This window comes from Nitrococcus sp. (genome assembly GCF_059432795.1).
On sequence record NZ_JBXWZQ010000112.1, the window covers coordinates 1 to 90,010 of the forward strand.

Annotated in this window: 75 protein-coding genes, 10 tRNA genes and 2 pseudogenes; 65 read left to right on the plus strand and 22 right to left on the minus strand. The window is 60.3% G+C overall.

The window, feature by feature from the left end:
* Positions 1-94: 94 nt before the first annotated feature.
* From rpsR to radA, 6 genes and pseudogenes are all read left to right on the plus strand, one after another.
* A pseudogene (rpsR, locus tag AC52Q4_RS08205) lies at positions 95-316 on the plus strand (30S ribosomal protein S18); the annotation flags it as partial.
* Positions 317-340: 24 nt separating this feature from the next.
* Positions 341-1,231: a hypothetical protein gene (locus AC52Q4_RS08210; RefSeq protein ID WP_495536312.1), complete on the plus strand. Its 891-nt coding sequence runs from the start codon at positions 341-343 to the stop codon at positions 1,229-1,231.
* A gap of 39 nt (positions 1,232-1,270) precedes the next feature.
* On the plus strand, positions 1,271-1,720 hold the full coding sequence (gene rplI / locus AC52Q4_RS08215; RefSeq protein ID WP_495536313.1) for a 50S ribosomal protein L9: 450 nt from the start codon (positions 1,271-1,273) through the stop codon (positions 1,718-1,720).
* 202 nt (positions 1,721-1,922) lie between these two features.
* On the plus strand, positions 1,923-3,308 hold the full coding sequence (gene dnaB, locus AC52Q4_RS08220) for a replicative DNA helicase (RefSeq protein ID WP_495536314.1): 1,386 nt from the start codon (positions 1,923-1,925) through the stop codon (positions 3,306-3,308).
* Positions 3,305-4,396, plus strand: a complete 1,092-nt coding sequence (gene alr, locus AC52Q4_RS08225) for an alanine racemase (protein WP_495536315.1) — start codon at positions 3,305-3,307, stop codon at positions 4,394-4,396. The genes dnaB and alr overlap by 4 nt, the downstream gene beginning before the upstream one ends.
* A gap of 86 nt (positions 4,397-4,482) precedes the next feature.
* A complete protein-coding gene (gene radA, locus AC52Q4_RS08230; RefSeq protein WP_495536316.1) occupies positions 4,483-5,841 on the plus strand; it encodes a DNA repair protein RadA in 1,359 nt (452 codons plus the stop codon).
* A gap of 68 nt (positions 5,842-5,909) precedes the next feature.
* Here radA and folD read toward each other — a convergent pair whose 3' ends face one another.
* The gene (gene folD / locus AC52Q4_RS08235) at positions 5,910-6,770 is read right to left on the minus strand and encodes a bifunctional methylenetetrahydrofolate dehydrogenase/methenyltetrahydrofolate cyclohydrolase FolD (protein ID WP_495536317.1); all 861 of its coding nucleotides are present in this window, start codon (positions 6,768-6,770) and stop codon (positions 5,910-5,912) included.
* Positions 6,771-6,953: 183 nt separating this feature from the next.
* Here folD and AC52Q4_RS08240 point away from each other — a divergent pair.
* The 13 genes and pseudogenes from AC52Q4_RS08240 to AC52Q4_RS08300 all read left to right on the plus strand — a co-directional run bounded on the left by AC52Q4_RS08240 (position 6,954) and on the right by AC52Q4_RS08300 (position 17,211).
* Positions 6,954-7,030 (plus strand) — tRNA-Pro (locus tag AC52Q4_RS08240).
* 94 nt (positions 7,031-7,124) lie between these two features.
* Positions 7,125-7,201 (plus strand) — tRNA-Arg (locus AC52Q4_RS08245).
* A gap of 39 nt (positions 7,202-7,240) precedes the next feature.
* A tRNA-His gene (locus tag AC52Q4_RS08250) sits at positions 7,241-7,316 on the plus strand.
* 10 nt (positions 7,317-7,326) lie between these two features.
* Positions 7,327-7,402 (plus strand) — tRNA-Lys (locus AC52Q4_RS08255).
* Between the two features lie 630 nt (positions 7,403-8,032).
* Positions 8,033-8,120: transfer RNA gene (locus AC52Q4_RS08260), tRNA-Leu, on the plus strand.
* A gap of 70 nt (positions 8,121-8,190) precedes the next feature.
* Positions 8,191-9,555: a trigger factor gene (gene tig, locus AC52Q4_RS08265; protein ID WP_495536318.1), complete on the plus strand. Its 1,365-nt coding sequence runs from the start codon at positions 8,191-8,193 to the stop codon at positions 9,553-9,555.
* A complete protein-coding gene (clpP, locus tag AC52Q4_RS08270; RefSeq protein ID WP_495536319.1) occupies positions 9,552-10,196 on the plus strand; it encodes an ATP-dependent Clp endopeptidase proteolytic subunit ClpP in 645 nt (214 codons plus the stop codon). Before tig ends, clpP begins: the two co-directional genes overlap by 4 nt.
* 218 nt (positions 10,197-10,414) lie before the next feature.
* Positions 10,415-11,692, plus strand: a complete 1,278-nt coding sequence (clpX, locus tag AC52Q4_RS08275) for an ATP-dependent Clp protease ATP-binding subunit ClpX (protein ID WP_495536320.1) — start codon at positions 10,415-10,417, stop codon at positions 11,690-11,692.
* A 195-nt stretch (positions 11,693-11,887) separates the two neighbouring features.
* A pseudogene (gene lon, locus AC52Q4_RS08280) lies at positions 11,888-14,314 on the plus strand (endopeptidase La).
* A 342-nt stretch (positions 14,315-14,656) separates the two neighbouring features.
* A complete protein-coding gene (locus AC52Q4_RS08285) occupies positions 14,657-14,929 on the plus strand; it encodes an HU family DNA-binding protein (RefSeq protein WP_495536321.1) in 273 nt (90 codons plus the stop codon).
* A 13-nt stretch (positions 14,930-14,942) separates the two neighbouring features.
* Positions 14,943-15,018, plus strand: a tRNA-Val gene (locus AC52Q4_RS08290).
* A 9-nt stretch (positions 15,019-15,027) separates the two neighbouring features.
* A tRNA-Asp gene (locus AC52Q4_RS08295) sits at positions 15,028-15,104 on the plus strand.
* A 166-nt stretch (positions 15,105-15,270) separates the two neighbouring features.
* Positions 15,271-17,211: a SurA N-terminal domain-containing protein gene (locus AC52Q4_RS08300; RefSeq protein ID WP_495536322.1), complete on the plus strand. Its 1,941-nt coding sequence runs from the start codon at positions 15,271-15,273 to the stop codon at positions 17,209-17,211.
* A gap of 98 nt (positions 17,212-17,309) precedes the next feature.
* Here the strand turns inward: AC52Q4_RS08300 and AC52Q4_RS08305 are convergent, their stop codons facing one another.
* Positions 17,310-18,110, minus strand: coding sequence for an enoyl-ACP reductase FabI (locus AC52Q4_RS08305; protein WP_495536382.1), 801 nt, complete (start codon positions 18,108-18,110; stop codon positions 17,310-17,312).
* Positions 18,111-18,458: 348 nt separating this feature from the next.
* Here AC52Q4_RS08305 and der point away from each other — a divergent pair, with 348 nt between their 5' ends.
* The 7 genes from der to AC52Q4_RS08340 all read left to right on the plus strand — a co-directional run bounded on the left by der (position 18,459) and on the right by AC52Q4_RS08340 (position 29,017).
* The gene (gene der / locus AC52Q4_RS08310; RefSeq protein ID WP_495536383.1) at positions 18,459-19,889 is read left to right on the plus strand and encodes a ribosome biogenesis GTPase Der; all 1,431 of its coding nucleotides are present in this window, start codon (positions 18,459-18,461) and stop codon (positions 19,887-19,889) included.
* A gap of 334 nt (positions 19,890-20,223) precedes the next feature.
* A complete protein-coding gene (locus AC52Q4_RS08315) occupies positions 20,224-21,102 on the plus strand; it encodes a c-type cytochrome (RefSeq protein ID WP_495536323.1) in 879 nt (292 codons plus the stop codon).
* 52 nt (positions 21,103-21,154) lie between these two features.
* Positions 21,155-24,814: a nitrate reductase subunit alpha gene (locus AC52Q4_RS08320; protein WP_495536324.1), complete on the plus strand. Its 3,660-nt coding sequence runs from the start codon at positions 21,155-21,157 to the stop codon at positions 24,812-24,814.
* 80 nt (positions 24,815-24,894) lie between these two features.
* Positions 24,895-26,430: a nitrate reductase subunit beta gene (gene narH / locus AC52Q4_RS08325; protein WP_495536325.1), complete on the plus strand. Its 1,536-nt coding sequence runs from the start codon at positions 24,895-24,897 to the stop codon at positions 26,428-26,430.
* A 25-nt stretch (positions 26,431-26,455) separates the two neighbouring features.
* Positions 26,456-27,226, plus strand: coding sequence for a nitrate reductase molybdenum cofactor assembly chaperone (locus tag AC52Q4_RS08330; RefSeq protein WP_495536326.1), 771 nt, complete (start codon positions 26,456-26,458; stop codon positions 27,224-27,226).
* A gap of 12 nt (positions 27,227-27,238) precedes the next feature.
* Positions 27,239-27,931 (plus strand): respiratory nitrate reductase subunit gamma, encoded by a 693-nt coding sequence (narI, locus tag AC52Q4_RS08335; RefSeq protein WP_495536327.1) that lies wholly within the window; start codon positions 27,239-27,241, stop codon positions 27,929-27,931.
* Between the two features lie 501 nt (positions 27,932-28,432).
* Complete coding sequence (locus tag AC52Q4_RS08340) at positions 28,433-29,017, plus strand: exonuclease domain-containing protein (RefSeq protein WP_495536328.1); 585 nt, start codon at positions 28,433-28,435, stop codon at positions 29,015-29,017.
* 52 nt (positions 29,018-29,069) lie between these two features.
* On the opposite strand, the gene AC52Q4_RS08345 is transcribed toward AC52Q4_RS08340, so the two are convergent.
* The 5 genes from AC52Q4_RS08345 to queF all read right to left on the minus strand — a co-directional run bounded on the left by AC52Q4_RS08345 (position 29,070) and on the right by queF (position 34,722).
* On the minus strand, positions 29,070-30,083 hold the full coding sequence (locus AC52Q4_RS08345) for a YheT family hydrolase (protein ID WP_495536329.1): 1,014 nt from the start codon (positions 30,081-30,083) through the stop codon (positions 29,070-29,072).
* 34 nt (positions 30,084-30,117) lie between these two features.
* Positions 30,118-32,055 (minus strand): acetate--CoA ligase, encoded by a 1,938-nt coding sequence (gene acs, locus AC52Q4_RS08350; protein WP_495536330.1) that lies wholly within the window; start codon positions 32,053-32,055, stop codon positions 30,118-30,120.
* Positions 32,056-32,249: 194 nt separating this feature from the next.
* Entirely contained in the window at positions 32,250-33,134 is an 885-nt protein-coding gene (gene gluQRS, locus AC52Q4_RS08355) for a tRNA glutamyl-Q(34) synthetase GluQRS (protein WP_495536331.1), read from the minus strand.
* A gap of 223 nt (positions 33,135-33,357) precedes the next feature.
* Positions 33,358-34,134 carry a sulfate transporter CysZ gene (cysZ, locus tag AC52Q4_RS08360; RefSeq protein ID WP_495536332.1) on the minus strand — a complete coding sequence of 259 codons (777 nt, stop codon included), beginning with the start codon at positions 34,132-34,134 and terminating at the stop codon, positions 33,358-33,360.
* A gap of 201 nt (positions 34,135-34,335) precedes the next feature.
* Entirely contained in the window at positions 34,336-34,722 is a 387-nt protein-coding gene (queF, locus tag AC52Q4_RS08365) for a preQ(1) synthase (RefSeq protein ID WP_495536333.1), read from the minus strand.
* A gap of 186 nt (positions 34,723-34,908) precedes the next feature.
* Between queF and smc the strand changes: the two genes are divergently transcribed.
* The 3 genes from smc to ligA all read left to right on the plus strand — a co-directional run bounded on the left by smc (position 34,909) and on the right by ligA (position 41,520).
* Positions 34,909-38,421, plus strand: a complete 3,513-nt coding sequence (gene smc, locus AC52Q4_RS08370; RefSeq protein WP_495536334.1) for a chromosome segregation protein SMC — start codon at positions 34,909-34,911, stop codon at positions 38,419-38,421.
* A 90-nt stretch (positions 38,422-38,511) separates the two neighbouring features.
* Positions 38,512-39,393, plus strand: coding sequence for a cell division protein ZipA (gene zipA, locus AC52Q4_RS08375; RefSeq protein ID WP_495536335.1), 882 nt, complete (start codon positions 38,512-38,514; stop codon positions 39,391-39,393).
* Positions 39,394-39,501: 108 nt separating this feature from the next.
* Positions 39,502-41,520, plus strand: a complete 2,019-nt coding sequence (gene ligA / locus AC52Q4_RS08380) for an NAD-dependent DNA ligase LigA (protein ID WP_495536384.1) — start codon at positions 39,502-39,504, stop codon at positions 41,518-41,520.
* Between the two features lie 72 nt (positions 41,521-41,592).
* On the opposite strand, the gene AC52Q4_RS08385 is transcribed toward ligA, so the two are convergent.
* The gene (locus tag AC52Q4_RS08385) at positions 41,593-41,886 is read right to left on the minus strand and encodes a BolA family protein (RefSeq protein WP_495536336.1); all 294 of its coding nucleotides are present in this window, start codon (positions 41,884-41,886) and stop codon (positions 41,593-41,595) included.
* A complete protein-coding gene (locus tag AC52Q4_RS08390) occupies positions 41,883-42,182 on the minus strand; it encodes a YciI family protein (protein ID WP_495536337.1) in 300 nt (99 codons plus the stop codon). Before AC52Q4_RS08390 ends, AC52Q4_RS08385 begins: the two co-directional genes overlap by 4 nt.
* A 136-nt stretch (positions 42,183-42,318) precedes the next feature.
* On the opposite strand from AC52Q4_RS08390, the gene AC52Q4_RS08395 reads away from it, so the two are divergent.
* The 5 genes from AC52Q4_RS08395 (at position 42,319) to AC52Q4_RS08415 (ending at position 46,561) form a co-directional block, all read left to right on the plus strand.
* Entirely contained in the window at positions 42,319-42,942 is a 624-nt protein-coding gene (locus tag AC52Q4_RS08395; RefSeq protein ID WP_495536338.1) for an L-threonylcarbamoyladenylate synthase, read from the plus strand.
* A 109-nt stretch (positions 42,943-43,051) separates the two neighbouring features.
* Positions 43,052-44,269: a tryptophan--tRNA ligase gene (locus AC52Q4_RS08400; RefSeq protein ID WP_495536339.1), complete on the plus strand. Its 1,218-nt coding sequence runs from the start codon at positions 43,052-43,054 to the stop codon at positions 44,267-44,269.
* The gene (locus tag AC52Q4_RS08405) at positions 44,269-45,159 is read left to right on the plus strand and encodes a segregation and condensation protein A (protein WP_495536340.1); all 891 of its coding nucleotides are present in this window, start codon (positions 44,269-44,271) and stop codon (positions 45,157-45,159) included. Before AC52Q4_RS08400 ends, AC52Q4_RS08405 begins: the two co-directional genes overlap by 1 nt.
* Positions 45,159-45,755, plus strand: coding sequence for an SMC-Scp complex subunit ScpB (gene scpB / locus AC52Q4_RS08410; protein WP_495536341.1), 597 nt, complete (start codon positions 45,159-45,161; stop codon positions 45,753-45,755). Before AC52Q4_RS08405 ends, scpB begins: the two co-directional genes overlap by 1 nt.
* Positions 45,752-46,561 (plus strand): pseudouridine synthase, encoded by an 810-nt coding sequence (locus tag AC52Q4_RS08415; RefSeq protein WP_495536342.1) that lies wholly within the window; start codon positions 45,752-45,754, stop codon positions 46,559-46,561. The genes scpB and AC52Q4_RS08415 overlap by 4 nt, the downstream gene beginning before the upstream one ends.
* 36 nt (positions 46,562-46,597) lie before the next feature.
* Here AC52Q4_RS08415 and AC52Q4_RS08420 read toward each other — a convergent pair whose 3' ends face one another.
* The 6 genes from AC52Q4_RS08420 to AC52Q4_RS08445 all read right to left on the minus strand — a co-directional run bounded on the left by AC52Q4_RS08420 (position 46,598) and on the right by AC52Q4_RS08445 (position 52,201).
* The gene (locus AC52Q4_RS08420; protein ID WP_495536343.1) at positions 46,598-47,140 is read right to left on the minus strand and encodes a hypothetical protein; all 543 of its coding nucleotides are present in this window, start codon (positions 47,138-47,140) and stop codon (positions 46,598-46,600) included.
* A gap of 81 nt (positions 47,141-47,221) precedes the next feature.
* A complete protein-coding gene (locus AC52Q4_RS08425) occupies positions 47,222-48,019 on the minus strand; it encodes an SDR family NAD(P)-dependent oxidoreductase (RefSeq protein WP_495536344.1) in 798 nt (265 codons plus the stop codon).
* A 12-nt stretch (positions 48,020-48,031) separates the two neighbouring features.
* Positions 48,032-48,886 (minus strand): squalene/phytoene synthase family protein, encoded by an 855-nt coding sequence (locus AC52Q4_RS08430; RefSeq protein WP_495536345.1) that lies wholly within the window; start codon positions 48,884-48,886, stop codon positions 48,032-48,034.
* Positions 48,887-49,031: 145 nt separating this feature from the next.
* Entirely contained in the window at positions 49,032-49,724 is a 693-nt protein-coding gene (locus tag AC52Q4_RS08435; protein ID WP_495536346.1) for an HAD family hydrolase, read from the minus strand.
* Between the two features lie 252 nt (positions 49,725-49,976).
* On the minus strand, positions 49,977-50,660 hold the full coding sequence (gene ubiG, locus AC52Q4_RS08440) for a bifunctional 2-polyprenyl-6-hydroxyphenol methylase/3-demethylubiquinol 3-O-methyltransferase UbiG (protein WP_495536347.1): 684 nt from the start codon (positions 50,658-50,660) through the stop codon (positions 49,977-49,979).
* Positions 50,661-50,884: 224 nt separating this feature from the next.
* On the minus strand, positions 50,885-52,201 hold the full coding sequence (locus AC52Q4_RS08445; RefSeq protein ID WP_495536385.1) for a TRZ/ATZ family hydrolase: 1,317 nt from the start codon (positions 52,199-52,201) through the stop codon (positions 50,885-50,887).
* 92 nt (positions 52,202-52,293) lie between these two features.
* On the opposite strand from AC52Q4_RS08445, the gene mtnA reads away from it, so the two are divergent.
* From mtnA to AC52Q4_RS08535, 18 genes are all read left to right on the plus strand, one after another.
* Positions 52,294-53,304, plus strand: a complete 1,011-nt coding sequence (mtnA, locus tag AC52Q4_RS08450) for an S-methyl-5-thioribose-1-phosphate isomerase (protein WP_495536348.1) — start codon at positions 52,294-52,296, stop codon at positions 53,302-53,304.
* Positions 53,305-53,387: 83 nt separating this feature from the next.
* Entirely contained in the window at positions 53,388-53,945 is a 558-nt protein-coding gene (locus AC52Q4_RS08455) for a peptidylprolyl isomerase (protein ID WP_495536349.1), read from the plus strand.
* Between the two features lie 133 nt (positions 53,946-54,078).
* Positions 54,079-56,634, plus strand: coding sequence for a DNA gyrase subunit A (gene gyrA, locus AC52Q4_RS08460; protein ID WP_495536350.1), 2,556 nt, complete (start codon positions 54,079-54,081; stop codon positions 56,632-56,634).
* 71 nt (positions 56,635-56,705) lie between these two features.
* A complete protein-coding gene (gene serC / locus AC52Q4_RS08465) occupies positions 56,706-57,788 on the plus strand; it encodes a 3-phosphoserine/phosphohydroxythreonine transaminase (RefSeq protein WP_495536351.1) in 1,083 nt (360 codons plus the stop codon).
* A 66-nt stretch (positions 57,789-57,854) separates the two neighbouring features.
* Positions 57,855-59,024 (plus strand): phosphoglycerate dehydrogenase, encoded by a 1,170-nt coding sequence (locus tag AC52Q4_RS08470; RefSeq protein WP_495536352.1) that lies wholly within the window; start codon positions 57,855-57,857, stop codon positions 59,022-59,024.
* Positions 59,025-59,061: 37 nt separating this feature from the next.
* Positions 59,062-60,147: a prephenate dehydratase gene (gene pheA / locus AC52Q4_RS08475; RefSeq protein WP_495536353.1), complete on the plus strand. Its 1,086-nt coding sequence runs from the start codon at positions 59,062-59,064 to the stop codon at positions 60,145-60,147.
* Positions 60,148-60,183: 36 nt separating this feature from the next.
* Positions 60,184-61,350, plus strand: a complete 1,167-nt coding sequence (hisC, locus tag AC52Q4_RS08480; RefSeq protein ID WP_495536354.1) for a histidinol-phosphate transaminase — start codon at positions 60,184-60,186, stop codon at positions 61,348-61,350.
* Complete coding sequence (locus tag AC52Q4_RS08485; protein ID WP_495536355.1) at positions 61,347-62,222, plus strand: prephenate dehydrogenase; 876 nt, start codon at positions 61,347-61,349, stop codon at positions 62,220-62,222. Before hisC ends, AC52Q4_RS08485 begins: the two co-directional genes overlap by 4 nt.
* A gap of 105 nt (positions 62,223-62,327) precedes the next feature.
* Positions 62,328-63,662, plus strand: coding sequence for a 3-phosphoshikimate 1-carboxyvinyltransferase (gene aroA, locus AC52Q4_RS08490; RefSeq protein ID WP_495536356.1), 1,335 nt, complete (start codon positions 62,328-62,330; stop codon positions 63,660-63,662).
* Entirely contained in the window at positions 63,659-64,351 is a 693-nt protein-coding gene (gene cmk, locus AC52Q4_RS08495; protein ID WP_495536357.1) for a (d)CMP kinase, read from the plus strand. The genes aroA and cmk overlap by 4 nt, the downstream gene beginning before the upstream one ends.
* Before the next feature lie 134 nt (positions 64,352-64,485).
* Positions 64,486-66,177: a 30S ribosomal protein S1 gene (gene rpsA / locus AC52Q4_RS08500; RefSeq protein ID WP_495536358.1), complete on the plus strand. Its 1,692-nt coding sequence runs from the start codon at positions 64,486-64,488 to the stop codon at positions 66,175-66,177.
* A 47-nt stretch (positions 66,178-66,224) separates the two neighbouring features.
* Positions 66,225-66,590, plus strand: a complete 366-nt coding sequence (locus tag AC52Q4_RS08505) for an integration host factor subunit beta (protein ID WP_495536386.1) — start codon at positions 66,225-66,227, stop codon at positions 66,588-66,590.
* A gap of 291 nt (positions 66,591-66,881) precedes the next feature.
* Entirely contained in the window at positions 66,882-67,187 is a 306-nt protein-coding gene (locus AC52Q4_RS08510) for a LapA family protein (protein WP_495536359.1), read from the plus strand.
* A gap of 381 nt (positions 67,188-67,568) precedes the next feature.
* Entirely contained in the window at positions 67,569-68,309 is a 741-nt protein-coding gene (gene pyrF / locus AC52Q4_RS08515) for an orotidine-5'-phosphate decarboxylase (protein ID WP_495536360.1), read from the plus strand.
* Positions 68,310-68,418: 109 nt separating this feature from the next.
* Complete coding sequence (locus AC52Q4_RS08520; RefSeq protein ID WP_495536361.1) at positions 68,419-68,679, plus strand: ComEA family DNA-binding protein; 261 nt, start codon at positions 68,419-68,421, stop codon at positions 68,677-68,679.
* Positions 68,680-69,070: 391 nt separating this feature from the next.
* On the plus strand, positions 69,071-69,421 hold the full coding sequence (locus AC52Q4_RS08525) for an EF-hand domain-containing protein (RefSeq protein WP_495536362.1): 351 nt from the start codon (positions 69,071-69,073) through the stop codon (positions 69,419-69,421).
* 546 nt (positions 69,422-69,967) lie between these two features.
* A complete protein-coding gene (galU, locus tag AC52Q4_RS08530) occupies positions 69,968-70,846 on the plus strand; it encodes a UTP--glucose-1-phosphate uridylyltransferase GalU (RefSeq protein ID WP_495536363.1) in 879 nt (292 codons plus the stop codon).
* 321 nt (positions 70,847-71,167) lie between these two features.
* A complete protein-coding gene (locus tag AC52Q4_RS08535) occupies positions 71,168-71,527 on the plus strand; it encodes a hypothetical protein (protein WP_495536364.1) in 360 nt (119 codons plus the stop codon).
* Between the two features lie 56 nt (positions 71,528-71,583).
* On the opposite strand, the gene AC52Q4_RS08540 is transcribed toward AC52Q4_RS08535, so the two are convergent.
* Positions 71,584-71,961, minus strand: a complete 378-nt coding sequence (locus AC52Q4_RS08540; RefSeq protein WP_495536365.1) for a hypothetical protein — start codon at positions 71,959-71,961, stop codon at positions 71,584-71,586.
* 721 nt (positions 71,962-72,682) lie between these two features.
* Between AC52Q4_RS08540 and AC52Q4_RS08545 the strand changes: the two genes are divergently transcribed.
* A complete protein-coding gene (locus AC52Q4_RS08545) occupies positions 72,683-72,913 on the plus strand; it encodes a hypothetical protein (protein ID WP_495536366.1) in 231 nt (76 codons plus the stop codon).
* Positions 72,914-73,138: 225 nt separating this feature from the next.
* On the opposite strand, the gene sodC is transcribed toward AC52Q4_RS08545, so the two are convergent.
* The 4 genes from sodC to AC52Q4_RS08565 all read right to left on the minus strand — a co-directional run bounded on the left by sodC (position 73,139) and on the right by AC52Q4_RS08565 (position 77,337).
* Positions 73,139-73,663, minus strand: a complete 525-nt coding sequence (gene sodC / locus AC52Q4_RS08550) for a superoxide dismutase [Cu-Zn] SodC (protein WP_495536367.1) — start codon at positions 73,661-73,663, stop codon at positions 73,139-73,141.
* Positions 73,664-74,133: 470 nt separating this feature from the next.
* Positions 74,134-75,228: a protein kinase domain-containing protein gene (locus AC52Q4_RS08555; RefSeq protein WP_495536368.1), complete on the minus strand. Its 1,095-nt coding sequence runs from the start codon at positions 75,226-75,228 to the stop codon at positions 74,134-74,136.
* The gene (locus AC52Q4_RS08560) at positions 75,225-76,445 is read right to left on the minus strand and encodes a hypothetical protein (RefSeq protein WP_495536369.1); all 1,221 of its coding nucleotides are present in this window, start codon (positions 76,443-76,445) and stop codon (positions 75,225-75,227) included. Before AC52Q4_RS08560 ends, AC52Q4_RS08555 begins: the two co-directional genes overlap by 4 nt.
* Before the next feature lie 196 nt (positions 76,446-76,641).
* Positions 76,642-77,337 (minus strand): vWA domain-containing protein, encoded by a 696-nt coding sequence (locus AC52Q4_RS08565; RefSeq protein ID WP_495536370.1) that lies wholly within the window; start codon positions 77,335-77,337, stop codon positions 76,642-76,644.
* A gap of 1,106 nt (positions 77,338-78,443) precedes the next feature.
* On the opposite strand from AC52Q4_RS08565, the gene AC52Q4_RS08570 reads away from it, so the two are divergent.
* Positions 78,444-78,668: a hypothetical protein gene (locus AC52Q4_RS08570; RefSeq protein ID WP_495536371.1), complete on the plus strand. Its 225-nt coding sequence runs from the start codon at positions 78,444-78,446 to the stop codon at positions 78,666-78,668.
* 28 nt (positions 78,669-78,696) lie between these two features.
* On the opposite strand, the gene AC52Q4_RS08575 is transcribed toward AC52Q4_RS08570, so the two are convergent.
* Positions 78,697-78,772 (minus strand) — tRNA-Asn (locus AC52Q4_RS08575).
* Positions 78,773-78,859: 87 nt separating this feature from the next.
* The gene (locus AC52Q4_RS08580; protein ID WP_495536372.1) at positions 78,860-80,050 is read right to left on the minus strand and encodes a pyridoxal phosphate-dependent aminotransferase; all 1,191 of its coding nucleotides are present in this window, start codon (positions 80,048-80,050) and stop codon (positions 78,860-78,862) included.
* Between the two features lie 65 nt (positions 80,051-80,115).
* On the opposite strand from AC52Q4_RS08580, the gene uvrB reads away from it, so the two are divergent.
* From uvrB to AC52Q4_RS08635, 11 genes are all read left to right on the plus strand, one after another.
* Positions 80,116-82,140, plus strand: a complete 2,025-nt coding sequence (gene uvrB / locus AC52Q4_RS08585) for an excinuclease ABC subunit UvrB (protein ID WP_495536373.1) — start codon at positions 80,116-80,118, stop codon at positions 82,138-82,140.
* 72 nt (positions 82,141-82,212) lie between these two features.
* Positions 82,213-82,289: transfer RNA gene (locus AC52Q4_RS08590), tRNA-Val, on the plus strand.
* A 107-nt stretch (positions 82,290-82,396) separates the two neighbouring features.
* Entirely contained in the window at positions 82,397-84,322 is a 1,926-nt protein-coding gene (thrS, locus tag AC52Q4_RS08595) for a threonine--tRNA ligase (RefSeq protein WP_495536374.1), read from the plus strand.
* A gap of 26 nt (positions 84,323-84,348) precedes the next feature.
* Complete coding sequence (gene infC / locus AC52Q4_RS08600; RefSeq protein ID WP_495536375.1) at positions 84,349-84,882, plus strand: translation initiation factor IF-3; 534 nt, start codon at positions 84,349-84,351, stop codon at positions 84,880-84,882.
* Positions 84,883-84,967: 85 nt separating this feature from the next.
* Positions 84,968-85,165 (plus strand): 50S ribosomal protein L35, encoded by a 198-nt coding sequence (gene rpmI, locus AC52Q4_RS08605; RefSeq protein WP_495536376.1) that lies wholly within the window; start codon positions 84,968-84,970, stop codon positions 85,163-85,165.
* Positions 85,166-85,189: 24 nt separating this feature from the next.
* Positions 85,190-85,546 (plus strand): 50S ribosomal protein L20, encoded by a 357-nt coding sequence (gene rplT, locus AC52Q4_RS08610; protein WP_495536377.1) that lies wholly within the window; start codon positions 85,190-85,192, stop codon positions 85,544-85,546.
* 108 nt (positions 85,547-85,654) lie between these two features.
* Positions 85,655-86,683: a phenylalanine--tRNA ligase subunit alpha gene (pheS, locus tag AC52Q4_RS08615; RefSeq protein ID WP_495536378.1), complete on the plus strand. Its 1,029-nt coding sequence runs from the start codon at positions 85,655-85,657 to the stop codon at positions 86,681-86,683.
* A gap of 37 nt (positions 86,684-86,720) precedes the next feature.
* Positions 86,721-89,102 (plus strand): phenylalanine--tRNA ligase subunit beta, encoded by a 2,382-nt coding sequence (gene pheT, locus AC52Q4_RS08620; protein WP_495536379.1) that lies wholly within the window; start codon positions 86,721-86,723, stop codon positions 89,100-89,102.
* A 9-nt stretch (positions 89,103-89,111) separates the two neighbouring features.
* The gene (gene ihfA / locus AC52Q4_RS08625; protein WP_495536380.1) at positions 89,112-89,414 is read left to right on the plus strand and encodes an integration host factor subunit alpha; all 303 of its coding nucleotides are present in this window, start codon (positions 89,112-89,114) and stop codon (positions 89,412-89,414) included.
* Entirely contained in the window at positions 89,392-89,748 is a 357-nt protein-coding gene (locus tag AC52Q4_RS08630; protein WP_495536381.1) for a MerR family transcriptional regulator, read from the plus strand. The genes ihfA and AC52Q4_RS08630 overlap by 23 nt, the downstream gene beginning before the upstream one ends.
* Before the next feature lie 57 nt (positions 89,749-89,805).
* Positions 89,806-89,879: transfer RNA gene (locus tag AC52Q4_RS08635), tRNA-Pro, on the plus strand.
* The last annotated feature ends 131 nt before the right edge of the window (positions 89,880-90,010 follow it).

The window sequence follows — 90,010 nt, forward strand, 5'->3', positions numbered from 1 at the left end:
CCCGTCAACGAGGCGGAGAGAAACCGTAGATAATCAGCGCCAGCCAGTACGAGCGGTTGGCGCCGAAGAGGAACCAGAAAAGGTGTAGGATAAGGCTCGATTATTCCGTCTCAGAAAGAACTGTCGATTTACGGCCCTGGGTGTCAAGGAGATCGATTACAAGGGTCTCAACACGCGCAAGAACTACAATACACAAACCGGCAAGATTGTGCCCAGCCGGATCACTGGAACGCGTGCCAAGTATCAACGCCAACTTGCCAGTGCCATCAAGCGCGCGCGCTATCTGGCCTTGCTGCCCTACACTGACCGCCACTGATCAGCCTGCCACCCGAGCTTGGCCGTGAGGCGTTTCGCCGACTTCATCATGCGTGGCCGGATGTCGGCGGTTTTCGTCGTCTTCGCAAGTGCGATGGTGCCGCTATTTCTCTGGGTCAGTGGTGGCGCCCTATCTCTTGTGACGTTGCGGCGCGGTGCCGTGGAAGGCGCCCTCGTCGGCGGTGGGGCGGCGCTGGCGCTGCTGATATTGGTGGGAGCGCTGGCTGGCACCCCAGAGCCGGCCCTGCAGCCGATTTTGCAGCTCTGGCTGCCTGTCTTCTTGATGGCCTTGTGGTTGCGGCACAGCGTCTCCCTGGCACAAGCCGTGGAGATGGCGGGGGGCTTGGCGGCGCTTGCTGTGGCGATATTTCATATAGTGCATCCGGATACCGCCGGCTATTGGCGTGAGGTATTCGGGCAGGCGCGCGTGCTGCTTCCCGCACAGTCGGATTCCGGTGTCACGGCTTGGGAGGAGGTCGTGGCCGTCCTCGCACCGCAGATGACAGGACTATGGGGTGTGAATCTGCTTGGGTTGGCGGTTGCGAGCTTACTCCTGGGCCGCTGGTGGCAGGCCATGCTGTATAATCCCGGCGGTTTCCAAGCGGAGTTTCATGCGCTGCGGCTGGAACGCTGGTTCGCGTGGGTGGTGTTGGCGTCGCTGCTGGCGGGAACGGTGCTGGGGCGAGGATTGGTCTACGATGTTGCTTTCGTGCTCAGCACGGCATTCGTGCTGCAGGCCTTGGGCCTGCTGCATTTTTTCGCTGCAGGTCGGCGCTGGGGCAAGCTGTGTCTGGGACTGGTCTACCTATTCCTCCCTCTGGTGATCCAGCTGGTGGCAGTGGTGGGCCTCATCGACGTGTTCCTTGATTTGCGACGGCGCAGCGAGGGGTCGTCGGACCCAGGCGGCTCGCTTTGAGCAGCACTCGTGCATACATAACTGGATGGGGACTCAGTAATGGAAGTGATTCTGCTCGAGAAGGTCGAGAACCTCGGTAGCCTCGGTGACCGAGTACGGGTGCGGCCGGGATACGGCCGCAATTTTTTGCTTCCCTACGGCAAGGCCAAACCTGCAACGCCGGAGAACATCAAGTACTTCGAGGAGCGCGCGGAGGAGCTAGCGCGTGCCGCCGCCGAGGCGCTGCAGGCCGCAGAGCAGCGTGCCGAGCAGCTGTCCGGACTCACCGTGACGCTGCGCGCGAAGGCGGGTGAGGAGGGCAAACTGTTCGGATCGGTCGGTACCGCCGATATCGCGGATGCGGTTACCCGTGCCGGGGTTGAAGTTCACCGTAGCGAGGTACGCTTACCGAACGGTCCGCTACGAAGCTGTGGGGAATTCGATGTTGAACTGCATTTGCATACGGATGTGGATGCAATGGTCAAGGTGAGCATCGTTGCCGAGGAGTAGCGGAAACGCAGGGTGATCGATTCGGCACGGTGTGCCGGCTAGCGAAGGTGTGCTAGACCGTTTTCCAGGCCGCGATCCATCCCCTTCGCCACCTTCTCGCCCCGTCTCTTCGACGGGCTGGGGCGCAGGGCGGGGGTGGTGCGCTGCATTCCGCCAGTAAAGCCGGGCTGGGGGCGGGCTCGGCTGGTGCGGAGGATGATCGATGGTGGACGTGAATGCGGTTTTAAGTGAAACCGAGGCACTCAAGGTTCCGCCGCACTCGATCGAGGCAGAGCAGGCCGTGCTCGGTGGCCTGATGGTCGACAATGATGCCTGGGATCAAGTGGCCGACCGAGTTGTCGACAAAGATCTCTACCGTCGTGATCACCGCCTTATATTTCGGGCCATAGAAGCCCTCGGCGAAGCCGGTCAGCCCATGGATGTCGTGACGCTGTCCGAGTGGCTGAAGACCCAAGGCTCGCTCGAGGAGGCGGGCGGGCTCGCCTATCTGGGGGCGCTCGCCCGGGATACTCCCAGTTCCGCCAACATCCGCGCTTACGCAGACATCGTCCGGGAGAAGTCGGTGCTGCGACATCTGATCCGGGTCGGAACGGAGGTCGCGGGCAGCGGCTACCGGCCGGAGGGTTGCAGCAGCAGTGATTTGCTCGACGAAGCGGAGCGCCTGATCTTCGAAATCGGAGAAAGGCTGCAGCGTCACCGCCAGGGATTCGTCGGCGTAAAGGACATACTGCCGACAGTGGTGGACCGTATCGACACGCTCTATCTCCAGCAGGGCGATGTCACCGGTCTGGCAACGGGGTTTACCGATTTCGATCACTTGACCGCCGGACTGCAAATTGGTGATCTGGTGGTCATTGCCGGGCGCCCCTCCATGGGCAAGACAACCTTCGCGTTGAATCTCGCGGAAGTCGCCGCAATGCGCGGGGACCAACCGGTGGCGGTGTTCAGCATGGAGATGCCGGGGGAAGCCCTCGCGATGCGCATGCTTTCCTCGCTCGGGCGCGTGGAGCTGCAGAGAATCCGCACCGGTCGTCTGGAAGACAGCGATTGGCCGCGGCTGACCAGCACCATGAATCTGCTCTCTCAAGCACGGCTTTTCATCGACGATACGCCGGCTTTGACGCCCATGGAAATGCGAGCGCGCGCGCGGCGACTCAAGCGTGAGCACGGGTTGAGCCTGATCGTGGTCGATTACCTCCAGCTCATGCACCTGCCGGGCCATACAGAAAACCGTGCGACCCAGATCGCCGAGATTTCCCGTGCGCTCAAGGCGATGGCCAAGGAATTGGGGGTACCAGTGGTCGCGTTGTCACAGCTCAATCGCAGCCTCGAGCAACGCCCCAATAAGCGTCCCGCCATGTCCGATCTGCGCGAGTCCGGCGCCATTGAGCAAGATGCCGACGTCATCGTCTTCATCTATCGTGATGAAGTCTACAATCCGGACAGCCCGGACAAGGGCACAGCAGAGATCATCATCGGCAAGCAGCGCAATGGCCCCATCGGCACCGTGCGGCTGACTTTTCTCGGCAAATACACTCGGTTCGAGAATTACATCGACGACGGCTATCGAGGCGAGGGCTTTTCGTGACCCGCTTGGCCCGGGCCACCGTCGACCTTGGTGCACTGCGATACAATTTAGCGGTGGCTCGCCAATCGGCTCCGCAAGCGCGCGTTCTCGCGGTGCTCAAGGCCAACGCCTACGGCCATGGGCTGCTTAGGGTCGCCGCGGCGCTGGCGCGAGCGGATGCTTTTGCCGTGAGTTGCCTCGAGGAGGCCAAGCAATTGCGCGCGGCGGGCTATCGGCACCGGATTGTCCTTTTGGCCGGCTACTTCGACGAGGACGAGCTGCCGCTGTTCGATCGATTGGCACTCGATCCGGTGATTCATGCCGAGTGGCAGTTGCCGTTGCTGGAACGCCAGACGTTACGTCGGCCACTTGACGTCTGGCTCAAGGTGGATACGGGAATGCACCGGCTCGGTTTCCCCGCCGAGCGGGTACGCCACGTCTACGAGCGGCTGTGCGCCATGCCATGCGTGGCCAGCATCCGTTTCATGACCCATCTCGCGCGTGCCGATGACCGGCGCGATCCCACCACGTGGCTGCAGCTCGAAGCTTTCGCAAACGCCTGCCTGGGCTTGCCAGGAGAGCGCAGCATCGCCAATTCCGCCGCTACGCTCGGTTGGCCGCAGACCCATGCGCAATGGGTTCGTCCGGGGATCATGCTCTACGGCTGCTCTCCGTTTCTCGATGATCGCGAATGCACGGATTTGCAGACGGTGCAGACTCTGGAGGCGCGGCTGATCGCCATCAATCATCTTCGGCAGGGTGACCTCGTCGGCTATGGTGGAATCTATGCCTGTCCCGAACCGATGCCGGTAGGCGTCGTCTCCATTGGTTATGGTGATGGTTATCCACGGCATGCTCCCAGCGGGACACCGTTGCTGGTCGCCGGGCGCAAATCGATGTTGGTGGGCCGCGTGTCGATGGATATGCTCAGTGTCGACCTGCGCCCGGTCCCTAACGCCCGGGTGGGGGACTTGGTCGTGCTTTGGGGCCCGGGCCTGCCCGTAGAGCGCGTTGCCGAGCATTGCGGCACCATCGCCTATGAGCTGCTATGCAGGATTACCAGTCGCGTCGAGTTCCGTTATGTCGACCCCAACAGGGCAAAAGCCTAGCAGGCCCGTGCTCGCGCCGATCGTGCGGAGCGCGGCGACCGGCGCAGGCAGGAGCATTCCGTCCAAGCTACGGCACGAACGGGTGTATGCAAACTAGGGCGCCCAGCGTGTTCGTCTGCCGGGAGTGTGGCACCGCCGCCGCCAAGTGGGTGGGACAATGCTCGGGGTGTCGGGCGTGGAATACCCTCGCGCAGACCAGCGCTACCGATGCCCGGGCTTCCTCTGGAGGCGAGGCCCACGAACGCGACGTCGCCGTGCTCCGTGAGGTCTCGCTAGTCGAGGAGGTGCGTTTCGCCACTGGAAGCGCCGAATTCGACCGCGTCCTCGGCGGCGGTCTGGTACGAGGCGGCGTCGTGCTGCTCGGCGGTGACCCGGGGATCGGAAAGTCGACCTTGCTGCTCGAGACGATGGCGCGGCTATCCGGCGATGTCTCTACGTTGTACGTCACCGGCGAGGAGTCCTTGCACCAGCTGGCGCTGCGCGCGAAGCGTCTCGGCGTCCGGGCTGCCAACGTGCAGATATTGGCGGAGACAGCGGTGGAGGCCGTGCTGGCAACGGCGAATGCGAAGCGGCCGACCGTGATGGTGGTGGACTCCGTGCAGACGTTGCACGGCACCGCGCCCGGCTCCGTTCCGGGCTCCGTCGCCCAGGTTCGCGACTGCGCCGCACGTTTGATCCGTTTTGCCAAGCAAAGCGGTACCGCGCTGTTACTGGTAGGGCATGTGACCAAGGAAGGACACCTCGCCGGTCCACGTGTGCTGGAGCACATGGTCGATACGGTGCTTTATTTCGAGAGTGACAGTGCCAGTCGCTATCGTCTGTTGCGGGCGGTGAAAAACCGCTTCGGCGCTGTTAACGAGCTCGGCGTCTTTGCGATGACTGAAGCGGGCTTGCGCGAAGTGGGCAATCCCTCGGCACTCTTTCTCACCCGACATGTGGATGCCGTGGCCGGTAGCGGCATTACGGTCACGCGAGAGGGAACGCGGCCGCTTCTGGTGGAAATCCAGGCGCTGGTCGCGGGAAGCTCGTCGAGCGCGCCCCGGCCTGTCGCCGTCGGTCTGGACGGTAATCGTTTGTCTATGCTACTGGCCGTGCTGGATCGCCATGGCGGCATCACTACGGCAGGCGAGGATGTCTTCATCAACGTAGTGGGTGGTGTGCGGGTGAGCGAGACGGCGAGCGATTTACCGGCGCTCATGGCAGTACTTTCCAGCCTGCGCGATCGGCCTATTGCGCAGGATTGGGTGATGTTCGGTGAGATTGGTCTGGCAGGCGAGATACGCCCCGTTGCCAACGGCGAGCAGCGTTTGCAGGAAGCCGCCAAGCATGGCTTTCGACGCGCTTTGGTGTCGGTTAAGAACCGGCCACGGCGTGGTCGTGGGCCGAACGGCCTTGACGTCGTGGCAGTGCAACGATTGGGTGAGGCGGTGAGCGTCCTTTTTTAGCTCAGGAGAAGCGCGGCCACGGCGCTCGGCAGGGCCGGATCGCGGCCACGTCCGTCGCGCACACGATTTCAGGCACGGTTATCACGGTGTTGTGCGGCGAGCAATGTATTCTCCAGCAGTGCGGCTCGCGTCATCGGCCCCACCCCGCCCGGTACGGGCGTGATCCAGGCGGCCCGCTCGCAAGCCTCGGCAAATTCAATATCCCCGAGCAGTTTGCCGGCAGCGTTACGGTTGATTCCGATATCGATAACGATCGCGCCGGGTTTGATCCAGCTTCCAGGAATGAAATGCTCGCGCCCGACGGCGGCGACCACGATGTCGCCATTACCCACCTTGACCGCCAGATCCCGCGTGCGGCTATGGCAGATAGTCGGAGTGCAACGCGCATTGAGCAGCTCGATGGCCATGGGGCGGCCGACGATGCTCGACTGACCAATAATGATCGCGTCCTTCCCCTCTAGCGGCTCCTGTATGTGCCGGAGCAGGGTCATCACGCCATGAGGCGTGCACGGGCGCAAGCCAGGCAGGCGCAACAGCAGGCGACCGACATTTTCGGGGTGAAAGCCGTCAACATCCTTGTCGGGGGCGATACGCTCGATTACGGCCTGCGCTTCAATGTGTTCCGGCAGCGGCAGCTGCACGAGAATGCCATCGACCCTTTGGTCGGCATTGAGCCGCTCCACCAGAGTCAGCAGCTGCTCTTGGGTGGTCTGCGCGGGCAGCTCGTAAGCCTCGGAGCGGATGCCGACCTCTTCGCAGTCCTGGCGCTTATGGCGAACGTAGATGCTCGAAGCCGGATTGCTTCCTACCTGGATGACGGCGAGCCCTGGGCGTTGCAGCCCAGCGCTGAGGCGCGTGCGAACGGTCTCGGCGACGCGTTGGCGAATAGTCGCAGCGATGGCCTTGCCGTCGATGATGCGGGCACTCATGGCGATAAGCCGTTAATTTGCCAATCCTCGCGGATTTCACGACAATAGCGGGAGGCGGATTGTCTCACGCGGTACTGCGCCGTACAAGGCGACCGGTTTGACGGCGGGCCCGGGCGTGCGTATTATTCTGCCGTTCCGTGCCGATGGTAAGGGACGCGCGGCGCGTATCGGGCGAGGGCCCAACGGGGTGTAGCGCAGCCTGGTAGCGCGCCTGCTTTGGGAGCAGGAAGTCGGGGGTTCGAATCCCTCCACCCCGACCAAGCAGCCTCGCGGGGCTTGGCAGTCGCTGGCAATTGGCGACAGCCGATCACCCGGCGTTTTCTCTCAGCACATGGCACAGAGGCGGTCGGTTATGCGCCCGTGGCTCAACCGGATAGAGCATCGGCCTTCTAAGCCGACGGTTGCAGGTTCGAATCCTGCCGGGCGTACCAGTTCCTCGGCGGATCCAAGGACGGGCGACCCGCACTATGGTGGGCGTAGCTCAGTTGGTAGAGCTCCGGATTGTGGCTCCGGCGGTCGTGGGTTCAAATCCCATCGCTCACCCCAAATAAAATTCGGGCCGCTAGCTCAATTGGTAGAGCAGCAGACTCTTAATCTGTCGGTTCGGGGTTCGAGTCCCTGGCGGCCCACCAAAGAGACGGTAGGGTGAGATAGGACCTTTCACCCGCGCTTTTTTCGCACATCCAACGCAGGCTCGTTTTGGCGTTATGCAGTAGGATCGTTCGATCCTTTGCCCCAGCATCTACCCTAACCCAGGCGGCGCGTCCGCGGAGTTAGCTTGCGGCGAATCACGAATGCCCCACGGCGTGGGGTATCAGCAAGGTTCATCTCGTGCAGGTCCACACGATCAGTGGAACTGGCACGAGGCCGCCTGGGAATTGACGGTAGCGCTCGCCCGTGCATTATCGGCGCTCGCAAAGCGATTTCCTTCCAACGCGGGGGGCGCTCGTTCCGCAGCGCCCGATCTCATGCAAGGGGGTCATGGCGGGAGGCAATAATGTGCGCGTGCCGTAGATCGCTATGGCTTGTGAGGGCGCGCTGATTTGGGTTGCTGTGCCGGCAGTTCATTCCAAGCCTTTGTTCTTTGACCCACCGTCACGGGGCGCTGGTCCCGCCCGGTCCGCTCGCTACACTGACATCTTTCACCGTCGGCCGGTGGACGGCGGCAGCCATAATGAAGACCCCAGCGGCGCCTGTTGCCTGGCGATGAGAGCCTTTTGGCCGCTTGCGGTACTGCCTGTATAATTCCATCAAGCTTTGAGGCGAAAGTGGCGGAACCGGTAGACGCGCTGGGTTTAGGTCCCAGTGGGGTGCTCCCCCGTGAGAGTTCGAGTCTCTCCTTTCGCACCACACCGTAAATTCAGCCCACGCACCTCGACCACGATCGAAGGTCGAAAGAGCTGCGCACGAGGTAGGCTCGATGCAAGTATCTGTGGAAACGACCCAGGGCCTGGAGCGTCGCCTGAAGTTCCAGGTTCCTAACGAGCGCATTGACAAGGAGGTGAAGTCACGGCTGACCTCTTTGAAGAGTCAGGTGCGACTGGATGGGTTTCGGCCCGGCAAGGTCCCATACAAGGTGGTGGAAAAGCGCTATGGCGCCGAGGTCCGCGAAGAGGTGGTGACAGAGCTGCTCCGTGCGGCCTATGTTGGAGCCTTGGAGCAGGAGGAGTTGCGCCCGGCCGGTGCGCCGGATATTCAGCCGCTGCCGACCGAAGAGGGCGAGGATCTCGAATACACCGCGACGTTCGAGATCCTGCCGGAGATCGAGGTTGCAGGGCTCGATGCGCTCGAGGTGGAACGCCCGGCAGTGGAGATTACGGACGCGGACCTTGACAAGGTCATCGAGCAGTTGCGCCGGCAAAAGGTCGATTACACCACCGTGGAACGCCGTTCAACCGATGACGATCGCGTCATCATTGATTTCTGGGGGGAGGTTGACGGTGGCGGGTTCAAGGGGGACCGCGGCAAAGGGGTGGCGGTGCGGATTGGCTCGGGTCAGATGCCGGCGGAGTTCGAGCAGGCCTTGAAGGGTTTGCAGGCCGGGGACACGAAGGATATCGAGTACTCTTTTCCGGATAGCTTCCCGGATAAGCAGCTTGCCGGTAAGACGGCGACCTTTCATGTCACCGTTGATCACGTCGAGGAACCGCAGTTGCCTGCGCTCGACGATGAATTCGCAAAGCGCCTGGGTGTCGAAGAAGGGGGGCTCGAGCAGGTTCGCGCCCAGGTTCGCGAGAGCCTCGAGGTGGAGCGGGATCGGGCGGTGCGCACACAATTGAAGCAACAGATTTTGGACAAGCTGTTGTCGAGTAATGAGGCACTGGAATTGCCTCATTCGTTGGTGGCCGCCGAGCTGAAGGTGCTGCGGGAGCGGGCGCTGCACCGAATGCAGCAGTTCGGCCAGGATGAGCAGGCGGCAGATATCTCCGACTCGGCGCTGGAGCGGGGAGCGCGTCGTCGGGTCACGCTTTACCTGTTGATCAAGGAGATCGTGCGTAAGAACGATATTCGGCTGGATGAGAAGCGCCTGCAGGAGGCGTTGCATGAGCTCGCCTCCAACCACGAACGGCCACAAGAGCTGCTGCAGTATTACATGGAGCACCGCCAGGCAATGGAAAAGGTGGAGCTTGCGGTCATCGAGGATCAGACGGTGGATTGGATCCTCGAACGAGCGAAAGTAGAGGATCAAGCAATGAGCTTCGATGAGCTAATGGGCATCAAAGGTGAACCCGAAGGCCAAGTCGGCGAGTCCGAAGGTGAAGGTAACGAGGTGAACGCATCATGAGCACATCCAGTGATCGACACCAGACGCCGATGGCCACTGGCCTCGTTCCGATGGTGGTGGAGCAGACCGCCCGGGGTGAACGCGCCTACGATATCTACTCGCGGCTGCTGAAGGAGCGGGTCATCTTCCTGGTGGGGCCGGTAGAGGATCATCAGGCCAACCTGTTGATTGCACAGTTATTGTTCCTGGAGTCAGAGAACCCAGACAAGGATATTCATCTTTATATCAACAGCCCCGGCGGCGTGGTCAGCGCTGGCCTTGCCATCTATGACACCATGCAGTTCGTCAAGCCCGACGTCAGTACGGTTTGTATCGGTATGGCCGCGAGCATGGGCGCGCTGCTGCTTACCGGTGGCGCCGCCGGCAAACGCTATTGCCTGCCGAATTCCCGCATCATGATTCATCAGCCACTCGGTGGCTTCCAAGGACAGGCGACCGATGTCGAGATTCACGCCCGTGAGATATTGACGATGCGCGAGCGTTTGAATCAGATATTGTCTCACCACACCGGGCAGGACATCGAAACGATTCAGCGGGACACCGAACGCGATAACTTCATGAGCCCGGAAGCGGCACAGGCTTACGGCATCGTGGACGGGGTGCTGAGAGATCGGGCCAAGCTCGCGGGAGCCGAGTCATGATGCCAGGTTGGGCCGATTGCCACCGCCAAATTGTCGTTTGGTGCTTGAACTAAAGTCGAGTTCGGCCCATCTTTAGAGATATGAAGGGTTGTGTGTCACCCGCCCCGTGAGCGGGCAGGGGGCGCCCAAGTTTCCCAATCATCCACTGCGCTCTTGCGTGAGCCAGGAAAAGAAGGCAAGGTTTACGGAGTCCTTCTGCCACGTTCGAGGTTGACATAATGACTGACAGAGAGAACGGCAGGGGCGACGGAAGCGGCAAGCTGCTCTACTGCTCGTTTTGCGGTAAGAGCCAGCACGAGGTCCGCAAGCTCATTGCGGGTCCATCCGTTTTCGTCTGCGATGAATGTGTCGAGCTCTGCAACGACATCATTCGTGAGGAAATGGAGGAAAAGGCCGCGGGGACGGGTAGCAAGCTTCCAAAGCCGCACGAGATCAAGACCGTTTTGGATGACTACGTCATTGGTCAGGAGCAGGCGAAGAAGGTTCTGTCGGTCGCGGTTTACAATCATTACAAGCGCATGGAAGCCAGCCACTCGAAGAGCGACGTCGAGCTCTCAAAGAGCAATATCCTGCTCATTGGCCCGACGGGCTCGGGAAAGACCTTGTTGGCCGAGACGCTGGCGCGTCTGCTTGATGTGCCCTTCACCATCGCTGACGCAACGACGCTTACAGAGGCGGGTTACGTCGGCGAGGACGTGGAGAACATCATTCAGAAGCTGTTGCAGAAATGTGATTATGATGTCGAAAAAGCTCAGCAGGGCATCGTCTATATCGATGAGATCGATAAGATATCCCGCAAGGCGGATAACCCGTCCATCACCCGTGACGTCTCGGGTGAAGGCGTCCAGCAAGCACTGCTGAAGCTGATCGAGGGAACAATCGCCTCGGTGCCGCCGCAAGGTGGTCGCAAGCATCCGCAGCAAGAATTTCTCCAGGTGAATACCGGGAATATTCTATTCATCTGCGGCGGAGCTTTTGCAGGGCTGGAAAAGGTCATTCAGCAGCGTTCTGAGCGTGGGGGCATTGGCTTTTCTGCCGAAATCAAGGGGCGGGATCAACGCAAGAGCATCGGTGACTCGCTGCGGGACGTGGAGCCGGAGGACCTTATCCGCTATGGCTTGATTCCTGAATTCGTCGGGCGCATGCCGGTAGTGGCGACCTTGGACGAACTCGACGAAGAGGCGCTGGTGCGGATACTCACGGAGCCCAAGAACGCGCTGGTCAAGCAGTATCAGAAGCTGTTCACGATGGAAGGCGCGACGCTTGAGTTCCGAGAGGATGCCTTGCGCGGCGTGGCGCGCAATGCAATGGAGCGCAAGACGGGTGCACGTGGCTTGCGCACCCTGATCGAGCGCGTGTTGCTGGATACGATGTACGAGCTGCCTTCGATGGAGCATGTCAGTAAGGTGGTCGTTGACGAGTCGGTCATAAGCGGCGAATCCAAGCCCTTCGTCATGTATGCAGGATCGGATCAGCCGGTGGCGGCATCTGACTGACCCCATCCGAACCTGGGGACCGAATCGGACCCACCCGCTCCATTAAGATGAGAAAGCGCCGGCCGCCTGCGCGACCGGCGTTTTTTTCTGCGTTGAAAACGGGATGAGTCAGCCGCATCTTAGGAACAATCACGCACACGAGTCGTCGCATGACGGCGGCCGTGCAATGTAGACGAGTTTGATGAGGATTTCCGTATGGCGAGTGACACCGTGACCGAATACATCGATACCGCGCCAGTGCTTCCATTGCGCGACGTCGTCGTCTACCCGCATATGGTCATCCCGCTGTTCGTGGGTCGGGAGAAATCGATCCGTGCGCTGGAAGCCGCTATGGAGGTGGACAAGCGGATCTTTCTGGCCGCACAGAAAAGCGCTGAGGTAGATGATCCGGGTCGAGACGATATCTACCACGTCGGCACTGTCGCCAACATACTGCAAATGCTCAAGCTTCCCGACGGAACGGTAAAAGTGCTGGTAGAAGGCGCCGAGCGCGCCCGTGTCGTCGAACTCGATACGGCCGGGTCGTATTTCTCGGGTCGTGTTGAAGGGCTCGAAGAAAGCGGCCATCGCGGCAATCGCGAGGTCGGCATCATTATGCGCTCGTTGCTCACCTTGTTCGACCAGTACGTCAAGTTGAACAAGAAAATACCGCCGGAAATCCTCTCGTCCCTGTCCAGCATCGATGACCCGGGTCGCTTGGCGGATACCATAGCCGCGCACATGTCGCTCAAGATCGAGGAGAAGCAGAAGATCCTTGAAATCGAGAATGTGCAGTAGCGCCTGGAACACATGATGGCGCTCATCGAGGGGGAGCTCGACGTTCTGCAGGTGGAAAAGCGCATCCGCGGTCGTGTCAAGCAGCAGATGGAGAAATCCCAGCGCGAGTACTACCTCAACGAGCAAATGAAAGCCATCCAGAAGGAGATCGGTGAGCTCGAGGACGCCCCGAACGAAGTCGAGGAACTCGAGAAGAAAATCAAGGCATCGGGGATGCCCAAGGAAGCAAGGGAAAAGGCGGAACAGGAGCTCAACAAGCTGCGCTTGATGTCTCCGATGTCCGCTGAGGCTACGGTGGTTCGCAACTACCTGGACTGGATCATCAGCGTCCCTTGGAAAAAGCGAACTCGGGTACGCCACGACTTGCGTGAGGCGAAGAAGATCCTGGATGCGGATCATTACGGCTTGGAACGCGTCAAAGAGCGGATCATTGAGTATCTGGCGGTGCAACAGCGCGTGCGCAAGCTCAAGGGGCCCATTTTGTGCCTTGTGGGTCCGCCCGGCGTGGGTAAAACCTCTCTCGGCCAATCCATAGCCCGTACGGTCAACCGCAAGTTCGTGCGCATGTCACTGGGCGGGGTTCGCGACGAGGCAGAGATACGCGGGCACCGACGGACCTATATCGGCTCGCTCCCCGGCAAGATTGTGCAGAAGCTGGCCAAGGTGGGAACTCGCAACCCGCTATTCCTGTTCGACGAAGTGGACAAGATGGCGATGGATTTTCGCGGTGATCCGGCGTCGGCGCTACTCGAAGTGCTCGATCCGGAGCAGAACTCGACGTTCAATGACCACTATCTGGAAGTGGAATTCGATCTCTCCGATGTGATGTTCGTCTGCACCGCGAATACGCTGAGCATACCTGCGCCGTTGCTGGATCGCATGGAGGTGATCCGCCTCCCGGGCTACACCGAGGAAGAGAAGGTCAATATTGCTCTGCGTTATCTGATACCGAAACAGCGAAAGGCCAACGGCATCAGAAAGGGCGAGATGGATATCAGCGAGAACGCGGTCCGCGGCATCGTACGCTACTACACGCGTGAGGCTGGCGTGCGCAACCTGGAACGGGAGATCGCCAAGATTTGTCGCAAGGTGGTCAAGAGCGTATTGCTCAAGCCGCGCGACAAGAAAATCCTCGTTACGCAGCAGAATCTGGATAAGTATCTCGGCGTGCAGCGTTACCGCTATGGGGTTGTGGAGGAGAGTGATCAAGTTGGACGGGTCACGGGACTCGCATGGACCGAAGTCGGCGGGGAATTGCTTACTATCGAAACCGCGGTTGTGCCCGGCAAAGGCAAGCTGAGCAACACCGGTCAGTTGGGAGAGGTGATGCGCGAGTCCATCCAGGCTGCCATGACCGTAGTGCGCAGCCGGGCCCGAGCGCTTGGGATAGACCCGGAATTTCACCAGAAACTGGATGTCCACATCCACGTGCCCGAAGGCGCCATTCCGAAGGACGGTCCGAGCGCGGGTATAGGAATGTGCCTGGCTCTGGTATCGGCGCTGACGGGTATACCGGCTCGTGCAGATGTGGCGATGACAGGCGAAATTACCCTGCGTGGTGAGGTTCTGCCGATTGGCGGACTCAAGGAAAAGCTTTTAGCGGCGTTGCGGGGCGGGATCAAGACGGTGTTGATCCCAGAGGAGAATCGAAAGGATTTGGCGGATGTCACCAAGGACGTTAAGAGTCGGCTCGATATTCGTCCGGTTCGCTGGATCGATGAGGTGTTGGAAGTCGCTTTGACTCGGCAACCAACCCCGTTGCCCGAAAACGAGACGCAGGAGGCTGCCAAGGACGAACGTCCGGCCAAGGGCCGCAAGAAGAGAGACGTCGTTCGGCCTCATTGAGTAAACGGGGCGCTGTTGACGCGTTTCCAGGGCGTCTGTTATATAAAACGAACGGCAGGCCGAACCTTTCGGCCTGCCGTTCGCTTAAAACAAAAATTATCTTTCTTTGCGAGCTTCATCTACTCGCAGGATCATCGGGTGCTGAGAGGCTCAATAGGAGGGGATGCGGCGCACCTGTCGCCCCGAAAGTCAAGATTGTTCTCGAGAAATGGGGACGCTAGCATACCGTCGTAGTGTCTGCGGTGCTGCTTCAGGGCTAAGGGAGGCCGGGTTTTCCGCTTTGTCGAGGCAGGCGCGTCCAGGGAATTTGCTGGTGCTAGAGAACAACAGGGGAATACTCGAATGAACAAGTCGGAACTGATCGAAGTCGTTGCCGAGTCTGCCGACCTTTCCAAGGCGGCTGCAAGCCGAGCGATCGATGCGTTCGTTGCCTCCGTGACTGATGCTCTTAAGGAAGGCGACCCGGTGACCTTGGTCGGATTTGGCACTTTTACTGTTCGCGAGCGTGCCGCGCGTACCGGCCGCAATCCTCGGACCGGTGAGAGTATCACCATTCCGGCATCCAAAACGCCAGGATTCAAAGCTGGCAAGGCCCTTAAGGATGCAGTAAATTAGGCTGTTGCGTGCGGGGTGGTTAGCTCAGCTGGGAGAGCATCGCCCTTACAAGGCGAATGTCGGGGGTTCGAGCCCCTCACCACCCACCAATGAAAACTGGAGCGGTAGTTCAGCTGGTTAGAATGCCGGCCTGTCACGCCGGAGGTCGCGGGTTCAAGTCCCGTCCGCTCCGCCATTTAGCATTCCGAAAAGGCGCCTCCACGGGCGCCTTTTTATTCGTACTCACCCCACCACCGGGTTGACCGAGCGCAGGTTCGGGCCGTCGCGCGTCCGCGAGACCTGGGCAGGGGCGTGCTGTTCGGTCCAATGTTTAAGGCGCAGGCACAAGGGGTACTACCGGCATGTTGCAGACCATTCGGGATAAAGCTCAGGGCATTGTCGCGTATATCATTGTTGGTCTGCTGATCATCCCCTTCGCCCTTTTCGGCATGTACAACTATTTCACAGGGGGCTCGAATCCTGCTGTCGCGACCGTGAACGGTATCGAAATTACACGCAGTGAACTGGATGCGGCAGTGCAGCGGCAGCAGAGTCAATTGCGTCAAGCGCTGGGTGATCAATACAACGCGGCGATGTTTGATGAGGGGCGTTTGCGCCCGCAAGTGCTCGACCGGCTGATCGACCAAGCCGTGTTGCTGTCGTTTGTTCGCGAACACGGCTTGCGGGTCACGGATGAGGCTCTGCGCTCGGTGGTTCGCAGCCAGCCGTATTTTCGCGTCGATGGTGAATTCTCCAGGGACCGCTACCAAGCGGTTCTACGCCAGAATGGATACTCTGCGGATCAATACGAGGCTCAGTTGCGCCAGGAACAACTATTGCGGCAGCTGGAGCTGGGAATTGCCGGCACCTCCGTGATCACCGAGCAGGATATCGAGCAGTTCGTGGCGCTTGAGCACCAACTCCGTGACTTGGCTTGGCTCAAGGTCGACGCGGCAAAGTTCCGAGGTCAATCCGACGTTGTGGAAAAGGCGATCCAGCAATACTACGATGCCCATAAGCAAGCGTTTACGCAGCCCGAGCAAGTGCGAATCAGTTATATAGAGCTTTCCAAAAATGCCTTGGCAGGCCAGCTGACGCTGGAAGACAAGGCGGTGCGGCAGTTCTACGAGGAGGTCAAAAGCAGTCGATTCACTATCCCGGGGGCGCGCAGGGTTCGTCACATTCTGATCAAATTGGCGAAGGATGCGAGCAAGCAGCAGGTCGCGGCAGGCCGCGAACAAATCGCAGGGTTGCGTCGGCAAATCGAGCAGGGAGGAAGTTTTGCAGAGCTCGCGCGGCGCCATTCGCAGGACACGGGCTCGGCTCGAGAAGGCGGTGACCTCGGGTTCGTCCGTCGGGGCGAGATGGTCGAATCCGTGGAACAAACGGCTTTCAGACTGAAAGAGGGCGAGGTCAGCGAGCCGGTGCGTAGCCGGTTTGGCTGGCACCTGATCAAGGTTGTGGACGTGCGTCCCGAAACGAGCAAGCCCTACAGTGCGGTCGAATCTCAGCTTCGAGAGGAACTGCTTGAGCGACAGCTTGCCAAGCGTTTCTACGAGCTTAGCAATGAGGTGGCCAACTACGCCTACGAGCACCCTGAAAGCCTCGAGCCAGCGGCCGAGAAGTTCGACCTCCAAATACAACAGAGCGGCTGGTTCTCGCAAGTGGGCGCTCGAGAGGGTATCGGCTCCCACCCTGAAGTCGTCAAGGCCGCCTTCAGCGACGACGTGCTCAAAGACGGGCTCAATAGTCAGAGTATTGCCCTCGGCGATGAGCGGCAGGTGGTTTTGCGCGTCGATCAACACAAGCCGGCCGCGGTGCGTCCCATCGAGGAGGTTCGGCATCAGATCCGGGAGCACCTGATCGCTGCCGATGCCGCGGAGAGGGCGCGAGCGCTCGGCGAACGCCTGTTGAGCAAGGCGAGGGAATCGGGAGAGTCTTTAGAATCTTTGGCTGCCGGGGAGGAGTATGTCCAGCACTCCTCCGCGGGATGGGTGCAACGCGCCACTAATAAGGTGCCGACTGCCATCGCCGAGCGAGGTTTTCGCCTTGCGCATCCGAGCGGCGACAAATCGACGCTCGCCGGCATCTCTTTACCCAACGGGGATTACGCCGTGCTGGAGGTGCGTGGTGTGCGGGACGGTGCCCTCGACAACCTCAAGCCAGCCGAGCGTACCCGTGTGCGCCAGGGACTGCATCGCTTGGAGTCCGAATCCACTCTGCAAACGATGATCCATGTGCTGCGTCAACAGGCCGATGTGACGCTCGATCGGAAGCTGACGCCGGAGAGCGGCGAATCGTAACAGGTCTCCGGCGCAACGCGCGTCTCCGGCCTTTTTCGGTCGGTGGGGGCGGTCCACATCAGCAGGTTCGGTTCCGCAGCCATGAAGTGGTGGGCGACCTACGGATCGTCAGCCAGTTCGGCCCCCGATAGAGCGACAGCATGGAAGCCGGCGTCCACATGTAGCACCTCACCGGTGATGCCCAGCGCGAGGTCGGAGCAAAGGAATGCGCTCGCGTTGCCGACATCTTCCAGGGTTACGTTTCGCCGTAACGGTGCGGCCTTGAGGTTGAAGTCCAGCATCTTACGAAAATTGCCAATACCAGACGCCGCCAGGGTCCGCACGGGGCCTGCCGAGACGGCATTTACCCGGATACCGTCGGGGCCGAGATCATGCGCCATGTAGCGTACATTGGCTTCGAGACTTGCCTTGGCGGGTCCCATGACGTTGTAATTCGGCAGCGCGCGTTCGCCGCCTAAATAGGTGAGGGTCAACAGCGCCCCGTTGCGGCCTTGCATCAGTGATCGTGCGGCGCGCGCGAGGGCGATGAAGCTATAGCTGCTGATATCCTGCGCGATCCGAAAGCCCTCGCGCGTCGTGTTATCGACGAAGGAGCCCTGCAGCTCCTCGCGGGGCGCAAACCCGACGGCGTGAACTACGATGTCGACGCCCCCCCAGCGCCTTTCCAGCGTGGCGAAAACGCTCTCGATCTGATCGTCATCGCTAACATCCAAGGGCAATGCGATATCGCTGTCGCATTCCTGCGCACATTGTTCGACGCGTGACTTGAGTTTGTCGTTTTGATAACTGAAGGCGAGCGTCGCACCTTCCCGATGCATGGCCTTGGCGATTCCCCATGCGATGGAGCGATTACTGGCGATCCCAACAACGAGGGCACGTTTGTCGTTTAGGAAACCCATATCAATGTTCCTGGCTACAGTAGCTTGGATGAGGGATTTGAATTCGGCCTGAACCCCGAATCGTTTCTTGCTCGTACGAACGTCGAAGGAGGCACTGCAAGGCATTATGCTGGTGCAGCAGTCGTACTCTTTATTGCTTGATGCTACCATTTTGCAGCTGTATTCGCCGAGGACGACGCGACCCTGGCGCAGGTGAGAGAAGCCGTTTGGTCGAGGATACCCGGTGACCATAAGACAATGCCTGCCGTGCCATCGGTGCAGGACGCCGGTAGGCACCGGCCGTGCCCGCCCGCTAGACGAGCAGCTTAAGCGACTTCATGAATTCGTTCGGCCGTGAGCGTGAATTCCATGGAACCTGTAATTGCCTTGGTCGGGCGGCCCAATGTCGGCAAATCGACATTATTCAATTGCCTCACACGCAGCCGAGACGCATTGGTAGCTGACTTCCCCGAGCTCACGCGCGATCGCCAGTATGGGAGAGGGCGTCTCGGGCCGGGTGCCTATATCGTGGTCGATACCGGTGGTATGGACGCGGCTGAAGGGGAGATCAGGCGAAGCGTTCATGCGCAGGCCTACCGGGCGGTTGCGCAAGCGCAGGCGGTTCTCTTTCTGGTGGATGCGCGCAGTGGGCCAACCGCTGCGGATGAGCAGCTTGCAGCTGATCTGCGCGCTCAGAACAAGCCGTTGTTCCTGGTTGCGAACAAAATCGATGGGGTCGACCGGCAAGCGGCGGCGGCCGATTTTTATACCCTCGGCTTGGGAGAACCATATTTAATAGCCGCCGCCCATGGTACGGGGGTGGCTCGGCTGATGGCGGCTGTGCTGCAGCGTATAACACCGGCGGCAGACGCGGGGCTGGAGCCTCGCCGGGACGAGGGTGCGGACGTCGAGCGCATTCGAGTCGCCATAGTGGGACGGCCGAACGTCGGCAAGAGCACCCTGATCAACCGTTTGCTCGGCGAAGAGCGGGTGCTTGTGCATGACGAGCCGGGTACAACAAGGGATAGCATTTTTATTCCCTTCGAGCGCGACGACGTCCCCTATACGCTCATCGATACGGCCGGGGTGCGGCGGCGCAGCCGAGTCTATGAAACCGTGGAGAAATTCAGCGCCATCAAGACGCTGCAGGCCGTCGCGGCGGCGCATGTCGTGATCTTGCTGCTGAATGCGCATGAGGAAATCGCCGAGCAGGATGCGCGCATTATCAGCTACGTGCTCGATGCCGGTTCTGCGCTGGTGTTAGCGGTAAATAAGTGGGATGGCTTGGAGTCATCGCGCAAGGCGCAGATTCGCCGCGCACTGGAGTTCAAGCTGGGCTTCCTTGATTTTGCTCGGGTGTATTTTATCTCGGCACTTCATGGGACGGGGGTAGGGTTGTTATTCGGGGCGGTGCGCCAAGCCTACGAGTCGTCTTGCCGAGAACTCGAGACGCCGCTGCTCAACCGGATATTGAACGACGCGGTGGCCGCGCACCAGCCGCCCTTGATTCGGGGACGCCGAGTGAAGCTGCGCTATGCTCACCAAGGCGGGCGTAATCCGCCGGTGATCGTTATCCACGGTAACCAGACCGCGCGTTTGGGCTCGGCCTATCGGCGCTATCTGATCAACGCCTTTCGCCATCAGCTAGACCTCTGGGGTACACCGATTCGCCTGGAATTGCGTACCGGCTCGAATCCCTTCGCAGGGCGGGTCAACGTACTAACGGCCCGGCAGCAGGCAAGGCGTAAACGGCTGTTGGCCTTCGTCAAGCGAAACCGCGCGCGAAGCAAACGTCATTGACGTTGAAGACAGTTGTGCAGCGGACATCGGTGGCCGAATCCAGGCCAAGAACACGATGCGATAGAGCGTGCTGTGACGCTCGCACATTTGTAGGCTATCTACTGACGCCCGCCGGCCCGCTCTCTTGAAAAACCCGCAGTCGCGTGCTACATATCGTGGCACGGGTTGTTGCAAAGTTCTTTGCAGCTTTTCTCCACAACAGGGGCGTCGTACGTTGCGCAAGGTTCGCGCGGAGCGCGAGCCGTCGCGTTTAGATGCGGGCGGGCCTTTATTCGAAGACGCGCGCAAGACGTAGAACAATGGATCTCAACGTCTTGGGCAAGGAGGTTAAGCGATGCTGAATGCCCCGAGCAGGCGGCGAGCGCGGTTCAAGCCGGTGTTGTTGGTGTTGGCGGCCATCGGCCTTGGTGTATCCGCGGCGGATACATGGGCGGCTGATGCGTCCGAAGGCGCCACGCTCTTCCAGCAGAAATGCGCGGCCTGCCATACAATTGGTCAAGGCGATACGGTGGGTCCGGACCTCAAGGGGGTCACGGAAAGGCGCGATGAGGCATGGCTGCATAAGTGGCTAAAAGATCCGGCCGGAATGATCGCCTCGGGTGACCCGACCGCCAAACAGCTCAGCGCCAAATACCCCATGACCATGCCCAATCTGGGCTTGAGCGACCCGCAGATCGAAAACCTGATTGCCTATCTAGAGAGTGGCGGCACCGGCGGATCCGGCGCGCAGTCCTCAGCGGGTGGGGCAGCTGCAGCATCCGCTCCGGCAGCGGCCGCGACAGAGAGTGAGGGGTCGGCCGAGCAGGGTGAGCGGTTGTTCACCGGCGACGTGGACTTCCAAAACGGTGGGCCTGCGTGTTCCGCCTGTCACGCGGTCGCCGAAGTTGGCGGTGGCAGCATGGGTCCTGATCTGACCACCACGCACGGCCGCCTCGGTGACGCGATGATCACTTGGCCGGAGGCGATGGCTCCCATGCAGCCGATCTTCTCGAACAAGCCATTGACCGATGCTGAGAAGACCGATCTGCTTGCGTTTTTCAAGGCGAAAGCGTCCGGTCCCAGCCAATCCGCTTCCGGGCCGGTGGGATTGCTTCTCGGGCTGTCGATCGTCGGGGTCGTGGCGCTTGGCGCGATCCTAAGCCTTGTCTGGCGGCGCCGGATTATCGCGGTCCGCGAGCCCATGGTATCGGGTACCAACCGCTGGCGGCGGTGAGAGGTCAGCGTTGCCAATGAATACGATTTCGACGAGGAGAGGTTAAAAAGCTATGGGCTGGATTCAGGATCTTATCAATCCCAAGACACGCCGGTGGGAGGAGTTTTATCGCAACCGCTGGCAGCACGATAACATCTTCCGCAGCACCCACGGCGTAAACTGTACGGGTGGCTGTTCCTGGGCGATTTACGTCAAGGACGGCATCATCACCTGGGAGATGCAGCAGACCGACTATCCCCTGCTCGGGCGAGGCGAGGGCGGTCGCGGCATACCGCCTTATGAGCCGCGCGGCTGCCAGCGCGGTATTTCCGCCTCCTGGTATGTCTACAGCCCGATCCGCGTCAAGTACCCCTACGGCAAGGGCGTGTTGCTGGATTTCTGGCGCGAGGCGCGTTCCAGCCACAACAACCCGATCGAGGCCTGGAGCTCCATCGTCTCAGACGAGAACAAGCGCACGCGCTGGATGAAGGCCCGGGGCAAGGGCGGCTTCCGTCGCACGACCTGGGACGAGCTCCTCGAGCTCATCTCCTCCGCCTGCCTTTACACCGCGCAGAAGTACGGGCCCGACCGCGTAATGGGCTTCTCGCCGATCCCGGCCATGTCCTATCTCTCCTACGCCGCGGGTTCACGCTTCCTGCAGCTCTTCGGCGGCGTCAACATGAGCTTCTACGACTGGTACGCCGACCTGCCCAACTCCTTCCCGGAGATCTGGGGCGATCAGACCGACGTCTGTGAGAGCGCGGATTGGTACAACAGTAAGTTCATCGTGTCGATGGCCTCCAATCTCAACATGACGCGTACCCCGGATGTGCACTTCATTTCCGAGGCGCGCCACGAGGGAGCCAAGTTCGTCGTGCTCTCGCCGGACTTCAGCCAGGTCAGCAAGTACGCCGACTGGTGGATTCCGGTCAAAAAGGGCCAGGACCTGGCGCTGTGGATGGCCGCCGGCCATGTTATCTATACCGAGTTCTACGTCAAGCGCCAAGTGCCGTACTTCATGGACTATACGGCTCGCTACACGGACATGCCGTTCCTGGTCAAGCTGGAGAAGGACGGCGACAGCTACCGCCCCGGGCGCTATCTCACCAGCGAGGAGGTCAAGCGGTACAAGAAGCAGGATAACGCCGCCTGGAAGATGCTCGTGTTCGATGGCAAGAGCAAGGACACCCGCTGCCCGAAGGGTCAGGTTGGGCACCGCTGGCAGAAACAGCATGGCCAGTGGAACCTGCGGATGGAAGACGGTATGGACGACAGCCCCATCGAGCCGGTGCTCACCTTCCTCGGTGAGAGCGACGAGGTCGCGATGGTGCAGTTCCCGGAGTTCGACAACGACAGCATCCTGAAGCGCGGCGTGCCGGCGAAGAAGATCGACACCGGCAACGGCAGCGTGCTGGTGGCGACGGTCTATGACCTCAACATGGGTCAGTACGCGGTCAACCGCGGGCTGCCGGGCGATTACCCGAAGGATTACGACGACCCTGTACCCTACACGCCGGCTTGGCAGGAAAAGCACAGCGGCATCGGGCGGCAGACGGTCATCCGCTTTGCCCGCGAGTTCGCCGGTACCGCCGAGAAGACGCGTGGGCGCTCGATGGTCATCGTCGGGGCGAGTGCCAATCATTGGTATCACAACAACCTGATCTACCGTGCGGCCATCAACTGCCTGATTGCCTGCGGCTGCTGCGGGCGCAACGGCGGCGGCATGAACCATTATGTCGGCCAGGAAAAGCTCACCTTGGTGGCGCCGTGGACGACCTTGGCCCTGAGCCTTGACTGGGGTTCGAAGGCTCGCCTGCAGCAATCGCCGGTTTGGCATTACGTCAACAGCTGCAGCTGGCGATACGAGGGCTCGTTCGAGGAGTACTCTCCCTCTCCTGCGTACGCCAAATTCGCCCGCGGTCACTCGGTTGATCTGGTAGCCAAGTCGGTGCGTCTGGGTTGGATGCCGCACTATCCGCAGTTCAACCGCAGTCCAGTGGAACTTGTCAGCGAGGCAGAGAAGGCGGGTGCGAAGGACGACAAGGGCATCATCGACTACACGGTGCAGGCGCTTAAGAAGAAGAACCTGAGCTTTGCGGTTGACGATCCGGATGCTCCGGAGAACTGGCCGCGGGTGTGGTTCATCTGGCGCGGGAATGCCCTGCAGTCGAGTGCCAAGGGAGCCGAGTATTTCTTGAAGCACTATCTCGGCACGCATAACAATGCGGTGAAGGAGGAGATGGCCAAGCCGCATGTCAAGCACGTGAAGTACCGGGAGCCGGCGCCGCGCGGCAAGTTCGACCTGGTGGTCGATATCAACTTCCGCATGGACACTTCGGCCCTCTACTCGGACATCGTGCTGCCGACGGCGTTCTGGTACGAGAAGAACGACCTCAACACCACGGATTTGCATTCGTTCGTGCATCCGCTGGGTCAGGCGGTGCCGCCGGTGTGGGAGTCCAAGAGCGACTGGGACATCTTCAAGGCGTTCGCCAAGAAGGTCAGCGAGCTCGCTCCGACCGTTTTCTCCGGGCCGGTGAAGGACGTCGTCGCGCAGCCGCTGGGCCACGACACCCCGGACGAGATCGCGCAGCGCGAGGTGCGTGACTGGATGGACGGCGAGTGCGAGCCCATCCCGGGCAAGACTATGCCGAAGATGTTCGTGGTGGAGCGTGATTACAGCCAGATCTACAACAAGTACATCTCGTTCGGACCGGCTGTGGAAAAGAACGGCGTCACCGGCAATGGGTGCAATTTCCCCGTCGCCAAACAGTACAACGAGCTGTGTAACCAGCCCGTTGGCGGCTCGCCGGATCCGCGTCACAAGCGGGCGATCGAGTGGGGCGGTAACCGTTACCCGTGTCTGGAAGACGCGCTGGATGCGGCGAACGTCGTGCTGTACATGGCTCCCGAGACCAACGGCGAGGTCTGCTATCAGGCGTTCAAGTCGGAACAGGAGCACACGGGTGTACCGCTGACCGACCTGGCCGAGCCGTATCGTGGCGTCACGATGACGTTCTACGACCTCACCCGCCAGCCGCGGCGCACCCTGATCAGTCCGTGCTGGACCGGGATGGTCAACGAGGGGCGTGCCTACTCGGCGTGGTGCATCCAGGTGGAGCGTCTGGTGCCGTGGCGGACATTGACCGGCCGTCAGCACATTTACATCGATGCACCTTGGTACATCGATTTCGGCGAGCACCTGTGCACTTACAAGCCGAAGCTCGACTACAAGAAGATCCACGATCTGGATAACAGCCCGATCGATGACAAGACGTTGATCCTCAATTACATCACGCCGCACGGCAAGTGGAATATCCATTCGACGTACAAGGACAACCATCGCATGTTGACCTTGTCGCGCGGCATGGATCCGGTCTGGATCAATGACAAGGACGCGGAGCGTGTCGGCCTGAAGGACAATGATTGGGTTGAGGTCTATAATGACAACGGTGTTATCGTCACGCGTGCCAACGTGAGCCGCCGGGTGCAGTCGGGCATGTGCCTGTACTATCACGCGGTGGAGCGTACGATCTATATACCGAAGTCACAGATCCGCGGCGGCCGTCGGGCGGGAGGTCACAACAGCGTGACGCGTACCCGCATCAACCCGATCTATCTGGCCGGTGGCTATGCGCAGTTCACTTACTTCTTCAACTACTGGGGTCCGACCGGGATCATGACGCGGGATACCCACGTCGCGGTCCGCAAACTCGAGAAGCTCGAGTGGTAGTGTGAACGAGAGGTATACAGCAAGCGGCCGCGCACAACGCGCGGCCGCCACGGTTCGCGATCTCTAGGAGGTTAGAAAAGATGGATATTCGAGCCCAAGTCTCCATGGTTTTCCATCTAGACAAGTGCATTGGTTGTCATACGTGCAGCATCGCATGTAAGAACATCTGGACGGACCGCCAGGGCACCGAGTACATGTGGTGGAACAACGTAGAAACCAAGCCCGGTACCGGTTATCCGACGCAGTGGGAAGACCAGGAAAAGTACAAGGGTGGCTGGGAGCGCGACTCACGCGGGCGGCTCAAACTGAAGCTGCAGGGGCGTGCAGGCGCACTCACCAACATCTTCTACAACCCCAGCCTGCCGACGCTGGACGACTACTACGAGCCCTGGACCTACGATTACAAGAACCTGTTCGATGCCCCCGAGGGTGAGGATCAGCCCACGGCCCGTGCGGTTTCGCTCGTGACCGGCGATTATATGGAGACGCTCGAGGCGGGTCCGAACTGGGACGACGACCTGGGTGGTTCGGAGGTCTATGCGGCCAACGATCCCAACGTCCTGAAGTTGAGCGACTCCGAGCAGCAGTCGTTGAAGAATCTCGAGCAGACGGTGTTCTTCTATCTGCCGAGAATCTGTAACCACTGCCTGAACCCGGGCTGTGTTGCCGCCTGCCCGACGGGTGCTATCTACAAGCGGGGCGAGGACGGCATCGTCCTGATCAGTCAGAATCGCTGCCGCGCATGGCGTATGTGCGTGTCCGGCTGCCCCTACAAGAAGACCTACTTCAACTGGTCAACGGGTAAGTCGGAGAAGTGCATCCTGTGCTACCCGCGTCTGGAGAGCGGCCAGCCGCCGGCGTGCTTCCACTCCTGTGTCGGACGCATCCGCTATATCGGGATGGTGCTTTATGACGCGGACGGGATCGAGCAGGCGGCGCGCTCGCCGGACGATGGCTTGGTAGACGCCCAAAAGGCGTTGATCAAGGATCCGTATGACCCCGAAGTGATCGCGGGTGCGAAGCGCAATGGCATCGGTGACGCAGTGGTTACCGCGGCGCAGAACTCGCCGGTTTACAAGTTCGTGAAGCGCTGGGGTCTGGCGTTGCCGCTGCACCCGGAGTTCCGGACCATGCCGATGCTCTTCTACGTGCCGCCGTTGCTGCCGGTGATCGCATCGATCCGCGACGGGCAGTACGAGACCACGGCGGGAATGGAGGCGGCGCCCGCAGACGAGACCGGGCCGAACCTCAACACCGTCGCGCAGGCGCGCCTACCGATGAGTTATATGGCAAGCCTGTTCACCGCTGGCAACGTCGAGGCGATGAATAAGGTCTACCATAAGCTGGTGGCGGTGCGCATGTACATGCGACAAGAACAGGTCGGAGACCAGAAGGAAGAGGAGGTCCAGGAGGCATTGCGGCGGGCCGAGTTGACCCCGGAGCAGTGCGTATCCATCTTCGAGCTGACATCGCTGCCGACCTTCGAGGAGCGGTTCGTTGTTCCGCCAATGGAGCGGGAGCGGGCAATGGACGGTGAGTTGCCGCCGCTTGACCCGTACAGCCGTAAAGCAGCGGGCGGCTTCGGCTTCAGGGATGCCCCCGCGCGGAGGTTCTAACGTGCGGAGTAGCAGCAATGTAGTAATGGTAGTGCCGAAGCGCGTTTTTACGCTCTTCGGCACCATCCTGGCCTACCCGACAGAAGAGCTCTGTGCCCAAGTGGCGGAGTGTGAGGAGCTTATCGGCGACCGTGCACCAAACGCGGTCGCCGACTTGGCGGCCTTTCGCGAGACGGTCGCGCAGTTCCCCATGGGGTACCTCGAAGAGGTGCATACGGCGTATTTCGACCTCAATCCTGTTTGCCGGCCGTATGTGGGCTATCACCTGTTCGGGGAGACCTACCGTCGTAGTATTTTCATGATCCGGTTGAAGGAACTCTACGCGGAGCATGGGTTCACTTGGGCCGGTACGGAGCTTCCCGATCGTATGTCGGTGTTCCTCACCTTCCTGGGAACCAATCAGGATGATGCGCTCGGACGGGAGCTGATCGACGAGGCCCTGGCACCGGCGATGGCCAAGATGACTGGCATGGATGTTCCTGTGAGTCGTGTCGTGGCGGGTCGCGGCCGGCGGCGGTCGGCTAAAAAGGAGAGAGAGGAGGCCGGCCCGGTACCGGGTGGTGCAGCCTCCGATCCGGAGCTCCCCGGCAGCGGCGACGAGGGGACGGAGCTGCATGGTGACAGTCACGGCGGCAACGTGGAGGGTGGCGTTCTGCTCGAAGGAGTTCAAGAATCGGCGGGAGTGTCGAGCAGCGCTGGATGTTTATATGAAATGCCGCTGCGGTCCCTCGCACGGGTGATACCGTTGCTTTGGGAACCGGGACGGAAGGCGGCCGCGAGCCGCGCTGACCTATAAGAGGAGCAAGCGATGTCGGATGTGATATTTGTGGGGTTGCCCTACGTCGCGGTGGCGCTCGCCATTCTAGTGGGCGTTTATCGTTATAAATCGGATACGTTCTCGTATTCGAGCTTTTCCTCGCAGTTGCTGGAGAACCAGAAACTGTTCTGGGGGTCCGCGCTTTGGCATTATGCGGTCGTATTGATCTTGCTGGCGCATTTTATCGCCTTTCTGATTCCACCGTTGTGGGGCGCGATTATCGGTAGCCCGACGATGACCTTCCTGCTTGAGTCGCTCGGCCTGATTCTGTCTCTGGTCGGCTTCCTCGCGCTGGGCTGGCTGATGATGCGTCGTTTCACGACGCGCCGGATCTATGTTGTCACCACGCGCATGGACTGGGTGGTGGTCGGTCTGCTGTTGTTCCAGATGGCGTTCGGCTTCGTGATGTCGCTGTCGTATCGCTGGGGCGGTGAGTGGTTCGTGAGCAGCACGGCGCCGTGGCTCTGGTCGCTTGTAACGTTTAGCCCGAAGCCCGAGTACGTTACGGCGTTGCCGTTCCTGGTCCAGCTCCACTTCTTCACGGGGTTCCTGCTGATTGCGCTGTTTCCGTTCTCTCGGTTGGTCCACTTGGTTGCCTTCCCGATCGGTTACCTGTGGCGGCCGTACCAGCGCGTGATCTGGAACCGGGCACCGCGCCCAGGTCCGGGGTTCCGCACCTCCTGAACGACAGTGGTTGGGTTGCAATAAAGGGCGCGTCATTGTAGGTGGTGCGTCGCAAATTCAGCCAACAATACAGCGTCAGCGCCCGCCAGGCTCGGCAGTAAATCCTCAGCATTTGCGGTCGAGTGTGGCGGGCGCTTCCGTTTGTTACGAACTGTCAACTCGGGATCGCGGCTCAATGGCAAGGGGTGTACATTCGCGTACACGGCAAAGAGGGTGCCTCTGCGAGACATAAGGTATTCGGTTGGCAGGCTCACTTAGAAAGCAAAGCTAAGCGGGTTCCGATTTCTGAACAAAAGAAGAAGCGTGTGCAGGAACACGCATCCGGAATACCCTGTGTTGAATGACACTTTGATGTAGAGTCGATTAGGATCGGGGTTCGGCATGCCCGCCGATTGGCCAAGCGGGACCGGCACGCGACGTTGAAGGGCGGTGCGGTACAGTATTGGATTGGGACCCTTGCGCGAGAACAAAAGGTATTTCACCCGACTTAGGAGGTAGCACGTGGCTTATATCGCTTTATCGATCAAGAGTGTGAGGATATCGGCTGAGGAAGGATTCCGTGTCGTCGAGATTGCCGGCATAGAGATGCGTGATGGCGAGCCGACGGGTGAGACGTTTCATCGCTACATCAACCCGGGTGTTGAAGTCGACGAGGAGGCGTTGAAGGTCCATGGGCTAAGTTCGGCTAAGCTGGCAGACAAGCCCCTTTTTGCGGAAATCGCGCCGTATTTCTGTGACTTTATTCGGGGTCGGGCCGTCATCGCTTACGAGCTCGATCAGGTCGCTGTCCTCGAGAGGGAGTTCACCCACCTCATGGGTAGGCTGTTGCCTCCTTGGAAAAGCGGCGGCTGGGACCTGGACGAGCAGTGCAGTCTGCAGTCGTTGTCGATGCTAGCGCGGGTTGTGGAAGTTCCGGGTGACGAGCTGGCGGAAATCTGCGCGCACTATGACGTAGAACCGGCGCGGGATGCCGGTGCGGAAGCAGAGGCAAAATGCGTCGGGGCCGTATATGCGGCGATCGAACCGGACTTGATTGCGTGGGAGCAGGAACACGGCGAGCTGGTGATTAGCGATCCGGATGCGTAGTCTGCCGTGAAGTTCTGCGCGTGGCGAAGCCTCGGGAGTTTCTGACCGAAAATCAGCCGGTGGTTGACAGAGCGCCCAAGAGGTAAGCAATCACACGTCGTTCGAGCCAGTATTCAGGCGTCCAGGGCCAACGTCCCTCCACGAACCCAACATGGCTACCGCCAGGGGTAATCTCCAGTTGGACAGCGGGTGAAAGGTGGACACGGGTTAAGGTTGGCGGAGGGACGAAAGGGTCGTCCTTCGCGTGGATCATTAACGTATTGTGCTTGATTCCTTCTAGGTGAGGGCCGCAACTGCAGCGCTGATAGCAATCGGCGGCGTCAATGTAGCCATGCAGCGGTGCGGTGATTCGCTCGTCAAAGGCACGTAACGAGTGGATGGTGTGCATTGGCGGAATGGGGATCGGTGCGGTTTCCAGTTTGGGAAATCTGGCAAGTACAAGGCGCTTTAGGTGGCGCAATAGATCCCATTGGTAGATGCGGGCGGAACGCCGGTTCAGGGCCTGGGCGCAGGTGGCGAGATCAAGGGGTGTAGAGATAGCGACGGCGGCGGCTACGGGCGCGTTAGAATCGGCAACGAGCCAATTGAGCAGGATACTGGCTCCAAGCGAGAAGCCGACCACTGCGATGGGGCGCTCCGGGAGGATCCGGCGTAATTGGTGAACGACGGCTCGAAGATCCTGCCAGGCACCGGCATGGTACAGAGGACCGCCGCGGCTCGGGGGCGACCCGACGCCGCGGTACTCCATGACAATTCCTTGCAGAGCGTTTTGACTCAGTACGCGGAGCATTCCAAGCGCGTAAGGAGAGCTAGCGCAACCGCCGAGCCCGTGCAGGATCAGTACGACTGGACCATGCTGGTGAGGTCCCCAGACCAAGCTGACACAATCGTCGTCGGGGAGCGTGACGTACTGACGCCGGACGGGGACTTTAGGCCGCGGGCGTGCCAGTGCGGGCCAAAGCGTCTGGCAATGTCCTCCAGGTAACCACCAGGCGGGCTCAAAGCGGGATACGGTATTATCAGTGGCGCTTGTCTTGCGCAACGCGTCACCCGGCAATATTTTCAACCCGCCTTGTCGGGGCGTTGGTTATGGCAAGGCATTACTGGTGCGCACGGTTGTCGATCAGGTTCGTTACGACCGACGGATCAGCGAGCGTGCTGGTGTCTCCCAGATTTTCCAACTCGTTGGCGGCGACCTTGCGCAGGATGCGGCGCATGATTTTCCCTGAGCGCGTCTTTGGCAAAGACGGTGCCCATTGAATGATATCCGGCTTAGCGATTGCGCCGATTTCCTTGCGTACCAGGTCGGTCAACTCTTGGCGTAGGGCGTCCGAGGGGGCATTGCCTTTCACGAGAGTGACATAAGCGTAGACGCCCTGACCTTTGATCTCATGCGGATAACCCACCACGGCGGCCTCCGCGACGGCGGGGTGGAGAACCAGGGCACTCTCGATCTCCGCTGTGCCCATGCGGTGGCCGGATATGTTGAGGACGTCGTCGACACGGCCCGTAATCCAATAGTAGCCGTGCTCATCACGCCGGGCACCGTCGCCGGTGAAATACATGCCCGGGTATTGACTGAGATAGGTGCTAATAAACCGGTCGTGGTCGCCGTAAACGGTTCGCATCATGCTTGGCCAAGCCCGGGCAATGTACAGGTTGCCCTCTCCGGGCCCATCCACCACGTTGCCTTCGTTATCGAGCAGTTGCGGTTCAACGCCGAAAAAAGGCAAGGTCGCTGATCCGGGCTTGAGATCCGTTGCGCCGGGCAACGGGGAGATCATGATCGTCCCGGTCTCCGTTTGCCACCATGTGTCTACGATGGGGCAGCGGCTCTCGCCGACGACGTGGTAGTACCATTCCCAAGCTTCCGGATTAATCGGCTCCCCGACCGTGCCGAGAAGGCGGAGGCTGCGACGGCTTGTTCTGTTGACCGCTTCGTCACCCTGACCCATTAGGGCGCGGATCGCCGTGGGCGCCGTATAGAAAATGTTCACCTGGTGCTTGTCGATGACTTGCCAGAAACGAGAGGCGTCCGGATAAGTGGGTACGCCCTCGAAAAGCAGCGTCACCGCACCGTTCGCCAGTGGTCCGTATACGATATACGAATGTCCTGTCACCCACCCGACATCCGCGGTGCACCAATAAACTTCCTGCTCGTGGTAGTCGAAAACGAACTTATGCGTCATAGCAGCCTGGAGCAGGTAGCCACCCGTCGTGTGGAGCACGCCCTTGGGTTTCCCGGTGGAACCGGACGTGTAAAGGATGAAAAAGGGGTCCTCGGCGTCCATGGGCTCAGCTGGGCATTCCGTGGCGGCTTCGCCCAATGCGTCGTGGTACCAGAGGTCACGTCCCTCCACCCACGCAACGTCACTGCCGGTGCGCCGGACGGTGAATACCGTATTGACGTGAGGGCATCGTTCCAGGGCGCGATCGGCGTTTTCTTTCAGCGCGATCGTCCGCCCGCCGCGCACGCCTTCGTCAGCGGTTATCAAAGTGCGGCAATCCGAGTCCCGTATTCGATCGCAAAGCGCTTGCGAGGAGAAACCACCAAACACCACGGAATGCACCGCGCCGATGCGGGTGCAGGCGAGCATCGCTACGACGGCCTCAGGAATCATCGGCAGATAAATGCAGACCCGATCCCCCTTGCCGACGCCGCGCGCTTTGAGCGCGTTGGCGAAGCGGCAGACCTGCTCATGCAGTTCGCGGTAACTGATGCGCTTGTCATCGTCCGGCTCGTCACCCTCCCAGATCAGGGCGGTTTGATCGCCACGGGAATCAAGGTGCCGATCGAGGCAGTTGTAACTGACATTGAGTGTACCGCCCTCAAACCACCGGATATCGCCTTGTTTCAGGTCGGCGTAGCAGACGCGGTCCCAATGCTTGAACCAGGTAAGAAACGTACCGGCTTGTTCGGCCCAGAAGCTTTCCGGATCGTTGATCGAGCGCCGGTAAAGCTGCTCGTATTGATTGTGGTTTACGAACGCATGCTCGGCGACGGCGGCGGGAACCGGATACACTTTTGATTCGGACATCCTGCTTCTCCTCCGTACTGGATGTATCCGCAGATAGTAGCTGGCGGCGCTTTGTGAGTCGTCAAACGACGTGCGCGCCCTATACGGTTGCCATAAACTGGCAATCGATCCGCACTCGCCTGGCGGAACCACCCCTAATCAGATTAGCAGAGCTGAATACGCGTTTTCGGAGTGCCCGCTCCGCCCGTTACGGACTACGAGCCGTAGCCGAGTCCGTTAGCGGCTGGAACAGGCCAGTGCCGCAACCCCCACTCCAATAGATCCTTTGGCGGAGCAAGCCGCAGCTCGGCCGGCGGGCTCTGACCGAGAAACGTCAATGCGCTAAACAGCCATGAGCCGGCCCGGCGCGGATCAACCGGCGGCGCATGCGTCTGCTTACTCAGCTTTTTGCCCAGGGCGTTAACGGCAATTGGCAGATGCAGGTAACGTGGTTTCGGCAGGCCGAGGCTCTTCTGGAGGAGAATCTGTGGTGGTGTGCAATCCAATAGATCGCCACCACGCACGACGTCGGTCACCCCGAGAGCGGAATCGTCCACTACGGTGGCCAAATGGTAGGCGCACAGGCCATCCGCCCGGCGTATCACAAAGTCGCCGACCGTGTGCTCCACGCTCACTCGCTGGATGCCGGTGCGGCTGCGATCCCGGAAATGAATCGGAGTAGAGCGGCTCAGCATGCGCCACGTACGCGCCGAGCGCCCGGCAGGCAGGCCGGCGCGACAGGTCCCGGGGTAGATATGTCCCGCTGCGCCGAGGCGACCGGCGCGCCGAATGTCACTGCGTGAACACCCGCAAGGAAAGGCCAGCCCGCTGACTTGCAGGCGTTCAATCGCCGCGCGATAAGCGTCCTCACGCTGACCTTGGTAGACCACCGGACCGTCCCAGCACAAACCGAATTGATCCAGCGTTCTCAATATCGAACTGTCGGCACCCGGCACGACGCGTGGACGATCGAGATCGTCGATGCGCACCGCCCAGCGGCCGTTGTGGGCGCGTGCATCCAGCCAGCTCCCCAAGGCGGCCACCAGCGAGCCGAAGTGCAGCGCTCCCGTCGGGCTCGGCGCAAAACGTCCACAGTACATCCTCCGACGGTGCGGTACCGGCGGTTGCCTGTCAACGTGTTCGCAGCGCATTACTTGATGTCAAGCAAACCACGGCGCTTGTTCACATGCCGGGAACTCGAATCGATATGAAACGTCGGCGACTGACCGTCGCGCCAGCCGGGCATCATGAGTAACGAGAAATCGCAGCCAGACACGTTTATGGCGCGCAATCGCTGGGGTTGGTCATTGCGGCGTTGCTCGCTTATACGGTACGGTTTCTGATATCCGCCTGCAGCAGGGTTGCGCCGATTACCGCGGTGGGCATGGCCACCAGGTTAACAAACGGAATAATGGTCATGCAGAGCACTCCGGCGCCGAATCCCAAATGGAGTAGTCGATGCTCGTGGGTCATGCGCCGCTGTTCGCGAAACGGCACACCCCGATTGCCTAGGGGGTAGTCAACATATTCCAGAGCGATGATCCAAGCGCCGAAAAGGCCCCAAAGAAACGGCGCCACGATCTGCACGACCGGGATAATGAACAGAATCATGAGGGGTATGCCGAGCAGGGCGAAATAGGCTATTTTGCGCAGCTCGTCGGTGATTGCGGTGAGCGCTTCAACGAGAAACGCTGCACCGCTTGGTGTATCCAGCGGGGCCTTCCCGGTCGCATGCTGCTCTACCCGGGCGGAGAGCAGGCTGTTGAAGGGGGAGCCAATTAGATTGGCAAGGGCCGTGAACGTGTAAAACATCACCACCACCGCCGCCAGCAGGAAAATGGGCCACAGCAGCCAACGGATGGTTCCTTCCAAAAAAATCAGCACTTGGCTGAACATCCCGCTATGTTCGGCCGGTGTTGCCGGCGGCAGAAGCCACATCAGCAATGCGTGGAACGACTCGGCACCCCACCAGAACAAGCCGGCGAACACCAGCACATTAATTGCGATGGGTAGCAGTACGAAACGCCGCAGTCCTCTGGCGGTAAGGAGCTGGAAGCCCTGGGGAACATAGGTGATACCGCGGAGAAAATCCGTCAACATGATGCGCCTATATGGATAGGGTGGCAGCCGATAACTTGCTTGTTCGCCGGAGCGCTGGCGATCGATTCGATACGCCCGAGCTGGGGGGTGAAGGGCATGCCATTATCCCTGAACCCGCCCGCCACGATGCCGCCCAGCCTGGAGTAAAGCAAGGCCGGCTACCGAGCGCTGCGGTGGGGGGCGGGCGCGGCGCCCCGGGGCTCAAGGCAACTGAACGGGCTGTGGAGGCTGCCAGCCCGCCTGACGATGCTCCGCGACGACCGTGGTATAGATGCCACCCCTTACGTTGAATTCGGCGGTCAGTCGCGCAAAGCGCGGGCCGAGCGCCTCGATAATATCGGTGAGGATGCGGTTGGTCACCGCCTCATGAAAAGCGCCGACGTCCCGGTATGACCAAATATATTGCTTGAGCGATTTGAGCTCCACACAATGCTGATCCGGGACATAGTAGAGATGTAGTGTGGCGAAATCCGGCTGTCCGGTTTTGGGGCACAGACAGGTGAACTCCGGAATTCGTATATGAAGTGTATAGTCACGTTCTGGCTGCGGATTCGCAAACGTGATCAATTCCGGGTTCGGCGTAGCCATCGATCTCCACAACGCCATACGAGCTTCTGGGAAAATAAAATTATACTGTCTGCCATGTGCTGGAACCAGCGTACCGCGTCGCTTCCGTGAGCAGCAGCGTGAACGACGGCGTTGGCCGAGCTGGCCGCTAAAGGTTGGCGGCCCCCAATCTGCCGTATCGGCAGCAGCTTATAAGAATGGAATCCGATGCGTCTGAGCAAGATCAAGCTGGCCGGTTTCAAGTCCTTCGTCGAGCCAACGACCGTCCCATTGCCCGGAAATATCGTCGGGGTCGTGGGACCCAATGGCTGCGGCAAGTCCAATATAATTGACGCAGTACGCTGGGTCATGGGCGAGAGTTCCGCGAAATATCTGCGCGGCGAGTCCATTGTCGATGTCATATTCAATGGCTCCGAGTCCCGTAAACCGGTGAGCACCGCTTCCATCGAGCTTGTCTTTGACAATTCGGATGCCGCCATCGGCGGTAAATACGCCGCCTATAATGAGATTTCCCTTCGCCGTCAGGTCAATCGCGAGGGGCAATCAGCCTATTATTTCAACGGGACTCGCTGTCGTCGTCGAGACATAACTGACGTTTTCCTTGGTACCGGTCTCGGTCCACGCAGCTACTCCATTATTGAGCAAAGCATGATTGCCCGCCTGATCGAGGCCCGCCCGGAAGAGCTCCGCGCGCACCTGGAGGAGGCCGCCGGTATTTCAGTCTACCGGGAACGGCGCAAAGAGACCGAGCGCCGGATGCACGATACTTTGGAAAACCTTGGGCGTCTGGACGACATTCTCAGCGAGTTGGGGCGTCAGCTCGACAAGCTCAAGCGTCAAGCGCAGGCGGCGGAGCGCTATCGCGCGCTGAAGGTCGAACACCGCGAACGCCAAGCCCAACTTTATGCGCTTAGATTGCAGGCCTTGATCGGAGAGCAGGAGAGTGTGCTTCGCCAGCGCTCGACCCAGGAAAGTGAGCTCGAGGCAGGGCTCGCTCGGCAACGGGAATTGGACAGCGAAGTCGAGCAGTACCGCGCCCGTTACGTGGAGGGCAACGACTGTGTCAATGAGCTGCAGGCTCAATGCTACGCTGCTGCCAGCGAGATCACGCGGCTCGAGCAACAGATACAGCATCGACGAGAGATGCGGGAGGCGAGTCGCCAGGAGCTGGAGCGAAACCGCGAGGCGTTGTCCGAGGTCGAACGCAGCTTGGAAGAGGATGGTGAGAAGCTGGCGAAGCTGAAGGCGGAGCACGACGAGCTCGCGCCGGCGGTAAACGAGGCGGTGGCGGCCGAGCAGGTGGCGCGGGAAGCGGTTGAGTCATTGCAGCATCAGCTCGAAGAATGGCGCCACCGCTGGGATCGGTTCAGCGACGATGCGGCGCAAGCGTTGCGAGTGGTGCAAGTCGAGCGTGCCCGAATCGATCAGCTGGAGCAGCGCTGCGCTGAACTTGCCCAGCGCGATCAGCGCTTGCAGCAGGAAGCGGAGCGATTACTCGGCGATGATCCACAGGCGGAGCTGGAGGCGCTCGATGAGCGCGAGCGCGTGCTGCTTGAGCAGAGAGACGAGCTGCAGGCGGATCATCAAGCGCAACAGGAGGAAATCGACGGGGTGCGTGAGCGGATGGTGCAGCTCAGCACCGCGATAGATGAGATCCGTGAGGCGGTGCATCGTGACCGAGCCCGACTCACCTCGCTGGAGACGATACAGCAAGCCGCTTTGGGCGAGGATGAAGCGCTGCGCAGCTGGCTTGAACGTGTCGAGCTCGCTAGTGAGCCCCGGCTCTCGCAATCGGTCGAAGTGCAGCCGGGTTGGGAGCTTGCCGTGGAGACGGTTCTGGGCTCGGCCCTGCAGGCCATTGTTACTGAATGCGCATGGGTGGGTGAGGAGGCGGGGAGGCCGCCTTCTGCGGGAGCCGTGATGTTGTTCAGGCCAGGGCCCGACGAAGCGCCTGTGAGCCCGCAGCTGGGATCCACCCCGGCGTTGCGGGACAAGGTGAGTGCGCCGTGGGCCTTGGACGATCTGCTCGGTCGTGTTTACTGTGTCGATGATCTGAGTTCGGCGTGCACGCTGGCGGCGGATCTCGAGGCGCATGAGTCCATCGTTACGCCGGACGGGACCTGGCTGGGTCGACGATGGTTGCGCGTGCCGGGAACCAACAACCCCGCCGAGGGGGCGATCGCGCGCCAGCGCGAGCTCGAGTCGCTGCATGCCGGCGTTGCTGATTGGGAGGAGCGTTTGACGCTGCGGCGCGCCGAATACGCGGATTTATGCTCGAAGCTAACCGGCGCGGAGTCGGGTTTCGAGGCGCGCCGTGAGGCGCTGGCGGCCCTCCAGGGAGACCTCACCGGCATCCGTGCCCGGGTGGAGAGCCTCGAGCATCGCCGTAAGCAATTTCAACAGCGGCGCGTCGCCATCGATCAGGAGCGGGCGGAGATTGCCGCGGCCAGGCAGGATGCGGCCACGGCAATACGATCTGCCGGCGAGCGCCTCCAAGAGGCGACGGAGCGTAGCGAGTCACTCGCTCGTGAGCGGCCATCGCACAGAGAGGAACGCGAGCGCCTGCAAGAGCAGCTCGCCACAGAACAAGAACGCTTTCATGAGTTGCAGTCGCGGCGTCATGAGCTTTCCCTGCAGGAGCAAAGCGTGACGACGGCACGCACAGCACTGGAAGAGTCCGCCATACGGTTGCAAGAGCGGCGTCAACGGTTGCTGATGCGGGATGGCGAGCTTGACGAAGCGCTAGGAAAGCAGGATCTGCCCGAAGCCGAGCTCGAAAGTGAACGTGAACGCTTGGCGGCACAGCGGCCGGCGCTCGATGAGCGGTTGCTCGAGGCGAGAGCGCAACTCGATGAGTCTGAGCGCGCGCTTCGCGAGCGCGAACCACGGCGGAGCGAGGCAAGCCAGCGCGTGGCCGAGCTACGCAGCTCTCTGGAAACCGTACGGTTGCGCGAGCAGGAGTTGAAGCTCCGGGCGCAGACGCAGGCTGAGCAACTCGACGAGCTTGGATATGACCGGGAGACGGTAACAACCGGCTTGGATCCGGAGTTGACAGAACGGGCCTGTGCCGAGGCGCTAAGCCGCCTAGAGGGCCAGATCAACCGCATCGAGCCTGTCAACCTCGCGGCGATTGACGAATGTCGGGACTTGGAAGAGCGCAAGGCTTACCTCGAGCGCCAGCACGGTGATCTTCGTGTTGCGCTGCAGACGCTGGATAGCGCTATCCGCCACATCGAGCAGGAGACCCGGCGGCGCTTTAAGGAGACCTTCGAGCAGGTCGACCAAAGGTTGCGGGTTTTGTTTCCCCGACTCTTCGGTGGCGGCCAGGCTCATCTCGAGCTATCCGGCGAGGATCTTTTGGAGGCCGCGATCACGATCATGGCGCGGCCACCGGGCAAGAAGATCACGAGCATTCAGCTGCTCTCGAGCGGCGAGAAGGCGCTGACCGCCGTCTCTTTGATTTTTGCTCTGTTCGAGCTCAATCCCGCGCCGTTTTGTATGCTCGACGAAGTCGATGCGCCGCTCGATGAGGCCAACGTAGGCCGCTTTTGCGACATGCTCCGAGAGCAAAGCGAGCGTGTCCAGTTCATTATGGTCACGCACAACAAATCCACCATGCAGGCGGCCAGTCACCTGCTCGGCATTACTATGAACGAGCCCGGAGTTTCGCGATTGGTGGCGGTGGATCTGGCTCGGGCTGCAGAGCTGGCGGCGGTTTGAATCGACTAAGGGGTTGAGGTTCGCCCGCGCCGGGTGCAGTCTGTGAAATCGCAAGGGTACGGAGATAGTCAAAATCACCGGGACGTATCCATGGAAGAGCTTCGCTGGCTGTTGCTGATTCTGGGTTTGCTGGTCATTGTGCTGGTGTACGGCTACGGTCGAATTCAGGAATGGCGTGATGAGGGACCCCCCTGGCGGCGGCGCAAGCCTGAGCCCTTTGCCGATGATGCCCTCTCGCGCGAGGATATCGAGGGTACCCTCAGTGAGTTGGACAGCTTGATCAGTGAGCGCCAGGAAGAGGTTCGCGGAACGCGGGCGGATTCGGTTGCCGATGATGACGCTTCGAGCGTTCCGTGCGCGAGCCGCGCGGGCGAGGATACGAGTCCGTCACCACCGGCATTCAGTCAACGGGCCGAACGTCGCGAAGGTAGATTGGCGTCGTTGCTCGGCGCCCGGGCAAGGGGCGCGGAGCCGGAAGCCGAACCCGAGCCCGAGCCCGAGCCGCAAAGCAAGCCAAGACATGGTGGCGAGGAGAAGCTTGTCGTCATCAATCTGGTTGCGCCGCCGGAGGACGAGCGGTTTGCGGGGCCGGAGTTGGTCGACGCCTTGGAGGCGGCCGGTATGCACTTCGGCGAACACGAGATTTTTCATCGCTCGCTGGACACACACGACAGCCCCCGTGTGCTGTTCAGCGCCGCGAATATTCTCGAACCCGGCTGGTTCGATCTGGACCGTATCGCTGAGTTCAATACCCCCGGAATCGCATTTTTCATGCGCCTGCCCGGTCCGTATGACGGGCTGGCCACATTCGAGCAGATGCTTGCCACGGCGCGCGCCGTGGCCGAGCGGCTAGGCGGCCACCTGCTCGATGGACGCCGCTGTGATGTTACCCACCAGTCCATCGAGCATATTCGTGAGGTTTTGATCGAGTACCGGCGTCGGGCGCACTTGGCGGCTCGGCAAGCCCGGTGAGCGCCGGCGGCAGCCGAGGGCGGATCGAGCTCTGATTGGCAGGCATGGGCGAGGCGCCGCCGGTGTGCGCCGATGTCTAATATCGAGATGGCGGAGACCGCGTTAGCCATGGCGAGCGTTGAACGGGCCGAAGCCGAGCGACGTGCCGCTGCGTTGCGCGAGGAGATCGAGCACCATGATTATCGCTATTATGTGCTCGACGATCCCGTTGTGGCCGATGCCGATTACGACGCCCTGCTTCGTGAATTGCAGGCCCTCGAGGCCGAACATCCGGAACTGGTCACCGCGGATTCACCGACCCAGCGCGTGGGCGCTAAGCCGCTCGAGGCATTCGGCGAGGCACGCCACGGTCTTCCCATGCTGTCTCTGGATAACGCCTTCGACGAGGGCGAAATCCGCGATTTCGATCGCCGCGTTCGGGAGCGATTGGGGGCAAACGCGGTTGCCTATATGGCAGAACCCAAGCTGGACGGTCTATCGGTCAATCTGCGCTACGAAGGCGGGCGGCTAGTGCAAGGCGGCACGCGGGGGGATGGCTACGTGGGGGAGGACATCACTGCCAATATCCGCACGCTGCGCACGGTTCCGCTGCGTCTGCGCGGCGAGGGTTGGCCTGAGTGGCTCGAGGTACGCGGCGAGATCGTGATTCGCAAGGCGGATTTCGAGCGCCTCAACACCCAGCGCCTCGAGGCCGGTGAACGTCTCTTCGCGAATCCCCGCAATGCGGCGGCCGGGAGCCTGCGCCAGCTTGACCCGAGAGTCACTTCACGCCGGCCGTTGACCCTATTCATATTCGGTATCGGCGAGTGCAGCAAGGCAATTGCGGAGCGCCAGTCGCAGGTTCTGGAGCGGATGCGCGACTGGGGCTTTCGCGTCTATGAGCGGGTCCAGGTGGTGACCGGGGCAGTGGAATGCCTGAAGTATTACCGGCGCCTCCTCGAGCTGCGCGAAACGCTGCCTTTTGAGGTCGACGGTGCCGTCTACAAGGTGAACGATCTGAGTAGCCAACAGCGCCTCGGCTTCACTGCGCGCGCGCCGCGATGGGCCGTTGCCTACAAGCTTCCGGCGCGCGAGGCGAGCAGCGTCGTGCTCGATATCGAGCCCTCCGTCGGACGCACGGGCGTTATCACGCCGGTCGCTGAGCTCGAGCCCGTGCAGGTCGGCGGCGTGGTTGTGCGTCATGCGACGCTGCACAACGAAGATGAGGTGCGGCGCAAGGACGTGCATATAGGCGACACGGTCATGCTGCGCCGGGCCGGCGATGTCATTCCAGAGATCCTCGGTGTGATCCGCGAGAAGCGCCCGCAAGGCGCTCAGTCCTGGAGCATGCCGCGAACTTGCCCCGTTTGCGGCTCGGAGATCATACGTCTGGAGGATGAGGCGGCACACCGCTGCATCGGCGGGCTTTTCTGTGCCGCGCAGCGCGTGGGCGCGATCGTGCATTTCGCCTCGCGCCGTGCCATGGACATAGATGGTCTGGGCGAGAAGCGAGTGGAGCAACTGGTCCGCCAAGGGCTCGTGGCGACGGTGGCCGACCTCTACACGCTCGAGCGGGCCCCGCTGATGAAGTTGGAGCGTATGGGAACCAAATCGGCGGATAATCTGCTGCGAGCCATTGACGCCTCCCGCGAGACGACCCTTGCCCGCTTTCTTTTTGCGCTGGGCATACCCGAGGTCGGCGAAGTTACGGCCAAACAGCTGGCGCTGGGTTTCGGCGACCTAACGCCACTGCTGGAGGCCAGCGAGGAGCGACTCACGCAGATTCCCGACATCGGTCCGATAGTCGCTCGCCATATCACGCATTTCTTCGCACAGCCGGACAACCATCAGGTCATCGATGCGTTACTTCAGGCGGGGGTTCACTGGCAGCCCCCGGTTGCTGCAGGGAAAGGCCAACCGCTCGCCGAGAAGACCTTTGTCCTGACGGGTACACTTGAGGGCTACACGCGGGACGAAGCACAGAAACGCATCGAGTCCCTTGGCGGCCGGGTCACCAGCAGCGTCTCGAGAAACACTGACTACGTCGTGCTCGGCAGCAGTCCAGGCGCGAAGCGGGAGAGGGCACTGCAGTTCGGAGTCACTATGTTGGACGAAACCGCTTTTCGGCAACTGATCGTGGATGAATAGGCGATTAGCCGAACACTTCCGCGGCGCCGCCGAACGGCAGGTCGCCGGGCGAGCACGCGCCGGTGACGCCGCTCAGGTTTTTTGCTGCTGTTGGTGTTCCCGTGGCGTCAGCGCCTGGATGCTCAACGCGTGAATGGTATCGGCGCGCATCGCCTCACCCATGGCATCGTACACCATGCGGTGGCGCTGAAGTGTGTTGCGGCCGGTGAAATCCGGGCTGACCACCAACACCCGGTAGTGGCCGCCGCCGTCCTTGGCCCCAACGTGTCCGGCATGCAATCGGCTGTCATCGCGCACCGTCACGGTTTCCACCTGCAGCGCCTCGCGCAGCCGCCGCTCGATCATTGCCACCCGTGATTCGGTCATGCCAATACTCGCTTGAATGGTTTAACGATCACTTGCTGATAGACACCCGCCTCGACGTAGGGGTCGCTATCAGCCCAGGCCTGGGCTGCCTCCAGCGAAGCGAATTCTGCGATCACCAGACTGCCGGAGAAACCGGCGGACCCGGGTTCTTCACTGTCGATGGCAGGATGTGGGCCGGCCAGCAGCAAACGCCCCTCGGCTTTAAGCTGCTCCAAGCGCTTGAGATGGGCGCTGCGGGCCTTGGCGCGTAGTGGCTGGCTATTGGCGATGTCCTCGCTGAGGATAGCGTAATACATGGATCCACGGCCTCAAAGCTGAACCGGTACCTCGAACTTAGGCTATCACAAACCCAATGTCCCTGACGCGGCACGCGAGCAGCCGTTACAATGAATCAGCGATACGCCCGCGCCCGTGCAGCCGAGGAGATGCGCAGTGTGCCAGTTCTTCGTGATTCATCCCATGACCCCGCAGCCGCGTCTGATCCGCCGGGCCGCCGAGATACTGCAGCGCGGTGAGGTGATCGTCTATCCTACAGACACCGCCTATGCCCTAGGTTGCCGCATGGGAGAGCGCGAAGCAGTGGAGCGCATCCGACGCCTGCGCAATCTGCACGAGCGGCACCACTTTACGCTCGCCTGTCGTGACTTGTCGGACATCGGCACCTACGCAAAGGTCAGCAACTCGGCTTTTCGTCTGCTCAAAGCCCATACGCCTGGGCCGTATACGTTTATTCTCCCTGCGACCAACGAAGTGCCGCGGAGGCTTCAGCATCCCAAGCGCAAGACCATTGGCATCCGTGTTCCCAACAGCCCCATCGCGAGCGTGCTTATTGCCGAGATCGGTGCGCCAGTGATGAGCACCACACTGCTGTTGCCCGGCGACGATCTGCCGCTGACGGACCCCGAGGTAATACGGGAGCGCATCGGTGCGCAGGTGGATCTGATCATCGACGGCGGCGCCGGGGGACTCCAGCTGAGTACGGTGATCGATCTCACCGGTGAAAGGCCGGCGGTGATTCGTCGTGGCGCCGGGGATGCCACGGTGTTTGAAGCTTGAGTTGCGGTGGCTTGGCCCTCGGTTGGAGCAGCACTCGCTGCACCGCCTTGTGCCCCAGGCTATGATGTATTTCGGTCCGGATTGAGCGAGCCGATGCCAGGAGGTGATTTTGAGCATACTCGACCCGCGCCAGAGTCGCGTTCTCTCCGGAATGCGGCCGACCGGGCGGCTGCACCTGGGTCATTACCACGGTGTCTTGAAGAATTGGGTGCAACTGCAGCAGGAGCATGAGTGCTTCTTTTTTGTGGCGGATTGGCATGCGCTGACCACCGCCTACGACGAGCGCGAGATCATCGGTCAGAACATCTGGGAGTTGGTGATCGACTGGTTGGCCTGCGGGGTTAATCCGAGCTTGGCCAAAATCTTCATTCAGTCCCGGGTAATCGAGCACGCCGAGTTGCATTTGCTGCTCTCGATGATTGCTCCGCTGGGTTGGCTGGAGCGGGTGCCCACGTACAAGGATCAGCAACAGAATCTGCGTGATAAAGATTTGCTCACGTACGGCTTCCTGGGATACCCCGTGCTGCAAAGCGCCGATATCCTCATTTATCAGGCAAGCGGCGTGCCGGTAGGTGAGGACCAGGTGTCTCATGTTGAGATCACGCGCGAACTCGCCCGGCGCTTCAACCACCTATTCGGTCGTGAAACGGACTTCGAGAGTAAGGCCGAAACGGCAGCCAAGCGCATGGGTAAGAAAAACGCCCGGCTCTACGCGGAGCTGCGCCGGCGATACCAGGAGCAAGGTAACCAGGAAGCCTTGTGCGAGGCGCGCTCGTTGGTGGAAGCTCAGCAGAACATCACGCTGGGCGAGCGCGAGCGGCTCTTGGGCTACCTTGAAGGCACGGGACGCAATATTCTGCCGGAGCCGCACGCGCTGCTCACGCCTGCATCGCGAACGCCGGGTTTGGATGGACGAAAGATGTCCAAGTCCTATGGGAATACGATCTCGCTGCGCGATGAACCCCAGACGGTGGAGCAGAAGATTCGAACGATGCCTACAGACCCAGCGCGAGTGCGTCGCACCGACCCCGGGGAACCTACGAAATGTCCGGTCTGGGATTTCCATCGGCTCTACTCCGACGAGGAGACCCAGGAATGGGTGCTTAGGGGTTGCCGATCCGCCGGTATCGGCTGTTTGGATTGCAAGCAGCCGATAATTGAAGCTGTGAAGGCGGAGCTCGAACCCATTCGCGCCAGGGCCCGCGAGTTTGAAGAGGATCCGCAAGCCGTGCGGCGCATCGTTTCGGACGGCTGTGAAAAAGCGCGCGTCGTGGCCAGAGAGACGATGCAGGAGGTGCGGGCTGCCATCGGTCTGGACTATCGGTAATGGCGAGCGAAGGCGATGCAGCCCCGCTGCCCGAAGCACAGCGCGACGATGAACCGTCCACGGTCTCGGTCGCCGTCAAGGTGATGGGTGAGCCGTTGGTGAAGCTTCCGCCTGACCTTTACATTCCACCCGATGCCTTGGAGATCATTCTGGAGGCTTTCGAGGGGCCGCTCGATCTGCTTCTTTATCTGATCCGCCGGCAAAACCTCGACATTCTGGACGTTCCAATTGCCGAAATTACTCGCCAATACATGCGCTACGTCGAGCTGATGCAGGGTCTGCGTCTGGAGCTTGCGGCCGAGTACCTGGTCATGGCCGCCGTTCTGGCTCAGATCAAGTCGCGTATGCTGCTGCCGCAGCCGGCCGACGAGGCGCCTGAGGAAGCCGATCCGCGGCTCGAGCTGGCGCGAAGACTCCAAGTCTACGAGCAATTCAAAGAAGCGGCGCAAGCGCTCGATGAGTTGCCGAGGCTCGAGCGCGATATTTACCCGACGTGGGCATCGACCCCACCGGCGCGCGCTATTGAGCGGAGCGAGCCGAGGGTTGCCCTCGGCGAGCTCGTCATGGCGTTGGCCGATGTCATGGCCCGGGCGGAGCGTTTTGCGCAGCATGCGGTTCAGCGCGAGGCGCTTTCCGTGCGGCAACGCATGGTCGACATCCTGGCGCGGCTTGAATGCGAGCGCTTCAGCGCGTTCACGGCGCTGTTTTCGGTCACGGAGGGGCGTTCGGGTGTTACCGTTACCTTTCTGGCGATTCTGGAGCTTTTCCGGGAGCGGCTGATCGAATTGCGTCAGGCTGAGGCTTTCGCGCCAATCTATGTTCGCGCGGCAACAGCGACCTCGACGAGAGAATCCGAACCGGGCAATGAGCAAGGGAAGAACGAGCCATAATGGAGCCAGAGCTGAAGTACATCATCGAGGCGGCGCTATTGGCGGCGGGCGAACCCCTGTCCGTGGATAGAATGCAGCGGCTGTTTCCGTCGGATCGACAGCCCGAGAAGGCGGCCATTCTCAATGCATTGGCCGAGTTGGCCGAGGATTATCGCCGCCGTGGCATCGAGCTCAAAGAAGTTGCCAGCGGCTATCGAATTCAGGTGCGGGAGGAACTGACGCCGTGGGTCGCGCAACTCGGAGCGGCACGGCCGGGGCGTTATTCCCGGGCGCTGCTGGAGACCATAGCGATCATCGCTTATCGCCAGCCGATCACGCGCGGGGAAATTGAAGAGATCCGCGGTGTCGCGCTCAGCAGTTCCATTATGCGTACGCTGCAGGAACGGGGCTGGATTCGCACGGCGGGGCACCGGCAGTTACCCGGGCGACCGGCTCTATTTGCCACCACTCGCGCCTTTCTCGATTATTTCAATCTCAAGAGCTTGGATGAAATGCCGGCGCTCAGCGAGCTCATGAACCGGAGTGACGAAAACGCCGAGTATGAACCGAGCTTGGCGCAATCTGAGGATGGTCTCAGCGTGCGGGCGATCGGATGAGCGACACGGAAAAGCTCCACAAGGTGCTCGCGCGCGCCGGATTGGGTTCGCGTCGGCAGATGGAGCGCTGGATACGCGAGGGGCGCGTCCGAGTCAACGGCCGGCTTGCCCGATTGGGCGAACGGGTGGCGCCGCTGATGCGTATCAAGGTCGACGGCAAACCTCTGCAGCGGCGAAACGTCTGCGGATCGCCTCGGCGTATGCTGCTTTACCACAAACCGGTGGGCGTGGTTACCACGCGGTCGGATCCCGCCGGGCGCCCTACGGTTTTTGAGCATCTACCGAGCCTCAAACGGGGGCGCTGGATCGCGGTAGGCCGTCTTGATGTGAATACTTGCGGTCTATTGTTGTTCACTACCGACGGCGAGCTCGCCAACCGTTTGATGCACCCCTCCTTCCGCCTCGTGCGTGAATACGCCGTACGGGTCTATGGCGTGGTAACGCCCGAAATGATTGGCCGTTTGAAGCAAGGTGTAGAACTTGAAGATGGCCTTGCCGCATTCGATCAGGTCGATACGCTCTCCGAGTCGCAGGCGAGCAATGGCTGGTTCCGGGTACGCCTGTTCGAGGGGCGCCGCCGCGAGGTGCGGCGGCTCTGGGAGTCGCAAGGGGTACGGGTGAGCCGGCTGAGTCGGCTGCGCTACGGTCCGGTGCGGTTGCCGCCCGGTTTACGACAAGGGCAGATCCGAAAGTTGGATACGGCGGAGATTGCCCGCGTTTGCCTAGCGGTGGATCTGGAACCGCGGCCGCAGCGTCCGGCCGGGCGTGAGAAACGCAGGAGTGCTCGGGTAGCACGAAACTCTTGAATGATCCGTCGAGCCGTCACCTATGTGCCCGAAAATTTATTTTTCTGAGCTGATGTGATAGAGGGTCCCGCCGCGCGCCATCGGGTTGCGGTGAACGGCTGCGTTATGCGTTTGCAGCGGCGTCGCGGCGCTTGCCTCGACGGTTGGCGCGCGCTCGCGAACGTAGTGGCGGATTGTGGCGACCCGCTCTTGAAGGACAGGTGGCAGGTGTGAATAGGTCCCCATCAGCAGCACCAGGCGTCGAACGCCGTCATCGATGTCGCTCAAGCTGCACAAGGTATTCTGAATCGAGGACTTGGTTAGTGCTGAGTCGAACTCCCTCAGCAAATAGATACCGTAGTGGCGGCTGGCAGCGATATAGGCGAGCACATCCGTAGGGGTACGAGTTCGCGGGATAAGGATATGCTCGACTCCCATACGGCAGAGTCCGCCCTGCGCGGTCCAATCGTACACGGCCTGTCCTGTCGTAAGGGCGTACCGCTTGAACAAACCAACGAGACGGTCTGTCTCCTGAGTCTGCAGAGCGGCAATGCGATACGTGGAGTCAAGGACCCGTTGCAGGGTATTGGTTACATCCATAACGCTCACTAGTGAGTTAACGACAGGTAGACGTTACTATAGTAGGACAAAAACACAACAGTATGTGATGTAGCGCAATATTTAGTTGTTTCCGTCGCTGAAGCAACCTTCCATCGCCAGCGTATACGCCGCACCTTGACATATCGCATGCCTCGGGTCGAGCAGATAGCTCAGGCCGCGGGCAGCAGCGCTTGGCGAGCGCAACCCGGCCGGGTCCTCACCCGGGTAGGCGAGCGCGCGCAGCGCGGTATGCGTTGCCCCCGGATCGTAGCTCACGCTGCGTACCGGTGAGTCGTCCGGTAGCTCCGCGGCGAGGGTGCGCATCAAGCCCTCCAAGCCGGCCTTGGCGGCGCCGTAGGCACCCGCGTAGGGCTTGCCGATGCGACCGGCGAGGTCGCTGACGAAGACGACTATGCCGGCCGGCGCGCGCTCCAGAAGGGGTAGGCAGGCTTGGGTGAGTAAAAAAGGCGCATTCAGGTTGACGTGCAGAGTACGGAACCAGGTCTCGATATTGTAGTGGGCGATCGGACAGGGCCGACCGAGCTCGGCGGCATTGTGGACCAGCGCATCGAGTCCGTTGAGGCTGTCGTTCAGGCGTTGCGCGAGCTCCATGTAGTCTTGGGGTTTCGCGCCGAGCAGATCTAAAGGGTAGATGGCCGGTTGAGGGCCGCCGCCGGCCTCGATTTCATCATAAACGCGCTCCAAGGGCGGAATGCGCCGGTCGAGCAGGATCACCGTGGCCCCGGCTTGCGCTGCTGCCAAGGCGCTCGCACGCCCAATCCCCGTCCCTGCACCGGTGATAAGAACTTTGCGCTCGGTCAAGGCACCGGCGGCGGGATGATAATCGGCGGGAATTATCTCAGAAACGGCTTCGGGCATTTGCAGATCTCTTCAGCCGCAGCGGCGAAAGCGCCGCTGTGCGCGGGCTGTGCGCCAAGCTAACCAGAGCTTGCGCAATGGCGTGAGGTGGTAACGCCGCTCCAATAAGGGGAAGTGGTCGTGCGCCATTACCTCGAGTAACGATCGATACAGTTCTGCCATCACGATGCCCGGGCGTTGGGACCAGCGATCCGACGGGGGTAGGCGCTGCTCGGCCTGCGTATAGAAGCGCCGCGCGCGGTCGGCCTGACCGGCAAACAACCGGCGTACCGGCTCGCTGGTCGTCGACCGTTGCATATCGCTCCAGTCGACACCGGCGTCGCGCATTTCCTGTTCCGGAATATAGCATCGCCCCTCTGCCGCATGGCGTCGTACATTGCGCAGAAAGCGCGTGAGCTGCAGCGCGGTGCCCAAATCGTGTGCGAAATCGAAGATGCGACGATCACGATAGCCACACACCTGTACCGAGAGGCTGGCGATGGAGCACCCGACCCGGTGGCAATAAAGCGAGAGCTCGCGGAAGCTCGGGTAGAGATTGTACTCCAAATCCATTTGAGCACCTTCTAGGATCTGCTCAAAGTAGTGCCGATCCAGCCGATGATGCTCGATCGGTGCGTGCAAGGCTTGGCTGATGGGGTGGCTGCCCCGGCCTTCGAAGGTGCGCGCCAGCTCCTCGCGCCACCAGGCGAGTTTGGCCGCAGCCACGTTGCGGTCACTGCACTGCCCCACGAGTTCGAGGAGTTCGGCGTGAAAAGCGTGCAACGCGAGCAGGGCCTCGCGTTTGTCGGCCTCGGTGAACAGCAGTGCATAATGCAGGCCTGAGCCCGGCGGAGCGACTTTCTCCCGGCAGTACTCGATGGTGTTCATGATGCGTGCGTGGCACGAGCAGAGCGGATTGGCTGATCATGCGGCGGGTGCAGAAAGGACCGTTTACGTGCCGTCTTCAAAGCACGGACTACCCTCGGCGAAGCGCTCGCCGCTGAAGACATCACCCCTTGCCGGCCGGTGACGCTCATGGCGTCTCTTGAGGATGAGGCGCATCGCAGCGGGGGGATACATCCCCGGACGCCGCCAGCCAGGACAGTATTTCCATGGGATGCTCAATGGTCCCGTCGGCTGCCCAGTCACTGACCCGCGCATTGGGCTCGAGATAGCCGAACAGGGCGGCCAAGGCCGGGGTGCCAGCGCGTCTCGCGGCCACGATATCGCGCTGCGCATCGCCCACCATCACGCATTCCGGCGGTGTCAGACCCAACTGCCGGCAAGCCTCGAAGACCAGGTGGGGATTGGGTTTGTGCAAAGCTCGACAATCGCCACTGACGGCGCACGAAGCGCGTTGCAGCAAGCCAAGCTGTTCCAGCAGCGGTCGCGTAAGCCAGCTTGGCTTGTTGGTTACGACCCCCCAGCGCAGGTTGCGTGATTCGACCGCATCCAGCATTTCGACGATGCCGGGGAAGGGACGGGTCTCGTGGCTGAGTCGGGAACGATAGTGATCGAGATAGCGCCGGAGCAATGAATCAAAGCCGGGGTCATCCCGGTTGATGCCGAAGCCGTGCTGGATCATCGCGGCGCCACCGAGCGAGACCACTGGGCGCAACGGCGCCGGCGGCAATGCCGCCAAGCCGTGCTCGCGACGCAGCGCGTTCAGGCTGCCGATCAGGTCGGGTGCGGTATCGAGCAGCGTGCCATCCAAGTCTAACAGCACAGCCTTTGCGAGGTGCCGTGATAACGGCAGAACACTATCCGCGCGACGATTCATCATCAGGCACCTTGGCGGATTTGTCTGTCACACCGGCGCCGCGCTACTGGCTGCGGAAATCGCAACGACTCGCTTGCGCCGTCTCGCGCTGGCGTCCGAGCCGGCAAGCATTGCGGTGAATTATTCTGCCCTCTCCAATGAACCGGAGTTCCGGTTCGCTGGCGCGCGGCGAGCCGATTCTCGGTACGTGGCCCAATACTATTGACCGGGGGCGAAGTGCGCCAGATAGTTGACCGAAACGTCGTCGACGAGGGAGTAACGACGCCTCAGCGGGTTGTAGCCAATGCCGCGCAGATCGCGCAACAGCAGGCCCTGCGCGCGCGCCCAGGCCGCAAGCTCGGAAGGGCGGATGAACTTGCGGTAATCATGCGTGCCGCAGGGCAGCAACCGCAAAACGTATTCAGCCCCGATCACCGCCAATAGATAGGCTTTCGGGTTACGGTTCAGGGTCGAGAAAATCGCTGCCCCGCCGGGGCGCAGCAGGCGCGCGCAAGCATGGATCGTCAGCGCCGGATTCGGTACGTGCTCCAGTAGCTCCATACAGGTAACAGCGTCGAATGCATGCGGACGATGCTGTGCGAACTCCTCCACACTGGTCAGCTTGTACTCGACCTCGAGATGTGTCTCCGCGGCATGCAGCCGTGCCGCTGCCAAGCTTCGCTCCGCCAAGTCAATCCCGATGACGCGTGCGCCGCGTCTTGCCATGGCCTCGCTCAGCAGGCCGCCACCGCAGCCCACGTCAACGACATCGCGATCTGCGAGCCCTCCGAGGCGGTGCTCGACGTAGTCAAGGCGCAACGGATTGATCTGATGCAGGGGTTTGAACTCGCCCTCGGGGTCCCACCACCGAGCGGCGAGGCGATCGAATTTAGCGAGCTCCACGGGGTCTGTGTTGGTATTCGGAGGCACTTCCAGCGACCTTAAGCCGAGCCCATCAAGCAGTGATTTGTGCCGCGCAGGACCGACATACCCGCTTTACCGCGAATCCAACGTCGGCCGCGGCTCGGCAGATATCGGAAACACGAATCGTTTGCGGGTGGCCCGACACGATGGATTTCCGAAGCTGCTTATCGCCCTCAGGTGATCTGAGGTTGACGTGCGAATTATCATAAGCACGTTATCCTATCACGCCATTGCTGGCATTGACTGCGTATTTTCGCTTGGTTCAGCGTGGTGAGCGCTCCGTCCACGACCAATTCGCGACCGGCGACCCAGACATCGCTGACCTGGGAGCGATTGACCGCATAGACGAGTTGCGAAATCGGGTTGTAAACCGGTTGACTGCCCACGCCGCCGAGATCGACTGCCACCAGGTCGGCGAATTTGCCGGGTGCCAAAGAGCCGATCTGACCAGCGAGCCCCAAGGCCGTGGCCCCTGCCAGGGTCGCCATGTGCAGCGCCTGGTGCGCGGGCAACGCCGTGGCATCGCTACTCACGCCTTTGGCAAGCAATGCCGCCGTGCGCATCTCTGCGAACATGTCCAGATCGTTGTTGCTTGCTGCTCCGTCCGTGCCCAGCGCAACATTGATTCCCTTCCCCAGCAAGGCCGCCGTCGGCGAGAAACCGCTTGCCAGCTTGAGATTGGATTCCGGGCAATGTACGACGTGACTCCCCGTCTCGGCGAGCCGGTCCATCTCACTTGCATCGAGTTGGGTCATATGAACCGCGATCAGTCCTGGTGAGAGCAGGCCGATTTCGTCCAATCGCGCCAGCGGCCGCTTGCCATGACGCTCGATGCTCTCTGCGATCTCGTGTGCGGTTTCGTGCAGATGGATATGCACCGGTACGTTGAGTTCGTCGGCCAGGACGCGAATGCGCTCGAGGATTCTCTGCGAGACGGTATAGGGTGCATGGGGGGCGAAGGCGGTGGACACGAGAGCCTCGCTGCGCACGGCGTCGTGGAGTGCGAGCCCCCGCTTCAGATACTCGTCGGCGCACGCAGCGTACGCACTCGGCATGTCGATTGCAATCATGCCGACGACCGCTCGCATTCCCACTCGGGACGCAATTTGCGCAGTCGTTTCCGGAAAGAAGTACATATCGTTGAAGCAGGTCGTTCCGCCGAGCAACATCTCGGCAATCGCCAGCTCCGTGCCCTGCGCCACGAAATTCTCACCGACGTGCATCTGCTCGGTCGGCCAGATGTATTCCGTTAGCCAGCGCATCAGGGGGAGGTCATCACTCAGTCCTCGCAGCAGCGTCATTGCCGCGTGAGTGTGCGTGTTCACCAGCCCCGGGATGAGCACATGTTCGTTTAACTCGCGCACGCGAGGCGCTTTATAGCGGCATCTCGCCTCGCTCTGGGGGAGGATCTGAGCGATTCGGCCGTCGCGGATAATAAGCGCGTGGTGATCCAGAACCGCTTGGTCCGGTTCGACGGGCACCAACCAGCGAGTGTTTATGATCGTATCCGCTTGCTCCATGATGTAGTCTCTGCGGCCGATGCGGTCCATTAGCGGCGGATAGTGTGCGACAATCTTCCGCTCACGTTAAGCATGGTCGAGCAGCCGATACCATGGAGCATGACACGGTTCGCGCCCTGCATTGGACCGGCGAGGCGCTGGTGCTCTTGGACCAGCGCTGCTTGCCTCACCAGATCCGATACATCGAGTGCAGCGGGGCCGCGGCTGTGGCGCAGGCCATCAAAGCGATGGTGGTCCGTGGTGCGCCGGCAATCGGAATCGCGGCCGCCTACGGGGCGGCGATGGCGGTTCGTGAATTTACCGATCCGCTGAAACGCGAAGCCGAGCTGCGGCATCTGGCAGAGGCCCGACCCACTGCGGTCAATCTGCTTTGGGCTCTGCAGCGTATGCGCGCTAAGCTGTTAGATGGAGCGGATGCTGAGGCCATGACGGCCGAGGCGTGCCGCATTCACGAAGAGGATGTGCGCGCGAACCATCGGATGGGGGAGGTGGGCGCGGACTTCTTCATCGCCAAGGGGGCAGTATTGACTCACTGCAATACCGGTTCGTTGGCGACGGGGGGCTATGGGACCGCCCTTGGCGTAATCCGCGCGGCTTATGCGGCAGGACAGGTGTCATGCGTGTACTCTGATGAGACACGACCCTGGTTGCAGGGGGCACGGCTGACCGCCTGGGAGCTGCAGCAAGACGGCATTCCGGTGCAGGTGATCGTTGATGCCGCCGCCGCGGCGCTCTTACGCCTCGATCATGTGCGCTGGGTTGTGGTCGGTGCCGACCGAGTCGCTGCCAACGGCGACGTGGCCAACAAGATCGGCACCTACGGTCTGGCATTGGCTGCCAGAGCCCATGGAGTCGGCTTCATGGTGGTTGCGCCCAGTTCCACACTGGATTTTGCTACCGCCGATGGCAATGCGATACGGATCGAGCAAAGAGACCCCGGCGAAGTGCTGACTCTGGGCGGCCAACCGCTCGCTGCGGCGGGCGTGGGCGCTTGGAATCCGGTTTTCGATATTACGCCGGCCAACCTCGTCGATGTGCTGGTTACCGAGCGGGGTGCCGTGAAACGGCCGAACCGAGAGCGCATGGCCGTGTTATGCGCTTGAACGTCGTGGGGCGTTGTGCAACCGGTCAGAAAACGCTGCGTTAGTTAGGGCAGGCAACCGCGCGAGCGGGGGGAGTAAAACAGATGCCGAATGTGCTGAGCTTTTTGACCTTGGCGTCCATGGCGGCGACCGGAGGAAGCGCTGGAGAGGACAAACCACGCGTGCAAATAGTTACCTCGCTCGGCGAGTTCACCATTGAGCTGTACCCGGACAAAGCGCCCATCAGCGTGGAGAACTTCTTGCGCTACGTGGACGAGGAGTTTTATCACAACACGACTTTCCACCGCATCATTCGGGACTTTATCGTGCAGGGTGGCGGCTACAATACCGACAAGACGCGTAAGGAGACCCACGAGCCGATACGCAACGAAGCCGATAACGGTTTGAAGAATGTGCGTGGCGCGGTGGGGATGGCCCGGGTCAAAGATCCCGACAGCGCGGCCTCGCAATTCTTTATCAACGTTGCGGACAATCATTCCCTGGATCATAGCGAGAACGACTTCGGCTACGCTGTGTTCGGCCACGTGGTCGAGGGCATGGCGGTGGTGGATCGGATCTCGGGCGTGCCGACGGTCAAGCACGGTCCCCATCGCGATCAGCCGCGCTTGACCGTTGTGCTCAAACGCGCCGTGCGCGTGTGACATCCCTCCTTCGGGTGCCGGGTGCGCCCTCCCGGAACAATATGTTAATATTGCCGACCTTCCTTTGGCGCGCCTCGGTCAATAACGGGGCGCCGTCTCTTGCATATGCCATCAGAGGCACCTTGATCGCCTAATGTCCAGTGTCGCCAAGGAGATTCTTCCGGTAAATCTTGAAGACGAGATGCGCCGTTCGTATCTCGATTACGCCATGAGCGTAATAGTGGGCCGTGCGTTGCCGGACGTGCGCGATGGGCTCAAACCGGTGCATCGCCGTGTGCTCCATGCGATGCGCGAGCTGGGCAATGATTGGAACCGGGCCTACAAGAAATCGGCGCGTGTCGTGGGCGATGTGATCGGTAAGTACCACCCGCACGGGGATGCGGCGGTCTACGATACGATCGTGCGCATGGCGCAAGTCTTCGCGATGCGCTACCCGCTCATCGACGGTCAGGGCAACTTTGGTTCAGTGGACGGCGATGCCGCGGCTGCCATGCGCTATACGGAAGTCCGCATGGCGCGAATCGCTCATGAACTTCTGGCCGACCTCGACAAGGAAACGGTCGATTTCGTCGACAATTACGATGGCTCCGAGCGAGAGCCGACCGTGCTGCCGGCTCGCGTCCCCAATTTCCTGGTCAATGGGGGCTCGGGAATCGCCGTGGGCATGGCAACCAACGTGCCGCCTCACAACCTTGGCGAGGTGATCGACGCCTGTACCGCGCTTATCGACGATGACAGCCTTACCGTCGATGATCTGATGACCTATATCCCAGGACCGGATCTCCCTACCCGGGCCATTATCAACGGCGTTTCGGGGATCCGCGAGGCGTATCGGACCGGGCGCGGGCGGATGGTCATCCGGGCGCGCTGTGAATTCGAGGAAGACACGCGCAGCGGGAAGGTCAGCCTGATCGTCACCGAGTTGCCTTATCAGGTGAACAAGGCGCGGCTGCTCGAGAAGATCGCCGATTTGGTCAAGGAAAAGCGCATCGACGGTATTACCGAGCTGCGCGACGAATCGGACAAGGACGGTATACGGATGGTCATCGAGCTGCGCCGCGGCGAAGTTCCCGAGGTCGTGCTCAACAACCTCTATCAGCACACGCAGCTGGAATCCGTTGTCGGGATCAACATGGTCGCCTTGGCCAAAGGCCAGCCCAAGCTGCATAGCCTGCGGGATGTGCTGGATGCGTTTCTGCGCCACCGCCGCGAGGTGGTTACCCGGCGGACCGTCTATGAGCTGCGCAAGGCGCGTGAGCGATTGCACGTATTGGAGGGGCTGGCGGTTGCGCTCGCCAATATCGACGAGGTGATCGCGCTGATCAAAGGCTCGAGCGGGCCGGCGCAGGCCAAGGAAGCATTGACCGCACGGTCCTGGCCGCCGGGCAGCGGGGTAAGCGAGATGCTCCAGCGTGCGGGCGCCGAAGCCTCCAAACCCGAGGGGCTGGATCCTCAATTGGGTTTGGTCGGTGCGGTCTACTATCTCAGCGAGGCGCAAGCTCAGGCCATCCTCGATTTACGGCTGCAACGCCTGACCGGCCTTGAACAGAACAAGATTCTCGACGAGTACCGCGAGTTGCTGGAATCCATAGGCGAGCTTCTGGAGATCCTAGGCAGCGGGGACAGGCTGATGGAGGTCATTCGCGAGGAGTTGCGCGCGGTCAAGGAGCAGTATGGCGATCCGCGCCGCACCGAGATCACGGTAAACCGGGTCGACCTCACGCTGGAGGATTTGATCCAGCCGGAAGACGTGGTTGTTACGCTGTCTCACGGGGGCTACGCCAAATCGCAGCCGCTGGACAGCTATCAGGCTCAGCATCGCGGTGGCAAGGGTAAGGCGGCAACGAAGATGAAGGACGAGGACTTCATCGATCAGCTCTTTCTCGCCAATACCCATGATACGCTGCTTTGTTTCTCGAGCCGCGGAAAATGTTATTGGCTGCGGGTCTACGAGCTCCCGCACGGCAGCCGCGGCTCACGAGGCAAGCCAATCGTCAATCTGCTGCCGCTGGACCCCACGGAGCGGATCAGCGCCGTGGTATCGATCAAGGAGTTCGATGATCAGCACTTCGTGTTCATGGCCACGCGCAAGGGAACCGTGAAGAAAACTCCGCTTTCGGATTTTTCGCGCCCGCGTTCCTCAGGGATTATTGCTGTCAACTTGCAGGAAGACGACTGGCTGGTCAACGTCGCCATTACCGATGGCGAGCGAGAGATCATGTTGTTGACCGATGCCGGCAAGGCCATTCGATTCAGGGAAGATGCCGTCAGAGCGATGGGGCGTACCGCCGGAGGGGTACGAGGCATTCAGCTTGGGGCCGACCATTCGGTGATACAGCTGCTCATTCTGGGCGAGGGCCATATTCTTACCGTTACCGGCAACGGTTACGGGAAACGCACGCCGGTCGTGGAGTATCCGCGGCGCAGCCGCGGCGGTATGGGGGTGATCTCAATTCAGACCTCCGAGCGCAACGGCCAGGTCGTCGGCGCGGCTCAGGTTGCCGAGGAGGACGAAGTCATGCTGATCACCAACGCTGGTACTTTAGTGCGTATTCCGGTGGGGGAGATCTCGGTCGTCGGCCGCAATACGCAGGGTGTGAAGCTGATTGCATTGGCCGATGAGGAGCAACTCGCCGGGGTGGCTCGGATCGAGCTGCTCAACGGCAACGGGGAAGAGGATGGCCCTTGAGCCCCACTTGCTGGATGGTATTGGGAAAATGCAGGAAGCCTTGTTGAACAGGACCTGGGAGCGGAGCAGTCATGTCGCGAGCCTATAATTTCAGCGCGGGCCCGGCCGTTTTGCCGGAGGCAGTGTTACGCCAGGCTCAGGAAGAGATGCTGGAGTGGCACGGGTGCGGCGTGTCCGTAATGGAGATGAGCCATCGTGGCAAGGAGTTCAAGGCCATTGCAACGCAGGCCGAGCAGGACCTTCGGGATCTGCTGCAGGTGCCGCAGGACTATCGTATCCTGTTTCTGCAAGGCGGCGCGACGGGCCAGTTTGCTGCAGTTCCCATGAATCTGCTCGCCGGTCATTCCTGCGCCGATTATGTCGACACGGGCAGTTGGTCGAAAAAAGCGATTGCCGAGGCCAAGCAATACGGCGCGGTCAACGTCGTGGCGACAGGGGGGGCGGAGGATCCCATGCGCATCCCGCCTCAGGACGGTTGGGCCCTCGATCCGAAGGCGGCCTACCTGCACTATACGCCGAACGAGACGATTAGCGGCGTAGAGTTCCATTGGGTGCCGGAGGTCGAGGGGAAACCGCTGGTGGCCGACATGTCCTCCACGTTGTTGTCGCGGCCGATCGATGTTAGCCGGTTCGGTGTCATCTATGCCGGGGCGCAGAAAAATATCGGCCCCGCCGGGCTGACGGTGGTTATCGTGCGCGAGGATCTCACCGGCAGGGCAATGTCAGCCACCCCGGCGATCTGGGATTATCGCCAGCAGGGCGAGGCCGATTCCATGCTGAACACTCCACCCACCTATGCGTGGTATATCGCCGGCTTGGTGTTCCAATGGCTCAAACGCCAGGGCGGGCTGGAGGCGATGGCGCAGCTCAACCGCCGCAAGGCCGAAAAGCTTTATGCGACGATCGACGGTAGTGACTTTTATCGCAACCCCGTGCATCCAAGCTGTCGGTCATGGATGAACGTGCCCTTCATCATGGCGGAGCCGTCGCTGGACGAGCGTTTTTTGAGGGATGCCGAGGCCGCCGGGCTGTTCGCGCTGAAGGGGCACCGGAGCGTCGGGGGAATGCGCGCCAGTCTCTACAATGCCATGCCCGAGGCGGGTGTGGACGCCTTGATCGAATTCATGCGTGAGTTCGAAAAACGCCACGGCTGATGCGCACCGTGGTGCATGACGCCCATTCGATCGGGAACCTGCCGTTGCTGAAATAAGGTTGTGCCAATGTACAAAATTTTAACCCTGAACAACCTCTCGGTTAAGGGGTTGGAGCGTCTTCCCCGCGATCGTTATGAGATCTCATCCGAGATCCAGCATCCGGATGCCATTTTGCTTCGCTCGGCAAGCATGCACGGCATGGAGGTCCCAGGAACGCTAAAGGCGGTCGGTCGAGCGGGTGCGGGGGTGAACAATATCCCGCTCGCTGAGATGAGCGAGCGCGGCATCGCGGTATTCAATGCGCCCGGCGCGAATGCCAACGCCGTCAAGGAACTCGTCGTTGCGGCGATGTTCCTGGCCGCGCGGGATATTTGCCAAGCCTGGGAGTTTGCCCGCTACCTGAGCGGCAGCGATCGGGAGATCAGTAACCTGACGGAGGCCGGCAAAAAACGCTTCGTGGGTTTCGAACTGCCCGGCCGCACCCTGGGGGTCATCGGCCTCGGTGCCGTTGGTGTGCTGGTGGCCAACACCGCGCGTGCGCTGGGCATGAACGTCGTGGGCTACGATCCGCAGATTACGGTGCGCAGCGCTTGGCGACTTGCCTCGGATGTCCAACCGGTCTATAGCATCGATGAGTTGGTGGCGGAAGCCGATATGATCACCTTCCACGTTCCCGAGAACGAGGGGACGCGCGGCATGGTGGATGCGGAGCGTTTGCGCTTGATGCGCGAGGGCGTGGTGCTGCTGAATTTCGCCCGTTCGGGGATCATTGACGAACCTGCCGTGGTGGAGGCCTTGAACGTCGGTAAGGTGCATGCGTATATCTGTGATTTCCCAACCAACACGCTCAAGGATCACCCACGCTGCATCACGTTGCCGCACATCGGCGCCTCGACTCACGAGGCGCAGGATAACTGCGCGGTCATGGTCGCTGACGGTGTTCGTGAGTACTTGGAAGCGGGCAACGTGCGTAATTCCGTCAATTTCCCGGAGATTATCCTGCCGCGTACCGGAGAAGGTGATCGCTTGACCGTGGTCAATGCCAATGTCCCCAATATGCTGGGTCAGATCTCGACGGCGGTTGCGGAGGCCAGTCTGAACATCGACGATATGTACAACAAAGCCAAGGGCAATTTGGCCTACACGGTGGCCGACGTGGAGGGAAAGATCACGGCCAATGTGGTCGACCGGATCCGCGCCATCGAGGGGGTCCTTGCCGTGCGCGTTATCGAGTAGTGGGAGGATGAACTCGTCCTGAGCGGGCGCGGGTGCTATGAGTGAAGCGGCTAGGCTGGAGAGCGTGCGGGCGCGGATCGACGCGATCGACGACGAGATCCTGCGTTTGATCAACGAGCGGGCCGATGCAGCCCGCGAGGTCGCGCGTATCAAGCGCGAGAGCGGCGAAGACGGCGATCTCTACCGCCCCGCGCGCGAGGTTGAGGTCCTCAACCGTATCAGCGCTGCCAACCCTGGGCCACTGGCCACGGAGGAGGTGAGCCGCCTGTTTCGGGAATTGATGTCCGCCTGCCTGGCATTGCAACAGCCCGTGCAAGTGGCTTTTCTGGGACCGGCTGGCACCTTCACGCAGGAGGCCGCGCTCAAGCACTTCGGTCAGGGGATGCGCTCGCTCGCCTTGGAGAGCGTCGATGCCGTATTTCGCGAGGTGGAGTCGGGGAACGCCGATTATGGCGTCGTACCCGTCGAAAATTCCACGGAAGGCGTCGTAACCCATACCCTGGATTGCTTTATGGTCTCACCGCTGCAGATCGTCGGTGAACTGGAGCTGCCGATTCGACACTGTCTCGCCGCCAAGGTCGATGAGCTGAAGGCCATTCAGCAAGTTTACTCGCATCCGCAGGGATTGGCTCAATGCCGGGTATGGCTCGACAACAACCTGCCGGGCGTGCAGCGTCTGCCCGTGAGCAGCACAGCCGAGGCGGCGCGTCTGGCGGGGGAGACCCCGCATGCGGCGGCCGTCGCCGGCTATGCAGCGATGCAGCACTACGGGCTGACGGTGCTGTATTCGAATATCCAGGACGGTGCCGCCAATACGACGCGCTTCCTCGTTCTGGGCAATCATTCGCCGCCTCCGACCGGCGAAGACAAAACCTCCATAGTGGTCTCCCGCGCCGATAAGCCCGGTGGCCTCGCAACGCTGCTGGCACCATTGGCTCGCTACGGGCTCAATATGAGCCGCATCGAGTCACGTCCCTCGCGGCAGGGGATGTGGCAGTACGTTTTTTTTATTGACATCCTCGGCCATGCGGAAGACCCGATCCTGCGTCGCGCTCTGAATGAGATGCAGCAGCTGGCAAGCCTGCTCAAGATTCTCGGCTCGTATCCGCGGGCAGCGAGCTGAATCCAACGGCGAGCGGGGCTACACGGAGTAGCGTTGATGGCGGCGTCCGACGGCACGTTCGATTTCTGCGAATTGGCGGTTCCGGGAGTACAAGGCTTGCAGCCATACCAGCCCGGCAAGCCCATCAGTGAGTTGGCTCGCGAGTATGATCTCGATGAATCCGAGATCATCAAACTGGCCTCCAACGAGAATCCACTCGGACCCAGCCCAAAGGCCATCGCGGCCGTGCGGGAGCAAGCGCAGGAAGTCCACCGTTATCCGGATGGCAATGCGCACAGCTTGCGTGGCGCGCTCTCAGAGCGCCATGGGATTGCTCCTGAGCGCATTCTGCTCGGCAACGGATCAAACGACCTGCTCGACCTGGTTGCTCGCACTTTTCTAGGGGCCGGGCGAGAAGCGGTATACGGGCAGTATGCCTTTGCCATCTATCCAATCGTCACGCTCAGCGCCGGTGCGAGGGGCGTCGTGGCGCCTGCGAGTCGGCTGGAACACGGGCAGCCGTACGGGCATGATCTAAGGGCGATGGCCACTCGCATTACCGGGCAAACCCGGGTCGTTTTCATAGCTAATCCCAACAACCCGACCGGAACGTGGCTCTTGGAGGAGGAACTGGAAACTTTTCTGGAGACGGTGCCGGGGGACGTAGTCGTCGTTGTCGACGAGGCGTATGTGGAATATGCCGCCGGCGTCGCCGGCTATCGGGAAGTCAGCGGGTGGCTCGATCGGTTTCCTAACCTGCTCGTTACCCGGACCTTCTCCAAGGCCCATGGATTGGCCGGTTTGCGGGTTGGTTACGCGCTTTGCAGCGCCGTAATCGCCGAGCTTCTCAATCGGGTGCGTCATCCGTTCAACGTCAACAGTCTCGCCCAGGCGGCAGCGACCGCCGCGTTGGCGGACCCGGCCCATGTCAAACGAGCAGTCGAGCTCAATGCCCGCGAACGCAGCCGGCTTGCCGAGGCTCTTCACCGGCTTGGGCTGCGCGTGCTGCCCTCGGCCGCCAACTTCCTGTGTGTCGAGATCGGCAGCCAAGCGGACGCGGCTAACGAGGCCCTGCTGCGAGCGGGGATCATCACTCGCCCCCTTGCAGGCTATGCGCTGCCGCATTTCCTGCGCGTGAGTCTCGGCACGGTCGAGGAAAACGATCGTCTTGTGGCCGCGCTAGACCAACTCCACGGCCGGGGTTTGCTCGAGGTGACCGCATGATCCACGTCGAGCGCCTATGCGTGATCGGCGTAGGCTTAATTGGTGGCTCGCTGGCGTTGGCCCTGCGCCGTGCCGGGATCGTGGATGAGATCGTGGGCTGCGGGCGGGATCGCAACAAGCTGCAGCGGGCCGTGGAACTGGGTGTCGTGGATTATTACCATACCGATCCGGCATTGGCTGTCGCAGGGGCGGGGGCGGTCGTCATTAGCGTGCCTTTAGGCAACGTCCGCGCCGTGCTCACGGCCATCCGCGGTACGCTGGATCCGGAGGCGATCCTTACGGACGTGGGAAGCGCGAAGCGTTGCGTCATCGAAGACGTCAAAGCGACATTCGACGGCATACCCGCGGGATTCGTGCCCGCACATCCCGTGGCCGGGACCGAGAAAAGCGGCGTCGAGGCGGCATTCGCCGATTTGTTCCAACGGCGGCGCACCATCCTGACGCCGCTGGCTCAAACCGACCCGCAGGCGGTTCGTAGCGTAACGACATTGTGGGAGTCCGTCGGCGCCGAGGTCATTTGCATGAATGCCGATCATCACGACCGCATGCTCGCGGCGACCTCGCATCTGCCTCATTTGCTCGCCTTCGGTCTGGTCGACACTCTGGCGCGCTGGGGCGGTGATGAAGATCTTTTCCAATATGCCGCTGGGGGCTTTCGTGATTTCACCCGTATCGCCTCGAGTGATCCGATCATGTGGCGCGATATTTGTCTAGGCAACCGCAAAGCCCTGCTGGAGGCGCTGGAGCATTACCGCGAGGATCTTGCCGTGCTGACGGAGCTGGTACGGCGTGTGGATGCCCAGGAGCTGGAGCGGGTATTCCGCAGCGCCAAGGAGGTACGGGATCGATATCTGCCGCTGCTTGAGCGTTGACGGGCAAACCGAATACGTGCGGTTACGATCCGGCGGCGCACGGTCCGTTCTACCGATGGAAGCCGGGCAGCCGTCGCGCCACGGGCCAAGCGCAAGGGGAGTGTCTTGACTGAGCCGAACGAAGAGCATCTGCAATTCCGTATCAGTCCGGGCGGGCGCCTGACGGGTCGTTTGCGCGTGCCGGGGGACAAGTCGATTTCACATCGTGCGGTGATGTTGGCGGCCTTGGCGGAAGGCACAACGGAAATCCGTGGCTTCCTGGAAGGCGAGGATGCGCTGGCGACGCTCGCTGCCTTTCAAGCGCTGGGTGTTCCGACTAGCGGGCCGCGAAACGGCCGACTAGCGATCGAGGGCCGCGGGCTGCGAGGGCTGGAAGCGCCTTCAGCGCCTATTTATGTGGGTAATTCAGGCACGTCGATGCGTCTGCTTTGCGGGTTACTCGCTGGCCAGCGTTTTGATTCGCTCCTCACTGGCGATGCCTCGTTGAGCCGACGGCCGATGCGGCGTGTAACGGAGCCGTTGACGCAAATGGGCGCCGCGGTCGAGGCTAGTGATACCGGTGGCGCGCCGTTGCGCATTAGTGGCGGTCGGGCGTTGCGGGGCATCCGTTATGAAATGCCTATCGCCAGTGCTCAAGTAAAGTCCTGCCTGCTGTTGGCTGGCCTTTACGCCGAGGGTGAGACGTGTGTCATCGAGCCGGCTCCGAGTCGCGATCATACCGAACGCATGCTGACAGCGTTCGGTTATGAAATTCGGCGGCGTGGCGGTGGCGTTTGCGTAAGCGGACAGGGGCGGTTGCAGGCCGTGCCCTCGTTGGTCGTTCCAGCAGACATTTCCTCGGCCGCGTTTTTCCTCGTCGGCGCAAGCATTGCTCCGGGGTCCGATTTGCTCCTCACGGAGGTGGGTCTCAATCCGACGCGAACCGGAGTGATCGCGATATTACGGCGGATGGGCGCCAATATCGAAGTGCTCAACAAGCGCATGGCGGCGGGCGAGCCAGTGGCGGATTTGCGCGTTCGGCACGCCGCGTTGCGTGGTTCGCACATTACACCCGAGATGGTGCCAGGGGCCATTGACGAATTTCCCGCGATCTTCGTGGCGGCCGCGTGCGCTGAAGGGGAAACTCTACTCCAGGGTGCCGAGGAACTGCGTGTCAAGGAGACCGATCGAATCGCCGGTATGGCCGCGGGGCTGCAAACGTTGGGTATTCGTGCCGAAGCGCGCGCCGATGGCATGCGAATCATTGGCGGCAGGCCCGGCGGTGGGCGCATTCACGCCCGCGGCGATCATCGGATTGCCATGGCCTTTGCCATGGCGGCGCTGCGGGCAGAGGCCGAGATTGTCATCGACGACTGTCGTAATGTTGCTACCTCGTTTCCGGGTTTCGCGGAGCTTGCCGCCGGTGCCGGGCTTGGAATTCGAGCAGAAGGTTGCCAATGAAGCGCGCTGAGGTGCCGGTCTTGACCCTGGACGGCCCCAGCGGGTCGGGTAAAGGTACGGTCGCCCGCCTTGTCAGCGCTCGCTTGCGTTGGCATTTGCTGGACAGCGGCGCCATCTATCGGGTCCTCGCCCTGAGCGCCGAGCGCAGTGGTGTGGCGCTCGGCGATGTCCCCGCGCTCAGCCGTATCGCCCGTCATATGGCCGTTACGTTTGAGCTTGACGAGCGCGGCACGCCAAAAGTAATGCTTGATTGCGAAGATGTCAGCAAGCCAATCCGCAGTGAAGCGTGTGGCAAACGAGCTTCCGAACTGGCGGCCTTGCCGGCAGTACGAGACGCTTTATTGCAATGCCAACGCGAGTTTCGCCAACCACCCGGCCTGGTCGCGGACGGCCGGGATATGGCCACCGTGGTTTTCCCCGACGCATTCGTGAAAATTTATCTCACTGCCAGCGTGGAAGAGCGCGCCCGTAGGCGTTATAAGCAGTTGATGGAACAGGGCATTAGTGATAATCTCAAAGCCCTTCTGGAAGACCTCAAGGCGCGTGATGAGCGGGATTACACGCGTTCGGCCTCGCCGCTGGTTCCTGCATCCGATGCGATTGTTGTGGATACCACGGGGATGTCGGTGGAGGCGGTAGTAGATACGATATTGAGCCAGTTGCGGCGTCGAAATGGTTTTGCGCCCTGACGACGCTTTCCTTCTGGAGACTCTTGACAAGGCGGAACGGGTCGGCTTCACCCAGGCATACTGACGGGTGGGCGGACGCATTCATAAGCTACGGCAACAACTCTGACTGATTACGGTCTAGGATCAACTCACTCATGAGCGAGAGCTTTGCAGAACTTTTCGAGGAGAGCCTGTCGCAGGCGAATTTCCGACCCGGGTCGATTGTCACGGGTAGAGTTGTGGCGATCGAGGGCGATGACGTTATCGTCAATGCTGGCTTGAAGTCAGAGGCGATCATCCCCCTTGAGCAGTTCGTCGACGACGATGGCAACCTCGAGGTGGGCGTCGGTGACGATATCGAAGTCGCACTGGACGCTGTGGAGGACGGCTTCGGTGAGACCCGGCTCTCGCGAGAGAAAGCCAAGCGCGCGCGCGCCTGGACGCATCTGGAAAAAGCTTACGAGGCGAGTGAGAGCGTAACCGGTCAGATCAGCGGCAAGGTCAAGGGCGGGTTCACGGTCGATCTGGGACACATTCGCGCCTTTCTGCCGGGATCGTTGGTGGATATACGTCCCGTGCGTGACACGACCTACCTCGAAGGCAAGGATCTCGAATTCAAGGTAATCAAGCTCGATCCGCGGCGCAACAACGTCGTGGTATCACGCCGCGCCGTGGTTGAAGAAGAGTACAGCGCCGAACGCGAGGCCTTGTTGGAGAAGCTCCAGGAGGGGCAGGTCCTCAAGGGAATCGTCAAGAATCTTACCGACTACGGCGCGTTCGTCGACCTCGGGGGCATCGATGGTCTGCTGCACATCACCGATATGGCCTGGCGGCGGGTCAAGCACCCCTCTGAGGTCGTCAACGTCGGGGACGAGATCGACGTCAAAGTGCTCAAATTCGATCGCGAGCGCAACCGGGTGTCTCTGGGCCTCAAGCAGCTGGGCGAAGATCCGTGGGAGAACATCGGCCGGCGGTATCCCGAAAGCAGCCGTGTCTTTGGCCGCGTGACCAACATTACTGACTACGGGTCGTTCGTTGAAATCGAAGAGGGCGTCGAGGGGCTCGTGCACGTCTCGGAGATGGACTGGACGAACAAGAACGTCAATCCGGCCAAGGTCGTCGCCATTGGCGATGAAGTGGAGGTCATGGTCCTCGATATCGACGAGGAACGGCGTCGTGTTTCTCTGGGCATGAAGCAATGCCAAGCCAATCCCTGGGACGAGTTCGCCGCCAAACACAACAAGGGCGATCACGTCCGCGGCCAGATCAAATCGATTACGGATTTTGGAATTTTCGTGGGTCTTGACGGCGGTATCGACGGCTTGGTCCATCTCTCGGACCTCTCCTGGCACGTTTCGGGCGAGGAAGCCGTTCGGCAATACAAGAAAGGCGAGGAAGTGGAAACCGTTGTGCTCTCGGTGGATCCGGAACGGGAGCGGATCTCGCTGGGGATCAAGCAACTTGAGCAGGATCCCTTATCCTCGTGGTTAGCCGAGCACCCCAAGGGTAGCGTCGTCAAAGGCAACGTCAAAGAAGTGGATGCCAAAGGGGCGGTCATCGAGCTTGGCGGCGAGGTTATGGGCTATCTACGTGCCGCGGATATTGGCCGCCAACGGGTGGACGACGCGCGCACGGCTCTGGGTGAAGGCGATACCGTAGAAGCAAAGTTCATGGCCGTCGATCGACGCAACCGTATGATCAATCTATCTATCAGGGCGAAGGATCAACAGAGCGAACGTGAGGCCACGGAAGAATACTCGCGGTCTGCGAGCGTTGGTACCACGACCCTCGGGGATCTACTCAAGGAGCAGATGGGTAACCGCTCGCAGGATACCGAAGACGAGTGAGTGACCGCGGTGCGCTTTTGGGTAAAAAGACCAAGAGCTCCGCGCAAATGCGCAGCCGCTCAGGTGGCTTAGGGATTCGCCGCGTGCACGCATCGAGTTTGTTGGTAGACACGATGACCAAGTCGGAATTGATCGAGCTCATTGCTGCCAATCAGCAGCATCTTGCTTACAAGGACGTAGAGCTTGCCGTTAAGACGCTGCTTGAGCATATGAGCGAGGTGCTTTCCTTCGGCGAGCGTATCGAAATTCGCGGATTCGGTAGTTTTTCGCTACACCATCGTCCGCCGCGAATCGGGCGAAATCCGAAAACCGGCGATCCAGTGGTCTTACCGGGAAAGTATGTACCGCATTTCAAACCGGGGAAGCAGATGCGGGAAAGGGTGAATTCCAGTCGTGACAACCCGATCCGGTAGGGCCGCCGCGCTAACTATGCTTGCTTGTGCTCCTCAGGGCGGTTTACGGTTGGGCAGGACTTGATCGGTTCATCGGCAATCACTGAACATTTCGTGCCCCGCCATGCCTGCCGAACCGCGCAGCGGCGCTTTGATTTGCAACGTGGACAAAATTGCAACAAACGGTCTGGTGCCGGTCGAAACAGTCCGCTATGGGCGCCGGGCAGGTGACCGTCTGGTAAGCGGCCTGCTCATACTGGCGGGGGCTATTCGTAAGGCTCATTAGCCGCTCGGTTGTCTCTGGACCTTGGAATGGTTGAGAAAATGCGACGACTTGTCGATTTGGTGGCGATTACCATAATCGCCGTGCTCGGACTCAGCTTTGCGATACTCAACACTGATGTCGTACAGCTGAATTATTACTTCGCTTCGATTCGCGTGCCACTATCGCTGTTGCTTATCATGGTGTTATTTGTTGGCGCCCTTTTGGGTGCGCTATCGACGGTTGGCATACTGTTGCGTCAGCGGGCAGAAATCCGCCGGTTACGCCGACGCAGCAAAGTGGAGCATAAGGCACTCAGCGAACGGAGCAAGCTTCCGATAAGTGAATCATCCTAACGGATGAGAGGGTTTGTGGCTGCTCAGAGACCCCGTGTGTTTTGGCGTGTGTTTTTTGGGGAATGTGCGGCAGGCGGAACTCGCTTGCTATGGTGTTTCGTTGCAGTGTGCGCTGGCCGGCAAAGCACTCCCAGGTGAGCGGTACATTCCACGCGGGGACCGTCGGTACATTTTTTCGGGGTCTCCTTTTCAAGCGTTGTGTATTCATCAAATAAGTTCAAGACAAACCTTCCTGCAGGTCACTTTTCTCAACTGGCCCGGTGCTGGCGCAGACAGCGTTAGATCTATCGTCGTGGGTAACCCTGGTTGCCGCGCCGCGTGCGGCGTTCGGTCGGCGGCGGTTGCGCTCGATCGGTGAATGGGTGTGAAGGGAGCCTCATATTGAAAAGTGACAACCTTCGCGAGAACCCTGAGCCGCAGATTGTCGTTGCGCTTGACTTTCCGTGCGCCGAGCAGGCGCTTCGGCTGGTGGATCAGCTCGATCCAGGACGATGTCGCCTGAAAGTCGGAAAGGAACTCTTTGTGGCAGCGGGTCCTGAGTTGATCAGGCAACTCGTAAATCGCGGTTTCCGGGTTTTTCTCGATTTAAAGTTCCACGATATTCCGAACACCGTTGCTGGCGCCTGCCGCTCGGCGGTCGATCTCGGCGTATGGATGCTCAGCGTGCACATATTGGGCGGCGGCGGCATGCTGGCGGCAGCACGGCGGGCGGTCGACCTCGGCAGTACATCCCCGCTGCTGGTCGGGGTCACTGTACTAACCAGCCATGATGCGAAAGCCCTGCGCGAGATCGGTATCGCAGGCGACCCATCAGCCGCCGTGGAGCGTCTGGCGGGGTTGGCGCAACGGCATGGTCTTGACGGCGTCGTTTGCTCAGCACGAGAGGCGTCCGTATTGCGGGCCCGGCTCGGCAAGCGTTTTCGTTTGGTCGTGCCTGGCATTCGCCCGAGCGGAGCGCCGGGCGACGATCAGCGTCGAGTCGTATCGCCTACTGAGGCTGTTGCGGCGGGTGCAGATTTTCTCGTCGTCGGGCGGCCGATTACCCAGGCTCCGGATCCGCTCTCGGCATTGGACGCATTGGAGGGGGAAATACATGCGGCGTCTGGCGGTTTGAACCATTGATGTAAAAGTGGTACTGTTTCACATTATCCTCCAGGGTGATGGAGGCACATGGGGAACCGAGATCCTCGTGGTCTTGGGCCAAGGAGTAGCAAGGAGAGGAGGCCGAGTGATGAAAACCCTTCGCATCGTTACGCTTTTCTGTGTATTAGCCCTGACGCCTCTGGTGGCATTCGGGGCAAAGATTAATATCAATACAGCAGGCGCGCAGACGTTACAGCAGCTGGATGGAATCGGTCCGGCCAAGGCGCAATCCATTGTTGACTATCGTGAGCACAACGATGGCTTTCAGACGCTCGCGGAATTGACGAAAGTGCGCGGGATAGGCGAGCGCACATTGGACGTCAATCGCGAGCGTATTATTCTGCAGTGAGCGGGCGCTCATGACGTCTGTGAGGAGGCCGCGCCAGTCGCGGCCTTTTTTGTGTCTTCCTAGGCGCGTGCCTGGCTTCCGCGGCAAATCGAGTAAGCGCTCCTAGGGATTGGTGCTAACGCCGAGTTCACCTGGCGAGCGTACCGGCAACCCTCACAAGTATACGGTACACGGGGGGCGATGCGATCCGTCGAAAAAGGCGGCAACTTCGGGATAAAAAGCGCGTTTTGAGCGTCTAACTTAGTAGAAGGAACTGAGTGTCGGGACAAGTGTCCGTCAGGTCGCAAACACATCAGTTGTGATTTTTGCGCAACAATTCGGTTAGGGAGCTTAAAAGAGCTCACTAGTGGATCAAGTGAAACTTTTCCTCCCCAAGAGGAGGAGGCCAGCAATGAAGGCGAAGTTGTTGACACCTTTGATGATTGCCACGTTCTCCGGCGCGCTTGTTATCGGCGGTGCGGTGAGCGCCGGAGGAATGAGAACGGCCGCCACCGCTGACCCGTGGCACGGTTTCAATAAACTGGACGAGAACGGCGATGGGCAGATCAGCCAGCAGGAGGCAAATGCCCATCCAACGTTGGCCGAACACTTCATGCATTTCGACAAAAATAAGAATGGCCATCTCGAGCAGGGCGAATTTGCTCAGTTCCAGACCATGCAGCGTGGTAAGCACAGAACGAGCCGGATGGAGCAGAACACACGTGGCGACCACGGGGATTACCATGAGGCCCAGCATTGGTAATCGCCTTTCGCTATGGGCAGGGGCGCCGATAGGCCCCCTTTTTCTTGTGCGCCGTCACGTATTTGAATAAGACCGCTTCTGAGACGCGCTATTGCGCCCACGACGCTGGTCGGTTGACGAGAGCGTATGCGGCAGCGATCGTTGCCCTCACAGTGAGTGCTCGTCGTCGAAACGCGCAGAGTTCCCAATGATCCGGGTTGCGAAGCACTCCGGTTAGGTTCGCTGACATCGCCCTAGTGAGGGGCTCAGGCAGACGACCCTCGCCCAGTGCGCGGCAAGAGACCACTCGATCGGCGGAAATCCTCGAATCTGGCGATTTACGTTCGCGACAGCGGGTTGCGTCGTTTTCAATGGCCTGAGTTGGATACACCGGCCGCTTTCGAACCGGAGGTTTGTGGCTCACTCCGAGTGCGGCTGCAATGGCCATCGAACCGCGTCCTGCGCGCTCTGTCTAAATGAAAAATTGTGCAAGCGAACGGACGTTTATAATTTCGGTGCACGCGGGTTTCGCGCCTATAGGGAAAACAGTTTCGGGAGAAGGAGAAGATGATCAAAGCAATCCGCAAGGCCGTATTTCCAGTGGCTGGCCTAGGTACCCGATTTCTGCCTGCAACCAAGGCTAATCCTAAGGAGATGTTGCCTATCGTGGATAAACCGCTGGTTCAGTACGCCGCGGAGGAGGCGGTTCGGGCGGGCATAGAGGTTCTGGTGTTCGTGACGGGACGTAATAAGCGCAGCATTCCCGACCATTTCGACAAAGCCTACGAGTTGGAATCCGAGCTGGAGGCAAAAGGAAAGTACGATCAGCTCAATGTGGTGCACGATATCATTCCTCCTCACGTCACACCGATCTATATCCGCCAAACCGAGGCGCTGGGGCTCGGACATGCGGTTCTCTGTGCCGAGCCGGTGGTTGGCGATGAGCCATTTGCCGTGATTTTAGCCGATGACCTTATCGATGATTCCGAAGGACCCGGCTGCCTTTCTCAGATGGTTGAGCAATACGCACTCTCCGGTGCCAGTATTCTTGGCGTACAGCGCGTACCCAAAGAGCACACCGATCGCTACGGTGTCGTTAATGTCGCAGCTTGGTCGGCTCGCATGAGTCGTGTTCAGGGTCTGGTGGAAAAACCTAAGCCACGGGAGGCACCATCAGATCTGGGTGTCGTGGGGCGATATATCCTCAATCCCGGCATATTCCGGAAACTTCGCGAAACATCGCCTGGTGCCGGTGGGGAGATACAGCTGACGGATGCAATCGCGGCGTTGATGAACGAAGAAATGGTGCTTGCCTACGAATTCCGCGGGACGCGCTACGATTGCGGCGACAAGCTTGGTTATCTGCTTGCACAGGTGGAATTCGGCTTGAAGCACCCGGAACTGGGGCAGGAATTTCGCGAGTATCTGCTGAGCCGCGCACTCTAGGGCTCGGCCATGCCCCAGCATCGAGACGCTAATGTCGCCTGAAAGCGACACTACCGCTCATCGATACCAGTCGGTGGTAAGGGATATAATCCACCCCCTAGCTTGTCTTAGTGGTTGAATGCCGTTGAATAACACGATTTGCAATGTTTGGTGAAGCGTTCTTCAACGGCCATTCCAACTTGCTTCGAGTAGCACGGAAGGACCAAATGATTCTACCCGCTGAGAACATCAGCTGAAATCGAGCCATTGGCTAAGCTCTGGACGAAAGCCAACGGGTTAGAGGAAGAGGTAGTATCACTTGCCTGGAAACAGGAGGTAAAGATGAAAGCCACGTGGATGACTGCTCTGATAACAGCCATGTTCTCGGGAGCGCTTGTAGTGGGAGGCGCGGCGAGCGCCGGAGGAATGGGCAGTGGCATGAAAGGCCACGAAACTACGCAAGGCACAAGCGCAACCGGTAGTAGCGGAAGCACGATGGATTTCAGTAAGGTCGATCAGGACGGCGACGGCTACATCAGTCGAGCGGAAGCGGCCGGACACGGACAGCTCGGTGACAATTTCCGGCGTCTGGACAGGAATCGCGATCGTCAGCTCGACAAAGCGGAATTTTCACGCTTCGAGACCATGGAGCAGGAAGGTTCCGGGCAGACCATGGAGCATGAAGAGGACGGCGAGTGGTAAGCTTCAGCCGCTCGGAGAGGGGCGCCTGCGTGCAGGTGCCCCTTACCGTAGGAATACTAATCTAAGCGCGCGGTGCGACCATCGGCTTGGCACCCGCTGAGCAGGAGTGTGGGCGGGTCGACAGAAAAGCTAAACGGTGCAGCCCTGCTGAGTGCACTGAGACCCAGAATATTGCGAGTGCTGCCGGGAAATACCGCGGCCTCGACGTTCGTTAACATACAACCGCCACCGATCATCACTGATGAGATACGGTAGACTGGGACCGTGATTTGATTGCCATCGGCCATCGTGCCGATCAGATGCTTTATATATTCGGCCTGGTCTTGAGCCTTTAGCGAATTCAATGCCGTCTGATTGATTGCCATAGTGGTTTGTCCGCCGGCGGCGAGCCCCAGTCGCGGCAGCGCCACGGAACACCAGCCGATTAGTTTCACGAGGTATCTGATAGGCCCCAATTCACACCCCTTCCTATGCGGAGCTCGCTCCGCGCAAGCAGTACAGTTCGTTTACAGCCGCCGAGGCGCTGGGTTGATGCGGACATACCAATAACACGGATCCACAGGGGCAAATGAGAGCGTGATCACGTACACAAAGTCGATTCCGCCACGGTTATCATTTTTGAAGAAGCGGAACGATGGACTTCGTATCGCTCTTTGGCTGCATCGGAAGGCCCTGTCGTCGCGCGCGTTGCTCGCTCTCAAGCGCGCCGTGCAGTAGCCAATGGGCGCAATGGCGCCTTCTTTTCGCTCGTGGTGCACTGTGGAATGCCGCGTGCGGATTCATTTCGTGCCCCGTTCACCGCCAAACCGGCATCCACGATCCGCCACCCTCGACGAGCGATGACCGTAGCGGCCGCCTCGCTCCGGTTAGCGAACCCATAAAATTCAATCTATAGATAGAGTACCATGCCAGCGGGAAAGTAGGAGCCGTTAGGGAATCACTTTACCGTGACACCGGTGCTGAGCACGGCCGGCGCCTTATGCCGGTGCAAGCCGTGCGTTTAGGTCTATAAAAATAACTCGACCTGTCACGGTTATACTAGCTCCGGCGCCGGGCCGATATACCATCCGAACGGCGGATCCTATGGTTTATTGCCCGAATCGAAGGGGCGCGAATACCTGTTCGTGATTCAAGATAAAGCGGGAGAGGATCGATATGAGTAGTGAAGAAGGGCAACCCAATGACCTTGCCGCCGCTCGACGCGAAGTGGAAGAGGGGCGACAGCGGGTAAAGGAGCTGACCGAGGATCTTGCGGAGGCCATGGCCGTAAATAACAACAAGCAAGCAGGGGCGATTCATCGCGATTGTCAGAAGGCGAAACGCAAGTTGGAGCGTGCCGAAGAGGCGCTGCGGGCATTGGAGGAAGGGCAGAGCAATAACGCGTAGCGCTGATTTTCGCATTCGAGACACTAGCTGAGTAGTGCCGGCAAGGGAATGTGGGCCGTGGGAGGTCTGTCCTTGGCGCTTCGTCTCACGCGAGGGAAAGGGCGATGAGCGAGCCCCGGGATGAATCCGCGCCAGCATGATCGGCTGGCGCGGATTCAGTCGCTCGATGACAACGATCATCGGCGCCGAGCAGCGGCGTGCACTGAGGCGCCCTAGACACGCGGTCTACTCCACCACGCCGCAAGCCACACGTGGCCCGCCGCCACCAAGCTTCTGCGGTTCGTCGGCGTAGTTGTCCGCACCGCCGTGAATGATAAGTGACCGCCCGCGCAGATCGCTTACTTTCAGTCGAGGTGCCAATACGGGATGTTCGGCCGTGCCTTGAGCGTTGACGTAGATCGCCGGGAGATCCCCTAGGTGACCGTTTCGGTTATAGGGCCCAGCATGTTTTTCGCTGCTCCTCGGCGCGTAATGCCCTCCCGCCGCAAGGCCTGGAACCACTGTCCCCGCCTTTTTTGCCACGCCACAGGCAGCGTTTTGGTGCACATGAAAACCATGCAGCCCGGGGCTCAGGCCACTGAGGTCCGGCGTGAAAAGAGTCCCATACTTCGTATCCTCGGCTTTGATGCTCCCGATTTCCTCGCCGGTTCCTGTCTTCTGCAGAAGTCGCATGGTTACAACCTTTTCCTCGGCGCTCGCGTACCCGGAGACGAGTACGGCGAGGAGAGCAATTATTGCTGTTTTTGGCATGCGGAGGCTCCTATTGCCGCTCCGGCAACATTGGCAGATAAAGTGGACACTGCCACCGATCCAAGTTGGCCGCAAGTTCCTGCCTAGCACGAAAAAAACGTCTCGCGTTTCAGGCTGAACCTTGCACATAAGGCAGTTCGATTCAATAGGCTAACTCAGGAATACCGGCAGTCCCAGCGGCAAATTGTCGGACCGTCCGGATGCGGGTGCGCGAGTGGAACATCAACGCCGACAATGCTTCGCTGAATCCCGCACCGGGGTCCACACGCCAAGTGGCGGTAACGCAATAGCGCGCCTATACCAGCAAGTGCTGGGAACAGACCGCGCTCCGGAGTTCCCTGGGAGGCCGCCGTAGCCCGAGAATCTCCAGATGCCACGAGGAATTCATCGCGCGGACCTGAATCCATGTTCAGCTGCTGCAGGCCGGTTTTAGCCCCTTTTTCTTTTGCTCGTTGGTTGTTATTTTGCTGTCAAATTGGCTTTTTTCGTCTAGTTAGCAGCTTACCTCTTAGCCATTTGGAAACTTTGGGTCTGATACCCGTGCTAGGATCCCAAACGGGACTTCGCGACCCGGCAGGAAGGGCCGCACGTGCTTTCGTTACGAGGGTTCCCCGTAACTGTCCTTCAAAGCCGAGTTGTGTCGTGGTGTCGCGTCCTAATCCACCACAGTCGACGCCCCGCAGCTCGTCGAGGATCTCCGTCGCTGATGGACGGTCGCCCGGGTTGATTGACAACATATCCGATATGAGCAAAAGCAGCCTTTTGTTTCTCAGGCGCAACCTACTCAAACCTGGCCGTTTCCCAGCAAGTACGGAAGCAGCTAAGTATTGGTATTTCGATCTGTTGAACGAGGGAAATCGTCCAGAGAGATACTGATAATAAATGATACCCAACGCAAATATATCCGATCTGCAGCTTACCTTGTCTCTTAGCTCATCTCCGCCTTCTTTTATGTAGCGAAATAACTCGGGTGAGTAATAAACGAAATCCCCGACAACTTCCTCCGGGTTTTCACTTATCTCCCCTTCGAAAAAGCTGTCGTCGAAATCGATCAGCTTGGCGACCATATCCCCTTTTTCGGTTTTATTTATGAGTATATTGTTGGGCTTGAGGTCACCGTGTGCAATATGCAGTTTGTGGAGCGTTTTCACGCAGTGCGCTGCTGTCTTGGTGATTGATAGCTTGTTCTCAGACGGCAGTTTTGCGATATCTTCTACCCTAAGTGAGCTGACATCGATCTTGGGGGAAACTTTATAATAGAATGGACCGACGCGAACAAATTCTACCGGGACCGTTAAATTGCCATCTGCATGAACGCGCTTTTTCAGCACGTCCATAAAGCGATTCTGCTGTTGTTCAAAGTGCTCGCATTTTTCCCTGAGTCTGCGCTTTCTAGTTTCGGAGCCCAGCGCTTCTCCTGGAACTGGGTACTTAGGAGAAAGGAACTGCTTTATAAAGTATTCCTTGCCATCCTTCGTGCCAAACGCCCACACGGATCGTCCGCCATTGGCTGTCGTGCCGTCACTGGATAACCGATAGCCGCTTATCACCTGGCCTGCTCTCATCCCGACTCACCTTTATCAAGGTATTGCTCGTATGTTACGCGGTACTGGTTCCATACCTCTTTGGTCTTTTCCTTGGTTGCCGCCTTAACGCGGGCGAGCTCTTCCTCCAGCCGCACTTGTTTCTCATGAAGCGTTTCAAGGGGCTGGACAAATCGCTCAGTCACGTCATTAAAGCGTTTTTTATAGAACGCTTTCAGACTGTTGAAGCTTTCAAAGCCAAGCGGATGAACGACCATGGACACATCGTCACCTGCTGAAGCCTGAAGCCGCTCGGCAAGGTCGTTCACCCACGTTTGCATACTCTCCGACGACATGAGGCTACTCAATACTACGAATTCAAAAGCCATCGGGGTCGGTTGATAATTGAAGGCGCCATCGGTTGCGCAAATCAAGAGTGCCCGATCTTCATTCAATAAGCACTTGTGCTTTAAGCTGTTGGGAATTCTTTCGCTGATGTAGTTCGTGAGAGGAGGATCGGCCCGAATGGCTTCGAAGGCGTCGAAATCACCCTTTGCCTCATCGCGCGTAATCTGTCGCAGACCTTCCTCGCTTAGGACATAGCATCGGGAGTCGCCGGCCCAAAATGCAGTTATTTCTTTTTCCGGAGTCGTGCGATATACCCATCCCGCCAAGGTTGAAGGCAAATTGCGCTGCATCTTGGTCTTTAAGCCACTCGGGGGTTGCTTGTCTGTGACCTTGCGGTTTATTTTCTCGAAAGCGTCGTCGATACTCTTACTAAGGAGCTCAATCTGCCGGCCTACGTTGACGCCGCAGACAGCTCCCTTTAGCCTATATGCTAAACAGTTGCCAACCTTTGCAGGCAGGTAGGGCTCCAACCGCATAGCAGGTTGGTTTTGTTTCATATGAGATGAGTTCGGTTTTTTTGCGTCGCCCGAAAGTGAATCTTCCAGCCACACTCCTTTGAAAAAAGCCAGGACAACCTCTAGTAGCTTCCCCGCCGCTAACCGAGCCCCGGATGCGAGTTCGCCATCGAGACTCAATTGCCGGCTACCCGCCCCGCCTACCCCGTCAGAAACGGCAATGGCACCGAATGAGTAATCGCCTGAGAGTAAAATCAACGGCGGCCCATCCTCACCTTTGCCGTCGATTTTTTCGCTCCATATCGACAGAGTTGATAGAGAGCCGCTTTCTCCATCGCGTCTCGGGCTCATTTCGCGCGGCCGATCCGCACCGCTAGGGGAATCGACAGATGACATAGTGCTTCGCCTCTCGTTTAGAGAAAAGCTGGTTTAGATTCCATCAACTGCTTTCCATCCTGTCTCGGTCTCTTATGGGCCACGAGACAGTTCCCTGTATGCCAAGCGCCAGCGGTTGCATGCAGAATACTTTCAGCCCGCAAAGTCGACAGAAATTCAGATTAGCGATCGCGCGCAGCCATGATGCGAGTCTGAACTATATGCTGTGCGCTAGCATATTCATAATAGAACTATAATCCATCTCTCCTAGGCCATCGCCACCCTTTGAAGGAAAATGGATTACCTCTTCCCAATGGGCAGCAATATCAGACCAAGGATACACATCCGGTGTAAAAAGAATTAGACGGCGTGCGCTTGGATCAATTCCCTTGCCGTCCCATTGATCGGTTAGCTCGTCGATGGATTTAGGCATTTCCGGCGGATAGTTGCTTGGCTGCTCCTCTACGGCGCGTTCGAGTGTATGGGCGCTGGTATCGGTCCAAACAACAACAGTGTGCCGCCTCCTGTCGCCGCCCTTGGTCCAATCAGATTGTAGGGCTAGTGCAAGCGCTTCGAGCCCGCTCTCAGGGTCATCCCCACCACCGGCGGCTTTGACCTCGGAAATGAAGTTGTTGTATTGAGCAATCTGAGCGGGTAATTCGAAAAAGTCGGATACTTTCAGCCAATCGGCACCATCCGCATACACATCGCCAAATGCTACGACGCGAATGCGTAAGTCGTCGATGCGTTTGTTCATTTCTTCCATTCGCGCCGAAAGGTCCTCGTGGAATTTTAAGGCGTTCTCCTTAACTCGTTTGATCAGTGGCACCATGCTGCTCGTCTTGTCGATACAAAAAACCAGATCGACTGCATATTTCAAAGTCGGCTCGGCCGCTTCCTGCTTACTTGGCATATCCACCTCCCGTTGAGAAATTTGCTGGTAATACTTCCGTCGAGTGACTTTTGGTATCCGCTACATGGCTACACTCCCGAAGATAACTTGTCGAGTGAGCAGTGTCATTGGGCGGCGGTGGAATCGAGTGCATGGCGGAAACTTCCTCGGGTTCTCGCTGACGCCGCGCGGCTGCTCTGATCGTCGAATCTCAGTCTACTATGGGCCACCTTGAAAAATCTGTTGCCTGTCGTTCGTTGGTGAAATTCAACTGTTCTCACCCACGCACCGATTGATCGCCATCAAGCCGGCATGAGGTGGATCACGGCCGGGCTGTTTGCCGTGGAGCACCGTAGAGAAGCATCGGCGATCGGGGCGATCCGTTGGCCGAGATCGCGGGCATGCTGCTCAGGTTCCTATGCTCATTGGTAGCCAGGAGGGCGCCCCCCCCACAACGCGTTTATGACTTCGCGTGGCCCCAGCGAGCCTCCCGGACATTCACAACGAGTGCGGAATGATAACTGGTTGTGCTGCAAATAGAAGCCAGTTGCAACTGCTCTCAGAGCTTCACCATCGGCGCTCCGCTCGGCGGTCGGATCCCGCGTGGTTTCGATATTTGCCGAGCAGGGCAGGTCAATCCCAGGATAGGCCGCTAAGGGGCTTCCATCGCGGCTATATGTTTTATCACTGACGAGACGTATCGAAGTAGGCTATACGCCAGTTGCCGTCGCCACCGTGATAACTTCAGTGACCGGCGCTGACTCTGCGTCACGGCGCCTTGGAACGAGGGCGGGTGTTGGTTGAACAACGGACCCAAGCGCGCCTTTTTGTGCGGGCAACCGGCCCGCCGACGCTGGTCTCGAGTCCGGCCAGGGGATTTCCCTGCGCGAAAAAATCGTTACCAGCGTTGGAAGGTGCCCGTGAGCTGGGTCTGGTAGAGATCCTATGCCGGTCGAGGGCAACCTCACGGAGTGCGTCAGGGACGACGGCGGGCGGATAACGGCCGATCTGCCCGAGGGCATCTAACGATCAGGACCACGCTCTAGCTGCCGTCTGTCGATGTCACGGCCTGCCCGGTGCCGAGCATGAGCGAGCCAGTCGTTCCGACAATCGGAAACGGCTCGGGAATGAAAAGCACCAATCCGCGTTCTTGTTGGAAGAACAATACGCTGGCTGCAACAGCTCTCGGGAATTTTCGAATTGAAGTCTGCGCGATCAGCGGGAAGCACCGTCTGCTCGGCCTCACCCTATCGAACGACAGCTCGAAGGAAGGTCACTCAGCGGGATCTCGCACCAAACGGGCGACCTGCCGTGACAAATATGACTGCCTTGAAACGCAAAAAGCCGGTTGAGCGCACTCGAACCGGCATATCTGAGAATTGGCTCCCCGGGACGGACTCGAACCGCCGACCCGGTGATTAACAGTCACCTGCTCTACCGACTGAGCTACCGGGGAGTGATCACTCTGACAAGTACCGTATTCTACCGGGCCGAATGCCGGCGTCAACAAACGTGCACAAGCACGGAATTCACTCTCGGTTTTCTAATCGCCCCCGAAAATCTTCTCCAATCGATCCATGCCTTTCTCCAGGTTCGTCATGCTCGTGGCATAGGAGATTCGAGCGTGCCCGGAAAGTCCGAAGGCTGAACCGGGAACCAGCGCCACGCCGGCGGCGCCGATGAGATGTTCGGCAAGCTCGACGTCATTGCTGACGCCATCGAGATTGCGGATGGCGCCGCGCACACTTGGAAAGCAGTAAAAGGTGCCGTCACCGGCTGCGCAATTCACTCCGGCCATGGAATTAAGCCGCTCGACGACGTAATCGTGGCGCTCTTTGAATGCCTTCAGCATGGGCTCGATGCAGCTTTGGTCCCCCTCGAGCGCCGCGAGCGCGGCCGCTTGAGAGACCGAGCAAGGATTGGATGTGCTCTGTGACTGAAGCTTTTTCATGGCGGCGATGACCGCTCGCGGGCCGGCGGCGTAACCAAGACGCCAGCCCGTCATGGCATACGTTTTGGATACCCCGTTGATGACCACCGTGCGCTCGCTGAGGTCGGGACAAAGCATGACAAGGTTGGCGAACGGCTCCGCGCTCCAGAGAATGTGCTCGTAGATATCGTCGGTGGCGATCAGCACATCAGGGTAGCGTCGCAGCACCTCACCGAGCGCCGCCAGCTCATCGTGGCTGTAGGCGGTTCCACTCGGGTTGGATGGGCTGTTGAGCAGCACCAGCCGCGTCCGGTCGGTAATGGCTTCTTCGAGCTGTTCGGGCCGGACCTTGAAGCGTTGGTCCTGGCCGGCCTCGATTACTTCCGGCACGCCCTCGGCAAGCAGTACCATGTCCGGATACGAGACCCAGTAAGGAGCTGGCACGATGACTTCATCGCCGGGATCGAGAATGGCGGCCATCAGGTTGTAGAGGCACTGCTTCGCTCCGCTTGAGGCGATGATTTGATCGGCTGCGTAGCGCAGCCCGTTTTCGCGCTCGAGCTTGGCTTTAATGGCCTCTTTGAGCTTGGGGGTGCCGTCCACGGCGGTATAACGAGTCTCGCCCCGATTGATCGCCGCAACCGCCGCCGCTCTGATATGCTCAGGCGTGTCGAAGTCGGGCTCGCCCGCGCCCAGCCCGATGATGTCGTGACCCGCCGCGCGCAACTCGGCGGCACGCGCCGTCACGGCGAGCGTCGGCGAGGGCTTGACCCGCTGCACGCGTTTTGCCAGTCGTATGCCCAAGGCCCACCTCCTGAATGGTCAATCTTGCCACGTATACATGATTATGCGTTAACGCTGCAGGTGTCATGTCCAGATCCTTCGAGCTTCACTCCAGCTATCAGCCGGCCGGTGATCAGCCCGGCGCCATCGAGGCGCTTTGCCAGAGCCTCGCCACTGGCAGCCAGCACCAGACCCTACTGGGCGTCACCGGCTCCGGCAAGACATTTACCATGGCGAGCGTGATCGCCCGTCTGCAACGTCCCGCGTTGATCCTGGCTCCGAACAAGACTCTGGCGGCACAGCTCTACGGCGAGTTTCGGGAATTCTTTCCCGCCAACGCCGTGGAGTACTTCGTCTCCTACTACGACTATTATCAGCCCGAAGCCTATGTGCCGGCCTCGGATACCTATATCCAAAAGGACGCCTCGGTCAACGAGCATATCGAGCAAATGCGCCTCTCTGCGACCAAGGCCATCATCGAGCGGCGCGACACCATCATCGTCGCTTCCGTCTCTGCCATCTATGGCCTCGGCGACCCCCAGGCTTATTTGAGCATGGTATTGCATCTGGTCCGCAATGACCGCGTGGACCAACGTTTTATTCTGCGACGCCTGGCCGATATCCAATACAGGCGCAACGACGCGGAGCTTCAGCGTGGCGCCTATCGCGTCCGGGGCGATGTCATCGATATCTTTCCCGCGGAGTCCGAAGAGCAGGCCGTGCGCGTCGAGCTCTTCGATGATGAGATCGAGTCGCTGTCCTACTTTGATCCGCTTACCGGGGAGGTGCTGCGGCGCGTGCCGCGGTTGACGATTTATCCTAAAACGCATTACGTCACGCCGCGAGAGACGCTGCTCAATGCCATCGACCAGATCAAGCAAGAGCTCGAGGAGCGTCTGCGGGAGCTGCGCGATGCGGGCAAGCCTTTGGAAGCCGAGCGTCTCGAGCAGCGCACCCGCTTTGACCTCGAGATGATAACGGAGCTCGGCTACTGTAGCGGCATCGAAAACTACTCGCGCTACCTCTCGGGTCGCGCACCCGGCGAGCCGCCGCCGTGTCTGCTTGATTACCTGCCCAGCGACGCGCTGCTTTTCGTGGACGAATCGCACGTTACCGTTCCGCAGCTCGGCGGGATGTTCCGAGGTGACCGCTCCCGCAAGGAAACCCTGGTTGAATACGGCTTCCGGTTGCCCTCGGCGCTTGACAACCGGCCGCTTCGCTTCGATGAGTTCGAGAAACTGGCGCCCCAGCGAGTTTACGTCTCGGCAACGCCGGGTGCTTACGAGTCGCGCTGCTCCGAGGTGGTGGTCGAGCAGGTCGTGCGGCCGACGGGATTAGTGGATCCGGCGGTTGTGGTTCGGCCCGCTTCCACGCAGGTGGATGAATTGCTCTCGGAGATTCGGGAACGGGGCGACGCCGGGGAGCGGGTGCTGGTGACCACATTGACCAAGCGCATGGCGGAGGATTTGACCGACTATTTGGCCGAGAACGGTATACGGGTTCGCTATCTGCACTCCGATATCGATACCGTCGAACGTGTGGAGATTATCCGCGATCTGCGCCTGGGTAAGTTCGAGGCATTGGTGGGCATCAATCTTTTGCGTGAAGGCTTGGACATCCCAGAGGTCTCGCTGGTCGCGATCCTGGACGCCGACAAGGAGGGTTTTTTGCGCGCCGAGCGCTCGCTTATTCAGACGATTGGCCGGGCAGCACGTCACATTCATGGTACGGCGATCCTTTATGCCGATGTCATCACCGAGTCCATGCAGCGGGCAATTCAGGAGACCGAACGACGTCGGGCGAAACAGCTGGCATTCAATGCCCGGCACGGCATTACGCCGCGCGGCATCGAAAAGGCGATCGCCGACATCATGGAACGAGAGAGCGCCGGCGCGCCGGATTCTCCGCAGCACTTCGCTCGGGTGGCCGAGGCGGCAAGTCCCTACGCAACCCTATCCCCCGCGCAGGCGGTCAAGCGAATTCAGGGGCTCGAGCAGCGTATGTACCAACATGCGCGAAATTTGGAGTTCGAGGAGGCCGCGCGGCTGCGCGACGAGGTTAAACGAATCCAGTGCTTCGCGCTGGGTGAGCCGGAAAAGGCGGGCTCGTAATGACGCTCCGTTCCCCACCATTCGAGCGCCTTGTCACGCCGGGGTGCCTTCGGTATATTGAGCGACCAATATAGGCGCGTAGCTCAGCTGGTTAGAGCACCACCTTGACATGGTGGGGGTCGGTGGTTCGAGTCCACTCGCGCCTACCAGCCGCAACTCGAGGCGCATCGTCGCGGGCGATGATCTTTTTGTTCCGTGCTGCAGCGCCGGAGCAATGCAAGTGGCCCCTCGTATAGGTCACCACTGTGGAGCGAAGATGCCTACCGTCACACTTCCCGACGACAGTCAGCGACACTACGATCAGCCGGTCAGCATCCGTCGGGTGGCCGAGGAGATCGGTCCCGGCTTGGCAAAGGCTGCCGTGGCTGGACGCCTGAACGGCCGCGTACTGGATATCGACCATGTCATTCGCGAGGACGGCGCGCTGTCCATCGTGACGGCAAAGGACAAGGAAGGGCTGGAGATCCTGCGCCATTCCACGGCCCACCTGCTTGCCCAAGCCGTTAAACAGCTGTATCCGAGCGCCCAGGTGACCATCGGTCCGGTGATCGAGGATGGTTTTTACTACGATTTTGCCTACGAACGGGCTTTTTCCGAGGAGGACCTGCGAGCGATCGAGTCACGGATGGAAGAGCTTGCCCGGTCGGATATAGAAGTCCATCGGGAAGTTTGGGACCGTTCGGAGGCGGTGGTGTTTTTCCGAGGCATCGGCGAGGAATACAAAGCTCGAATCATCGAGGAGATCCCGCCGTCCGAGGCAATCACGCTCTATCGCCAAGGCGATTTCGTTGATCTGTGCCGCGGACCGCACGTGCCGCGTACCGGAATGCTCAAGGCGTTCAAGCTGACCAAGGTCGCCGGAGCGTATTGGCGCGGTGATGCCCGCAACGAGATGTTGCAACGCATCTACGGTACCGCATGGCCGGATCGTAAGGCGCTGCAACAGTATCTGCACGAGCTCGAGGAAGCCCAGCGGCGGGATCACCGTCGGCTCGCCAAAATCCAGGATCTCTTCCATCTCCAGGAGGAGGCCCCGGGCATGGTGTTCTGGCACCCGAACGGATGGCGTGTCTATTTGCTGCTGCAGGAGTATTTGCGCGCCAAGCTCGATGCTCACGGCTATCGCGAGGTGCGCACCCCGGAGCTGGTCGATCGCAGTCTGTGGGAGCGCTCGGGGCACTGGGAGAAATTCCGTGCCGACATGTTTACCACGGAGTCCGAGAAGCGGGACTACGCGGTCAAGCCGATGAACTGTCCTTGCCATGTGCAGATCTACAATCAGGGCCTGAAGAGCTACCGGGATCTGCCGTTGCGCTTGGCGGAGTTCGGCAACTGCCATCGCAACGAGGCGTCAGGGACGCTGCATGGACTGATGCGCGTGCGCAACTTCGTTCAGGACGATGCACATATCTTTTGTACCGAGGAGCAGATCCAGAGCGAGGTGGCGGGCTTCCTGGATTTGGCCGACGCGGTGTACCGGGATTTCGGCTTCAACGAAGTCATCGTAGCCCTGGCGACGCGCCCGGAGCAGCGGGTGGGCTCGGATGCACTCTGGGACAAGGCCGAGCGGGCTCTCCATCAAGCGCTGGAGGCAAGGCGCCTGGGCTGGGAGACGAAGCCAGGCGAAGGGGCGTTCTACGGGCCGAAGATCGAGCTGTCGATGAAGGACAGCCTGAACCGGGTTTGGCAATGCGGCACCATGCAAGTGGACTTTTCCATGCCGGAACGCTTGGGTGCCCAATACGTTACCGAGGACGGCGCTCGTCTGGTTCCGGTCATGTTGCATCGCGCGATTTTCGGTTCCTTTGAGCGATTCATCGGCGTGTTGATCGAGCACTATGGCGGTGCCTGGCCGGTTTGGCTCGCGCCGACCCAGGCGGTGGTGCTCAATATTACGGATCGTCAGGCCGACTACGCCAGCGGTGTAGCGAAATGCCTTGTGGAACGCGGTTTTCGCGCCTGCTCAGACTTGAGAAACGAGAAGATCGGCTTTAAAATCCGCGAGCATACCCTGCAAAAGGTTCCCTACCTTTTGGTGGTAGGGGAGCGGGAGCGCAATTCCAGGACCGTCGCTGTGCGGACTCGCGAAGGTGAAGACCTCGGGTCCTTATCGCAGGAAGCCTTCCTAGAACGGCTGAGCGGTGAGGTGGCACAGCGGGGTCGTATTGTTTCGGAGGATTGAAGATCGCTGCGAGAAGGAAACCGGCCGTGCGCCGCGGGGGCGCCGCAGAAAGCAGGCGGGTAAACCGCGAGATACGGGTCCCGAACGTTCGCCTGATCAACGAGGAAGGCGAACAGGTTGGGATCGTGGACATCGAGGATGCGCTCAACTCTGCCGAAGAGGTGAATTTAGATCTTGTAGAACTCGACGGCAATGCCGATCCGCCAGTCTGCCGCATCATGGATTACGGCAAGTGGAAGTTTGAGCAATCCAAGAAACAACAGGCGGCACGTAAGAAGCAGAAGCAAGTTCAGATCAAGGAAGTGAAGTTTCGGCCTGGAACCGACGAAGGCGACTACCAGGTCAAGTTGCGTAATCTCAAGCGGTTTTTGGAAGAGGGCGATAAGGTCAAGGTCACGCTTCGTTTCCGCGGTCGGGAAATGGCGCATCAGGAACTCGGCTTGGAGCTTCTCGAGCGGGTGGAGACAGACCTTATGGAGCACGGCGCGACCGAGCAGCGCCCGAGGATGGAAGGCCGCTTGATGGTCATGATGCTCTCTCCCAAGCGGGGCACGCGTTAAACCAGCCATGACGGAAATGGCCAGGCTTCGGCCTGGCCGCAACATATTGATTTGCGTATTCATTGTCGCGCAGGCGGAGAATGGGATGCCGAAGATCAAAACCAATCGTGGTGCGGCGAAGCGATTCCGCAAGACGGCCAGCGGACGCTTCAAACGTGCACATGCGTACCACAATCACATTTTGACCAAAAAGGACCCGAAGCGTAAACGGGGTCTGCGCGCCAAGGCGTTGATTGCGCCAGTAGATAGCGCCATGGCACGGCGCCTGCTGCCGTACTTGTAACCGGATTTTCGGGAGAACGACGACATGGCGAGAGTCAAGCGCGGAGTCATTGCGCACAGCCGGCACAAAAAGGTCTTGCGCAAGGCGAAGGGATACTACGGGGCACGCCGCAAGACGTACCGGGTGGCCAATCAGGCGGTCATCCGGGCCGGGCAGTATGCCTACCGTGACCGTCGGCAACGCAAGCGGGCCTTCCGCTCACTTTGGATCCAGCGCATCAACGCGGCGGCGCGCCTCCACGGTCTTTCCTATAGTCGCTTGATTGACGGCTTGCACAAGGCCGGTGTCGAGGTCGACCGCAAGGTGCTTGCCGATCTTGCCGTCTTCGACAGTGCAGGGTTTGCCGGACTGGCGGATCGGGCCAAAGCCAGCCTCGGCTGATATGTATGCCGGCGCCGGGGTATCGCGGTGTCGGGATAGGGCGCAAAGGGAAACGGGGCCGTGTCTGGCGCCTTTCCCTTTTTTTATCTTCACCACCGTCGGATGGATATGACCACCCACGCTGAGGATTTCGAGACTCTGCTCCAGGCGGGTATCAAAGCCGTGGTCGCCGCTCGGTCGTTGGCCGAACTCGAGCGCGCGCGGGTGGAATTTCTCGGCAAAAAAGGCGTGGTCACCGCCGAGCTCAAGGCGGTGGGAGAGCTGCCGCCGCAGGAGCGTCGGGCAGCGGGTCAAGCGATCAACCGCATCAAGCGATCCCTGGAACAGGCTTTGGCAGAGCGCCGTGAGGCATTGCAGGAAGCCGAGCTGAGTCAGTTTTTGGACAGCGAACGGGTCGACGTCACGCAGCCCGGTCGTGGCGAGACGGTTGGGGGTCTTCATCCTATCACTCGAACGCTGGAGCGCATCGAGGATCTGTTCGGGAGTATCGGTTTCGCCGTCGCAGAAGGGCCCGAAATCGAGGATGATTACCATAATTTTGCCGCTCTGAACATTCCCGAGCACCATCCCGCCCGTGCCATGCACGATACGTTTTATTTTGATGCGCACCGTTTGCTGCGCACCCATACCTCGCCGGTGCAAGTGCGGATCATGGAGACGCAGGGCGCGCCGGTCCGCGTGATTGCCCCTGGGCGCGTGTACCGCTGCGATTCGGATCTGACGCACACGCCGATGTTCCACCAGGTGGAGGGTCTTCTGGTGGATTGTGGAGTGAGCTTCGGTGAGCTCAAAGGGGTGTTGGACGAGTTCGTGAAAAGCTTCTTCGAGCAGGATTTGGCCGTTCGCTTCCGTCCATCTTATTTCCCATTCACCGAGCCTTCCGCCGAGGTGGATGTGCAGTGCATGTTCTGTCGCGGCAATGGTTGCCGGGTGTGCAGTGCGACGGGATGGATAGAAATATTGGGCTGCGGGATGGTGCATCCGGCGGTGTTCGAGTGCTCCGGCATCGATCCCGAACACTACACCGGCTATGCCTTTGGGATGGGCGTGGAACGGCTGGCGATGCTGCGCTACGGGGTCAACGATTTGCGAATCTTTTTCGACAATGATTTGCGCTTTTTGCGCCAGTTCCGCTGAGCGGCGCGGCGTCCCCATGCCAGATCAGGATTAGTCCATGCGGATCAGTGAACAGTGGTTGCGTGAGTGGGTGGCATTTGACGCTTCCACCGCGGAGCTCAGCCATCGGCTGACCATGGCGGGTCTGGAAGTCGCGAGCGTGCAGCGGGCGGCTCCCGGCTTCAGCCGTGTCGTCGTCGGGGAGATCGTGCATTGCGCACCCCATCCCAATGCGGATCGGCTCAAGGTTTGTGAAGTGCGCGCCGGCGAGCACGGGCAGCTTCCGGTCGTGTGCGGGGCGCCGAATGCGCGGTTGGGCTTGAGGGCACCCTTTGCCCTTGTGGGGGCTGAATTGCCGGGCGGGCAGCGTATTCGCGCGACGCAACTGCGGGGCGAGGCATCGAAGGGCATGCTCTGCTCGGCGAAAGAGCTTGGCCTTGCAGATGAGTCTGCAGGACTGCTGGAGCTCCCGGCGGACGCGCCGAGCGGAATGGATTTGCGCCAGTACCTGGATCTCGACGACTGCCTGATCGAGGTGGATCTCACACCCAACCGGGGGGATTGTCTCGCGCTGGCGGGGATGGCGCGCGAGGTCGCCGGGCTATTGTGCAAGCCTTTGACAGGGCCCCCGATCGAGCCCGTAGCGGCCATGATCGACGACGCGCATCCGGTGTCCTTGGAGGCCGCCGCAGACTGCCCGCGCTATCTTGGCCGGGTCGTGCGCGGCATAGATGCCAGCGCGCCGACGCCACTCTGGCTTCGAGAGCGGTTGCGGCGGGCGGGCATAAGACCGCACTCGGCGGCGGTCGACGTCACCAACTATGTAATGATCGAGCTCGGCCAGCCGCTTCACGCCTTCGACCTGACGACGCTGCAAGGAGAGATACGGATTCGTCGTGCCCACGCGGGGGAGCAGCTGACGCTCCTCAATGGGGACGAGGTGGTGCTCGACGAGGAGACGCTGGTCATTGCCGATTCGCACCAAGCGGTGGCGATGGCGGGTATTATGGGCGGGGTACCCACCGCGGTTACCGCGCAAACGCGCGATGTATTCCTCGAGGCGGCCTTCTTCTCACCTCACGCGATCGCCGGCCGGGCACGGCGCTATGGTCTGCACACCGAGTCCTCGCACCGCTTCGAGCGCGGTGTCGATCCGAGTCTCCCGCGCACCGCAATGGAGCGGGCAACGCGGTTATTGATGGAAATCGCCGGAGGTCAGCCCGGACCGGTAGTCGAAGCGGTCGAGCCGGCGCATCTTCCGGCTCAGGTGGAGCTCTCGTTGCGCCCTCAGCGGGTAACGCGGCTGCTCGGAAGCGAGATCCCGCACGAGGCAATGCGCAATATCCTGGGACGCCTGGGGATGGCCGTCGCGGAGACGAGCCCGGAGGCCTGGTCGGTTCGCATACCGGGTTATCGTTTTGATATCTCACGGGAGGTGGATCTGATCGAGGAGGTCGCCCGCGTGTGGGGATACGACGAGCTGCCGGCGCGGCGAGCGCCCGCCCAGCTTGCTATGCTCGCTTGCCCGGAGCGCAGGGTGCCGTTGCGCCGCTTGCGGCAGACGCTGATCGACCGCGGCTATCAGGAGGCAATCACCTACAGCTTCGTGGCGCGTGAACTGGAGCAGGTACTGAACCCAGAGGCCTCACCGATCGCATTGGCCAACCCCATCTCCGCCGATCTCGGCGTTATGCGCACCAGTCTCTGGCCCGGCCTGATTCGGGCGCTGCTGCATAATCAAAAACGCCAACATGAGCGCATTCGTCTCTTCGAGGCCGGATTGTGTTTCGCCGGTCACATCGACGCGCTCAGCCAGAAACCGAGCTTTGCGGGCGTGGTCTGCGGCCCTGCCTGGCCGGAGCAGTGGGCGGCGCCGCGTCGGAGCGTGGACTTCTTCGACGTCAAAGGCGATGTCGAGGCGTTGGTGGCCTCGACAGGCGAGCCGGAGGCGTTTCGTTTCGTTCCTGAGGCGCATCGGGCGCTGCATCCGGGCCAAACTGCGCGTATCTACCGTGGGGAGCGCGCCGTTGGTTGGATCGGAGCACTGCATCCGCGTGCGCAGCGCACGCTCGAGCTCAGCACCCCGGCCTATGTCTTCGAGCTGGCTTTGCAAGAGACCGAGCGCGCCATACTGCCTTCCTTCCACGACTTGTCGCGTTATCCTTCCATCCGCCGGGACCTGGCGATCGTCATCGATGAGAACGTCCCGGCGCAGGAGGTGCGGGATTGTGTCCGTGCAGCCGCGGGGGAGGCGTTACGCGAGCTGGTGATTTTCGACGTTTACCGTGGCCAAGGCGTATCTTCCGGGCGTAAGAGCTTAGCCATTGGCTTGATTTTACAGGATTCTTCGCGCACCCTAACGGACAGCGATGTGGAGGAATCCATCAACCGCGTGGTCGGCCGGCTGAGGCAACAGTTCAATGCAGAACTGAGGGAGTAGCGAGAGGCAATGGCACTAACCAAGGCCGACATCGCCGAGCGACTGTTTGAGGAGCTCGGTCTGAATAAACGCGAGGCAAAAGAGTTGGTTGAGAGCTTTTTCGAGGAAATTCGTTGTGCACTCGAGCAAGGGACCCCCGTCAAGCTCTCGGGTTTTGGCAACTTCGATCTCAGGGACAAAAACGAACGCCCGGGGCGTAATCCAAAGACCGGTGAGGAAATCCCCATCTGCGCTCGGCGCGTGGTGACGTTCCGCCCGGGCCAGAAGCTCAAAGCGCGGGTAGAGGCGTATGCTGGAAACGTCAAACAATGACGAGCTACCGGCCATTCCGGCCAAGCGCTATTTCGCCATCGGCGAGGTCAGCGACCTGTGTTCTGTCAAACCGCACGTTTTGCGCTATTGGGAACAGGAGTTTCCACAGCTCAAGCCCGTGAAGCGTCGCGGCAACCGGCGCTACTATCAGCGCCAGGATGTCATCCTCATCCGCCAGATCCGCTCCTTGCTCTACCAGCAGGGATATACGATCGGCGGGGCCCGCCAGCAGCTCTCCGGTGAGGGAGCGAAAGAGGATGTCAGTCAAAGCCAGCAGGTGATTCGCCAGATTCGCTCGGAATTGGAGGACATACTCGCGCTCCTCAAGCGATGAGAATCGCCTTCCTTTGTGGCCGTTGCTCGAACTGGTGTATGCTCTAATACATCTTTCCGGGGTGTAGCGCAGTCTGGTAGCGCACCTGCATGGGGTGCAGGTGGTCGGAGGTTCGAATCCTTTCATCTTGATTAAACAAGCAACGGCCCGGGTTGACTGCGCCCGGGCCGATTACGTTGGGCGTATGGCGTGCGAGCATCGCGCCGCGTTTCTGATCACCTTCCCCCGCCCTGAGGCGAGGGCTCCGTTCGCGGCATGGAAC

Bases quoted from the DNA above. Each gene is read 5' to 3' on its own strand.
- rplI (WP_495536313.1), top strand. From the start codon at position 1,271: ATGGAAGTGATTCTGCTCGAGAAGGTCGAGAACCTCGGTAGCCTCGGT.
- dnaB (WP_495536314.1), top strand. From the start codon at position 1,923: ATGGTGGACGTGAATGCGGTTTTAAGTGAAACCGAGGCACTCAAGGTT.
- radA (WP_495536316.1), top strand. From the start codon at position 4,483: ATGCAAACTAGGGCGCCCAGCGTGTTCGTCTGCCGGGAGTGTGGCACC.
- folD (WP_495536317.1), bottom strand. From the start codon at position 6,770: ATGAGTGCCCGCATCATCGACGGCAAGGCCATCGCTGCGACTATTCGC.
- tig (WP_495536318.1), top strand. From the start codon at position 8,191: ATGCAAGTATCTGTGGAAACGACCCAGGGCCTGGAGCGTCGCCTGAAG.
- clpP (WP_495536319.1), top strand. From the start codon at position 9,552: ATGAGCACATCCAGTGATCGACACCAGACGCCGATGGCCACTGGCCTC.
- clpX (WP_495536320.1), top strand. From the start codon at position 10,415: ATGACTGACAGAGAGAACGGCAGGGGCGACGGAAGCGGCAAGCTGCTC.
- AC52Q4_RS08285 (WP_495536321.1), top strand. From the start codon at position 14,657: ATGAACAAGTCGGAACTGATCGAAGTCGTTGCCGAGTCTGCCGACCTT.
- AC52Q4_RS08300 (WP_495536322.1), top strand. From the start codon at position 15,271: ATGTTGCAGACCATTCGGGATAAAGCTCAGGGCATTGTCGCGTATATC.
- AC52Q4_RS08305 (WP_495536382.1), bottom strand. From the start codon at position 18,110: ATGGGTTTCCTAAACGACAAACGTGCCCTCGTTGTTGGGATCGCCAGT.
- der (WP_495536383.1), top strand. From the start codon at position 18,459: ATGGAACCTGTAATTGCCTTGGTCGGGCGGCCCAATGTCGGCAAATCG.
- AC52Q4_RS08315 (WP_495536323.1), top strand. From the start codon at position 20,224: ATGCTGAATGCCCCGAGCAGGCGGCGAGCGCGGTTCAAGCCGGTGTTG.
- AC52Q4_RS08320 (WP_495536324.1), top strand. From the start codon at position 21,155: ATGGGCTGGATTCAGGATCTTATCAATCCCAAGACACGCCGGTGGGAG.
- narH (WP_495536325.1), top strand. From the start codon at position 24,895: ATGGATATTCGAGCCCAAGTCTCCATGGTTTTCCATCTAGACAAGTGC.
- AC52Q4_RS08330 (WP_495536326.1), top strand. From the start codon at position 26,456: ATGGTAGTGCCGAAGCGCGTTTTTACGCTCTTCGGCACCATCCTGGCC.
- narI (WP_495536327.1), top strand. From the start codon at position 27,239: ATGTCGGATGTGATATTTGTGGGGTTGCCCTACGTCGCGGTGGCGCTC.
- acs (WP_495536330.1), bottom strand. From the start codon at position 32,055: ATGTCCGAATCAAAAGTGTATCCGGTTCCCGCCGCCGTCGCCGAGCAT.
- gluQRS (WP_495536331.1), bottom strand. From the start codon at position 33,134: ATGTACTGTGGACGTTTTGCGCCGAGCCCGACGGGAGCGCTGCACTTC.
- cysZ (WP_495536332.1), bottom strand. From the start codon at position 34,134: ATGTTGACGGATTTTCTCCGCGGTATCACCTATGTTCCCCAGGGCTTC.
- queF (WP_495536333.1), bottom strand. From the start codon at position 34,722: ATGGCTACGCCGAACCCGGAATTGATCACGTTTGCGAATCCGCAGCCA.
- smc (WP_495536334.1), top strand. From the start codon at position 34,909: ATGCGTCTGAGCAAGATCAAGCTGGCCGGTTTCAAGTCCTTCGTCGAG.
- zipA (WP_495536335.1), top strand. From the start codon at position 38,512: ATGGAAGAGCTTCGCTGGCTGTTGCTGATTCTGGGTTTGCTGGTCATT.
- ligA (WP_495536384.1), top strand. From the start codon at position 39,502: ATGGCGAGCGTTGAACGGGCCGAAGCCGAGCGACGTGCCGCTGCGTTG.
- AC52Q4_RS08385 (WP_495536336.1), bottom strand. From the start codon at position 41,886: ATGACCGAATCACGGGTGGCAATGATCGAGCGGCGGCTGCGCGAGGCG.
- AC52Q4_RS08390 (WP_495536337.1), bottom strand. From the start codon at position 42,182: ATGTATTACGCTATCCTCAGCGAGGACATCGCCAATAGCCAGCCACTA.
- AC52Q4_RS08405 (WP_495536340.1), top strand. From the start codon at position 44,269: ATGGCGAGCGAAGGCGATGCAGCCCCGCTGCCCGAAGCACAGCGCGAC.
- scpB (WP_495536341.1), top strand. From the start codon at position 45,159: ATGGAGCCAGAGCTGAAGTACATCATCGAGGCGGCGCTATTGGCGGCG.
- AC52Q4_RS08415 (WP_495536342.1), top strand. From the start codon at position 45,752: ATGAGCGACACGGAAAAGCTCCACAAGGTGCTCGCGCGCGCCGGATTG.
- AC52Q4_RS08420 (WP_495536343.1), bottom strand. From the start codon at position 47,140: ATGGATGTAACCAATACCCTGCAACGGGTCCTTGACTCCACGTATCGC.
- AC52Q4_RS08425 (WP_495536344.1), bottom strand. From the start codon at position 48,019: ATGCCCGAAGCCGTTTCTGAGATAATTCCCGCCGATTATCATCCCGCC.
- AC52Q4_RS08430 (WP_495536345.1), bottom strand. From the start codon at position 48,886: ATGAACACCATCGAGTACTGCCGGGAGAAAGTCGCTCCGCCGGGCTCA.
- AC52Q4_RS08445 (WP_495536385.1), bottom strand. From the start codon at position 52,201: ATGGAGCAAGCGGATACGATCATAAACACTCGCTGGTTGGTGCCCGTC.
- mtnA (WP_495536348.1), top strand. From the start codon at position 52,294: ATGGAGCATGACACGGTTCGCGCCCTGCATTGGACCGGCGAGGCGCTG.
- AC52Q4_RS08455 (WP_495536349.1), top strand. From the start codon at position 53,388: ATGCCGAATGTGCTGAGCTTTTTGACCTTGGCGTCCATGGCGGCGACC.
- gyrA (WP_495536350.1), top strand. From the start codon at position 54,079: ATGTCCAGTGTCGCCAAGGAGATTCTTCCGGTAAATCTTGAAGACGAG.
- serC (WP_495536351.1), top strand. From the start codon at position 56,706: ATGTCGCGAGCCTATAATTTCAGCGCGGGCCCGGCCGTTTTGCCGGAG.
- AC52Q4_RS08470 (WP_495536352.1), top strand. From the start codon at position 57,855: ATGTACAAAATTTTAACCCTGAACAACCTCTCGGTTAAGGGGTTGGAG.
- pheA (WP_495536353.1), top strand. From the start codon at position 59,062: ATGAGTGAAGCGGCTAGGCTGGAGAGCGTGCGGGCGCGGATCGACGCG.
- hisC (WP_495536354.1), top strand. From the start codon at position 60,184: ATGGCGGCGTCCGACGGCACGTTCGATTTCTGCGAATTGGCGGTTCCG.
- AC52Q4_RS08485 (WP_495536355.1), top strand. From the start codon at position 61,347: ATGATCCACGTCGAGCGCCTATGCGTGATCGGCGTAGGCTTAATTGGT.
- cmk (WP_495536357.1), top strand. From the start codon at position 63,659: ATGAAGCGCGCTGAGGTGCCGGTCTTGACCCTGGACGGCCCCAGCGGG.
- rpsA (WP_495536358.1), top strand. From the start codon at position 64,486: ATGAGCGAGAGCTTTGCAGAACTTTTCGAGGAGAGCCTGTCGCAGGCG.
- AC52Q4_RS08505 (WP_495536386.1), top strand. From the start codon at position 66,225: ATGCGCAGCCGCTCAGGTGGCTTAGGGATTCGCCGCGTGCACGCATCG.
- AC52Q4_RS08510 (WP_495536359.1), top strand. From the start codon at position 66,882: ATGGTTGAGAAAATGCGACGACTTGTCGATTTGGTGGCGATTACCATA.
- AC52Q4_RS08520 (WP_495536361.1), top strand. From the start codon at position 68,419: ATGAAAACCCTTCGCATCGTTACGCTTTTCTGTGTATTAGCCCTGACG.
- AC52Q4_RS08525 (WP_495536362.1), top strand. From the start codon at position 69,071: ATGAAGGCGAAGTTGTTGACACCTTTGATGATTGCCACGTTCTCCGGC.
- galU (WP_495536363.1), top strand. From the start codon at position 69,968: ATGATCAAAGCAATCCGCAAGGCCGTATTTCCAGTGGCTGGCCTAGGT.
- AC52Q4_RS08535 (WP_495536364.1), top strand. From the start codon at position 71,168: ATGAAAGCCACGTGGATGACTGCTCTGATAACAGCCATGTTCTCGGGA.
- AC52Q4_RS08545 (WP_495536366.1), top strand. From the start codon at position 72,683: ATGAGTAGTGAAGAAGGGCAACCCAATGACCTTGCCGCCGCTCGACGC.
- sodC (WP_495536367.1), bottom strand. From the start codon at position 73,663: ATGCCAAAAACAGCAATAATTGCTCTCCTCGCCGTACTCGTCTCCGGG.
- AC52Q4_RS08555 (WP_495536368.1), bottom strand. From the start codon at position 75,228: ATGAGAGCAGGCCAGGTGATAAGCGGCTATCGGTTATCCAGTGACGGC.
- AC52Q4_RS08560 (WP_495536369.1), bottom strand. From the start codon at position 76,445: ATGTCATCTGTCGATTCCCCTAGCGGTGCGGATCGGCCGCGCGAAATG.
- AC52Q4_RS08565 (WP_495536370.1), bottom strand. From the start codon at position 77,337: ATGCCAAGTAAGCAGGAAGCGGCCGAGCCGACTTTGAAATATGCAGTC.
- AC52Q4_RS08570 (WP_495536371.1), top strand. From the start codon at position 78,444: ATGAAAAGCACCAATCCGCGTTCTTGTTGGAAGAACAATACGCTGGCT.
- uvrB (WP_495536373.1), top strand. From the start codon at position 80,116: ATGTCCAGATCCTTCGAGCTTCACTCCAGCTATCAGCCGGCCGGTGAT.
- thrS (WP_495536374.1), top strand. From the start codon at position 82,397: ATGCCTACCGTCACACTTCCCGACGACAGTCAGCGACACTACGATCAG.
- rpmI (WP_495536376.1), top strand. From the start codon at position 84,968: ATGCCGAAGATCAAAACCAATCGTGGTGCGGCGAAGCGATTCCGCAAG.
- rplT (WP_495536377.1), top strand. From the start codon at position 85,190: ATGGCGAGAGTCAAGCGCGGAGTCATTGCGCACAGCCGGCACAAAAAG.
- pheS (WP_495536378.1), top strand. From the start codon at position 85,655: ATGACCACCCACGCTGAGGATTTCGAGACTCTGCTCCAGGCGGGTATC.
- pheT (WP_495536379.1), top strand. From the start codon at position 86,721: ATGCGGATCAGTGAACAGTGGTTGCGTGAGTGGGTGGCATTTGACGCT.
- ihfA (WP_495536380.1), top strand. From the start codon at position 89,112: ATGGCACTAACCAAGGCCGACATCGCCGAGCGACTGTTTGAGGAGCTC.
- AC52Q4_RS08630 (WP_495536381.1), top strand. From the start codon at position 89,392: ATGCTGGAAACGTCAAACAATGACGAGCTACCGGCCATTCCGGCCAAG.